This is a genomic window from Peribacillus sp. S4, from assembly GCF_046715815.1.
Classification (GTDB): Bacteria; Bacillota; Bacilli; order Bacillales; family DSM-1321; genus Peribacillus; species Peribacillus frigoritolerans.
Window position 1 is genome coordinate 5,181,197 of sequence record NZ_CP175708.1, and the last position, 115,343, is coordinate 5,296,539.

Annotated in this window: 107 protein-coding genes, 1 tRNA gene, 1 other RNA gene and 3 riboswitches (2 of these 112 running past the window's edge); of the genes, 19 read left to right on the forward strand and 90 right to left on the reverse strand. The window is 42.7% G+C overall.

What is annotated here, in order from left to right; translation table 11 throughout:
- Positions 1–565, reverse strand: partial view of a metal ABC transporter solute-binding protein, Zn/Mn family gene (locus tag ACJ9PY_RS24940; protein WP_098864814.1) — the 5' portion only. Its footprint begins 359 nt before the window's first position; 565 of the gene's 924 nt are visible here — the first part of the coding sequence; its start codon is at positions 563–565; the stop codon falls past the left edge of the window.
- A gap of 629 nt (positions 566–1,194) precedes the next feature.
- Between ACJ9PY_RS24940 and ACJ9PY_RS24945 the strand changes: the two genes are divergently transcribed.
- A complete protein-coding gene (locus ACJ9PY_RS24945) occupies positions 1,195–2,157 on the forward strand; it encodes a LacI family DNA-binding transcriptional regulator (RefSeq protein ID WP_063574740.1) in 963 nt (320 codons plus the stop codon).
- A 257-nt stretch (positions 2,158–2,414) separates the two neighbouring features.
- Positions 2,415–2,600, forward strand: a riboswitch (Lysine riboswitch).
- Positions 2,601–2,696: 96 nt separating this feature from the next.
- Positions 2,697–4,148 carry an amino acid permease gene (locus ACJ9PY_RS24950; RefSeq protein ID WP_411739215.1) on the forward strand — a complete coding sequence of 484 codons (1,452 nt, stop codon included), beginning with the start codon at positions 2,697–2,699 and terminating at the stop codon, positions 4,146–4,148.
- 49 nt (positions 4,149–4,197) lie between these two features.
- On the opposite strand, the gene ACJ9PY_RS24955 is transcribed toward ACJ9PY_RS24950, so the two are convergent.
- The 7 genes from ACJ9PY_RS24955 to ACJ9PY_RS24985 all read right to left on the reverse strand — a co-directional run bounded on the left by ACJ9PY_RS24955 (position 4,198) and on the right by ACJ9PY_RS24985 (position 11,237).
- Positions 4,198–5,877, reverse strand: coding sequence for a glycoside hydrolase family 13 protein (locus ACJ9PY_RS24955; RefSeq protein WP_411739216.1), 1,680 nt, complete (start codon positions 5,875–5,877; stop codon positions 4,198–4,200).
- Positions 5,878–5,961: 84 nt separating this feature from the next.
- Positions 5,962–7,044 (reverse strand): Ger(x)C family spore germination protein, encoded by a 1,083-nt coding sequence (locus ACJ9PY_RS24960; RefSeq protein WP_411739217.1) that lies wholly within the window; start codon positions 7,042–7,044, stop codon positions 5,962–5,964.
- Positions 7,041–8,141 (reverse strand): GerAB/ArcD/ProY family transporter, encoded by a 1,101-nt coding sequence (locus tag ACJ9PY_RS24965; RefSeq protein ID WP_411739218.1) that lies wholly within the window; start codon positions 8,139–8,141, stop codon positions 7,041–7,043. Before ACJ9PY_RS24965 ends, ACJ9PY_RS24960 begins: the two co-directional genes overlap by 4 nt.
- 24 nt (positions 8,142–8,165) lie before the next feature.
- On the reverse strand, positions 8,166–9,677 hold the full coding sequence (locus ACJ9PY_RS24970; RefSeq protein WP_411739219.1) for a spore germination protein: 1,512 nt from the start codon (positions 9,675–9,677) through the stop codon (positions 8,166–8,168).
- 143 nt (positions 9,678–9,820) lie between these two features.
- The gene (locus ACJ9PY_RS24975) at positions 9,821–10,345 is read right to left on the reverse strand and encodes a YhcN/YlaJ family sporulation lipoprotein (RefSeq protein WP_411739220.1); all 525 of its coding nucleotides are present in this window, start codon (positions 10,343–10,345) and stop codon (positions 9,821–9,823) included.
- A 54-nt stretch (positions 10,346–10,399) separates the two neighbouring features.
- Positions 10,400–10,720: a quaternary ammonium compound efflux SMR transporter SugE gene (sugE, locus tag ACJ9PY_RS24980; protein WP_063595816.1), complete on the reverse strand. Its 321-nt coding sequence runs from the start codon at positions 10,718–10,720 to the stop codon at positions 10,400–10,402.
- Positions 10,721–10,768: 48 nt separating this feature from the next.
- A riboswitch (guanidine-I (ykkC/yxkD leader) is annotated at positions 10,769–10,867 on the reverse strand.
- Between the two features lie 40 nt (positions 10,868–10,907).
- Complete coding sequence (locus tag ACJ9PY_RS24985; RefSeq protein ID WP_063574734.1) at positions 10,908–11,237, reverse strand: DUF948 domain-containing protein; 330 nt, start codon at positions 11,235–11,237, stop codon at positions 10,908–10,910.
- Between the two features lie 118 nt (positions 11,238–11,355).
- Here ACJ9PY_RS24985 and ACJ9PY_RS24990 point away from each other — a divergent pair, with 118 nt between their 5' ends.
- Both ACJ9PY_RS24990 and ACJ9PY_RS24995 read left to right on the forward strand, forming a co-directional pair.
- The gene (locus tag ACJ9PY_RS24990) at positions 11,356–11,535 is read left to right on the forward strand and encodes a hypothetical protein (RefSeq protein WP_034310080.1); all 180 of its coding nucleotides are present in this window, start codon (positions 11,356–11,358) and stop codon (positions 11,533–11,535) included.
- Between the two features lie 407 nt (positions 11,536–11,942).
- A complete protein-coding gene (locus ACJ9PY_RS24995) occupies positions 11,943–12,563 on the forward strand; it encodes an RraA family protein (protein ID WP_411739221.1) in 621 nt (206 codons plus the stop codon).
- Positions 12,564–12,617: 54 nt separating this feature from the next.
- On the opposite strand, the gene ACJ9PY_RS25000 is transcribed toward ACJ9PY_RS24995, so the two are convergent.
- The 5 genes from ACJ9PY_RS25000 to ACJ9PY_RS25020 form a co-directional block, all read right to left on the reverse strand.
- Complete coding sequence (locus ACJ9PY_RS25000; RefSeq protein ID WP_106027052.1) at positions 12,618–14,585, reverse strand: LTA synthase family protein; 1,968 nt, start codon at positions 14,583–14,585, stop codon at positions 12,618–12,620.
- A gap of 1,070 nt (positions 14,586–15,655) precedes the next feature.
- Positions 15,656–16,600 carry a siderophore ABC transporter substrate-binding protein gene (locus ACJ9PY_RS25005; RefSeq protein WP_411740332.1) on the reverse strand — a complete coding sequence of 315 codons (945 nt, stop codon included), beginning with the start codon at positions 16,598–16,600 and terminating at the stop codon, positions 15,656–15,658.
- Positions 16,601–16,810: 210 nt separating this feature from the next.
- Complete coding sequence (locus ACJ9PY_RS25010; protein WP_034310071.1) at positions 16,811–17,569, reverse strand: ABC transporter ATP-binding protein; 759 nt, start codon at positions 17,567–17,569, stop codon at positions 16,811–16,813.
- Positions 17,563–18,510, reverse strand: coding sequence for an iron chelate uptake ABC transporter family permease subunit (locus tag ACJ9PY_RS25015; protein WP_034310068.1), 948 nt, complete (start codon positions 18,508–18,510; stop codon positions 17,563–17,565). The genes ACJ9PY_RS25010 and ACJ9PY_RS25015 overlap by 7 nt, the downstream gene beginning before the upstream one ends.
- Positions 18,503–19,453, reverse strand: coding sequence for an ABC transporter permease (locus tag ACJ9PY_RS25020; RefSeq protein WP_053536781.1), 951 nt, complete (start codon positions 19,451–19,453; stop codon positions 18,503–18,505). Before ACJ9PY_RS25020 ends, ACJ9PY_RS25015 begins: the two co-directional genes overlap by 8 nt.
- Positions 19,454–19,718: 265 nt before the next feature.
- Here ACJ9PY_RS25020 and ACJ9PY_RS25025 point away from each other — a divergent pair, with 265 nt between their 5' ends.
- The 3 genes from ACJ9PY_RS25025 (at position 19,719) to shc (ending at position 23,987) form a co-directional block, all read left to right on the forward strand.
- A complete protein-coding gene (locus ACJ9PY_RS25025; protein WP_231892147.1) occupies positions 19,719–20,060 on the forward strand; it encodes a DUF1450 domain-containing protein in 342 nt (113 codons plus the stop codon).
- A 218-nt stretch (positions 20,061–20,278) separates the two neighbouring features.
- Positions 20,279–21,928, forward strand: a complete 1,650-nt coding sequence (locus tag ACJ9PY_RS25030; RefSeq protein ID WP_411739222.1) for a M14 family metallopeptidase — start codon at positions 20,279–20,281, stop codon at positions 21,926–21,928.
- Positions 21,929–22,091: 163 nt separating this feature from the next.
- Positions 22,092–23,987, forward strand: coding sequence for a squalene--hopene cyclase (gene shc, locus ACJ9PY_RS25035; RefSeq protein WP_411739223.1), 1,896 nt, complete (start codon positions 22,092–22,094; stop codon positions 23,985–23,987).
- A 226-nt stretch (positions 23,988–24,213) separates the two neighbouring features.
- On the opposite strand, the gene ACJ9PY_RS25040 is transcribed toward shc, so the two are convergent.
- From ACJ9PY_RS25040 to ACJ9PY_RS25120, 17 genes are all read right to left on the reverse strand, one after another.
- Entirely contained in the window at positions 24,214–24,696 is a 483-nt protein-coding gene (locus ACJ9PY_RS25040; protein WP_187050245.1) for a tetratricopeptide repeat protein, read from the reverse strand.
- 249 nt (positions 24,697–24,945) lie between these two features.
- A complete protein-coding gene (locus ACJ9PY_RS25045) occupies positions 24,946–25,494 on the reverse strand; it encodes a PepSY domain-containing protein (protein WP_411739224.1) in 549 nt (182 codons plus the stop codon).
- Between the two features lie 64 nt (positions 25,495–25,558).
- Positions 25,559–26,914, reverse strand: a complete 1,356-nt coding sequence (locus ACJ9PY_RS25050; RefSeq protein ID WP_230134705.1) for a sensor histidine kinase — start codon at positions 26,912–26,914, stop codon at positions 25,559–25,561.
- A complete protein-coding gene (locus ACJ9PY_RS25055; RefSeq protein ID WP_034311632.1) occupies positions 26,911–27,606 on the reverse strand; it encodes a response regulator transcription factor in 696 nt (231 codons plus the stop codon). The genes ACJ9PY_RS25050 and ACJ9PY_RS25055 overlap by 4 nt, the downstream gene beginning before the upstream one ends.
- Positions 27,607–27,765: 159 nt before the next feature.
- Positions 27,766–28,287 carry a peptide-methionine (S)-S-oxide reductase MsrA gene (gene msrA, locus ACJ9PY_RS25060; protein ID WP_411739225.1) on the reverse strand — a complete coding sequence of 174 codons (522 nt, stop codon included), beginning with the start codon at positions 28,285–28,287 and terminating at the stop codon, positions 27,766–27,768.
- A gap of 102 nt (positions 28,288–28,389) precedes the next feature.
- Positions 28,390–28,998 (reverse strand): response regulator transcription factor, encoded by a 609-nt coding sequence (locus ACJ9PY_RS25065; RefSeq protein WP_053536795.1) that lies wholly within the window; start codon positions 28,996–28,998, stop codon positions 28,390–28,392.
- 12 nt (positions 28,999–29,010) lie between these two features.
- Complete coding sequence (locus ACJ9PY_RS25070) at positions 29,011–30,132, reverse strand: sensor histidine kinase (RefSeq protein ID WP_411739226.1); 1,122 nt, start codon at positions 30,130–30,132, stop codon at positions 29,011–29,013.
- Positions 30,133–30,226: 94 nt separating this feature from the next.
- Positions 30,227–31,279, reverse strand: coding sequence for a fatty acid desaturase (locus tag ACJ9PY_RS25075; protein ID WP_411739227.1), 1,053 nt, complete (start codon positions 31,277–31,279; stop codon positions 30,227–30,229).
- 282 nt (positions 31,280–31,561) lie between these two features.
- Positions 31,562–32,269 carry a response regulator gene (locus ACJ9PY_RS25080; RefSeq protein ID WP_411739228.1) on the reverse strand — a complete coding sequence of 236 codons (708 nt, stop codon included), beginning with the start codon at positions 32,267–32,269 and terminating at the stop codon, positions 31,562–31,564.
- Positions 32,266–33,858 carry an ATP-binding protein gene (locus ACJ9PY_RS25085; protein WP_411739229.1) on the reverse strand — a complete coding sequence of 531 codons (1,593 nt, stop codon included), beginning with the start codon at positions 33,856–33,858 and terminating at the stop codon, positions 32,266–32,268. The genes ACJ9PY_RS25080 and ACJ9PY_RS25085 overlap by 4 nt, the downstream gene beginning before the upstream one ends.
- A gap of 79 nt (positions 33,859–33,937) precedes the next feature.
- A complete protein-coding gene (locus tag ACJ9PY_RS25090; protein ID WP_411739230.1) occupies positions 33,938–35,464 on the reverse strand; it encodes a tripartite tricarboxylate transporter permease in 1,527 nt (508 codons plus the stop codon).
- Positions 35,465–35,482: 18 nt separating this feature from the next.
- Positions 35,483–35,938 (reverse strand): tripartite tricarboxylate transporter TctB family protein, encoded by a 456-nt coding sequence (locus tag ACJ9PY_RS25095; RefSeq protein WP_411739231.1) that lies wholly within the window; start codon positions 35,936–35,938, stop codon positions 35,483–35,485.
- Positions 35,939–35,995: 57 nt separating this feature from the next.
- Positions 35,996–37,018, reverse strand: a complete 1,023-nt coding sequence (locus ACJ9PY_RS25100) for a tripartite tricarboxylate transporter substrate binding protein (RefSeq protein WP_063574717.1) — start codon at positions 37,016–37,018, stop codon at positions 35,996–35,998.
- A 159-nt stretch (positions 37,019–37,177) separates the two neighbouring features.
- Positions 37,178–38,104, reverse strand: coding sequence for an AEC family transporter (locus ACJ9PY_RS25105; RefSeq protein ID WP_034310023.1), 927 nt, complete (start codon positions 38,102–38,104; stop codon positions 37,178–37,180).
- A 154-nt stretch (positions 38,105–38,258) separates the two neighbouring features.
- Positions 38,259–39,131, reverse strand: coding sequence for a LysR family transcriptional regulator (locus tag ACJ9PY_RS25110; protein WP_411739232.1), 873 nt, complete (start codon positions 39,129–39,131; stop codon positions 38,259–38,261).
- Positions 39,132–39,277: 146 nt separating this feature from the next.
- Positions 39,278–40,075 (reverse strand): formate dehydrogenase accessory sulfurtransferase FdhD, encoded by a 798-nt coding sequence (fdhD, locus tag ACJ9PY_RS25115; RefSeq protein ID WP_095679215.1) that lies wholly within the window; start codon positions 40,073–40,075, stop codon positions 39,278–39,280.
- A gap of 54 nt (positions 40,076–40,129) precedes the next feature.
- Positions 40,130–40,492, reverse strand: a complete 363-nt coding sequence (locus tag ACJ9PY_RS25120) for a DUF2294 domain-containing protein (protein WP_411739233.1) — start codon at positions 40,490–40,492, stop codon at positions 40,130–40,132.
- Positions 40,493–40,825: 333 nt separating this feature from the next.
- On the opposite strand from ACJ9PY_RS25120, the gene fdhF reads away from it, so the two are divergent.
- Positions 40,826–43,765, forward strand: coding sequence for a formate dehydrogenase subunit alpha (fdhF, locus tag ACJ9PY_RS25125; protein ID WP_411739234.1), 2,940 nt, complete (start codon positions 40,826–40,828; stop codon positions 43,763–43,765).
- Between the two features lie 18 nt (positions 43,766–43,783).
- Complete coding sequence (locus ACJ9PY_RS25130; protein WP_034310010.1) at positions 43,784–44,260, forward strand: DUF1641 domain-containing protein; 477 nt, start codon at positions 43,784–43,786, stop codon at positions 44,258–44,260.
- A 223-nt stretch (positions 44,261–44,483) separates the two neighbouring features.
- On the opposite strand, the gene ACJ9PY_RS25135 is transcribed toward ACJ9PY_RS25130, so the two are convergent.
- From ACJ9PY_RS25135 to secG, 6 genes are all read right to left on the reverse strand, one after another.
- On the reverse strand, positions 44,484–45,455 hold the full coding sequence (locus ACJ9PY_RS25135; protein WP_411739235.1) for a nuclease-related domain-containing protein: 972 nt from the start codon (positions 45,453–45,455) through the stop codon (positions 44,484–44,486).
- A 201-nt stretch (positions 45,456–45,656) separates the two neighbouring features.
- Positions 45,657–46,018, reverse strand: a transfer-messenger RNA (tmRNA) gene (ssrA, locus tag ACJ9PY_RS25140).
- Positions 46,019–46,141: 123 nt separating this feature from the next.
- A complete protein-coding gene (gene smpB / locus ACJ9PY_RS25145; protein ID WP_034310006.1) occupies positions 46,142–46,609 on the reverse strand; it encodes an SsrA-binding protein SmpB in 468 nt (155 codons plus the stop codon).
- 68 nt (positions 46,610–46,677) lie between these two features.
- Positions 46,678–49,035 carry a ribonuclease R gene (gene rnr, locus ACJ9PY_RS25150; protein WP_145506455.1) on the reverse strand — a complete coding sequence of 786 codons (2,358 nt, stop codon included), beginning with the start codon at positions 49,033–49,035 and terminating at the stop codon, positions 46,678–46,680.
- Between the two features lie 30 nt (positions 49,036–49,065).
- Complete coding sequence (locus ACJ9PY_RS25155; protein WP_098185506.1) at positions 49,066–49,812, reverse strand: alpha/beta hydrolase; 747 nt, start codon at positions 49,810–49,812, stop codon at positions 49,066–49,068.
- Between the two features lie 141 nt (positions 49,813–49,953).
- A complete protein-coding gene (gene secG / locus ACJ9PY_RS25160; RefSeq protein WP_034309999.1) occupies positions 49,954–50,187 on the reverse strand; it encodes a preprotein translocase subunit SecG in 234 nt (77 codons plus the stop codon).
- Between the two features lie 177 nt (positions 50,188–50,364).
- Here secG and ACJ9PY_RS25165 point away from each other — a divergent pair, with 177 nt between their 5' ends.
- Together ACJ9PY_RS25165 and ACJ9PY_RS25170 are read left to right on the forward strand one after the other, a co-directional pair.
- On the forward strand, positions 50,365–50,907 hold the full coding sequence (locus ACJ9PY_RS25165; RefSeq protein ID WP_057278104.1) for a hypothetical protein: 543 nt from the start codon (positions 50,365–50,367) through the stop codon (positions 50,905–50,907).
- Positions 50,908–50,961: 54 nt separating this feature from the next.
- Positions 50,962–51,792 (forward strand): D-alanyl-D-alanine carboxypeptidase family protein, encoded by an 831-nt coding sequence (locus ACJ9PY_RS25170; RefSeq protein ID WP_400450113.1) that lies wholly within the window; start codon positions 50,962–50,964, stop codon positions 51,790–51,792.
- 138 nt (positions 51,793–51,930) lie between these two features.
- Here the strand turns inward: ACJ9PY_RS25170 and ACJ9PY_RS25175 are convergent, their stop codons facing one another.
- The 11 genes from ACJ9PY_RS25175 to ACJ9PY_RS25225 form a co-directional block, all read right to left on the reverse strand.
- Positions 51,931–52,845: a hypothetical protein gene (locus tag ACJ9PY_RS25175; protein WP_411739236.1), complete on the reverse strand. Its 915-nt coding sequence runs from the start codon at positions 52,843–52,845 to the stop codon at positions 51,931–51,933.
- Between the two features lie 61 nt (positions 52,846–52,906).
- Positions 52,907–53,365 (reverse strand): hypothetical protein, encoded by a 459-nt coding sequence (locus ACJ9PY_RS25180; RefSeq protein WP_098864842.1) that lies wholly within the window; start codon positions 53,363–53,365, stop codon positions 52,907–52,909.
- A 308-nt stretch (positions 53,366–53,673) separates the two neighbouring features.
- On the reverse strand, positions 53,674–54,969 hold the full coding sequence (gene eno, locus ACJ9PY_RS25185) for a phosphopyruvate hydratase (RefSeq protein WP_034309992.1): 1,296 nt from the start codon (positions 54,967–54,969) through the stop codon (positions 53,674–53,676).
- A 30-nt stretch (positions 54,970–54,999) separates the two neighbouring features.
- The gene (gene gpmI, locus ACJ9PY_RS25190; RefSeq protein WP_034309990.1) at positions 55,000–56,535 is read right to left on the reverse strand and encodes a 2,3-bisphosphoglycerate-independent phosphoglycerate mutase; all 1,536 of its coding nucleotides are present in this window, start codon (positions 56,533–56,535) and stop codon (positions 55,000–55,002) included.
- Positions 56,528–57,289: a triose-phosphate isomerase gene (gene tpiA, locus ACJ9PY_RS25195; protein WP_411739237.1), complete on the reverse strand. Its 762-nt coding sequence runs from the start codon at positions 57,287–57,289 to the stop codon at positions 56,528–56,530. Before tpiA ends, gpmI begins: the two co-directional genes overlap by 8 nt.
- Before the next feature lie 46 nt (positions 57,290–57,335).
- The gene (locus tag ACJ9PY_RS25200) at positions 57,336–58,520 is read right to left on the reverse strand and encodes a phosphoglycerate kinase (RefSeq protein ID WP_098185503.1); all 1,185 of its coding nucleotides are present in this window, start codon (positions 58,518–58,520) and stop codon (positions 57,336–57,338) included.
- A 248-nt stretch (positions 58,521–58,768) separates the two neighbouring features.
- On the reverse strand, positions 58,769–59,776 hold the full coding sequence (gene gap / locus ACJ9PY_RS25205; RefSeq protein ID WP_034309982.1) for a type I glyceraldehyde-3-phosphate dehydrogenase: 1,008 nt from the start codon (positions 59,774–59,776) through the stop codon (positions 58,769–58,771).
- Between the two features lie 32 nt (positions 59,777–59,808).
- Positions 59,809–60,843: a sugar-binding transcriptional regulator gene (locus ACJ9PY_RS25210; protein ID WP_034309980.1), complete on the reverse strand. Its 1,035-nt coding sequence runs from the start codon at positions 60,841–60,843 to the stop codon at positions 59,809–59,811.
- 139 nt (positions 60,844–60,982) lie between these two features.
- A complete protein-coding gene (locus ACJ9PY_RS25215) occupies positions 60,983–61,231 on the reverse strand; it encodes a glutaredoxin family protein (RefSeq protein WP_377330560.1) in 249 nt (82 codons plus the stop codon).
- Between the two features lie 9 nt (positions 61,232–61,240).
- Complete coding sequence (rpoN, locus tag ACJ9PY_RS25220; RefSeq protein WP_222620024.1) at positions 61,241–62,578, reverse strand: RNA polymerase factor sigma-54; 1,338 nt, start codon at positions 62,576–62,578, stop codon at positions 61,241–61,243.
- 314 nt (positions 62,579–62,892) lie between these two features.
- Positions 62,893–62,964 (reverse strand) — tRNA-Arg (locus ACJ9PY_RS25225).
- A 289-nt stretch (positions 62,965–63,253) separates the two neighbouring features.
- Between ACJ9PY_RS25225 and clpP the strand changes: the two genes are divergently transcribed.
- The gene (gene clpP / locus ACJ9PY_RS25230; protein WP_034309977.1) at positions 63,254–63,859 is read left to right on the forward strand and encodes an ATP-dependent Clp endopeptidase proteolytic subunit ClpP; all 606 of its coding nucleotides are present in this window, start codon (positions 63,254–63,256) and stop codon (positions 63,857–63,859) included.
- A 101-nt stretch (positions 63,860–63,960) separates the two neighbouring features.
- On the opposite strand, the gene ACJ9PY_RS25235 is transcribed toward clpP, so the two are convergent.
- The 16 genes from ACJ9PY_RS25235 to ACJ9PY_RS25310 form a co-directional block, all read right to left on the reverse strand.
- Positions 63,961–64,218 (reverse strand): HPr family phosphocarrier protein, encoded by a 258-nt coding sequence (locus tag ACJ9PY_RS25235; RefSeq protein WP_034309974.1) that lies wholly within the window; start codon positions 64,216–64,218, stop codon positions 63,961–63,963.
- Positions 64,219–64,238: 20 nt separating this feature from the next.
- Positions 64,239–65,192, reverse strand: a complete 954-nt coding sequence (whiA, locus tag ACJ9PY_RS25240) for a DNA-binding protein WhiA (protein WP_034309971.1) — start codon at positions 65,190–65,192, stop codon at positions 64,239–64,241.
- Positions 65,193–65,259: 67 nt separating this feature from the next.
- The gene (locus ACJ9PY_RS25245; RefSeq protein ID WP_057278110.1) at positions 65,260–66,246 is read right to left on the reverse strand and encodes a uridine diphosphate-N-acetylglucosamine-binding protein YvcK; all 987 of its coding nucleotides are present in this window, start codon (positions 66,244–66,246) and stop codon (positions 65,260–65,262) included.
- Positions 66,236–67,135 carry an RNase adapter RapZ gene (rapZ, locus tag ACJ9PY_RS25250; RefSeq protein ID WP_411739238.1) on the reverse strand — a complete coding sequence of 300 codons (900 nt, stop codon included), beginning with the start codon at positions 67,133–67,135 and terminating at the stop codon, positions 66,236–66,238. Before rapZ ends, ACJ9PY_RS25245 begins: the two co-directional genes overlap by 11 nt.
- A gap of 45 nt (positions 67,136–67,180) precedes the next feature.
- A complete protein-coding gene (locus ACJ9PY_RS25255; protein ID WP_053536815.1) occupies positions 67,181–67,639 on the reverse strand; it encodes an NUDIX hydrolase in 459 nt (152 codons plus the stop codon).
- Positions 67,640–68,197: 558 nt separating this feature from the next.
- The gene (trxB, locus tag ACJ9PY_RS25260; protein WP_034309960.1) at positions 68,198–69,145 is read right to left on the reverse strand and encodes a thioredoxin-disulfide reductase; all 948 of its coding nucleotides are present in this window, start codon (positions 69,143–69,145) and stop codon (positions 68,198–68,200) included.
- A 103-nt stretch (positions 69,146–69,248) separates the two neighbouring features.
- Complete coding sequence (locus tag ACJ9PY_RS25265) at positions 69,249–70,751, reverse strand: tetratricopeptide repeat protein (RefSeq protein WP_053536816.1); 1,503 nt, start codon at positions 70,749–70,751, stop codon at positions 69,249–69,251.
- A complete protein-coding gene (locus tag ACJ9PY_RS25270; protein WP_034309955.1) occupies positions 70,744–70,923 on the reverse strand; it encodes a hypothetical protein in 180 nt (59 codons plus the stop codon). The genes ACJ9PY_RS25265 and ACJ9PY_RS25270 overlap by 8 nt, the downstream gene beginning before the upstream one ends.
- A gap of 38 nt (positions 70,924–70,961) precedes the next feature.
- Complete coding sequence (gene hisIE, locus ACJ9PY_RS25275; RefSeq protein ID WP_057278112.1) at positions 70,962–71,618, reverse strand: bifunctional phosphoribosyl-AMP cyclohydrolase/phosphoribosyl-ATP diphosphatase HisIE; 657 nt, start codon at positions 71,616–71,618, stop codon at positions 70,962–70,964.
- A complete protein-coding gene (hisF, locus tag ACJ9PY_RS25280; protein ID WP_034309948.1) occupies positions 71,615–72,373 on the reverse strand; it encodes an imidazole glycerol phosphate synthase subunit HisF in 759 nt (252 codons plus the stop codon). Before hisF ends, hisIE begins: the two co-directional genes overlap by 4 nt.
- Positions 72,374–73,108: a 1-(5-phosphoribosyl)-5-[(5-phosphoribosylamino)methylideneamino]imidazole-4-carboxamide isomerase gene (gene hisA, locus ACJ9PY_RS25285; protein ID WP_034309946.1), complete on the reverse strand. Its 735-nt coding sequence runs from the start codon at positions 73,106–73,108 to the stop codon at positions 72,374–72,376. It abuts the gene before it with no gap.
- The gene (hisH, locus tag ACJ9PY_RS25290) at positions 73,105–73,737 is read right to left on the reverse strand and encodes an imidazole glycerol phosphate synthase subunit HisH (protein ID WP_063574705.1); all 633 of its coding nucleotides are present in this window, start codon (positions 73,735–73,737) and stop codon (positions 73,105–73,107) included. Before hisH ends, hisA begins: the two co-directional genes overlap by 4 nt.
- Positions 73,738–74,325 (reverse strand): imidazoleglycerol-phosphate dehydratase HisB, encoded by a 588-nt coding sequence (hisB, locus tag ACJ9PY_RS25295; protein WP_048688005.1) that lies wholly within the window; start codon positions 74,323–74,325, stop codon positions 73,738–73,740.
- Between the two features lie 89 nt (positions 74,326–74,414).
- Positions 74,415–75,704, reverse strand: a complete 1,290-nt coding sequence (gene hisD, locus ACJ9PY_RS25300) for a histidinol dehydrogenase (protein ID WP_063574704.1) — start codon at positions 75,702–75,704, stop codon at positions 74,415–74,417.
- A 26-nt stretch (positions 75,705–75,730) separates the two neighbouring features.
- A complete protein-coding gene (hisG, locus tag ACJ9PY_RS25305) occupies positions 75,731–76,360 on the reverse strand; it encodes an ATP phosphoribosyltransferase (protein ID WP_034311625.1) in 630 nt (209 codons plus the stop codon).
- On the reverse strand, positions 76,353–77,537 hold the full coding sequence (locus tag ACJ9PY_RS25310; RefSeq protein WP_411739239.1) for an ATP phosphoribosyltransferase regulatory subunit: 1,185 nt from the start codon (positions 77,535–77,537) through the stop codon (positions 76,353–76,355). The genes hisG and ACJ9PY_RS25310 overlap by 8 nt, the downstream gene beginning before the upstream one ends.
- Positions 77,538–78,008: 471 nt before the next feature.
- Between ACJ9PY_RS25310 and ACJ9PY_RS25315 the strand changes: the two genes are divergently transcribed.
- The 3 genes from ACJ9PY_RS25315 (at position 78,009) to ACJ9PY_RS25325 (ending at position 79,923) form a co-directional block, all read left to right on the forward strand.
- On the forward strand, positions 78,009–79,067 hold the full coding sequence (locus ACJ9PY_RS25315; RefSeq protein WP_411739240.1) for a processed acidic surface protein: 1,059 nt from the start codon (positions 78,009–78,011) through the stop codon (positions 79,065–79,067).
- Position 79,068: 1 nt separating this feature from the next.
- Positions 79,069–79,701: a class D sortase gene (locus tag ACJ9PY_RS25320; protein ID WP_411739241.1), complete on the forward strand. Its 633-nt coding sequence runs from the start codon at positions 79,069–79,071 to the stop codon at positions 79,699–79,701.
- A gap of 78 nt (positions 79,702–79,779) precedes the next feature.
- Positions 79,780–79,923: a hypothetical protein gene (locus ACJ9PY_RS25325; protein ID WP_268936019.1), complete on the forward strand. Its 144-nt coding sequence runs from the start codon at positions 79,780–79,782 to the stop codon at positions 79,921–79,923.
- Between the two features lie 40 nt (positions 79,924–79,963).
- Here ACJ9PY_RS25325 and ACJ9PY_RS25330 read toward each other — a convergent pair whose 3' ends face one another.
- The 10 genes from ACJ9PY_RS25330 to ACJ9PY_RS25375 form a co-directional block, all read right to left on the reverse strand.
- Positions 79,964–80,482, reverse strand: coding sequence for an acyltransferase (locus ACJ9PY_RS25330; RefSeq protein WP_034309938.1), 519 nt, complete (start codon positions 80,480–80,482; stop codon positions 79,964–79,966).
- Positions 80,479–81,150: a pyrophosphatase PpaX gene (ppaX, locus tag ACJ9PY_RS25335; RefSeq protein ID WP_057278119.1), complete on the reverse strand. Its 672-nt coding sequence runs from the start codon at positions 81,148–81,150 to the stop codon at positions 80,479–80,481. Before ppaX ends, ACJ9PY_RS25330 begins: the two co-directional genes overlap by 4 nt.
- Positions 81,140–82,084, reverse strand: a complete 945-nt coding sequence (locus tag ACJ9PY_RS25340) for a nucleoside recognition domain-containing protein (RefSeq protein WP_095679205.1) — start codon at positions 82,082–82,084, stop codon at positions 81,140–81,142. The genes ppaX and ACJ9PY_RS25340 overlap by 11 nt, the downstream gene beginning before the upstream one ends.
- Positions 82,085–82,111: 27 nt before the next feature.
- Complete coding sequence (gene lgt, locus ACJ9PY_RS25345) at positions 82,112–82,924, reverse strand: prolipoprotein diacylglyceryl transferase (protein ID WP_057278121.1); 813 nt, start codon at positions 82,922–82,924, stop codon at positions 82,112–82,114.
- A 26-nt stretch (positions 82,925–82,950) separates the two neighbouring features.
- Entirely contained in the window at positions 82,951–83,886 is a 936-nt protein-coding gene (hprK, locus tag ACJ9PY_RS25350; RefSeq protein WP_034309933.1) for an HPr(Ser) kinase/phosphatase, read from the reverse strand.
- Between the two features lie 521 nt (positions 83,887–84,407).
- Entirely contained in the window at positions 84,408–85,508 is a 1,101-nt protein-coding gene (locus ACJ9PY_RS25355; protein ID WP_034311618.1) for a DUF4097 family beta strand repeat-containing protein, read from the reverse strand.
- Positions 85,509–86,038: 530 nt separating this feature from the next.
- Positions 86,039–88,918: an excinuclease ABC subunit UvrA gene (gene uvrA / locus ACJ9PY_RS25360; RefSeq protein WP_034309930.1), complete on the reverse strand. Its 2,880-nt coding sequence runs from the start codon at positions 88,916–88,918 to the stop codon at positions 86,039–86,041.
- Between the two features lie 6 nt (positions 88,919–88,924).
- Positions 88,925–90,910, reverse strand: coding sequence for an excinuclease ABC subunit UvrB (gene uvrB / locus ACJ9PY_RS25365; protein ID WP_098185592.1), 1,986 nt, complete (start codon positions 90,908–90,910; stop codon positions 88,925–88,927).
- Between the two features lie 219 nt (positions 90,911–91,129).
- On the reverse strand, positions 91,130–91,360 hold the full coding sequence (locus ACJ9PY_RS25370) for a CsbA family protein (protein ID WP_034309928.1): 231 nt from the start codon (positions 91,358–91,360) through the stop codon (positions 91,130–91,132).
- Positions 91,361–91,551: 191 nt separating this feature from the next.
- Positions 91,552–93,135, reverse strand: coding sequence for a catalase (locus ACJ9PY_RS25375; RefSeq protein ID WP_411740333.1), 1,584 nt, complete (start codon positions 93,133–93,135; stop codon positions 91,552–91,554).
- A 255-nt stretch (positions 93,136–93,390) separates the two neighbouring features.
- Between ACJ9PY_RS25375 and ACJ9PY_RS25380 the strand changes: the two genes are divergently transcribed.
- Entirely contained in the window at positions 93,391–95,613 is a 2,223-nt protein-coding gene (locus tag ACJ9PY_RS25380; RefSeq protein ID WP_411739242.1) for an MMPL family transporter, read from the forward strand.
- A gap of 417 nt (positions 95,614–96,030) precedes the next feature.
- Complete coding sequence (locus ACJ9PY_RS25385; RefSeq protein WP_411739243.1) at positions 96,031–96,564, forward strand: YceI family protein; 534 nt, start codon at positions 96,031–96,033, stop codon at positions 96,562–96,564.
- A 56-nt stretch (positions 96,565–96,620) separates the two neighbouring features.
- Here ACJ9PY_RS25385 and ACJ9PY_RS25390 read toward each other — a convergent pair whose 3' ends face one another.
- Positions 96,621–97,676 carry a FecCD family ABC transporter permease gene (locus ACJ9PY_RS25390; protein ID WP_057278123.1) on the reverse strand — a complete coding sequence of 352 codons (1,056 nt, stop codon included), beginning with the start codon at positions 97,674–97,676 and terminating at the stop codon, positions 96,621–96,623.
- A complete protein-coding gene (locus tag ACJ9PY_RS25395) occupies positions 97,673–98,677 on the reverse strand; it encodes a FecCD family ABC transporter permease (RefSeq protein ID WP_057278124.1) in 1,005 nt (334 codons plus the stop codon). Before ACJ9PY_RS25395 ends, ACJ9PY_RS25390 begins: the two co-directional genes overlap by 4 nt.
- Before the next feature lie 190 nt (positions 98,678–98,867).
- Here ACJ9PY_RS25395 and ACJ9PY_RS25400 point away from each other — a divergent pair, with 190 nt between their 5' ends.
- Positions 98,868–99,857: an ABC transporter substrate-binding protein gene (locus ACJ9PY_RS25400; protein WP_411739244.1), complete on the forward strand. Its 990-nt coding sequence runs from the start codon at positions 98,868–98,870 to the stop codon at positions 99,855–99,857.
- A 66-nt stretch (positions 99,858–99,923) separates the two neighbouring features.
- On the opposite strand, the gene ACJ9PY_RS25405 is transcribed toward ACJ9PY_RS25400, so the two are convergent.
- From ACJ9PY_RS25405 to secA, 9 genes are all read right to left on the reverse strand, one after another.
- Complete coding sequence (locus tag ACJ9PY_RS25405; RefSeq protein ID WP_411739245.1) at positions 99,924–101,117, reverse strand: PDZ domain-containing protein; 1,194 nt, start codon at positions 101,115–101,117, stop codon at positions 99,924–99,926.
- Positions 101,118–101,309: 192 nt separating this feature from the next.
- Positions 101,310–102,734, reverse strand: a complete 1,425-nt coding sequence (locus ACJ9PY_RS25410) for a S41 family peptidase (RefSeq protein WP_063574695.1) — start codon at positions 102,732–102,734, stop codon at positions 101,310–101,312.
- Positions 102,735–102,875: 141 nt separating this feature from the next.
- Entirely contained in the window at positions 102,876–104,267 is a 1,392-nt protein-coding gene (locus ACJ9PY_RS25415) for a murein hydrolase activator EnvC family protein (RefSeq protein WP_057278128.1), read from the reverse strand.
- 93 nt (positions 104,268–104,360) lie between these two features.
- A complete protein-coding gene (gene ftsX, locus ACJ9PY_RS25420; RefSeq protein WP_063574694.1) occupies positions 104,361–105,254 on the reverse strand; it encodes a permease-like cell division protein FtsX in 894 nt (297 codons plus the stop codon).
- Positions 105,244–105,930, reverse strand: coding sequence for a cell division ATP-binding protein FtsE (gene ftsE, locus ACJ9PY_RS25425; protein WP_034309898.1), 687 nt, complete (start codon positions 105,928–105,930; stop codon positions 105,244–105,246). The genes ftsX and ftsE overlap by 11 nt, the downstream gene beginning before the upstream one ends.
- Positions 105,931–106,222: 292 nt before the next feature.
- Positions 106,223–106,567, reverse strand: coding sequence for a cytochrome c551 (gene cccB / locus ACJ9PY_RS25430; RefSeq protein ID WP_057278129.1), 345 nt, complete (start codon positions 106,565–106,567; stop codon positions 106,223–106,225).
- A 49-nt stretch (positions 106,568–106,616) separates the two neighbouring features.
- Entirely contained in the window at positions 106,617–107,480 is an 864-nt protein-coding gene (locus ACJ9PY_RS25435; protein WP_411739246.1) for a YitT family protein, read from the reverse strand.
- A 156-nt stretch (positions 107,481–107,636) separates the two neighbouring features.
- A protein-coding gene (gene prfB, locus ACJ9PY_RS25440; protein WP_411739247.1) for a peptide chain release factor 2 occupies positions 107,637–108,735 on the reverse strand; the annotation gives its coding sequence in 2 pieces (ribosomal slippage) (positions 107,637–108,671 and positions 108,673–108,735; 1,098 coding nt in all).
- 149 nt (positions 108,736–108,884) lie between these two features.
- On the reverse strand, positions 108,885–111,398 hold the full coding sequence (gene secA, locus ACJ9PY_RS25445) for a preprotein translocase subunit SecA (protein WP_369315133.1): 2,514 nt from the start codon (positions 111,396–111,398) through the stop codon (positions 108,885–108,887).
- A 419-nt stretch (positions 111,399–111,817) separates the two neighbouring features.
- Here secA and ACJ9PY_RS25450 point away from each other — a divergent pair, with 419 nt between their 5' ends.
- Positions 111,818–112,141: a helix-turn-helix domain-containing protein gene (locus tag ACJ9PY_RS25450; protein WP_057278132.1), complete on the forward strand. Its 324-nt coding sequence runs from the start codon at positions 111,818–111,820 to the stop codon at positions 112,139–112,141.
- A gap of 146 nt (positions 112,142–112,287) precedes the next feature.
- On the opposite strand, the gene sinI is transcribed toward ACJ9PY_RS25450, so the two are convergent.
- From sinI to ACJ9PY_RS25480, 6 genes are all read right to left on the reverse strand, one after another.
- Positions 112,288–112,428, reverse strand: coding sequence for a DNA-binding anti-repressor SinI (gene sinI / locus ACJ9PY_RS25455; protein WP_082854487.1), 141 nt, complete (start codon positions 112,426–112,428; stop codon positions 112,288–112,290).
- 30 nt (positions 112,429–112,458) lie between these two features.
- Positions 112,459–112,544: riboswitch (cyclic di-GMP riboswitch) on the reverse strand.
- Between the two features lie 158 nt (positions 112,545–112,702).
- Positions 112,703–112,885 carry a hypothetical protein gene (locus ACJ9PY_RS25460; RefSeq protein ID WP_152607932.1) on the reverse strand — a complete coding sequence of 61 codons (183 nt, stop codon included), beginning with the start codon at positions 112,883–112,885 and terminating at the stop codon, positions 112,703–112,705.
- Positions 112,886–113,174: 289 nt separating this feature from the next.
- Entirely contained in the window at positions 113,175–113,732 is a 558-nt protein-coding gene (gene hpf, locus ACJ9PY_RS25465) for a ribosome hibernation-promoting factor, HPF/YfiA family (RefSeq protein WP_048684017.1), read from the reverse strand.
- Positions 113,733–113,984: 252 nt separating this feature from the next.
- Complete coding sequence (locus ACJ9PY_RS25470; RefSeq protein WP_411739248.1) at positions 113,985–114,329, reverse strand: flagellar protein FliT; 345 nt, start codon at positions 114,327–114,329, stop codon at positions 113,985–113,987.
- A complete protein-coding gene (gene fliS, locus ACJ9PY_RS25475) occupies positions 114,329–114,730 on the reverse strand; it encodes a flagellar export chaperone FliS (RefSeq protein WP_098864861.1) in 402 nt (133 codons plus the stop codon). Before fliS ends, ACJ9PY_RS25470 begins: the two co-directional genes overlap by 1 nt.
- Positions 114,731–114,754: 24 nt before the next feature.
- Positions 114,755–115,343, reverse strand: partial view of a flagellar hook-associated protein 2 gene (locus tag ACJ9PY_RS25480; protein ID WP_411739249.1) — the final stretch only. It continues 923 nt past the right edge of the window; the window shows 589 of its 1,512 coding nt (coding positions 924–1,512); its start codon lies off the right edge, out of view — the gene reads right to left on this strand; the stop codon is at positions 114,755–114,757.

Here is a 115,343-nt window from a genome sequence, read left to right on the forward strand (position 1 = left end):
GCACTTTATTGATTTCCTCATGGACATATTTATCAAGTTCCTCCAATTGCAGAACGTACTCCTCATAATTTTCACGATACTCCGCTTCATGGTCCGGGTCCTTGGCAATCAATTCTTTCTTAACTGCCTCCGCCGCAACGATCCAAAGCTTTACATCAAACCATACGTGGGGATCATGCTCCTTTGCACCCACTTTGCGAAGTTGGTTCTCCTTGAAGTCTTCCGTTACGGCAATCGTCGGTTTATCCTTGCTCATCATTTCAAATATATCCGTCATTTTCCCCTCAAGATGCAATCCGTTATAAAAAATCATATCAGCCGAATCCAATGTCTTCACATCACCCTGCGTCGCTTTATATAGATGGGGGTCGACTCCCGGTCCCATTAAACTTGTGACCTCGACATGTTTACCGCCGATATTCTCAACCAAATCCCCAATCATTCCCGTTGTTGTAACGACATCCAGCTTGCCATTGCCATTATCGCTTTCGGCCGTATCATTGCCGCACCCCGTTAAAACCAGCAATGCAGCAATCACGCCTCCAATAGATTTAAGAAAACCCATCCATATTCCCTCCCTTTTTCATCTTTCTAAAATAGTTTGCCATGTGCAAAATTAAGTGTAAATTTTTTTCATTGTCGCAAACGCTAAAAAGTTTCCTCTACACAACTTATTTTATACTATACACAAATATACAAAAAAAGTGCAACTATTTTTAAACATTTCAAAAAGGCGAATGACTTTTACACACAGCAAAAACTGTCAGGAGGCTCCACTAGGCAGCTTCTGACAGTCAGTCATTCCGTATGATGAAATTATATTTATATTGTGGAGTTTTACTGGTGAACATAACTAGGGGGAGCTATTTCTGAACGACGTGAAATTCACGAGTAAACGCGGTTTCCACGCATAAAGCCGCGGACTTCTTGACGGGCATTGCCACTCATTTCTCCTGTTTCAAGGAAATGGCCAAGTACGCAAATCCCAATTCGATTCCGCAAAGCAAAAACAGGGTGATTAAAGTTTGGAACATCATGTTTTCCTCCTCCTCTAAGACTTAGACCAATCTTAAAGGATGAAACCAATACCATAACAAGACCCTATTTGCAGAAATCTTCAGCAGTCCCCACTGTTCCCTTGCCCTGAAATGGGTTTCATACTGTACAATATAAAAAAAGAAAAACGGTGATACCATGACAAATATTAAAGAAATAGCTCAATGTGCTGGTGTATCTGTCTCAACAGTGTCTCGTGTATTGAATGATCATCCTTATGTAAGCCCCGATAAAAGAAAGAGCGTCCTAGAAGCGATCAATCGTTTGAATTATACGAGAAACATCAATGCCATCCATCTTTCAAAAGGGAAAACCAACCTTATCGGCGTCATCATCCCCTTCAACAATCACCCATATTACGGGGCAATCGTTAACGGAATCACAAAACAGGCAAATGCAATTGGCTGTCATATCGTCATCTTTCAAACAAATTATGACAGGGAGAAAGAGATCCAGGCTTTTAATATGCTGCAAATGAAGCAGCTCGATGGCATTATCGTTTGTTCAAGGATTTCGGAAATGAAAATCCTCTTGGATTATCAAAAATACGGACCGATTATTTTATGTGAAGATACCGCCCAGGCTGAATTCTCATCCATCAGCATTGATCATTATGCAGCTTTCTCCTGTGCCCTTGAGTACGTGATTGCTAAAGGATATAAGAAAATCGGATACAGCCTCGGCCGTAAAAAGAGCAGAAACAGTTCCCATCGTACAAAGGCCTTTAACGATATCATGAGTAAACATCAACTGATAAACAATAAAGAATGGCTGTTTGAAGGCAGTTATCACATTAAGGACGGTGAACAATTGTTTCAGGAATGGAATTCGATGATGGATAAACCTGAAGCCATCATCATCACGAATGATGACACGGCGGCGGGCTTCATTCTTACCGCTAAGAAATTGGGTATAAGGGTACCGGAAGATGTGGCCATTCTCGGCTTCAATAATGATAGCCTTGGCGAAATGCTCGATATCACGACCATTTCCTTACCGCTGGAATGGATCGGGAAAATGGCAGTAGATCTCTTTGAGAATCCTGAAGAGGTCAAACATGTAAAACTGGACTATGCCCTAATAAAAAGGAAAACCGTTTAGTTATCAGGATGTGCTATATTTTAGTACATCGTCACTTGATTCCTCCTTACTGCCATCATTCATTAACTAGGAAAAAATAACCACATAAAATAATCATTGCGATATCCCAGAAGTTATTTTATAATTTTGATATAGTAAAGTTTACTCAATTACTAGCAATCTATTAGCGATTGCATGAATTTCATGAGTACAGTCGTACGACGTCACCTACAAGCTGACGCCAACGATTTTAGAAAATTGAATACTTCCTCATTTACCGATGAGTTAGAGGCTGCAGCTTATAAAAGTAAAACGGACGAGATTCTGGAAAATTAAAGACTCCGTTTGAAAGGATAAGTTGCCGAAGTTAGGGTATATTCCATGTATATTCTCGCTGGCGGTGTTACCGAATAGGAACACCACTGTCACGTTTTTTCAAAAAAGCGTGGGGAGCTATCTTCGGAAGGATAAACGGGTTTATTATAAACAGCCGTCGATCTTTTTCGACTGCTGTTTTTTTATTTTTCGTTCCCTTCCAATAAAAAGGAGTGTAACATCAATTGTCAAATTCACAATCACCAACAAGCCCTACTGAACTGAAAAGGAGCCTGAAAGCGCGTCATTTAATGATGATTTCATTAGGTGGAACGATTGGAACAGGTTTATTTTTAGCAAGTGGCGGGGCCATTCATTCAGCCGGTCCCGGCGGTGCCTTGGTGGCATACGCGGTCATCGGCATCATGGTTTATTACTTAATGACAAGTCTTGCAGAAATGGCAGCGTTCATGCCAGTGGCCGGTTCGTTCCGTGTCTATGCATCCAAATTCGTCGATCCGTCCTTCGGTTTTGCGATTGGTTGGAACTACTGGTATAACTGGGCAATCACCATTGCCGCCGAATTGGCAGCCGTTGTCTTAATTATGAAGTTCTGGTTCCCTGATAGCCCTTCATTTATCTGGAGTGCCATTGCGTTAATCACTATGTTTCTTATCAATTACATGTCCGTTAAAGGTTTCGGGGAAACAGAATTCTGGTTTGCCATGATCAAGGTCGTGACAGTCGTCATTTTCTTGATTACGGGTGTTCTGATCATTCTCGGAATCATGGGTGGGAATGACCCAATCGGTTTTTCCAATTTCACAATGGGCGAAGGTCCCTTTAACGGAGGGTTCTTCACGATTCTAGGCGTATTCATGGCTGCCGGCTTTTCATTCCAAGGTACGGAATTGCTTGGAGTGACTGCTGGTGAAAGTGAAGATCCAGAAAAAAATATCCCTAAAGCAATCAGATCCGTTTTCTGGCGCATCCTCTTGTTCTATATCCTTGCAATTTTCGTTATTGGAATGATCATTCCTTTTACGGATTCACGTTTATTGAGTCAAGATGTTGCCGTAAGTCCATTCACGCTTGTATTTAAACGGGCCGGCCTTGCATTTGCTGCATCCATCATGAACGCGATCATTTTATCATCCGTACTCTCTGCCGGTAACTCTGGCATGTACGCTTCAACCCGTATGCTATGGGACTTGGCACGTGATGGGAAAGCACCGAAATTCCTAGGCAAGTTGGATAAAAGAGGAGTGCCCGTGAATGCACTTATCGTGACTTCCTTAGTTGGCTGTGTTGCATTCTTAGCTTCATTTTTCGGGGACGGCGTCGTTTATATCTGGTTATTGAATGCTTCAGGCATGGCAGGATTCGTCACCTGGGTAGGGATTGCAATTGCCCATTATCGATTCCGCAAAGCTTATGCAGCTCAAGGCCTTGATATGAATGCTTTACCATTCCGGGCAAAAGGCTTCCCATTCGGACCTATATTCGCGCTTGTCCTTTGTATTATCATTATCATCGGACAAGGCTATCAGGCTTTCAGCAGCGATGGGATCGACTGGAATTCAATGTTCGTTTCCTACATTGGCTTGATTCTATTTTTCGTCCTATGGTTCGGCTATAAAATTAAGCATAAAACGAAAATCATTCCGCTAGAGGAATGTGACCTTAAATCAAAATAATACGCAAAGGACCTGTTCTTCCCTAACCGGAGAAGGACAGGTCCTTTTTTCATTTCAAATGATAAACACGGCATTCATATGGTTGCAGGGGTTTGCTGGAGATTCCTTCTTCCTCCTGACCATAATTGCCGATCAGCTTTATGGCAGAATATGCATGCAGCTCTTCAGGCAAAGTATAAGCGGCCTGCTCTTCTTTAAAGTTGCATAGCACCAATAACTTCTCTTCCTCAAACGATCTCGTGTAGGCAAATATTCGTTCATCATCCGGCAACAGCAGTTCAAAACGGCCATAAACGACGATATCATGTTCCTTGCGCAGTTGGATAAGCTTTTTATAAAAATGAAAAATGGAATTCGGATCATTATAAGCCTTTTCTGCATTAATCTCGGGAAAATTGGGATTAACCTTAATCCAAGGGGTCCCGTTCGTGAATCCTGCGTTCCGGGAGTCATTCCACTGAATCGGTGTCCTCGCATTATCCCGGCTGCGGGCGTGGATGGCTGACATCATCCGCTCTTTTGACCAGCCATGTGAATGGACGAGTTCGTCATATGAATTCAATGTTTCGATATCCCTGTATTCATCGATGCTTTCAAATGCAACATTGGTCATGCCCAGCTCTTCCCCTTGATATATATAAGGTGTACCTTGCAGCATATGAAGACAAGCGGCAAGCATCTTTGCGCTTTCAATACGATACTTTCCATCATTACCAAACCTCGAGACAACCCGGGGCTGATCATGGTTGTTCCAGTATAAACTGTTCCAGCCATCCCTCTCCAAACCAGTCTGCCACTTAGAGAGAATTCGCTTTAAATCGGTTAGCTTCCATTTATCGTTACTCCATTTCCCTTCTGGTCCCTTCCCCAAATCCATATGTTCGAATTGAAAGACCATATGTAGCTCACCACGATCTTTACCTGTGAACAACTGCGCTTCCTCCGGCGTGACGCCTGGCATCTCCCCAACCGTAATCACGTCATGTCCAGAAAGGGCCCGTTGATTGATTTCCTGCAAAAACTCATGTATGCGCGGGCCATTCAGGAAAAAGGGGCTTCCATCACCATACTGCTTTTCATGCTGAATGGCTCCATCTGAATAGCTTTGATCTTTTGAAAGGAAGTTGATGACATCCATCCGGAAGCCATCGACACCCTTATCCAGCCACCAAGTCATGATGCTGTAGATTTCTTCACGGAGCTTAGGATTCTCCCAGTTTAAATCCGGTTGTTTCCTGCTGAATAAATGTAAATAATATTCATCGGTTCTTTCATCATATTCCCATGCTGAACCTTTAAAAATCGACTCCCAATTATTTGGCTCTTTTCCATTCCTGCCAGGTTTCCAAATATAATAATCACGTTTCGGATTATCTTTTGAGGATCGGGATTCCTCGAACCATGGATGTTCATCTGAAGAATGATTGACAACGAGGTCCATCATGATCTTCATTCCACGTTCATGAACGGCCTTCAACAACCTATCGAAATCAGCCATGGTCCCGAATTCAGTCATGATTGCTTTATAATCACTGATATCGTACCCATTGTCATCATTGGGAGATTGATAAACTGGGGATAGCCATATCACGTTCACACCCAGCTCTTGTAAATAATCGAGCTTCATCAAAATCCCGTTTATATCACCAATACCATCGCCATCACTATCCATAAAACTCCTTGGATACACTTGATACACAACTGCCTCTTTCCACCATGCTTTGTCCATGCTTTTCCCCCTTTTTAGCCGCATTGACACAATCCTTACACCAATACCCTATTATAAAGGGGGGAACTCCAGAATATTCTACTTTTATTCAGCTATTCCCGTTTGAATCATTTCAATATCCAGATCGACCTCGATTGGAATATCGGGATATGTCTCCTCCCAATGCTTTTGATCAAAATTTCTTGTTTTACTTTTAGCATGATCACCAAGTGCAAGCGGATCTATATGGTTCTCCTGAAACATGGTTACCATCTCATTTAACTTTTTACCAATGACCCGCTCGGCCCTGGCCTCTATTTTATTCAGGTCAACCTCTTTGCCCAAGTCATAGCCTTGGACCTCTAGCAGACTCGCTTTCATTTTCACTTCAATCCTGACCTTAGGGTCTTGATTGGCATTCGAAATATGATAATGGACACGTGACTCCACGTTATTGATATCGGTAAAGTCATTTTCCTTCCATTGAATTTCATAACTCCCCAGCTTAAAATTTTCACTAAGGACCTTATATAAGAAGCCTTCTTCATAAGGTATATATTTACCAATATAACGATCCTTTTTAAACAAGGCGATTCCCCTTACCCGTATTTGATCTCCTGTAGTTTCCAATAAGGGCAAGACCGGATCGATCCCATTACCATGACACGCATATAAATACCTGTGAAGGTCTACATCAGGCAAATTGGTCCTTATATTCTGTTCGATCAGCTCCTTCACTTGAACCCCTGGAGTTTTAATCAACTTCGGCTCCATTTTAACTACATCCTCCGCTTTGCCATGAACGACCGCTAAATACAAATCCCTTCCCACCATTGGGTCACGCCTATATGTATCGACATAATCATTCAATCCCTTACTTGCCAATTCCTCACCATATAGAGTGACTGTCAGTCTCCCACCGACAATCGGGTATGGTGTTTTTGCATTTTCCTGCTGGCGGGCCGCCTTTATATCATGGGAGTCCGCTTCATATACTTCTTTACCCAGATCTGCTTCCTCTCCAGGCTGGGGAACGCTGACCACGACCGTGCCTTTGATTTTCTTGTCTCCGGCATCATCATAACCTACGACTTCAGCAATTAATATATCTTCTAATATTTGCTTTTCCACGCCGCACGCCGCCATCAAAAAGCTCGCTAATGTTATCAAGAGAAGTTTGATTTTCATGATTTATGCCCCCTGACTTTATAGACGATCGACTGCCATATGAATAAGAGAGGAAGATACAAATAAACGATATAAAAACCAATTTGCGAACTGATCGTGTTAAACTTATCGATCCTATAGCGGTTATCCAAAAAAATGCAGAAAACCAAGATGATGATCAGAATGAGAACCATCATCTTTTTTTGTCTAAATCCGAATACTCTTTTCGCTGTCCTGCTTGCTGCCCAAACCCCTAGGCAAACATTCGGCAGCACCATGAACAGCCAAACGGAAATCCCTATGTATTCGAACCTTTCAATGAATGGAAGGTCTACAATTTTCCATAACGTCAAAGTTGCCCAGATTACATCTTTCAGCTGATCTTGATGATAGTAGGCTAATGAAACAAGTATGGATACTACATATATCACCATAGTGAACAACGCCCCTAAGTGGGCCCACTTTTGAGATTTCTCACGATTTTTAATGAAAGGATAATAAATGAGGATTAATTCAAAACCAAGGTAATTCAGGGTCATTTTCTTACAGGCCTTCATGATTTCCAAAAAGGAATGGTCAAGCAAAGGACCCAAATTTTCAAAGTGGGCGTACTTCAAAGGGAAATAATTCAAGAGGAATAATGGCGATGCGATTATAAGGCCGATTATGCAAAAACCGGTAATGCCCCTGAAACCTCCCTCCACAAAGTTATACACGAGAATAAGAATGATGGTTATCAGCATCAGGACATTGACACCAGGGAACATCCAAACCTGAATGACTTCTAAATAAGTCCTGATAAGAATGATGGAAATCATGATAAAGTAGAAGATGAATAAAATATTGAAAGCATTCCCCACCCATTTACCAAACAAATCCTTGTGGATGGCAACCAAATCAAGAGTTTGGGGGCCCCTGCCCAAAAGCTTGAAACACATCCAAAGCAGAACATTTATGATCAACCCTGATATCAGGACCGCTATCCATGCGTCTTGGCCAGCCTCTTTCGCTATGATCCGTTCAAACCCCAATATCCCTACTCCAATCTGCATGCCAGGCATGAGGAAAAAAACAAAAAATGGAGATATTTGTTTTGTTTCATTTGGGTTGACTTCCATACCTTCTCACCGCTTTCTACTTCCTTATTCATCGATATCATTACGGGTGTTTCGTTTTTCCGCCTCTTTCCTTATCCTTAGTGGATTTTCCGTCCGCAGAAACTGCGGGCGTTTTTTCTGCTTTGAAAAAGGGAGGCGGATCAGACTATCTTTAAAGTCATGAATTCTTAACGGGTACAGCGGGTCTAAATAAGGACTGCCAAGCGAAGTCAATTTCAATAAATGACTTAAAATGAATGCACTGCATAAAGCTATTCCAAACAGCCCGTATAACTGGGCAGCAATTAGAAAGGGAAAGCGGATAAGGCGAATCGTATTGCTGATTTGGTAAATCGGCACCGTAAATGAAGCCAAGGCAGCCAAAGCGACAAGCATCAACAAGACATTACTGACAAATCCCGCTTCCACAGCGGCTGTACCGATGACTATACCGCCAACAATACCGATGGTGGAGCCAACCTTAGCAGGCAGCCTGACCGCCGCTTCCCTCAGCAATTCGATCGTCCCTTCCAGCACAATCGCTTCCAAGATCGGCGGAAAGGGGATCACTCCCCTGGATGATATTAAGATTGGCAGCAAATCCGTTGGGATCACTTGATAATGATAGGTTAAAACGGCCACATACAAAGGTGATGACAAAACGGAAAACAGAACGGCGAAAAGCCGAATCAAACGGAATGAAGTACCGAGATTCCAAATTTGAAAATAATCTTCAAATGACGAGAAGAATGAAATGATGGTATTGGGACCAACCAATGCATGAGGAGATCCATCCAGCATGATCCCTATTTTCCCTTCCGATAATACACTGGCCAGATGATCAGGCCGCTCCGTATCAATCAATTGCGGGAACATCGAATTCCGATTATCCGTGATCATCTGGCTTACGAACGAAATATCGACGATTGTATCATATTCTATATCTTCTATTCTCTGTATGACCGTCTTGATGTTCTGTTGATTTACCACCCCATCTATGTAGAGTACCGCTATCCTTGTTTGCGAAATGCTCCCCACCCTATATTCCTTGGACTGCAATTCAGGAGTGGGCAACCTGTTACGGATCAGATTCAAATTCGAATCAAGCGATTCAACAAACGCCTCCTTGGATCCAACGACCGTATACTCTGACTCAGGTGTGGAAATTTGCCTTTTCACACTGTGAACACACGGAATGAGCAAACACATTTCATCATCTTGCTTGTATTGAATCATGATCGATCCTGCCAAAACCAATTTTTGAATGTCTTTTAAATCTGCCGTCAATTTCATATCTTCCATCGGAATATCGCCTTTTAGTTGCTTAAGGACCTTCTTTGGCTGATTCGACATGACCGCCAATACTTGTTCATGGAGCTGTTGTACACTGACCAGTGAATTGAAGTAGGAGATGATATAGCCATCATCATTCGGGAATTGGAAGGTAAGGAAGTCATCAGATGCTTTAAACTTTTTAAGGAGTTCCTGAAAATCCTTGGAAGTAACCTGAAAGGATCCTGAATCCATTTCCCTCTTGCCCTTAAATAGCCTCACCATCCCACCCCCCATACAAAGTTTTTCGTTCATTCGATTATTGTAACCACCCTATTTAAAGTTAGTCATGTTCCACAGATATCTTAAAAATAGGAAAAGACCTATCCGGGATCCACCGGATAAGTCTCCACTCCTTAATTTCCCAATTATCTTGAACTTGGAAAGATCCGTGTTACAAGTTCACGGAACTCTTCAGCAAATCCTTCAACAGGTTTTCCATTCTCGATATCATTCGCATACCTATCCATTCTTTGAACAAAATCCGGATTTGCCGACACATAAACTTGGTCTACAGATGGATCCGCTCCCCTTACTGCATCAGCAACCCTTTCTTTAAGGTCATTCGAGATATCCTTATCTCCGCCGTCTTTTAATACTGCGCCTACATAGGCATTATTTTCAGTCACGATGACCTTTGCGTTACTTACTTCCTTCAAAGCTTCGACTCGATTTGAGATATCCTCGGAGACCCTCATACCGTTTACGCCATTATCATTATTGTCATTATTGACATTTTGCCTTGTGTCGCTTACATTCATCGGATTATCCAAATTATCCTGATGAGTACGATTCAGGCCAAGATTTTCACTGGCGTCTTCTTTATCATTCGTTGCACAACCTGTAATCACTAAAGCCATCATTGCACTTGATACTATCGCTTTATAGTTCATATTCTTCACTCCTCAAATATCATTTAACATTACTATTTGCGAGGAGTGGGCAGATTATTCAGAAGAGGTGACCTTCAAGCCGATAATTCCAACCAAAATAAAACCGACGAATACCAATCGCATCGCATCCTTAGGCTCGTTAAAAACGATGATGCCTACCAGAACAGCCCCAAGAGCCCCTATTCCCGTCCAGATTGCATACGCTGTTCCCATTGGCAGAGTTTTTATCGCCGATGACAAAAAATAAAAACTAATAACCATGCCAGCAATCGTTATGATAGAAGGTAATAATTTCGTAAAACCCTCGGTATACTTTAGACTTGTCGCCCATACCACTTCAAATAATCCTGCAATCACCAATTGAATCCAAGCCATCTTTTTCCCCTCCAATTACAGAAAAAGCCCGGGAGGTCATCTTTCATAACCTCCCGGGCTTTTTTCCCTCCGTGTACGCAGATTCCTGCGCGTTTCTCTTGGACCATTCCGGTAACATTCAACCGAGGAACCCTAGAAACATAGTATTTCCATACTATATCATGTACATTTCAGATCGGTCAAACACTTATGCATCGCTTCTGTTTCTAAGCTTCCACTTGTCACCTTTTATTGAAAACCAAATATTCTTAAAGGGTTCAGGTATTTCTTTAGCCGCCTCAACCGTATATTGGACAGCCTCTTTTTTATATTCAACATCTTCAGTGATTTCCTGCTGTGTCATGGCGAGTTGGTCCGTTTCCGATTTAATCTGGTCCGTTTTGGCCTGGATGCGTGTAACGGTTTGAGTCACATTTTCAATTGTCGGTTTGGAATCCTTAAATGTTTTAAAAGCAAAAAACGCTAAATAAATAATCGATCCGATAAAGAGGGCAAGACTAATATATACAATGATCACCTAGATTCCTCCTTTTATTTTACCTTTACTATACCCGTAATAATTGAGCAGAAAACGAATCCCCATGTATTTTCTTTTATGCCTGGTCATATTATTGAAAGTAAAAGGAGGAATGAAAATGAATCAAATGCCTCTTCTTAAAGCCTGTTTTAAAGCTGGAATCCACTTCATTAGACATATGACCATACAGCAGGCTGCCACGATTGCAGGAATCATTTTTTTAATCATTCATCCAGAAGTTTTCAGCCCCCTTTGGCTTACATTGGCAACATCTGTCTTGATTCTGCTCCTGCTTTGAAGATTGCCAGTATCCCCTGCACACTGGCTGTGTTATGGATTTCTTCGCTGACACCCCCATCCAGATCAGAAAAAAACCGAGGATATGCACCAGCATTCTACCCTTGCTTCAGAAGAATGTTCTCATGTACGGATCAAACTGCCATGGAAGCCCGACCATTAATATTGCTAGGACTGTTCCTATCCAGGATTTCAATCTCTTCATAGCTATGATCTATAAAGTTTAATCAATCGATTGATTAAAACGGAATTTGCCTTTAACCCCCTTGTGACAGCTGAGCTTCCCTCCCCCTTCAGATGTTAATTACACTACACTTACCATTTTATCAAGCTGAAAACTATTAGAAAATTACGAAATTTGTGTATAATTAGGCTATATTCATTTACTCTTAAGGAGGAATCATAGTCATGGATAATCTTATTCAACAGTTCAGGAATTTGCCCACCACGGCGATTTCAGATGCAATGGAAGGGTTAAGCAATCTTGATTCGGCAATAAAACCCTTAAAGGAAGAATTTCGTTTGGCCGGACGAGCTTTGACCGTACAGATTCCCGTCGGTGATAATTCTGCTGTGTTAAAAGCGATCGGTGAAGCCAAGCCTGGGGATATAATTGTCGTTGACAGCAAGGGTGATACATACCGGGCAATAGCAGGAGACTTTGTTGTCGGCATGATGCAGACCATGGAAATAGGCGGCCTCGTAGTCGATGGGGTCATTCGCGACCTTGAAGCCATTAAAGAATTGAATTTCCCTGTATTCAGCAAAGGGGCGACGGTTGCCTCAAGCGGCAAGGCAGGGGTAGGCGAAACCAATGTGCCCATATCATGTGGAGGTGTCACCGTATATCCAGGGGACATCATCATAGGGGACATAGATGGAGTAGTGGTCGTGCCCAAAGATAAGGGTGAAGAAATCCTGGTCAAAGCCAAGGATAAAATCACGAAAGACGATCAGCGTGCTGAAAAATATGCAGGGAAGCCTGATGAAATCAGAAAGTATATTGCCATGATGACCAATAAAGGATGACGCATAAAAAAACAGGCAGGAAGCGATGGCTTCCTGCCTGTTCTTTCATTAGCCTTATTTATCGGACTTTTCTTCCTTAGAACCTTCTTCATCATATGTGTAATCATAATCAGCTGGATCAATCGGTTTAAAGCCGTTTGGAGTATAGAAACGAAGTAAGTCGCCGTTCACTACTTGGTCGGATAAATTGAGCATCGTTTCAGCTCTCGTTTTATAATTGAGGATGGCATCATTTTCCTCGACCAATTCTCCCGTTTTAGTATCGTAGTATTTCCCTTTAATGGAAGTGACATCCGGTGTTACAAAATCACCATTCCTGAAAGGTACCACTTCATTATGATCTTTTGACAATAAATCTGAACCGAATTGTACATAATCCTTAGATTCAATTCCTAACAGATGCAATAAAGTCGGGAGAAGGTCAATCTGTCCACCGTATTGGTGCATTTCCCCGCCTTCAACACCTGGAACATGAATCAATAATGGTACACGTTGCAATTGGGCATTCTCAAATGCGCCAACATCCTTGCCAAGCACTTTTGACATGGCTTCTTTATGGTTTTCGGAAATACCATAATGATCACCATACATAACGATTACCGAGTTATCATATAGACCGGATTCCTTCAGATAATCGAAAAACTCTTTAAGCGCCTCATCGGCATAGCGTGCAGTTTGGAAGTAACTATCAACGGAAGCATCGCCTGTCGTATGCTTACCGATTGTTGCTTTTTCCTGGTCCATCGCATATGGGAAATGATGGGATACCGTTATGAATTTTGTATAGAAAGGCTGTTTAAGCGTTTCTAACATTGGAATCGATTCCTTAAAGAACGGCTTATCCATTAATCCATAACTTAGTACTTCCTCTTTATTTTCCATATTATAATGGTTTGCATCGAAGAACTGATTAAAACCTAGAGACTTATACATATTATCCCGGTTCCAGAAAGATTTGTAATTACCATGGAACACAGCGGATGTGTATCCTTGTTCTCCTAAAATAGCTGGTGCTGCTTGATACGTATTTTGGGAACGGTTTGTGAATGCTGCCCCCTGTGGTAAGCCGAACAGGGAATTTTCAAGCATGAATTCGGCATCCGCCGTTTTCCCTTGGCCTACTTGATGGAAGAAATTATCAAAGTGCATGAAATCTGATTTATCATGTGCAAGTGAGTTCAAAAATGGAGTTACTTCTTCCCCATTCAACTTATAATCGATAAGGAAATTCTGCATCGATTCCAAATGCAGGTAGATGACATTCTTGCCTTTGGCTGCACCAAAATACTTAGGATTCGGCTCAGCGCTTGTTGCCTTCGTATAGTTGACGACTTCGGCGATATCCGTGCTGTTTGCAGTCGCACGCTGGGCGTATGTTTTAGTATTCTGAACGGCATCATAAACCGTATAGTTGAACATGCCCAAGTATTTGACGATATAGTTCCGGTCGAATGTTCTTGATAACAATTGCGGGCGATCCTTTTCAGCAAGTCCCAAATTGATGGCGAAAATCGCCAGTCCAGCCAGGTAAACCATTCCAACTGTACGGCGTTTGACTTTGAAGTCTTCCGCTTTAAAGTCTTTGAATCTGTACAACACGATCAAAAGTATCGTATCAAGGAAATAAAATACATCATGGCCTTTAAATAATTCTAAAATACTCGGTCCCAAATCCCCGGCATTTTGCACTTGCGTCAAGGTTGGCAATGTAATGAAATCGGTAAATGACCGGTAATATACAATATTGAAGAATAACCATAAGGACATCAATAGGTTCAACCTGATGATCCATTTAAACGATTTTTTGCCTCTAGCCAATAGTGCCAAGCCAAAGAACAAAATGGCTGAACTGATCGGATTTATGAACAGTAAGAACTGTTGCAGGCCATTTTCAAGACCTAAGTTAAATTCAATTCGATATCCAATATAAGTTTTTATCCAAAACAAGACTACCGCAATAAAGAAAAAGCCTAGTATGTTATCTGCAAATAAATGCCGGCTTTTTTTAAGAAAATTATTCATGCTTTCACCTCTATTAATCTAGTGGTTTATTTATATAAATTTTTACAAACTTACAAAAGACGGAAAATCGGAAACCTTATAATAGCATTCTTTCACTTGGATAGTCAAGATTGTGAAAACCACCTTTTGTCACATCCATAACTCTTATCCAGAACACTTCTTTAGCTTATGAACAAGCCTTTGAAAAAATAACAGAGTTTCGCCCGTCTCGAATGTTCAGCGCACCTATAACAAATATATAGGAACTACACGTCTTAATCCAATAAATATTACCGTAATTTTTTGGTGTGACTGCGGATGGCAGTCACTAAATATTTTAACGTCCTTCAGGCTTTTACCATTATAAACGACTCTTTATAAAAAAACCAGCACATTACAAAATATGTAAAGATATAAACCTTCAATTATTGAAAGCTATGCTTATATCCAAGGATTTTTTTCCCGATAATTCGACAGTTTAAAATGGACTGCCGGATACAGGGATGCTTTTCTCATCCGCACTTTTGATACCCCGTGCCTGTAAAAGTTTAACCTTTTAATTATAAGCGTCCAGCCACCCTTAAATCCCATAAAATAACAAATGGATTGCACGAAGTATCGACATCATTCCCCTCCGGCTTTTTTCAAATAATTTTTCCTGAAAAATATTAATCCACCGAATTCTCCCCGATAATTTGAAGTGGAGATCATATTATTTTTATCATCCATAATAGATGCAATTTGCCAAATTTAACATAAATTTCGATTTCAAATCCCTCCTTGTACCGGAAAGGATGCAAAAAGACAATATAATAGGAAGAAACTGAATTTTTCATTTTGGCTGAAGGGTCAAATTTCTTACGATTGCAGCCCATATAAGCCATAGCAGCGGCAACAGGCGGAATATAGACCTTGTCCTTTCCCATTCCCCCTTAATTGGGTTGTGGGCGCCTTATTATAAGCTTACCTGTGTTTTGCAGGAATTCTTTTCTTCCCCTTTGTTAGTATATTTGTTTCATCCAGCTTTATTATAAAAAATAAAAAATCCTGCCCCTCGATCGAGGACAGGATTATCTTAAATCATATTTACATTACTTAATGCCTTCTGAAACTTCTTTAACCATAGCGTCAACAGATTCTAAACCGCCGCCTGATAAGTACCAGTAGTTAGGGTCTAGATAAATGATGTTACCTTCTTTAAATGCCTTTGTATTTTTTACAATGTCATTTTCAATCGTTTCTTTTGCTGCAGCTCCATCACCGGCAACCGCATCCCTGTCTACAACGAATAGGTAGTCAGGATTCTTTTCAGCAATATATTCGAAAGAAATACTTTGACCATGTGTCGATACTTCCAATTTATCATCCACTGCAGGTACTCCGAATACATCATGGATGATTCCAAATCTTGAATCCGGTCCGTAAGCACTTACTTTTCCGCCGCTGGCAAGAACGATTAAACCAGTTTTGTCAGTTGGAGCTTTTTCTTTCAAAGCGTTAATGTTTTCTTCAACACTTGCCAATTCTTTAGCTGCTTCGTCTTCTTTATCGAAGATTTTACCTAAAAGTGTTACGTTCTCTTCAAATGATTCCATATACTTTGTTGTATCCACACCCACAAAAACAGTAGGGGCAATTTTGCTTAATTCTTTATATGCTTCAGATTGACGGCCAGAAATAAGGATTAAATCAGGAGCGATTTCGTTGATTTTTTCGAAGTCAGGTTCTTTTAATCCGCCGGCATTTTCAGTTGTACCTTTATATTTAGAAAGGTATTTTGGAAGGCCATCATGAGGAACAGCTGCCACTTCCACATTCAATTTATCAAGAGTATCAAGAGCACCCATATCGAATACAACTACTTTTTCAGGGTTTGTTTTTACTTTCGTTTCGCCTAGTTGATGCTTAACTGTAATTTCTTCGCTTTTAGCACTTTCTTTTTTCGCGCTTGATTCTTCTTTTTCCTTATCTGGTCCACAAGCAGCAGCCACTACAGCCAGCATTGCAACCAAAAGCAGCAAGGATAATTTCTTAATCATTATGGTCACCTCAAAAAATTTTTTATTTAAAATTACATATTGAATCCTCACCATCACATAGTTCACCTTCAACACTTTCCCTGCCAGATGAACAGGAGGCGGCTAAGGTCTTGGGCGCCCGCCAACTCTTAGCTGCCTAAGAAGCGTACGAGGTGATTTCTGGACGGCTACGAATACTGAAGTAATTTAAAACCGAATGGAATTGTCTTACGTGAAGTACACACAGATCTTATTGTCATTGATACTTTGGATTTCAATATCCATATCATAAATTTCCTTTAATACATTGGAATTGATGACTTGTTCGGTAGGTCCATTATGAACAACCTTGCCATCCTTCAATGCGACGATATAGTCGGAATAACAGGATGCAAAATTAATGTCATGAATGACGATGATGACCGTTTTCCCCAATTCATCGGCCAATCTCCTCAATACCTTCATGATTTGGACGGAATGCTTCATATCAAGATTGTTCAGCGGTTCATCAAGAAGCACATACTCCGTGTTTTGAGCAATGACCATGGCAATGAAGGCCCGCTGTTGCTGCCCGCCGCTAAGCTGGTCAAGAAACTTATCCTGCATGTCAGCAAGTTCCATATATTCAATCGCTTCATCGACGTATTTCCAATCCTCTTTCGTCAGCTTTCCTTGTGAATAAGGAAAACGGCCAAAGGCGACGAGTTCACGAATCGTTAAACGGATATTGATGTGGTTAGCCTGCTTTAAGATGGCAATCTTTTTCGCAAGTTCATTGCTATTGAATTTCCCCATATCCTTACCCTCGATAAGGACCTCTCCTGAATCCCGGGTAATGAGACGGCTGATCATCGAAAGGACGGTACTTTTACCCGCTCCATTGGGACCGATGAAGGATGTGATTTTCCCTTTCATTATTTCAATGGAAACATCCTCGACAACCGTTTTATTATTATATTTTTTGAATAAATTTTTCACTTCTACCATGATTTATTCTCCTTTAATAGAAGATAGATGAAATAGACACCGCCGACAAAGTTGATGATGACACTTAAGGTCGTGGAAAACGTAAAGATCCTCTCTACAATGAATTGGCCGCCGACCAAGGCAATCACACTGATCAGCATTGCACCCGGGAGGATATGTTTATGCTGATAGGACTTAATGAATTGATAAGCCACATTTGCAACAAGCAATCCGAGGAACGTGATTGGACCGATCAAGGCAGTCGAAATGGAAATTAAAACCGTAACGACGATTAAAACCCGCTTCGTGACAAAATCATAATCCACACCCAAGTTTATGGCTTGGTCCCTCCCTAGGGACATGACATCTAAATACTTCAAAAATCTCATGAAATATATCATTGCCGCAATCATGAGGACAATAGCTAAGGTTAACAGGTCCGTGTTGACATTATTGAAGCTGGCGAACATTTTATTTTGAATGATTTGGAATTCATTCGGGTCAATCAATACCTGCATGAATGAAGACATGCTGCCGAATAAGGTTCCGAAGATGATACCGATCAGCAATAGGAAGTAAATATTGCGGTTTTTCTTGAACATGAACTTGAACAGCAGGCTTGCAAAAATGAGCATGGCCGCAAGTGTAATCAGGAAATTGAGATTTTTATTCATGATCATGATATGCGTTGAACCGAAGATGAAAATCACTCCCGTTTGAATCAGCATATACATGGAGTCCAACCCTAAAATGCTTGGCGTCAGGATTTTATTATTCGTGACCGTCTGGAAAATCACTGTTGAAAAAGCAATTGCACAACCCACCACGATGATGGCGACGATTTTTATGACCCTTCTCGGCAGTGCATAATCCCAATTCGGGCCAAGGTCCCAAAAGATATAACCTGCCGTTAAAGCAGCTGCAAGAACAGCCAATACAATGATCCTACTTTTATTATTCATATGCCTTTCTCCTCAGTATCAGATAGATAAATACGGCGCTTCCTATCACACCAACCACGAGTCCGATCGGGATTTCAAATGGATATATAAGGATCCTGCCCAGTATATCGCAGATCAATAGGAAGACTGCCCCTAGCAATGCTGTATGAGAAAGACTCTTTTTCAAATTGTCACCAAGGTAAAGGGATACAATATTTGGTACGATCAATCCTATGAAAGGAATCGTTCCCACCGTTAACAAAACGACAGTGGAGGATAATGCCACGATGATCAATCCAAAATTGACTATAAACTTATAATTGAGTCCTAGATTGATAGCAAACTCCTCTCCCATCCCTGCCACAGTGAATTTATTGGCAAAGAAGTATGCGAGAATGACTAGCGGGATACTCAGATATATAAGTTCGTACCTTCCCGACATGATCATCGAGAAATCACCATTCATCCATGTGTTGAGGCTTTGAATCAAATCATATTTATAGGCAAAGAAAGTCGAGATCGATCCTACGATATTACCAAACATCAAACCAACCAATGGAATGAAGATCGTATCCTTATATTTCACTTGATCAAGAATTTTCATGAACAAGAATGTACCTGCCAAAGCGAATATGAAAGCAAATGCCATTTTCTCAATAAGTGCTGCCGATGGAAAAATGATAATGGCAAGAAGAAGTCCCAGCCTTGCAGAGTCCATGGTACCGGCAGTCGTCGGGGACACAAATTTATTGCGGCTCAATTGCTGCATGATCAGACCGCTTATACTCATCACAATACCGGCAATGACTATGGTCACCATTCTAGGGAAACGGCTTTGCAGCATGATTTGCACTTTATCATCACTTAGATTCAATAAATCCAGGGGGGTAATATCTTTTACACCAATGAATAATGACGTAAATGATAAAACAATTAACGCCATGACTAAATATCTTATCTTCATCTACATTTCCTACTCTTCCTATCTCACTTTAATACAGCGATAATATTTTTAATTAAATATATTTGAATAAAGACTATCATTAAGTCACCTATTGAAATGGGACTCATTAAGTTGCAATAGTTACAAAGATCTTCCATTCGTGATAATGAGATTCATTATCATCCATTCTTATTCTATCATTTCTTGGACATGTGTCAATATATACAAGGGAATTACTTGATATCCTCACGATAGTCCAATTGTAATGAATTCGGATGAACCAACCATGCATTTCATTTCAGGAAGTGATAAAATCAAAATAACAAATATTTACTCTTATAATGAAAGAAGCGATATGATGAAAAACTTGTTATCCAAAGTGTTCTCAAAAAAGGCGAAAATCCAGATTGAATTTTGCCAAAATAATCTTGACCGCTTCCTTAATGAACAAACAATTGCCGATTATGGTAAGTTCTTAGAGAATCCAAGGATTCAATATAAGGAATATGAATGTTTGAGTGAGTGTAAACTTTGTAAGAAAACCCCCTATGCGAAAGTGAACGGCCAGATAATGAGTGGCGAAGATTCACAGGATCTTTTAAATAAGTTATATGATGAATTGAAATGATACGGGTTAAGCAAATAGCTTAATCTGTATCATTATGACTTTCCACCTGTAATTATATAGAATACAGGTGATGAACATCTATTAAAAGGATTGCGAATTTTACCATGGAATCATTAATCTAGTCGTTACTTCCTGTTTTTCACTATTTCATACGTTTTCACTGTATAAATAGTTTAATATATGATAATTTATGGAAAAAGATAGACAGGAGGACGTCCATGAAAAAAATCATTCCTACTATTGTATCAGTCGTAACACTAGGTCTCGTCACTGGATTGCCTGGCCCCTTAGCCGAAGCCGAAGAATTCACCCCTTATTATGGAAATGGTCCAAGCTACATTCAACCAGATAACCTCTCCCACCTTTTCCCTGACCCTAATGTTTCTTTCAAGACCCCTGCCTTTAAACAAAACAAGATTGCCTTTACGAGCCAGGAAGAAATGTTTGATCATATCAAGTCCCTCGCCCATAAAAACAAAAACATCCAGGTCAAGACGATAGGTAAATCCACAGAAGGACGCGACATCCCGATGCTTCTTTTCAGCAAGGATTCAAAAAGACCGATTAAGGGTTCCCATAAACCATTGATTTGGATTCAAGGTCAGATCCATGGCAATGAACCCGCATCGGGTGAATCAACATTAGTCCTTGCACAATGGCTGGCTGAAGGCAAGCTTGGTGATGTCCTCGATAAAGTCAATGTTGCCATCGTTCCACGGGTCAATCCCGATGGCTCTTATTATTTCAAACGATTTACCGCAAATGACATGGATGCGAATAGGGACTACTTAAAAGTGGAATATCCTGAAGTACAGACGATTCATCAATCAATCGATGATTATGAACCGGAAGTCATTCTGGATGTACATGAATATACAGTGAACCCCGCCCCCCTGAAAAAGGTGGGAGCAAATGGATCGATCGCTTCCTATGATTTACTCATCTCCTCAGCCAAGAATTTAAATATTCCCGAACAGCTTCGAAAAGCTTCCGATCAACTGCTTTTACCCAATGTTTTTAAAACATTGGAAAAAGAAAAGCTTTCCTATCACGATTACTATACACTGGCCACTTCTGATGATGGGGTCCTTACCGCCACAGAAGGAAGCACCGAAGCCCGAATTGGCCGAAACGCCCTCGGTTTGAAAAATACAATGACCTATTTAATCGAAACAAGGGGAATCAATATCGGCCGTACCGATTTTAATCGACGTGTTTTTGCACAAGCTACAGCACAGGCAGCCTTCATCAAAACGACAGCCGAACAGGCAAGTAAAGTTAAAAAGGCCGTTAAACAGGCAGAAACTGAAATCGTGCAAAAAGGGCGAAGAGCAAATGATAACGATAAAATCGTCATCACCAGCGAAAATAAATTGGTTAAGGATCAAAAATTGACGGTAGTTGATTTAGCGAAAGCGAAAATGGTCGATGCCTCCATCGATTGGCTGGATTCAACCGATGCCTACCCTACCCTTGTCAGAGATCGTCCGACAGCCTATATCCTTCCGCCCGAATATAAAAATATCGCCAAGAAACTTCAGCTATTGGGAGTAGAAGTGAAAAGATTAAAAAAACCCATGAAGGTAGCTGTTGAAAGCTATAGGGTCAATGATTTAATAGTTTCCGCTGAACTGGAAAGCGGACATTCCACAAGGGAAGTCACGACCAACGTCACTTCAAAAACTCGGGATTTCCCAAAAGGAAGCTATGTTTTAGACATGGCTCAGCCTGATGCCAACTTCATCTCCCTTGCCCTCGAACCTGAAGGCATAGACAGCTACGTGACATTTAATTTCATCCCGGCTGCCAAAGGAAAAGAACTGCCGATTTACCGCTATATGCGATCATCTTCCTTACCAGTTAAATGATGCATAGGATCCAAATGACGCTTTGGCTTTCATTGCCAAAGCGTTTTTAGTTCCCCCCTCCTTTATTCTTGTGGGACGATGCGCCTGACCTGATTTCTTGAATGCAACGACAAGTTTTGAATATACATATAAACGGAAATGTGTTTTTAGAGGAGGAAAATCATTGAACCAACATGTACAATCGGAAATCAATCGCCTTGTTCATCGCTTGAAACAAGACCAATCCGCTGATGGTTCGTGGAATTATCCCTTTGACACCGGGATAACAGCAGATGCCTATATGATCATATTATTGAAAATTCTAGATATGGAAGATACTCCTCTTATAGAGGCTTTAGTAAAAAGAATCGAAAGCAAGCAAACGGAAAACGGGTCATGGAAACTATTCCAAGATGAGAAGGACGGCAATGTTACGGTTACGATCGAGGCTTACTATGGCCTTCTTTTTAGCGGACTCCGCAATAAGAATCAACCACATATGAGGAAAGCCAAACAATTCATTCTTTCCAAGGGCGGCATCAAACAGGCCAAAATGTTAACGAAAATGATGCTTACTGTCACCGGACAATATCAATGGCCGCGCCTATTCCCCATTCCACTCGAAGTGGTCTTACTGCCTCCGACCTTTTTCGTCAGCATTTATGACCTTTCCGTATATGGGCGGGTCAATATGATTCCCTTGCTATTGCTGGGCCATAAAAAGTTTCAGATCACGACCCCGGACACTCCAAGTTTAAAAGATTTGTTCCAAACAAGGGAGGACAGTTCCGAAGAGCAAGTGTGGGAAGAATACCGTACCGAAGAATATCGTTCCTTCTTCTCCAAACTTCAAACAGGCGTCAAAACCTTGATTGGTTATCCGGATTATTTGCATTCCTTGGCCTTGGATTCAACGAAAAGGTTCATGCTTGATAGGCTGGAACCAGACGGGACACTGTACAATTATTTCGGCTCTACCTTTTTCATGATCTTTGCCCTCCTTTCAATTGGATATTCGAAAAGAGATCCAGTGATTCTAAAGGCCATTGCCGGTCTGAAGGGGATGGCCTGCTCCATTGAGGGACACACACATATCCAGTTCACGACGCCCCATGTTTGGAATACCTCCTTAATAAGCTACGCCCTTCAAGAAGCGGGAATGCCTTTCAAAGACAAAACGGTCAAGGCAGCCAATCAGTACTTACTGTCACGCCAGCATTATATGTATGGAGATTGGCTGATCCATAATCCTGATGCAATTCCTGGCGGCTGGGGGTTCTCGGATTTGAATACCATGAATCCGGATGTCGATGATACGACCGCCTCATTGCGGGCGCTGGCTAAGCAATTGCAAGCGAAACCGGATAATCGGGACAGCTGGCAGCGCGGTGTCGCCTTCACGATTTCCATGCAAAATGATGATGGTGGATTTCCAGCCTTCGAACGGAATAACGACCATAAATGGCTGCAGCTTCTTCCCATAGAGGGTTCGAAATATCTCCTGACTGACCCTTCCACCGCTGATCTGACAGGAAGGACGCTGGAATTCCTGGGGAACTATACAAATATGAAAAAGCCGGAAGAAGTCAGTAAAAGAGCGGTGGATTGGCTATTGGAAGACCAGAAGCGTGATGGCTCCTGGTACGGGCGCTGGGGCATCTGCTATCTATATGGCACATGGTCTGCACTGACCGGCATGAAGGCAGCAGGGCAAGCCACTGGACATCCATCCATCCAAAAAGCCTTAACTTGGTTGAAGAAAATTCAAAATGAAGATGGCGGCTGGGGTGAATCTTGTTACAGTGATATCAAGCAACGATATATCCCCCTCGGAACAAGCACACTGACACATACAGCCTGGGCTGTGGATGCGTTGATATCGGCATCAGAAAAGCCGACAGCCGAGATTGAAAAAGGCATTGCCTACCTCATCCGTGCAGGTCAACAAGAAAGCTGGACCAATGATTATCCTGCAGGTCAGGGAATGGCGGATTTTTTGTATATCCATTATCATAGCTATCGCTATATTTATCCCCTTTTAGCCTTAAGTCATTACAATAAAAAATTCCTGGAGACTTAATCGCCAGTGTTTTTTCATATTAAAGGTGAATATGTGGATTACCTGTGGAAAAGTAGTGAATAACACCGGAAAGTTATCCACAATCCGAGGTTATCCACATTCATTTATCCGTAAAAGTGGCAAAAGCAAGAATTTCCCCATCAAATTTGTTGATTCATTCATTTCGGCTATGTAAAAATGACTGGTTTTATACAGGTTTGTGGATAGTTTGGGGATGACCACGATTTTATGTGAAAACTTTATCCAGTTTATCACTATAAAATTCTATCGCCTTAGCATAAGATTGTATTTCTTGATCCCTCGAGGTTTCGGCAATGATCTTCAAAAGAGATTCCATCGCAAGATCATGTTGGCCCAAATTATAAAATGCCATGGCCCTGAATACCAATAAAGCCTTATCCCCAGGAAACTTCGCCAGTCCGGATTCCAATGTCCGTCTTGATTTTTCATATTCCCCTATGGTGCGATATGTGCTCCCCAACCCGAGGTAGGCCCCTTTTGCATCCTCCTCCGGCAAACCTAATTCGAGTGCCGCTTCATAATAGGGCACCGCCTTTACCTCAAGTCCGAGAATATCCAAACTCCAGGCACACTGATACTGTATGACTGCATCACCGGGATTTTGCTTTGCCATATCCATCAATATACGATTGGATTTTTCGAATTCCTTCTTTTCCCTTAAGAACAGGGCCCTCTCCAAATTTCCCATTGTCATTCCTCCATTGTATATGATTCCTTAATGCCCCTATTCGCGATTCTTCTTCTCAATTCCTTCTTATATGTATAAACAGCCCATCTCCCAACAATGCTGCAGCCAGGAACTAATATGTTGTTAAGGATTTGGAAGCTTCACTTCCCCGACTGTCTTGGCAAATAAAAAAAGGATCTGCCTCCCGGCAAATCCTTTCATACATTTCAATCTCCATATATCATGGATTACTGTCGACATGACATATGATTAATCATCCAATTGGTTTTTCAATACTTTTCCCGTGGTGGCATCCACGACTATATCATATTCCTTTAGTCCTTGTTTTATTTCCAGCTCGTACACAAGGGTGCCATTCTCTGAATCCAGCTCCATATCCGTTACTTGACCATCCACCGCTTTCAAGGCAATCTTTTCAGCTTGATCACTGCTGACTTTTGCAGTTTCCACGGCTTGTTGAGTGCTCATATCCTCATCGTCACCGTCTTCCATCTCCTGAGAAAGAATCTCTCCTTTTTCAGCATCAACGTCAACGTCTTGATAGCCTTCTTTCGTTTTTACGGTCATTTCATAGGTCATCGGCTGGTCCCAATCCTTTTCAAATTGAGTAACTTCCCCGCCTAGTTTTTCTGAAATCATTTTGATAGCCTCATCCTCGGAAAGGTTCCCCTTATTGACTGCATATACCGCCGTTCCAGCAGCACCACCGAAAAGCAATACGGACGCTATGGACACTGTCATGATTACCTTTTTCCTTTGAATGATACCTTCTTTAATCGTACTCCACTGTTTTTTCATGAATGATTCCTCCTTTAAGTTGTTACCTTTATAATAAGCACCCTTCATGAAATGAACATGAGCGTTAGATTAGAATTTGATGAGAAAGAGTAAGAGTCACCAACGTTCCCTCCCCCACCTCGCTTTGAATCTCCAATTTACCGTCGAATGACTCGACAAGCGTCCGGGCGATGGATAGCCCGAGCCCATTGCCTCCCGTTTTCCTTGCCCTTGATGAATCAACGCGATAAAAACGGTCAAATACATGTGGGAGATGTTCTGGTGATATCCCTCCGCCGTGATCTTTCACACCGATGACAATTTCATTATCCTGCCGTTTTATCATGATCTGTATGCCTGATTCACTATATTTCATTGCATTGTCCAATAGGATGACTATCACCTGTTCAAGCTTACTGGAAATGGTCATTGCATAGATTTCCTTAAACTCTGACTCTATCGTTATTTCACGATTTCCCGTCCTTCTGAATGTTTGGGCAATCCCTTCACAAAACGAAATGAGTTCTATTTTCCCTTCCACATCTTCTGAAGGTTCCGTCTGGGAAGCTGACTGCAGAAGATGTTCCGTCAGTTTTTTCATCCGGACGGCTTCATGATGGATTGCCTCCACTGCCTCTTCCTGAATCGCCTGATCCTTCATTCCCCAGCGTTTCAATAGAGAGGAGTAGCTTTCGATGACCGTAATCGGGGTTTTCAATTCATGCGAAGCATCTGAAAGGAATTGCTGCTGTTGGTTATAATTCCGCTCCAGTCTTTCCATCATCCTGTTGAATGCCGCTCCCATCACCTGCAACTCGTCCTTCGATTGATCCGATAGCGGTATTCGTTTGAATTCCCCGCTTTTCTCAATATCCTTCATCGTTCCGCTCATGACCGATATCGGTTTGAGGATCAGGTTGGCCAGCCACTTACCGGCAAGAATCGATAACAGAATGACAAAAAGGGATGCACCGCCCAAAACGAGGGCAAGCGTCGATAAATTATCAAGGAGGGTATCCTGCGGCTGTGTGACCTCGATCATCCCCAGTCTCTTCCCCTCATCAGGATAAGGATAACGGTAGGTCAATACATATTCACCGTCAGCTTTGGCAAAATCATATCCTTTCTCGTTAATGGATTTAACCGCAAGCCCCTTGAGGTCCTCTTCATCCGTAAATGATTTAACCAGCCTTCCATCCGTGTCGAATATCCGCACCATTCCATCGTCCGGGATATACGGCTCCATTAAATCGGAATCACCGGAAATCAAATCTTTCGTCAGGATATTTTCTTCGATTAATGAAGCTTGATCTTCAAGCAGATCCCGTTCCCTCTCTAACGATATCCAAAGGAAGGCGATTAAAACGATGATACTCAACAATATGAGCATGACGCTTAAAAAAAGACTGGAATACGATTGGATTTTCGTCCGAATCTTCATACTGGCTCCTTCAGGCTGTAACCTACCCCGCGGTAAGTATGGATGAGCTGCAGCTCAAAGGGATAATCTATCTTTTTGCGCAAATAACGGATATACACATCAACCACATTCGTATCCCCTGCGAAGTCATATCCCCATACATGTGTCAGGATTTGCTCCCTTGAAAGTACTTGATTTTTATTTTGCAAAAGATAAACCAGCAAATCGAACTCGCGTGATGTCAGCTCAATCCTATTGCCTTGCCTGTGAATGTCCCTAGTCCCAAGGTTCAGCTTCAGATCGTGGATCTTCAGTTCATCCACTTCGCCTTCTGATAGGCTCTCCCTTACATTGGTACGAAAACAAGCACGGATCCGTGCCAGCAGCTCTTCAATTTCAAACGGCTTCGTTACATAATCATTCGCGCCATGATCCAGGCCATTCACCTTGTCTGGCACAGCATCCCTTGCGGTCAAAAGGATGACCGGTGTCGACCCATTCTTTTTCCGGTAACGCCTAAGTACCTCTATGCCATTCAACTCGGGCAGCATCACATCCAATAAGATTAAATCCCACTCTTCGGCTTCCGCCCTTTCCAGACCTGCCTTTCCCGTAAATGCCGATTCTGTTTGATAACCCTCATGATTAAGTTCCAGCTGAAGGACCCTTGCTATTTTTTCTTCATCTTCTATTATTAAAATTCTCTTATTCATGATCATCACCACCTACCCCTTAGTGTACTGAAGAAATATGAAAATATCATGAGAAATTGACCCCTCCGCAATAAAAATCCGCTGAATTGATGAATTTAATTTTTGTACCTTTAAAAAGACAATAAAAAGAACCGGATGTGAAAACACACCCGATCCATTTCATTCACCGTTCCAATGCTGGCCAATGAATTCATCGCGTCCCGATTTCGCACGGTCCGCTTTATAATCATCTTTGTTTTTTTTATGATAGCCCTGATGGTACTCTTCGGCAGGGTAAAAGGTTTGGGCCGGAAGGATTTCCGTTACGATTGGTTTCTGGAATTTCCCGCTGGCCGCTACCTTTTCTTTCGCTTCAAGGGCCAGTTTTTCTTGGGCTTCATCATGATAGAAGATGGCCGTCCGATACTGGCTTCCTCTGTCATGGAATTGACCGCCATCGTCGGTTGGATCGATTTGCTGCCAATATAGTTCCAGCAATCTTTCATAAGGAAATAACTGAGGATCGAAAGTGATTTCCACGACTTCATAATGCCCCGTACTTCCCGTCTTCACTTCCTCGTAAGTCGGGTTTTCAACATGTCCTCCCGTATAACCGGATACGATTCCCCCAATTCCCGGTTGTTCTTCAAATGGTGTCACCATGCACCAGAAACAGCCTCCAGCAAATGTAGCTTTTTGCATAATGGTCACCCCTTTCCTTATGTAATAGAAATTAATATACCATAATTCAATCCTGACACTTTGCTTTTTTGATTTGCAAAGCAGCCAGGGATTTACCTTTGATCAATCTTTTGACCAGCCCTTTTCCTTGAATTTTACAATCGCTTCAACGCGGTTGCTCACATCCAATTTATCAAGGATGACCGATATGTAATTACGGACCGTTCCATTGGTCAGATAAAGCTGGCTTGCGATTTCCTTTGTGGTCTTACCATCTGCGATCAATTTGAGCACTTGGCTCTCTCGTTCAGTCAAAGGGTTTTCTTCTTCGAAAGCCATATCCACCAGCTCAGGAGCATAAATGCGCCGCCCATCCATGATGACACGGATCGAGTTCGCCAGTTCCTCACTAGGGCTATCCTTGAGAAGATATCCGCCTACCTCGGCCTTTCTTGCTCTTTCAAAATACCCAGGACGTGCAAAGGTGGTCAAAATGATGACTTTGCATTGGTGGCCCTGATCCTTGATCTCCTCCGCTACATCAAGCCCGGTTTTAACTGGCATTTCAATATCGGTTATGCAGATATCCGGCTTTAATTGATTGACGAGATTCATTGCTTCTTCCCCATTGCTCGCTTTTCCGACAACTTCCATGTCACTTTCCAAATCAAGGATGGAACCTAAAGCGCCAAGCAGCATCCGCTGATCTTCGGCAATTACGATTCGAATCAAGTTTAATCCCACCTATCCATTATTTTTTATAGCATTCGGAACCCTTATATACAGTGTCGTTCCATCTGTTGATTGAATATCCAGGCTGCCATTAACGAATTCGAGCCTTTCTTTCATTCCTTGAAGTCCATTTCCTTTAATATACTCTGATCGATGTGAAAGTCCCACTCCATTATCCTGTACTGTGATCGTCACCCCTGTTTGTAATTCTTCGATGACGATATGACAGCAGTCCGCACCGCTATGCTTGACGATATTGGTCACAGCTTCCTTCAAGCACATGCTCAAAACCGTTTCAACAAGCAATGGGGTATCTCGCAATTCCGTGTTGCCTTCCAAATTGAATTCTATCTCTGCCGCTTTCAATATTTGCTTGACCCGGATGATTTCATCGCTTAGCTTCGCCCCACGCATTTCCGACACCATTTCACGTACTTCCTTGAGTGCCGTCCTCGCCGTTTGACGAATATCCTTGATTTCCTTCTTGGCCGTCTCCGGATTCAAATCGATCAATTTCCCTGCAAGGTCACTTTTCAAGCCAATCAAAGACAGCTTTTGTCCAAGTGTATCATGTAAGTCACGGGCAATCCGCTGACGTTCTTCCATTTTCCCAAGCTCTGATATCCGTTTATGGGCGTCCTCCAATTGTTCTTCCAGCATACCCCGTTTGTTCCGATTATACGTGTTGAAAGGGAGAAGGATCACGCCTACCACACAAATGAGCATAAAGGGAAATTGCGAAAAGAAGGTAGGGTCTTTCATGATGAAGCCAATATTGACAGACACGATGGTAGCCAATAGCTGGATTGAATATAATACGAAAAAGCCAACCTTATTTTGAACATTCCCAATAAAGAATGCCAAAAAGAGTGAAAAGTAAATGTAGCTGAAAAATATGGTCATCGATATGGAAATGATTATTTGTATCGCCGTCCATACGTATACGGGCCATCCCTTCGAAACGAATGAGAGACCATATGATATGAAAAACAAAATGATCATGACGATTCCAAAGACTATCTCCAACATCGAAGAGGATTTGAAGATGAAATAAAAAGGAAGGATACAAAAAATGATCCAGACATAAGGGCTCAGCCCTGTGTTTTTCGGAAAGATATGATACCAACTTTGCATGGCGCCGCCTCTATTTCTTTTTATCCTAGTATATACTAAGGAGTTTCATCAAAAAACCATCCAATGGGAATCGAATGGTTTTTTGATGAACTATTTATTTTTCTTGAAGACTTGGACGTTTATTATTGATTTCCACCTTAGATTTTGTTTCATTTAGACGTTCCTTAATCTCTTTAAAACTGACAAACGTCTTGTTTTCTCCATCATAAAGGCGGAAGCGAAGCGATTTTAAACTTGAACTAAGGGTGATTGTCGTTGCCTGCTGCAATGGCAGGGTGGAATCATGGACTTTTTCCAAGTTATAGTTTGGCACTCTTGGACTAAGATGATGCACGTGGTGGAAACCGATATTACCGGTTACCCATTGCAAAACCTTTGGGAGTTTATAATAAGAACTTCCATCAATGGCAGCCTTCACGTAATCCCATTCAGATTCCTCTTCGAAATAAGAATCTTCGAACTGATGCTGTACATAAAACAGCCAGATGCCCAGCGATCCCGTTACAAAAAGCATCGGTACCTGAATCATCAGGAATGCCTGCCATCCGATAGCCAAGCATAAAAGACCATAAATTGCCACGATTGCAGCATTTGTCAAATACGTATTCATCCGTTCTTTCCTTTTAGCGCCCTTTTTATTCAGACGGTTCGATACAAGAAATAGATAAAATGGACCCAATCCAAACATGACGATCGGATTTCTATATAAACGGTAAGCAAGACGCCCCCAGAATGAAGCGGCGATATATTCATCAACGGTCATGATCCAAATATCCCCTGTACCGCGTTTGTTTAAATTACTGCTTGTTGCATGATGTATGGAATGACTATGCTTCCATTGCTCATACGGAAATAATGTGACGATTCCACTGATCGTACCCAGGATGTTATTCGCTTTCCTGCTTTTGAAAAACGACTGATGACAGCAATCATGGAAAATGATGAAAATCCTGACTACGAATCCTGAAGCAAGAACGGCCAATGCAAGGGTCAGCCAGTATGATATGGTTAAGCTTTGATAAGCTAAAAACCATAACAGGAAAAATGGCGGAAACGTATTTATAAGCTGTTTCACGCTTGATTTAGTATTGGAATTTTCAAAAGGGGCAATATCTTTTCTCAATTGTTTTTGATTATGGTTACTCATGTTTTCCTCCTCTTAAAATATATGGAGTGTTTGAATATATTAATTCGTCGGTATCTCTGCTTTAAGTATAGTAATAATAACCGATTTTCTATAGTCATAAACGTCAATTCCCTGCCATGACACTTGTCATATACATGTCTGCATCAAAACTTTTCACACGTATTTTTTCCTCATTCATCATTTATAAACTGCAAAAAAACGTAAATTCCCCATCAATTCTATACCAAGAAATCTCCTGCATTATTCGATCAAATAAAAAAAGATCCGCCTTTGGCGAACCCATTATATCTTGATAGCATAAACCCGTTCAGGTCGTCCTACCGTGCCATATGTTAAATCGGCATCAATTTTTTCCTCTGACATCAAGTGCTCCAGATACCGCCTTGCCGTTGTCCTGCTCACCCCGATTTCCTTCGCCACTATTTCCGCAGTTAACCCCGGTGAGGATTTCCCCAACACAACCATCACCTTCTCCAAAGTCATCCGATCGATTCCTTTTGGCAATGAAGTTTGTTCCCTCCCTTTTTCTTTCATTTCCTTTCGCAAAAGCTTGTCCACCTGTTGCTGCGTTACGGGAAAATTGCCCTTTTCCAATTCAGACAGTTTAATGTAATACTCTTGATACCGGCATAAGGACTGCTTGAAACGTTCAAATGCGACAGGCTTGATTATATAATCAAATATGCCGATCTTGATGGCTTCCTGGACTTTTTCGATTTCTTTAGCCGCCGTTATCATGATGACATCCATTTGTTTGCTTTGCTGCTTGATTTCTTTCAGGATATCAAGCCCATTCATATCCGGAAAATACATATCGAGCAGCAATAGATCCGGCTGCATGATTTCAATGAAGCTTTTAGCCTCGTCATAGCTTGAGGCGATCCCGATCGTTTGAAACCCCTCAAGCTTTTCGATGAATAGCTTTTGTATCTCGGCAATCCGCAGGTCATCTTCTACGATTAAAACTTCTATATCGCGATTGGCCATCATGAAATCACCCCTCTGTTTTTTGGCAGTGCTACAGTAAATATCGTATATTCCCCTTCTTTCGTCGAAAAAGTGATATACCCCCCTAATCCATCTATCGCTTCCTGAACAAGGCTCAAACCTATACCTGAATTGGTTTGATGGCTTTTCGTCGTAAAACCGTTCCGGAAAATCAGATCGGTAACCTCCGAACCCATCCCTTTTCCATTATCTTCAACCTCTATGATTAACTCTTTACCCAAGTCCGTGACGAACAACGATACCCTTTTTTCCTTCCTTTCGTTTTCCCGTACAGCTTCGAAGGCATTATTGATGAGATTGCCGATGATCGTCACTAATAAATCCCGATCTATTTCGGACGGAATATCTTTAAAACTGCTTTCTCTATCGATGGTGAAATCAATTTTCAGCTCGCTGGCTAAACTTACCTTCCCTAAGATGAACCCCGCAATGATCGGATCGGGCACTTCCTTCATCAGAAAGTGAAGGAAGCCCTGGGTCACATCGACTTCCTTCGATATGAAATCCATTGCTTCTTTATATGAACCGAGTTGAATCAAGCCCAGCAGTGTATAAAGCCGATTGGAATATTCATGTGTCTGGGCCCTCAGTCCTTCTGCATACGCCTTTACATGTGACAGTTCTTGCAGGAGATTGGATAGCTCCGATTTATTTCTCAAACTTGCAACGGCACCGATGATTTCCCCCTGTCCATTCAAAATGGGAATCCGGCTTGCCAAAAAAACTTCACCGTCAATCATGAATTCCTGGTCATATTCGGCCCGTGCCGTGCTGACTACATCAAGCAAATGTGTATGCGTTATGACTTCTTCGATTTTTCTTCCGCGAAGCATGACGTCTTTAGGGATATGAAGGATTTTATGCGCCGTTTCATTGACGATGGTGATTTTCCCATGAACATCAATGGCAATGATGCCTTCATGAATGGATTCCAAAATGGCATGCTTCTCTTGAAACATCCAGGCGATCTCTTTCGGCTCCAGACCCAATATCGCCTTTTTTATATTGAATGAAATGAAAAAGGCCACCAATAAACCGCCGATTAATATAAAAGAGATGATCAAGACGATCTTTCTTTGTATTCTGGACACTTCTTTTTCAATATCATCCTGCAGGTAGCCAACGGAGACGACACCAATGACCTTTTCATTGGCGATTATCGGGGATTTCCCCCTTATGGAAGGTCCCAATGTGCCAGTGGACTCCGTGATGATGGATTTCCCATCCCAAACCTCGGCGTTATCTCCCCCAACCATTTTCTTCCCGATCATGTCGGGATTTGGATGGGACAGGCGTGTTTCATTCTCATCGCCTATTACTATGAATTCCGCATCAATCTGCCTGCGAACCCTTTCCGCGATGGGCTGGATGATTACAGAAGGATGATCCGTTCGAAAAGCTTGTTTAATTTCAGGCAGCAAAGAAACGGTCTGGGCAACCGACAATGCTTTTTCCCCTGTCTCCTGCTTCAGGTTATTTTCCAGGATATTTATGAAAATAACTTCAAAGATTCCACCCATTAAGATGATTAACGTACAGATGCCCAGCATCAACTTGGTGTGTAAACGCATTCAATCACCTCTACTTACATCATATAAAAAATAACCCCTTTAAAAAAGGGGTTATTTCGCAACATTCAGAAAATATCAATTAACCTTCAATATTGATGACAACATCCTTCCCTCTCTTCTTAAGTAAAACCGGAATGAGCAGCCATAATGCCGTTACGATCAGGAAGGTCAGCGAAAGCGGCCGAGTGAAAAACAAACTGTAATCCCCATCGGATATCGTCAGTGCCCTGCGCATATTGTTTTCTATCATCGGCCCTAAAACCAGGCCTAATACCAACGGGGCGATTGGATAATCATTTTTACTTAAGAAGTATCCCAAGACCCCGCACCCTAGTAATAGCAATAAATCATAAGTCGATACTTGTACCGCATAAACACCAAAAATGGAAATTGCGATAATGATCGGAATCAAATATTTCTTTGGCGTTTCAATGATTTTCGCAAAAACCTTAACGAGCGGGAGATTAAGGATGAGGAGCATCAGATTTCCTATGAACATACTGGCGATAAGTCCCCAAGCCACCTGGGGATGGTCCTCGAATAATAATGGACCCGGCTGAACATTGTACATCATGAGCGCACCCATTAAAATCGCCGTTGTACCGGAACCCGGAATTCCCAGCGTCAATAATGGTATCATCGCTCCGCCGGAAGCCGCATTATTGGCCGTTTCAGGGCCAGCCACACCAGCGATTGCCCCTGTACCGAATCTCCCAGGTTTTTTTGAAATCCGTTTTTCCATAAGGTATGAGAAGAAGGAAGCAAGAGTGGCCCCTGCCCCCGGCAGGATTCCTACAAAGAAACCTAAGAGCGATCCCCTCGCAATCGGCCCCGCAGATTCCTTGAATTCTTCTTTGGAAGGAAGCAAATTATTGATCTTTGCAATTTCCCCATCATCCTCGTCCTTTTCCAAGATTGTCTTGAATACTTCCCCAAGGGCGAATAGACCAACAGCGATTGTCAGGAATTCGATCCCTTGATACAGCCAAGGAAAGTCGAATGTAAAACGGGCGATCCCGGATACATTATCAATGCCTATCGTCCCGATCAACAAACCGCTAACCGTCATGATCAGTGCCTTGGTTACGGATTTTCCCGCAAGGCCGCTGACTGCCGCCAACCCTAGAAGCATGAGTGAAAAATACTCCGCAGGACCGAATTTAATGGCAATCGTCGATAATGGCTGAGCCAAGGCAATCATGGCGATAAGGGTGACGATCCCTCCTACGAAGGAACCGATCGCCGAAATGGATAAAGCACTCCCGGCTCTTCCCTTCTTGGCCATTTGATAGCCATCCAATGTGGTGACGACAGAAGAAGATTCGCCAGGTGTATTCAATAGGATTGAAGTTGTCGATCCTCCATACATCGCTCCATAATAAACACCTGCAAGTAAAATGATGGCGCTTGTTGCCGCTTGCTCTGGAGGAAGTCCACCTGTAATCGAAGCGGTTACCGGAATTAAAAGAGCCACACCGCTCATCGGCCCGATCCCCGGCAAAACGCCGACCGCCGTACCGATCAATACTCCGACAAATGCAAATAGTATGTTATACCAAGTTAGTGCCGTTTCAAATCCGTGCATTAAATAATCAAAAGTGCCCACTTCACATCCCCCTTCCTTTTATGAAAACCAGATTGGCCAACCCGGCAGTGTTCCCTTTAACACATTCACGAATAAATAATAGATGATTCCGGAAAAACCTGCGGAAATGATGAGCGATGTCACCCACTTATTCCGTTCCATCGTTTGAAAGCAAACAAACAAAAACAGAAAGGTCGTAATGACATATCCTATCGTTTCCAACGTCAAAATATAAATCAAGGTGGAGAGCAGAATGATGATAAAAGGCTTATATTGCAGCTTTTCCTTACGTGATTCCTGCCCCGTGCCCCGAAATGCCTCATAGAACAGGCGAATACTTAAAAGAGAAAGAACGAGCCCCAATACAAAAGGGAAAATGTCCGGTCCTACCGAACTTCCATAAGAAGAACTGGCCAGTTTCCTGCTTCCTATCATAAACAGCACTCCAACAGCCAGAAAGGCTGCAGAAGCTAAGCGATCAAATTTAACATCCATCACAATCCCCCCATTTCAGAAAATAAGAAGAAGGTGAAAGCACCCCCTTCTTCCCGATTATTTTTCCATGCCTAAAGCTTCCAATAATTGCTGCACCTGTTTCTCCTGTTCTACTAAAAACTTGCTGAATTCTTCACTATTTTTATATTCTTGTTCCCATCCCTGCACTTCCACTTCCTTTTTCCATTCAGAAGTTTCAACTAGCTTCTCAATGGTTCCGTCCCAAAAGGTTTTTGCTTCACCAGACATATTCTGAGGTCCAAAAACGCCTCTCCAAATCGTGAATTCAGCATCGACCCCTTGTTCCTTTGCCGTCGGTATGTCTTTAAGGTCCCCACCTAAACGTTCATTCGAGGTTACGGCCAACACTCTAATCTTTCCTGCTTTTAAAAATTCCCTGACACTGGATGCATCCGTTCCGATCACATCCGCATTTCCGCCAAGCAATGCCGTAATCGCTTCCCCGCCACCGTCGTAAGAAACGTATTTAAGTTCGGTTGGATTCAAGCCATATTCATAGGCTGGAAGAATGGAAATCAAATGATCCATGGATCCCGGTGCCGATCCCCCTGCAAAGGTCAGCTTACGCGGATCTTTCTTCACCGCTTCCAGCACTGATTTCAAATCCTTGAATTCAGAATCCGCCTTTACCACTATCGCCCCATAATCCTTTGTCAGCTGCGCCAAAGGAGTCGTATTTTTATATCCATAAGGACTGTTGCCTTCTTTTTTAAGGTTATTGATGATGACAGGCGGTGAATTAACGAACAGCATGTCATTATTATCCGCTTGCTGTGTTGCATAGTCCGCCATGAAGACAGCGCCCCCGCCGCCGGGTTTGTTTTCGACGGTCAATGGCTGGTTCACCAATTTCGTCTCACCCAAGACCTTTGTAAATGAACGGGCCGTTAAATCCCATCCCCCGCCTGCACCCGAAGGAGCAACTACCGTTATCGCTTTTTTCGGATAACCTGTATCTTCTTTCTTTTCTCCTGATGTCCCCGAACTGCTGCATGCACCTAAACTTAAAGCTAACGAACCTGCCAATAGTACCGCTGAAATCTTTTTACGAGAAAACATAGTAATCCCCCTTTTGAAAGCGTTTTCTTAATTCTACAAAAATATCTTCGCTTTCAATGATTGCCCAACTAAAATGCATAAATTCCAAAACCTTCATATTGTTCATAAAGTTTTATCGGGAGACATGGGAAAAAGGCCCGCCCACAAAGAGCAGCCCTGCTAGAATAGTATTTTTGATAGATACACGACCATCGTTACCGTTATGCTGCTGAATAAAGTCGACATCAAAACCGCCTGTGCCGCATACTCCGGATGGTTGTCATATTCCAAAGCGAATAATGCGCTGTTTCTGGATGTGGGAAATGAGCTTGCGATAAACAACCCTTGGGCGACAGTCCCTTCCAAGCCCAGCATGAGAATGATCAGGAAGGCGATGGATGGTGAGAGTATTAAACGCCCCGCCAAGCTAAGGATAAGCGGAAGCGGGAAATGCGTTATTTTCAAATAGGCACTCTGTGCACCTAATGTAATCAATGCAATGGCTATGAAGGCACTCGCGATATTATCAATCGGGGTCCATAAGAACAGAGGGATTTCAAAAGAAACGGAATGTAATATTAAACCAAGCAATAAAGCATAAATGACGGGGTTCTTCAAGAACTCACGAATGGCACCCTTTGCACTTTTTGTATGGACGGAAACAGAATTCATCAATCCATAGGTATAGGTCAACAGGTTTTGAAAAATGATCACGATGACTTGGATCGACAGGCCAAGGGGGTTTCCATTAAAAACCATCTGACTGACAGGTAACCCGAAATTGGCCGAGTTATTCAGGACTACACTATTTTTAAACGTGGCCGAAAGACTTTGATCAAACCTGGCTAGTTTCGCTACCACTGTACTCACGATGATGAGGCTTACTGCTTGAAGAGCAAGGAAGCTGAATATCTGGACGATCATCCCCCCGCCCAATTTGCTTTGATAGATATTGACAAAGCTAATGGCGGGCATGAGCAGGAAGTGATTCAATTTAGACAGCGTATTCATATCCAACTTGAATTTACGATGCAGAATGGCCCCCGCCCCTATAAGGAAAAAAACCGGTACAATCACATTCAATACAATCAGAAACAGGACACTCACTTGACTTCCTCTCCATTCCTTAGGCAAATTCCTGATGATTTACATCTCCCATCTATCATAATGCCGGGATGGCCATAATTAAAATACCAATAAATTATCGTTATCCATTCAAAAAAGGAATGATAAAAAAAGCACAGAGGTTTCTGCGCTTCAGTTAAATATCCCTCATGAAATCGACGCCTTTGACAAATTCGACAAACTCTTTGACCAGTTTTAATTCCAGCGACTTTTCATGATATAACATCCATGTATTCCTGATAAGGGGATTACCTTGCTTATCCTTAAGGTCCATTTGACGGAGGTTTTGGTCATTCTCCAATAAAACACTGGGGAGGATGCCATATCCCAGGCCATTCCTGACCATTTCCTTGCATGTATCCCCTTTGTCCACTTCCATCCCCACCAAAGGAGGTCCGGAAAAATTGTCTCTCCACCAATTATCGATCATTGTTTTCAAAAGGGCATCTGTCCCATAATCGATCCTCGGCAGGAAAGGCAGGTTCCGGACTTCGATTTCTTCCTTGGAAGCAATGCAAATCGTTTCCTCAAAAAGATGATGCCTCGATCCCGACCATTGATAGTCCCCCCGAACAATCCCGACATGCACTTCTTCCTTATAAATGAGGTTCAGCACTTCTTTACTCCAGCCGGTTGTCACATGGAAATCCACTTTAGGAAATCGCTCACGAAATATTTTCAGCAGGCCAGGCAGCTTATGCAGCGTAATATAGTTGGAAACACCCAGCCGTAATGTTCCACTGATCTCCTGACCCATATTGAATGCTGTCTCCTTTATCCGCCGGAGCCTGATCAGCATCTCATCTGCACAGATGGCCAAATATTCACCTTGAGGGGTGAATTGCACTCCCCTAGTTCCCCGCTCCACAATCTTCAGATTGAATTCCTTCTCTATTTGTTGAATCCGTTTCGTTAAAGAAGGTTGCGAGATATATAAACTTTGCGCCGTTTTAGTAATATTCCTGTGTTCATGCAACACCTTTAAAATATGCCAATCCCTTTCGTTCATAACCCTTCCCCCGATACGAATTCCCTTGAATGTTTTATAAAAACTGTACCATAAAAGGCCTGTTGGATATATCCTTTTACAAATACAAAAAAGCCCAGGCCAAACCGGCAGGACTTTCAGATAAGCATCCTTCCAGCGAAGGATGCTCAGTCATTCAATAGAATTCTTTCAGGACATGTGTAGATATTCAGTGAATCATTGCGAATGAACCCGACCGTCGTGATTCCCAATCCTTCAGCCAACTCCAAAGCCAATTCAGTTGGAGCGGATTTCGAGAGTATCAGTTCACAGCCGATTTTCGCCACTTTCAAAAGAATTTCCGATGAAATCCGGCCGCTGAACACGATAGCCTTCCCTTCCATCGAAATGCCATTTTTCAAGCAATGGCCGTATATTTTATCCAAGGCGTTATGCCGTCCGATGTCCATCCTGCTTAATACGAGGCCATTGGCATCACATAAAGCAGCATTGTGGACTCCGCCCGTATTCTGGAAAGTGACAGCAGAATTTTGTAAGTCCTTCATCAAGCGGAAGCAGTCATCAGGAGTCAGTTTCACCGAAACATCATCCATTTTCTTGGCAGTCAATGCATCATTTACAAAGACGAAACCTTGTCTGCTCATTCCGCAGCATGATGTAATATACCGCTTATTTTGAAAGTCCTGGAAGTAGGGGTTCACTTTATCCGTCTTCACATGAACAAAGCCTTCTTTTTCTTGAACCCAGACTTCTTTTATCTCATCATATTTTTTGATGATTCCTTCCGAAGCCAAATAACCAATCACCATATCCTCGATGTATTCAGGTGTACAAACCATCGTGACGAATTCCTGGCCATTTATTTTGACAGTAACGGGATGCTCCGTTACGATCGCATCTTCCGTCCGCTCGATGTTACCTTTGGTTATCCGGATGATGTCCCTCTTGATTTCAATCGCTTTCATGTTCCCACTCCTTTTACTATCCAGGAGCCAATTGACCAAATGTAAGGAACATGGTCAATGCCCGTTGAGTTTGTCCGCTATATTCTTATCAAATACGAATACGGAAATCGCTATGTTTTCCTTGATTTTGATGTCTGAAAACAAATGGAGCAGTTTAGCTCCAACCAGATCTTCCATTCCTTCGGGAGGACTCTCCGAATACACATCCTGAACCATTTTGGTTCGTGCAGAATGGACCATATCCCTTCCTTCCTCCGATCTTGATATGAACATTTCCGTAGGAGTCAAATTTCCATATAACGTAGAAACGGCCATATTTTCCACGAAAACCGTGTGTATGCGTTCTGGTCCTTTACCGAATAGTTCCTTGCGCAGCTTACGAATCATATCATTGAATTCATGGATAACTTTTGACACCGTTGCGTCACTCCATTTCAAGAAAAATTAAGTTCTCAATTTTCTTATCATAAATCAACGCGAAGAAAAACGAAAGGAATTTGGGAATGATACCCTCTTTCCAGGATTGTTTCTTTTCATGATAAAAGGTATAATATCAATGATGAAAGTTGGGAGCATGATAGTGTACTGTTGTGTCCTATCTTTTTTAAAATTATCCATTATGGTATGGATTGGTATATTGGCAAGCTTTGCTATTAAACTATTCCACCATGACCTACATTTCCGTTCAGAGACGGAGGTGTAATCATGGTGGTTTTTTTGCGTCTTTTGGCTATAAAAGGGGGAAATATAATGATCGATTCAAACATCACCATCACAATCAACGGGAAGGCTTATACCGCTAATGAAGGTGCGACAATACTGGAGGTCATCAACCAAAATGAGATGGCCCATCCACAGATTTGTTATGTTCCTGAGGTGGATCCGATCCAAACATGCGACACATGCATCGTCGAAGTTAATGGGAAACTCGTCCGGTCATGTTCGACAAAAGCAGTGAGCGGCATGGATATAGCCTTGGACTCAAGCAAGGCAAAAGAAGCCCAAACCGAGGCCATGGACCGGATACTGGAAAACCATTCTTTATACTGTACTGTATGTGATAATAATAACGGAAATTGCAAACTACATAACACAGCAGAATTAATGGAAATTGAACACCAAAAATATCCTTATACACCGAAAGTGGAATTGGGTGCCGTCGATATGTCCCATCCATTTTACCGCTATGATGCCAATCAATGCATCGCATGCGGGCAATGTGTTGAAGTGTGCCAAAACCTTCAGGTCAACGAGACGCTGTCCATCGACTGGGAAGCAGAACGCCCTCGGGTAATATGGGATGAAGGAACGGAAATCAATAACTCATCTTGTGTAGGCTGCGGACAGTGTGTAACGATTTGTCCATGTAATGCATTAATGGAAAAATCGATGCTTGGCGAAGCTGGTTTCATGTCAGGCTTGAAAAACGATATGCTGGAACCGATGATCGACCTTGTCAAAGAAGTGGAACCTGGATACAGCGGGATTTTTGCCATTTCGGAGATTGAAGCGGCAATGCGAGAGACACGGACGAAGAAAACAAAAACGGTCTGTACGTTCTGTGGGGTAGGATGCACATTCGAAGTCTGGACAAAAGGCCGTAAAATCCTTAAAGTCCAACCTACTCATGAAGCACCCGTCAATGCGATATCCACATGTGTCAAAGGGAAATTCGGTTGGGACTTCGTAAATTCGGAAGAACGTTTGACAAAGCCCCTGATTCGGAAAAACGGAAGATTCGTTGAATCAAGCTGGGATGAAGCACTTGATTTGGTTGCGTCCAGACTGGGTTCGATCAAACGGCAATACGGCGGAAATTCAGTAGGCTTCATTTCCTCATCCAAGATCACGAACGAAGAAAACTATGTCATTCAAAAACTTGCACGGCAAATGTTCGAAACGAATAACGTCGACAACTGCTCGCGTTACTGTCAATCCCCGGCAACAGACGGACTGTTCCGTACAGTCGGCATGGGCGGAGATGCTGGTACGATCAAGGATATCGCCGCAGCAGGACTTGTCATCATCGTTGGGGCTAACCCGGCAGAAGGACATCCCGTACTGGCGACACGCGTTAAACGGGCACACAAGCTTCACGGACAAAAGCTGATTGTAGCTGACATCCGCAAAAACGAAATGGCCGAACGTTCCGACATCCATATCAGCCCAAAACAAGGAACGGATCAAGTCTGGTTGATGGCGGTTACAAAATATATGATCGATCAAGGCTGGCATGATCAAGAATTCATCAATAAAAATGTTAACTTCTTCGACGATTATAAAGAAGTACTTGAGAAATATACCCTGGAATATGCAGAAACACATACAGGTATTTCTAAAGAAACATTGATCCAAATAGCTGAGGCCATTCGCGATGCAGACGGTACATGCATTCTTTGGGGTATGGGCGTAACACAAAACACCGGTGCCTCCGATACTTCGGCGGCAATTTCCAACCTGCTATTGGCTACGGGTAACTACCGTCGTCCAGGAGCGGGAGCCTATCCGCTTCGCGGCCACAACAATGTACAGGGCGCTTGCGATATGGGTACCCTTCCAACATGGCTTCCGGGATATCAGCATGTTACCGATGACGTGGCACGTGCTAAATTCGAAAAAGCTTATGGAGTGAAAATCGCTGGCCAACCAGGCTTGAACAATATTGAAATGCTTAAAGCGATAGAAAAAGGCGACATGAAGGCGATGTATCTTGTAGGTGAAGATATGGCACTTGTTGACGCGGATGCAAACCATGTCGATAAAGTGTTATCCGGATTGGACTTCTTTGTTGTCCAGGATATTTTCCTTTCAAGGACAGCCCAATATGCCGACGTGGTATTGCCCGGAGCTCCATCTCTTGAAAAAGACGGAACGTTCACCAATACGGAGCGCCGTGTACAGCGATTATATAAAGCCCTTCCCACTATGGGAGATTCTAAGGCGGATTGGGAAATCACCCAAGAAATCGCCAACCGCTTAGGTGCGAATTGGAATTACTCTCACCCTAGTGAAATCTATGACGAAATGGCAAGCCTGTCACCGATATTCAGCCAAGCGAATTACGAAGTGCTGGAAGGATGGAATAGCTTCCTCTGGGGGAGCCATGATGGATCAAGCACGCCCCTTCTTTATGTAGATGGCTTCAACTTCCCTGATAAAAAAGCGCGCTTTGCACTGGCTGACTGGGTGGAACCTCATAAATTCCCGGAAGAATATGACCTTCATATCAATAATGGACGCATGCTGGAGCATTTCCATGAAGGCAATATGACGAACAAGTCCAATGGAATCCAATCGAAAGTACCTGATATTTTCGTCGAGGTTTCACCAGAACTTGCCAAAGAACGTAAAGTCAGTGATGGCGGACTCGTTCGCTTGGTGTCTCCATTCGGGGCCGTTAAGTTAAAAGCATTGATCACAGACCGTGTTAAAAATAATGAGCTATTTTTACCGATGAACTCCGTCGATAAAGACTCTGCCATTAACTTCCTGACCGGTCCCATCTATGATCGACGCACAAGCACGCCTGCTTACAAACAGACGATGGTCCGCATGGAAGTATTAAGCGCAAGCGGAGACATTCCATTACCGGGTACCAATCCACGGAACAAAAAACGTCATCCTCAAAATGGTGTCGAGGTTGAACGTAAGTGGGCCCGTCCAGGGTATGTTCACTTAACAGATAATTAAACAAGGAGGGTGAAGATCATGGCAGCTCCTATAACGGAAATCCATAATCCCATTACTGAGGAAGAGATAAAGCTACAAAAACTGGAGGAACTGAAAACGCTGATCACCGATAATGAAGATGCCTTGAACAATATGTTTAAAATCGTCAATGAACTGAATGACTCGGGAGTATTCGAAGCCGCGACCTCCATGCTTCAAGGAAAAGAACAAATAGCGAAAATCGCACTTCAACAAATCACAAGGCAACCTGTAACAAACCTGATCAATACCCTTATGGGTGCAACAGGAGCCTTGATGAACGCCGATGCCGCACAATCCACGAAACTGCTGAACAGTGCACTTGCAGGAATCGATGAAGGAAACAAATTCCTTCAGGCCGATAAGAAGATCGGTGTTCTGGAATTAATGAAAACATTGAATGACCCAGACATAAACAGGGCGATCGGCTTTGGCGTCCACTTCCTCAAGGGAATGGGCAAGGAATTAAAAGAATAGAAACGGAACAAAGACTCAAGAGAAGCTTCTTTCGAGTCTTTTTCTATCATAGGGCTCTTAGTTCCTGCAAAAAATGCTGAAAGTGCAGCGGTGGATAAGATTAGCATTGGAGTGGATGTGTAATGAATCAAGAAGAAAAAATTAAGGGCAAAAGAATTACATCTAGGCTCAGTAAAAATTTTCAAAATGTTGACTGTAAATATAAAGAAATGAGTTAAAGTCATTAATCAAAATACAGGCTGTACACCCTCCCCTTATTCGCACCACTGCTTGTCAGATTCAATGATTGCAAGATCCTCGTTGCACTGGAAGAAGAGGAAATGTTTAAAAAGTTCCTCAACTGCCGATTCGTTATGGTCGAGCCTAATAGATAAAAATAATCTCGTAAAGCCGGGATATGTGCTTTTTTACTGGAGAGTTGGCATTGATTGCAAAGCCATGTGCCATGCCTTCTAAATAATTTATTGCCCTTACAATTCTCACAAATCACTCCTTTAATTAGGTCCTTTTCGGTAAGATTGTATCGTTCCAGAATGGAAAAGTCCGCATCGATGTGGTGTTTATTCATTACGCGAATTGCTTTCTTCAAATCTTTCTCACTAAAACTGGATTCTGTTATGGAATGCTCCATTTGATTAATTTTAGCTGGAAGTGCATCGCGATGGATAACTTTATAGTGGAGTTCATGGTTTTCAAGAGCTGTACGGATGATGGTTTGGGGATTACTGATGACAATCAATGAAAGGATGGGCAGTGAGGGAAAACCGTTTTTCAAGAACCAATTGGTCAATTGTGATTCCTGGCGGCTGACTTGTATGATGGGATCTGGAAAGGCCGTTTCTTTTCCTTCTATCGTTCGAATGAGCTGATTGAAATACGGATCAAAATAGATCGACCCTGCAATGTTCTTCACTTCAATGATAAGCGCATATTTCCTGGAGATTAATAAGGTATCCAGCTGAAAAAATCGGGATTGATCCTGCAGCCTTAAATCGTGGAAGATGAAATAGCTTTTCGGTTCAAGAAAGCTTAATGGAAAATCAATGGAACATTCCCCTTTATAGCCCGCTTCCCTTTTTTTGAGATCGTTCATGATTAAGGGAACTTTAAGGTGATTCGGAGGAAGCCTGCACGCTAATGCACGTAATTTGCGGACGGGAAGAGGAACTTTTCGTTTTTTTACAATCAATTTCATCGCTCCAATCCTATTTTCTTCAAAAGGATTCTACAGCAAATGATGGAAATTGTACAGTTTATCTGCGAAATCGGGAATATATCTTCGAAATTGGAGATATATCAACGAAAAATCCTGATATATCTGCGAATTATTCGATTTATCGATTTTTCGACAAAAACGACGAAAAAAAACCAAATAAAAAACCACCAATATATGTATTGGTGGAGACGGTGGGAGTCGAACCCACGTCCAGACATAACGGCACTTAAGCTTCTACGAGTGTAGTCGATATATTCGCATTTCGCGAACTCATTAGCCTATCGACAGGCGGCAGAGCAGCTAGTCTGATTGGTCTCTTCCTTCATCCTCAGACGGTGGATTCCGGCGTATCCCACTTAGAGTGAGTCCCTTACCCTACCACGTGGGCCATGGAGGGAGGAACAGCTATCGACTGTTATTAAGCAGCGAAAGCTAGGTTGTTGTTTTGTTTGCCAGTTATAGGCGTTGACGTTTTAACGAGGCCGATCCCCTCGACTCGCAACTTAAGCTCGAACTATCCCTGTCGAATCCGTAACGTCCCCATGATATAAATGGAGCGTACGAGAGAAGAATAGTCAGCAAGTTGGCTGATATTCAATTGTCATCGGTACAGGATTAATTATAACAGATTGGTTCAAAAAATCAATTGTAAGGTCTTGGCAGTTTTACATCTTCTGACGATCACGGAAAGCACGTTCAATATCACGCTTCGCTTCCTTCTTCTTCAGGTCATCACGCTTATCATATTGTTTCTTCCCTTTTCCAAGTCCGATTAAAACTTTGGCAAAGCCATTCTTTAAATACATTTTCAACGGGACGATGGTGTAACCTGTTACCTTTGTTTCCCCGATCAGTTTACTGATTTCTTTCTTATGCAAAAGAAGCTTCCGTGTCCGTAACGGATCATGGTTAAACTGGTTTCCCTGCTCATAAGGGCTGACATGCATATTATGAAGATAAACTTCACCATTTTCTATTTTAGCGAAGGCATCCTTCAAATTCACTCGGGCCGCACGGATTGCTTTGATTTCGGTCCCTTTTAAAACGATTCCTGCTTCAAACGTTTGTTCAATAAAGAAATCATGATACGCTTTTTTATTTTGTGCTAGTTGTTTACCTGAGCCTTTTGGCATCTAACTCTCCCCTTTTTTACATCCAATCGCGGCGAGAGGATGGAATGATCATCCCCCCGCCTGAATCTTTATCTCTTTTTAGGTTTTCTCTTGCGCTTGGCAGCTGGCGCATTTTCAAAGAATTTTTTCTTCTTTTTCGATTTTCTTCCAGAAGAAGTCGAATCTCCATTACGGTCGCCGCCTTTTCCTTCCTTACGTCCCCCACTGCCGCCTCGGCCGCGTTTGCGTTCACCTGAATTGGCTTTGAATATTTTCTTCTCGCCGGATGGACGCGGACGGCTTACCTTCATGCCGATAATTTCAAAATCGATGGCGCGTTCCTCTTTATTGACGTTGGAAACCCGTACGTCGATTTCATCGCCAATCCGGAACACATTACCGGTACGTTCCCCGATCATTGCTAGCTGACGCTCATCGAAGCGATAATAATCATCCGTCATGAAGCTGACATGGACAAGTCCTTCAATCGTGTTCGGCAGCTCGACGAACATCCCAAAATTGGTGACTGAACCAATGATCCCGGTATATTCCTCGCCGATTTTATCCAGCATGTATTCCGCTTTTTTCAGATCATCCGTTTCCCGCTCGGCATCGACTGAGCGACGTTCACGTTTCGATGTATGATCGGCAATCTCAGGTAAATTGGCATTCCATTTCTCCTTCGTAGCTTCATCCATTTTACCTTCCACCAAGTAGGTCCTGATCAGCCTGTGCACGATCAAATCCGGGTAACGGCGAATCGGCGATGTGAAATGTGTATAAAACTCAGCAGATAAACCAAAGTGGCCTAAGCTCTCCGGATCATATTTCGCCTGTTGCATGGAACGAAGCATGACGGTGGATATGACCGTTTCTTCCGGCTTACCGGCAACCGCCTCAATGATTTCCTGTAACGCCTTAGGATGGACGTCATTGGCCGATCCCCTTACAATGTATCCGAAGTTCGTAATGAATTCGAAGAATCGCTGCAGTTTTTCCGGCTTTGGATCTTCATGAATACGGTAAATGAACGGTAGGTCAAGACGGTGGAAATGCTCAGCAACGGTTTCATTAGCTGCAAGCATGAACTCTTCAATCAGCTTTTCCGCAACCGACCTTTCACGTAAAACCACATCAGTCGGATGGCCCTCTTCATCAACGATGACTCTTGCTTCATTGAAATCAAAGTCGATTGCACCGCGGTTCATCCGGTTCTTGCGAAGGATGGCCGCTAGCTTCTCCATGTCCTGGAACATCGGCACCAACGCTTCATAGCGTTCAAGCTGTTCTTCATCTTTATCGACAAGGATTTTGTTCACATTGCCATATGTCATACGTTCCGTCGTCTTAATGACACTTTCAAAAATATCATGGTTGACGACTTTGCCATCCGGCGTGATTTCCATTTCACATGAGAGTGTAAAACGATCGACTTGTGGGTTCAAGGAACAAATGCCATTCGATAAACGATGCGGGATCATCGGGATGACCCTGTCCACCAAATACACGCTCGTCCCTCTTTCCAGGGCTTCCTTATCGATTGGAGAACCTTCCTTCACGTAATGACTGACATCAGCAATATGAACGCCCAGCTTGTAATTGCCATTCTCAAGCTTGGAAACAGTGACGGCATCATCCAGATCCTTTGCATCCGCTCCATCAATCGTAACCAAAACATCATTACGCAAGTCCCTGCGGTTGCCAATTTCACTTTCTTGAATGGTATCGGAAACGGCATTGGCCTGCTCCATGACGTCATCCGGGAACTCCATCGGCAAACCATACTTATGGATCACGGAAAGAATATCCACACCAGGATCATTTTTATGGCCAAGAATCTCAATGACTTCACCTTCGGCACTTATGCGTCCCTCAGGATAAGAAGTAAGCTTGACGACAACCTTATGTCCCTCTACCGCTCCATGTGAAGCATGCTGTGGAATGAAGATATCGTTTGCGATCTTTTTATCATCAGGGATGACGAAACCAAAACTTTTACTTTCGGAGTATGTACCGACAACTTGTGTAATTCCGCGTTCAAGTATTCTGATGACCGTGCCTTCTTGCCTTGAGCCCGATGTTTCCGAAGATACCCGTACCATGACGACATCTCCATGCATCGCTGTGCCCGTTTCATTTGGCGGAATGAAAATATCATCCATTCCCGGGTTGTCTTCAGGTGTGACAAAGGCAAACCCCTTTGCGTGCCCCGTTAATTTACCGCGGAACAAATTCATTTTTTGCGGCAGGCCGTAACGATTGCTCCTCGTTCTGACCACCAATCCCTTTTCTTCCATTTTTACTAAAGCCTTAACGAAATTCTTGAAATCTGCCGAGTCTTCGATTTTCAAAGCCTCTTCCAGTTCTTGTACCGTTAGCGGCTTATACGCTTCATCCGTCATGTATGTCAGAAGCTTATTAATATGTTCTTGAATGTTATCTTCCATGAAAACCCTCCTATTCAGGGTATATTTTTGTTATTCAGACCAATCCAGGCTCTCTAAAAATTCCAATACATCTTCATGCAGCTCGTCTTTTTCTTTATCAAGGGTTATGACATGACCGGATTCTTCATACCACTTGATTTTTTTGACCGGTGATTCTACGGAATCAATAATAATATCGGCACTTTTTGGATTGATAACATCATCATGCCGGCCCTGCACGACAAATGTCGGAGCATAAATAAGATCGACGTGCTCCCGTACATCCGTTATCAATTCCTGAAGGGCTTTCAATGTATTCATCGGTTTATCGGCAAGGAGGTCCATTTCAAGCTCTATTTGCTCTTGAGTTTTTCCTTCATACTTCTTAAATTCTCTGGCGTACTCCAATACTCCTTTAAACATCATTTCTTCACTTTTGATATACATAGGCGCACACATTGTTACGATACCCTTTATAGGTACAGTGTAACCTAATTTAAGAGAAAATACGCCTCCTAATGAGAGTCCGGCAACAGCAATTTCTTCATGACCTTTGCTTTTCAGGAAATCATAGCCCATCATGACATCTTTCCACCAATCTTCCGGACCTGTTTTCACCAGCTCCTCTGGGGGAACGCCATGCCCTTCATAGTGCGGGGCATGGCAGGTGTATCCCTGTTTCTCCAAGTAACGGCCCAGCATCCGTACATCCGCTGAATTCCCCGTGAACCCATGTAAAAGTAAGACAGCCCTTTTTCCGCCTTCAAAAGTAAAGGGCTGCTGCAGCTTGATTTTCATGACCTTAAACTCCTTTATCAGTAAATAGAATTTTAAAAAATCCCTATCCTATAATTAAGTACTAAAATCACTATATCTATTCATGCAACTATTGTGCAAAGAAAAAAGCCTAGCTATTTAGCTAGACTCATTTTTGATCCATTACACATCAAAGTATGCAACAAGTAAAGTTAAAGCAAAGAATAGAATCGCCAATACTATTGTCGCACGATGTAAAACCAGGTCCAAACCGCGTGCCTTTTGCTTTCCGAATAACTGCTCAGCACCGCCGGCAATCGCACCTGATAAACCTGCACTCTTACCTGATTGAAGCAATACCGTCACAATGAGGGCGATACTGACAATCACTAAAAGCGTTATGAGAAATGCATGCATGCAATTACACCTCCTGAAGAACCAATAAACAATTACTTTAACTTTACCACACCCAATAAATATCCACAATCTTTGTTATACTATGATGGTAAGAATTCCTAAAAACCCATAGTCATTTATTTTCTTTTTGAATCAAAGTTTGAGATAATTTGCATAAATAGAGAAAGAGGTGTCAACATGTTTAAGTCCATACTACGGATTCTTGATCTCCTGACCATCCTATTCTCGGCGGTTGCCGGCTATTCTTTATGGGCAGGCGGAAGCAATTTCATCAGCGTCCTATTAATCATCCTATCACCGCTTCTATTGCTGCTGGCAAAGTATCACGGAAATCGATACTTATTATTTGCTGCATATATCACGACAACCGTTTATTTTACTGCTATTATTTATAATGGACTTTCCAATAGCGGTATCGACTTTTTCCAATCAAGCTTCCATGTCCTCCTGATCGGGGCAGCAGCTGCCTTGCTGAGCGTCATAGCGGCGGTCATTGGGTTCGGGACCAATACCCTTACGATTCTTTGGTTATCGCTTCATGCCCTCGTCACATTCGAGACAATCAGGATGTCATCCGGTTTCCTTTCGAGCTTTTGGTCTGATCCCGTCGTGGAAACCGCAATCCGTAACGATTATCCATTTTTACTGATGGTCGTCTGGATTGGCTTATTTCTTGATAAATATCAAAGTGAATTAACAAGGGATTACTTATCACGATAATTTTCAAAACTACTTTTATTGGAAATCTTATATTAAAAGCAAGGGGCCTTTCATATGTTAAAACCTATATTTGCAGCAACCGCTCTATCATCTTTCATTCTGATGGCTGGCTGTTCATCCGACCTGACAAGCGAGCATGAAAAAGAGCAAAAAGAAGAACAACCGAGCTCCCAGGAGACTGAGAAGGAGACTGAGACCGACAAGAATAATGATTCAAAAGAATCGGCCCAACGCCAGGTGGAAGTTGATGAAACGGCTAAACCCGGACAGGCTGGCCTTCAGACATTAGCCCATCCGGAAGGCATTCCTGTACTTGTCAATAAACAATACAGCCTGCCTGAAGATTACAAACCTGCTGACCTCATCTACCCAAAAGTGGATTTCATCTTTGAAGATAAAATTGAAAAAAGAATGATGCGAGAGGAAGCGGGAAAGGCACTTGAATTAATGTTCCAAGCTGCCGAAAAAGAAAACATGCACTTTGCCGGCGTTTCCGCTTACCGCTCTCACCAAAGACAGATCGAGGTCTTTAATAACTATGTGGCTAAGGACGGGGAAGAAAAGGCGAAAACCTACAGTGCAATGCCTGGGACAAGCGAGCATGAAACGGGCCTGGCGATTGATGTCACGACCCACGATGGGGCATGCGCTGCCCAAGACTGCTTCGGTGATACGAATGAAGCGGCCTGGCTTGCTGAACATGCACATGAATACGGATTTATCATCCGTTACCCTGAAGGCAAGGAAAACATCACGGGTTATAAATACGAACCATGGCATATCCGCTATGTTGGTGTCGCTACCGCAACTGAAATCTTTGAAGCGAAGATTACATTAGAAGAATACTATAATGCCGTACCAGTGGAAGCTGTATCGAATAAATAAAAAAAGGTGCCCGGATGCGGCACCTTTTTTTATATTAATCAAACGTTTGATTAAATGGTCTTATCTATCTTGAATCCAGCTGGAATCATGTCTAAGATGTAACAATCCCCATCTTTTCTAAAAGAGAATGATGTAACTTTAAGGTTTAATAACAGTTCGAAATGAACCGGAGGGGACTGTACTTTCATAGTCACTTTCGCTGACTTCATAAGGTTTGGGTAAAGCAATAACCTGAAAATTCGAATCATGCTTTACCTTTGGAAGCTTATATTCAAACACTTTTCTTTCACCGGGGTTAACTGCCACATTTCCTACTAACTGATCATTTTCCAACGGAATCTGCTGCCATTGATTTAATGCAATGATATTGTAATTTTCCTTTTTTTCACCAACATTCCCAACAGATATGAAAACATGTTCACCACTTCTTGCTGCAGACAGGATATTCAGTTCCTCTTTTTGCTTGCTGACAAATATGGTATCGTTTGGGCCTTTTTTAATCGTGTCATCTGGAATTAAACCAGCAGCTGCTTTTGGATTGTCCCCGTTGCTCTTAACCATATAACGCATAGGTAACACTTCTTGCAATGTATGCATTCTTGATATATCTAATTTATCTATTAAATAATTTGGTTTTTTAATTATAAGATAATCTATTTCTTTTGTACTATTGTTAGTGGTAACACTCAGATTAAACTCGATACTTTTATTTGGCTTGGCATTAAAAGTATAAACACTGTATTGCTTTCCTTCAACTGTGAAGGGTGTTTGTTCAAAGTTACTAAGGACTATTAAGGCATATTCTCTTTCCACTTCTATAAAATTTGAGAGAGAAAGAGTATACTCGAGCTTATTATTTTTCGGTTCTAGAGCACTTCCATTATTCATTACTTTTCCATCCACATCTAACAAGCCGTAGGAGATGGTATTGGAGCCTTCCTTAAAACTAGGCTGTACACCTTTTGTGTTTTCATCAGACATTTTATTGTAAAAAATCCATCCTGAGATTCCAATCAATAAAAGGGACATTGCTATCAAAAGCTGTTTTTTCATATCATCATTGCTCCTAAATAAAGTTAAGGCTAACATCAGTTAGCCTTAACTTTTCTTATATTTAAAATTTATCCTTAGTTTCATGTACTACTGTTTTATAACTCTTCTTTACATAAGTATGATTGCCAAAAGCAGTTGCAGGAATATTATTAGATTTATCAGTATAGGTAGCTCCAGCATATGTTGAATTTTTCTGAGAATCTGTTTTTTGTCCTTTTAATCCTCCCTTACTGCTATATACCCTAACTTTAGCAGAGATAGTATCTTCTTTTACTGCTGCTGATGAAGTAGCGGTTGCGCTTGGAGAACCAAATATTGGATTTCTCGCCTTTACTTTGGAACTACATTTAATTTTTTTACCTGATGTTTCACCTGAAATGCCTGAGGTTAGGCTGCTGACTTCTGATAAACTAGATATGTTAGTAACGGTCGTTTCTGATTCTATTTCTGCTGCAATTGTACTATTTCCAATTGATAAACTAGCAAAAACTGTACCCACGACAAATAATTTCTTAAGCAAAATTATTTTTCATCTCCTTTAATATGTAATAGTAGTTTCATCAACCTATACTCGGTTTATGAAATATTTACCAATATATTTATATTATACCATTTTAACTATATATTGAAATTAAAACTTAATAGTCTTGACATATTATTGTTTTATCCATGCAAGCACATTATAGTAAAAGACTGTATCTCCCCCATATTGAATGCACACTTCCCCCTCATAAACATAAAAAAACCTCCCATTCACATTGAATGGGAGGTGAAAAGAAATTACTGTGCAGAATCCATCTTCTCGTCAGAAGCGGAATCCCAAGATAATTACTTCTTCAAGTTATAGAAAGATTTCAAGCCGCCATATACAGCCAAGTCACCAAGTTGGTCTTCGATGCGAAGAAGTTGGTTGTATTTAGCGATACGGTCCGTACGGGACATGGAACCGGTTTTGATTTGTCCTGCGTTTGTTGCAACGGCGATATCAGCGATCGTTGCATCTTCCGTTTCACCTGAACGGTGGGAAACGACTGCAGTGTAGCCTGCGCGTTTAGCCATTTCGATTGCATCAAACGTTTCGGTCAGTGTACCAATTTGGTTCACTTTGATCAGGATGGAGTTACCGATGCCTTTTTCGATGCCTTCAGCCAATTTTTTCGTGTTCGTTACGAAAAGATCGTCACCAACAAGCTGAACTTTAGAACCGATGCGTTCCGTTAGAAGCTTGTGGCCATCCCAGTCATTTTCATCCAGGCCGTCTTCGATGGAGATAATAGGGAATTCATTCACTAGCTCTTCATAGAAAGCAACCATTTCTTCGGATGTAACACCATTGCGGCCTTCGCCTGCAAGATCATATTTGCCTGTTTCTTTGTTATAGAATTCAGATGAAGCCACGTCCATGCCAAGGTAGATATCTTCGCCTGCTTTGTAGCCAGCTTTTTCAATTGCCTCGATGATGACTTGAAGCGCTTCACGGTTTGAACCAAGGTTTGGCGCAAAGCCGCCTTCATCGCCGACTGCCGTATTCAAGCCTTTGGCTGAAAGGACAGATTTCAAGGCATGGAATACTTCTGCACCCATACGAACTGCTTCTTTGAAGCTAGGAGCTCCTACAGGAAGGATCATGAATTCCTGGAAGTCAACATTGTTATCGGCATGTGATCCGCCGTTAATGATGTTCATCATTGGAGTCGGAAGTTGTTTCGCATTGAACCCACCAAGGTAACGATACAATGGTAATCCAGAAAATTCCGCAGCGGCATGGGCAGCAGCCATTGATACGCCAAGGATTGCATTGGCTCCCAAGTTACCTTTGTTTTCAGTGCCATCCAATTCAATCATAGTAAGGTCAAGGCCTGCTTGGTTCGTTACATCCAAACCGATGACAGCTTCAGCAATGATATCATTTACATTATCGACTGCTTTTTGTACCCCTTTACCCAGGTAGCGAGATTTATCCCCGTCACGAAGCTCAACCGCTTCGTGTTCTCCTGTTGAAGCACCTGATGGTACGATTGCACGTCCGAAGTATCCGGACTCTGTTTGGATTTCTACTTCTATTGTTGGGTTACCACGTGAATCTAGCACTTCGCGTGCATATACATGTTCGATGTACGGCATTATAAATCTCTCCTTTTCCTATTCACAATTTTATTTAGATAATAGGGATTCCCCTGTCATTTCAACAGGTTTTTCGACTCCAAGCAAATCAAGCATCGTTGGAGCTAAATCGCCTAAGATACCACCTGTTCTTAATGTTACCTGATTTTTAGTGATAATGACAGGAACGGGATTCGTAGTATGGGCTGTCATCGGGTTGCCTTCTAGCGTTACCACTTCATCAGCATTCCCATGGTCAGCGGTGATGATCGCTGTACCGCCTTTTGAGACGATTAAATCGACAATCCTGCCTAGGCATTCATCCACTGTTTCAATCGCTTTAATGGTAGGCTCAAGCATCCCTGAATGACCGACCATATCCGGGTTGGCAAAATTCAAGAGAATGGCATCAAAACGATCAGCCTCAATTTGTTCCACCAATGCATCCGTCACTTCATAAGCACTCATTTCCGGTTGTAAATCATATGTAGCGACTTTCGGAGAATTAATTAAAATCCTCTCTTCACCAGGAAACTTCTCTTCACGCCCGCCGCTCATGAAAAACGTCACATGCGGATATTTTTCAGTTTCGGCGATACGAAGCTGGGTAAGCTGGTTTTGGGAAAGTACTTCCCCTAATGTATTATCAAGATTTGTCGGATTAAATGCAACATATCCGTCAACTGTTTCTGAAAAATGTGTCAAGCAGACAAAATGGAGATGCTTCGGATGTCCAGGACCGCGGTCAAATGAGCGGAAATCCTCATTCGTGAACGTATTGGAAATCTGGATCGCCCGGTCTGGACGGAAGTTATAAAAGATTACGGCATCATCATCTTTAATCGTTGCCACCGGTTTACCGTCTTCCGCCGTTATGACTGAAGGTATCACGAACTCGTCGAAAATTCCATGTTCGTACGAATCCTCGACACATTCCATCGCAGAAGAGTAAGCAGGGCCATCACCATACACCATCGAACGGTAGGATTTCTCCACACGTTCCCAGCGCTTATCACGGTCCATCGAATAATATCTTCCGGAAATGGTCGCAAACTGACCAACACCGATTTCCTTCATTTTCGCTTCCGCTTCCTTAATATAACCCTGTGCCGTTTTCGGTCCGACATCACGGCCATCTAAAAATGCATGTACATATACATTTTTAACTCCTTCTTTAGCGGCCAATTTCAAAAGGGCATACATATGATCGATATGACTATGCACGCCGCCATCTGAAAGAAGACCGAAAAGATGAAGGTCCGTGCCTTTTTTCTTGGTATGGCTCATGGCATCGACCAAAGTTGGGTTTTGTGCAAACTCACCTTCACGTATTGCCAGGTTCACTCGGGTCAGGCTTTGATAAACGATCCGTCCTGCCCCGATATTCAAATGGCCCACTTCCGAGTTCCCCATTTGACCGGCAGGCAAGCCGACCGCTTCCCCGCTTGCAGTTAAATGGGAGTGCGGATACTGTTCCCAATATCGGTCAAAGTTCGGTTTTTTCGCATGAAAAACAGCATTACCCTTTTCTTCGTTACGGCAGCCAAAACCGTCTAAGATGATAAGTGCCACAGGCGACTTACTCATAGTGACCAGCCTCCAGCAATTGTAAAAATGAATCGGATTTCAAGCTAGCACCGCCAACCAATGCACCGTCTATATCAGGTTGTGCCATGTACTCTTTAATATTCTCAGGTTTTACACTGCCACCGTACTGAATGCGGATGGCTGCAGCTGCTTCATTTGAAAATTTGTCGGCAACGACTGAGCGGATATGCGCACAAACTTCATTAGCATCTTGAGCAGATGACGATTTTCCTGTTCCAATCGCCCAAATCGGCTCATATGCAATAATGGCTTGTTTCAATTGATCGTCAGATAATCCTGCTAAGCCTTTCTCAATCTGGCTGCCTACGAAATCATTCGTTTCGCCAGCTTCCCTTTGCTCAAGTGTTTCACCGCAGCAAACGATCGGGGTCAACTTGTGGGCAAAAGCGGCATGAGCTTTTTTATTAACGGCTTCATCCGTTTCATTGAACATTTCCCTGCGCTCAGAATGACCAAGTATGACGTAGGATACCCCAAGATCAGCCAAGGCGATTGGGCTGATTTCTCCTGTGAAAGCACCGTTTTCTTCAAAGTGCATGTTTTGTGCCCCGATTTTCACATCGGTTCCTTTTGCTGCTTGAACGAGCTGATCCAAAAATAAAGCTGGAGCACATACAACCGTATCGATTACATCTTGCTTCGGAATCAAATTGCTCACTTCTTCTAAAAAGGCAGTCGCTTCAGATAGTGTTTTATTCATTTTCCAGTTTCCTGCAATAATCGGTTTACGCATTTGGTTTCTCATCCCTTCTAATGTTGAAATATGTAACGGTTCAATCTTATTTATCGTTCAAGGCTACAACGCCAGGCAACTCTTTGCCTTCCATGAACTCAAGAGATGCACCGCCGCCAGTTGAAATATGGGACATCTTTTCTGCCAGTCCAAACTTTTCTGCAGCTGCGGCCGAATCCCCTCCGCCAACAATGCTGTACGTATCATTTGCTTCCGCCAAGGCTTGAGCAACGGTTCTCGTTCCATTCGCAAATTTATCGAACTCGAATACACCCATTGGTCCATTCCAAATGACAAGCTTGGAACTTTTAATTACATCCGCAAATAATTCACTTGTTTTTGGTCCGATATCAAGAGCCATTTTATCACTTGGAATAGCATCGATATCGACATTATCCGTCTCTGCATCAGGTGAAAATTCAGCAGTTACGACTGCATCGATAGGCAAGTGAAGTTTTACGCCTTTTTCTTTTGCACTTTCGATGAAAGATTTGGCCAATTCTATTTTGTCTTCTTCCAATAAAGAATTACCGATTTCATGACCTTGCGCTTTAATGAATGTGTAACCCAATCCACCACCAATGATCAAGTGATCGACTTTTTCCAAAAGGTTTTCGATAACGCCTATCTTATCCTTTACTTTTGCTCCGCCAATTATAGCTGTAAAAGGACGTTCTGGGTTGGATAGGGCTTTTCCAAGTACAGAAAGCTCTTTTTCCATCAGCAATCCAGCAACGGCCGGGAGATGGTGAGCTATCCCTTCAGTTGAAGCATGTGCACGGTGCGCAGCTCCGAATGCATCGTTAACATAAACATCAGCCAGTGCCGCAAATGACTTCGCCAATTCTTGATCGTTCTTCTCTTCTCCTGGATAGAAACGAACGTTTTCCAACAACAGGATCTCGCCATTTTGCATGTTTTCAATGATTGATTGAACGGTCTCGCCGTATGCTTCTTCTGCCTTTTGCACATCTTTGCCGCTAAGTTCGCTTAGTCTTTCCGCAACAGGTGCTAAACGCAATTCTTCTACGACTTGTCCTTTAGGACGGCCAAGATGGCTGGCTAAGATGACTTTTGCGCCTTGTTCTGTCAAATAGGAAATCGTCGGCAATGCAGCCTTGATTCTCGTATCATCCGAGATCTTTCCGTCCTGCATCGGCACGTTAAAATCAACACGGCAAAATACGCGTTTCCCCTTTAATTCAATATCTTTAATTGACTTTTTATTCATAATCCAAGAACCTCCTTAGATATTGTTATCATATTTTTGATTCTTTTAGCCAAAAAGGGAGAGGGTAAATTTCCCAACTCCCCTTTTCTCTTTTTCATTATAGTCGGTTTCCAGGAAATTATCCAAAAACAAGAAATGTAAACGCTTGACTGATTAATGACTTACTAATAATATCATCTTCTGCCAAGTTTTTTTAGAGCTGTGATAAAAAAAACCTCACCTTGGTGAGGTTTTTTTTATTATTCTAATTACAATCCTTTTTTAGCCAAATAGTCAATCAAATCAACAACACGGCTTGAATATCCTGTTTCATTATCATACCAAGATAATACTTTAACCATGTTTCCTTCCATTACCATTGTGGAAAGGGCATCGATTGTAGATGATGATGGGTTACCGTTATAGTCAGTTGATACTAGCGGAAGTTCGCTGTACTCAAGGATTCCTTTTAATTCACCTTCAGAAGCCTTTTTGAATGCTGCATTAACTTCTTCAACTGTTGTGTCTTTTTCAAGTTCAGCAACAAGGTCGACAACAGACACGTTTGGAGTAGGTACACGCATTGCCATACCATTCAATTTCCCTTTAAGTTCAGGAAGGACAAGTGCAACAGCTTTTGCTGCCCCAGTTGTTGTAGGAATGATATTCTCGGCAGCTGCACGTGCACGACGGTAATCTTTATGAGGCAAATCAAGGATTTGCTGATCATTTGTATAAGAGTGAACAGTAGTCATCATACCGCGTTTGATTCCGAATTGTTCATGAAGCACTTTAGCAAATGGAGCTAAGCAGTTCGTTGTACAAGAAGCATTGGAGATTACATGGTGGTTTGCTGCATCATATTTGTCTTCGTTTACACCCATGACGATCGTGATATCTTCATCAGATGCAGGAGCAGAGATGATTACTTTTTTCGCGCCAGCTTCTAAATGCTTAGCTGCATCCGCACGTTTTGTGAAACGTCCAGTAGATTCCACAACTACTTCTACTCCCAGTTCACCCCATGCTAATTGTGCAGGATCACGTTCAGCCAATACTTTTACTTTGTGACCATCAACAACAAGGTAATCCCCATCAACTGCTACTTTTTCATTAAGAGATCCATGAATTGTATCGTATTGAAGAAGGTGCGCTAACATATTAGCATCCGTTAAGTCGTTAATAGCAACAATCTCTACCCCAGGATTACTCAATGCTGCACGAAATACATTACGTCCAATACGTCCAAAACCATTAATACCAACTTTTACTGCCATGAAAAATTCCTCCTTTTAAGTTCGCAAATATATTAAGGGGTGTAATTCCCCTGAATTAACTCTTGTGCCGCAGCTTCATCCGTGATCAAAACGGTCGATGAAGGTGCGCCTTTCATGTAGGAACGGATAGCCTTTGCTTTAGTTTTGCCACCTGCCACAGTTATCACTCGCTTTTCAGGGCTAAGATCATCTAACTGGATGCCGACTGTCAAAACTTTATGAACAACTTTGCCGTTTTCATCGTAGTAATAACCGAATGCCTCTCCTACAGCATTTCCATCTAACAGCTTCTTTAACATTTCTGGCGAAGAATTTCTTCTCTCTGCCATCGCCATGGCATCACCGATTCCATGAATGATCATATCGGCAGACTTGATTTGGGAAATCACTTCTTTAATTGCAGGTTCCTTCTGAAATGATGCATAAACCTCACCGCTTAATTGATCGGGTACATATAACACTCTGTAGGAGGCTTGAGCCTTCTGTGCCATTTTTTCGACAATCGTATTGGCCTGATTCTGCACCGCTTCACCAATTCCCCCGCGGGCTGGGACAAATGTCAATTTCCTGGATGCTTCATCAGGTGACAACGAATTTGCCACTTCGGCCATTGTCGATCCGCCAGTAACCGCAATGATATTCTTTGAGTTCCATTCTCGTTTCATACGGTTTGCACAAGCTTTACCCAATTCTTTTTTCACCCATGGGGTTTCATCACAATTTCCTGAGACAATTATGACTTCATCCACTTGTAACAAATCCTGCAATTGCTTTTCCATTATGTCTATACCCATTACTTCACGCATTATTCCTTCTAACTTATCCAGGATTTCAATCCCTTCATCAGTCAGTGTCATGCCAGAGCTGAAGATGTTAACCAGGTTCTGACTTTTCAGAAAATCAACCTCGCCTCTAAGCGTCCGCTCTGTCAAATTAAGGCTCACGGACAGACTGCGCCTTCCAACCGGCTGCATCATTTTGATATAACGCAGGATATCATATCTTTTTTGCATAACCAAAAGGAAATCGGGCAATAATTTTCTTTGTACCTCGAGTAATGTACGCATATTTAAAACTCCTAAAAAGTTAAGTTGGACATTTAACGTCCCGCGTAGTCATTTTCTGTCCCACTTAAAACAAAAAAATATTCCTGCTACATATTTTATTCTAGCAGGAACGGAATGTTTCTTCAAATGATTTGAAAAATTATTTTTCCAAAAGCCTATTTAGAGCTGATTTATCAACGTTTCCGAACTGAACGATTTCATCTTTCCATTCAACGACAGGAATCATCAGCCCGAATCTCTCAAGCAAATCATCATCGGTATGGATATCGATTTCCTTATAGCCTATGCCTGACTCCACTTTCACTTCTTCGAGTACCTGCTTGGCTTTATCACATAACGGGCATTTATCCCTACTATATAAAACAAACGCGTTCGTTTCCAAAACCACTCATCCTTTTCAGTCATATCTTTTTCGTTTAGATGAAGAAGGGATCCCTAATTGTTCCCGGTACTTGGCAACGGTTCGGCGTGCCAGGATAATTCCATGCTCTTCCTTCAGCCGTTCTGCCAAGTCTTGATCCGAAAGCGGCTTTTGTTTATTTTCCCCATTGATGGCTGCCTGGAGGCTCTTTTTCGCTTGCATGCCCGACATATCCTCATCAAGGCCGACCGACTGTAAAGAAGTAGTGAAAAATATCCGCATCTCTATCGTGCCAAATGGTGTCTGTACGTACTTCCCCTTAACTGCCCTGCTTACTGTGGACTCATGTATGCCAAGTTCGTCTGCGATTTCTTTCATCGTCATCGGCTTCAAATAGTTCAGGCCATGATGAAAGCACGCCGGCTGTTTTTCGACGATGCACTGAATAACCTTCAATATCGTTTCTTTTCTTTGTTGGATTCCTCTGGAGATCCATTGGTATTCCTGCCACTTATCCTGGATAAACCGCTGAACTCCCTGATCCTTATGGCTCTTCATTCGGTTTAAATACCCTTTATCCACATTAAGATTGGGTGTGTTACCATCATAATTCCCGACAAGCAGCATGCCATCCCGAACTTCCACGACCACATCCGGCACTATATAAGAAGGTTTTTCCTGAAAAAAGAGTGATGCCGGACGCGGGTTCAACGTCTGGACATAATCAAAGACCTCTTGAATCTCCTTCAGTGTAACACCGATTTTCTTACTTAGGTCTTTCCAGCGCTTTTCAGCAAAATCGAGGAAATGGTTTTCTATGATCGATTCTGCCAGCAGATTCTCCCCTTCTGCTTTCACTTGAAGCAAAAGGCACTCTTGAAGATTCCTCGCTCCGATGCCATGCGGTTCGAGTTCCTGTAAAATCGAGAGACACTCTTCCAAAACGGCCGGAGATATGCCTGGGATGCATATATCATCCAGCTGAGTCCTTAAGTAACCGTTTTCATCAAGGTTATGAATTAATAGAAGCATTGCCTTTTGCTGCTCACCGGAAAACTGCTGGTGATTCACTTGGGACATGATATGCTGTTCCAGCGATATGGTATCTTCACTGATCTGTTCAATCCAATAGTTGGCATCATACGTATTTTTAAGAGTCCGTTTACCTTTTTTGCGGTCAAAAGTTGGCTGAAATAAAGAAGATGTTGGCTGATCTATTGACAGTAATGGGTTCTCCACCATTTTATTTTCTAAAAAAGCCGATAGCTCCTGCGAGGAGTATTGCAGCAATGTAATAGCTTGCATGAGCTCCTGGGTCATTGCCATCTTTAATGTTTGCTGTTGAAAAAGTCCTGCTTTCATATTCATACTCATCGATTCATCCCTCCCCCACTCCATTTTACATTATCAGGAGAAAATTCTACACAAAAACCCATGAAAACGCTTACGATTTTTTTCTGAATAGTTTATTTGTTTTAAATACTATATGTTAGAAACGCAAATTTAACAACTACTTTTATTGAAAAATCACCATTTTTCAATAGTGTGGGCGAATATTTTCAAGACAGGACCGACATTACAGGATTCGATGGAATATTACGGAAAATGAGCAAATTCGGCAAAAATTTTAACTCTCCTAAAAATGACCAATAAAAAATCCCCCACTTTATTAAGCAGAAGATTGGTAATGCCCTCGGCAGGAATCGAACCTGCATTTCAAGCTTCGGAGGCTTGCGTTCTATCCGTTGCACTACGAGGGCGTAATAGAAAATATGTTTTCAACAGACTTCATTATATGATAGAATTCCCTCCTTTGCAAGGGTTATCAGGTTTAAAACTTTATCATTTGGGTATTATGGGTAATGTGGAAATTCATCCCTGTGCGGCATAATATATAAAACATTCTATCAGGAAGGAGCCTTAGCCAGAAAATTGTCGAACAAATTATCCATAATAGGGTTTGTTTTGTTTGACCTAAATTGACCAAAAAGTGTATCATACATACATAAAGAATTTAAATGATTCTCTTAATCGAAGGAGGAAATGAACATGAATTTAATTCCTACAGTTATCGAACAAACAAGTCGTGGGGAGCGTGCCTACGATATTTACTCCCGTTTATTAAAAGACAGGATCATTATGCTAGGAAGTGCAATTGACGATAATGTTTCCAACTCCATTGTTGCTCAATTACTATTTTTAGAAGCGGAAAATCCTGAAAAAGATATCACTCTATACATCAACAGCCCTGGCGGAAGCATCACTTCCGGTATGGCCATTTACGATACTATGCAATATATCAAACCTAATGTTTCGACAGTATGCATCGGTATGGCCGCTTCCATGGGTGCTTTCCTATTGGCCGCTGGCGAAAAAGGCAAACGTTATGCATTGCCAAACAGTGAAGTCATGATTCACCAACCACTTGGAGGAGCTCAAGGTCAAGCTACGGAAATTGAAATTGCTGCCCGCCGTATCCTTCACTTGAAAGATAAACTGAACCAAATCTTGGCAGAACGTACGGGACAACCTATCGAAGTCCTTCAAAGAGATACGGAACGTGATAACTTCATGACTTCCGAAAGAGCTCTTGAATATGGCTTGATTGACAAAGTCATCACGCGCAGCGTTCTTGATGATAAAAACTCTAAGTAATCCTGCAACAAAAGAAAGGCTCCGGACATCGCCATAAGCGACTTCCGGAGCCTTTTTTTCCATGATAAAAGAAAAGGATGCACATTTAGGCATCCCCTTTTTTAACCCTCTTGCTGAACGAACTCTTCCAATGCTTCTAATGCTTCTTTTTCATCGCGTCCTTCGATGATTAACTTCACGGACACACCAGAACTGATGGCAAGGCTCATTAATCCCATTATACTTTTTGCATTCACTTTCTTTCCTTCTTTTTCAAGAAAAACATCTGAATGAAAGCGGTTAGCTTCTTGTACAAAAAGAGCCGCCGGCCGAGCTTGCAAACCCGTTTTCAATTTTACCTCAACTTGTTTCTCCACCATCTTGATCTCCCCTGTTAGCTTTATTTTTTCGCAGCAATAGCCTCTCCCCCACGGAGCCTGTCAGCTATTTCATCAATCTTTCGCAATCGGTGATTAATCCCGGACTTACTGATGGTTCCCCCAGATACCATTTCCCCAAGTTCCTTTAAGGTTATATCCTGAAACGCTATCCTAAGCTCCGCAATTTCCCGAAGCTTATCCGGTAAAATGCTAAGTCCTACCGTATCCTCGATATAATGGATATTTTCAACCTGTCGCAATGATGCCCCGATCGTTTTGTTCAAATTGGCTGTTTCACAATTCACAAGCCGATTCACTGAATTACGCATATCACGGACAATCCGTACATCCTCGAACCTTAATAAAGCTGAATGGGCGCCAACTATACTTAAAAACTCGGCAATCTTTTCGGCTTCTTTCAAATAAATGATGTACCCCTTCTTGCGTTCAAGTGTCTTGGCCTTCAAGCCAAACTTATTCATTAGCTCACAAAGTGCATCATTGTGCTCTTTATAAAGTGAGAAAATCTCAAGGTGATAGGAAGACGTTTCCGGATTGTTTACCGAACCCCCTGCAAGAAATGCACCTCTTAGATAAGAACGCTTACAGCATTTCTTCCCAACAATAGTATCGGATATATCATGGAGAATTTCAAAGCCATCGCCTAAAATTTCCAAATCGGTTAAAACCCGCTGCCCTCCGGATGACATCCTGACAATATATACATTGTTCTTTTTAAGCTTCATCTTCTTACGGACCAACAGCTCGACCTGGACCTCATAACTTTTTTTAAGCAGCGTATAAATCCTTCTGGCAATCGCAGCATTCTCAGTTTGAATATCCACAACAAGCTTCCGATTAGAAAATGAAAGGGATCCGTTCATCCGGATAAGCGCACACAATTCCGCTTTACCGCAGCAATCCTTTCCCTCTAATGTTGTAAGCTCTTTTTTCGTTTCTGAAGCAAAAGACATCCATTTCACCCCCAATCGAACGCAGGTAATCTATTTTTATCAATCAAAAAGCCGTCCCCGCTTATATCTACGGTTCTATGTGGCTTTTTGTTTCATTTACAAGCATATTATAAAGCAAATCCGCCACTTTTTTCGTATCATGGCGTATTACATTCCCTTCATAGCTGAAAATGCGTTCTTGTATGATTTCAAGACCCATCATTTTTAAGCTTTCCACATCATACATGACCGGTTTGGCATATTCAGCTTGATAGCGCTGCTGAATCTCGGTTGGTATTTCCTCATTATTAACAAGTATCCTGTCAATATATGCATTTCCCATATGGTCATATATCGCTTTTATATGATCACTCGCGCTATAATCCAGAGTCTCGCCGGCTTGTGTCATCAAATTGCAAATGTACACCTTCTTCGCCTTGGAACGGGCAACCTCTTCTCCTAAACCAGGGACAAGTAAGTTAGGCAGAATGCTAGTATATAGGCTTCCTGGACCTATGACTATAAGATCTGCCTGCTTGATTTCCTGGAGGGTTTCACTAAGCGGCTTTATATGATGAGGAGACAGGAACACTTTTTTTATTTTCTTTCCTGAGAAGGGAATCTTGGACTCTCCTGTAACAATCGTGCCGTCATCCATCTCTGCATGGAGAACCACACTTTGATTCGCAGCCGGAAGCACTTTACCGCGGACATTAAGGAATTTACTCATTTCCTGGATCGCATGGACGAAATCCCCGGTCAGCGAAGTCATTGCCGCAAGTATCAAATTCCCCAGCGAATGCCCGGACAACTCATTTTTACTTTGAAAGCGATGCTGAAACATTTGTTCAACAAGGGGCTCTACATCCGATAACGCAGCCAGCACGTTACGAATATCACCCGGAGCGGGAATATCCATATCTTCGCGAAGGCGGCCTGAACTTCCACCATCATCAGCTACCGTTACGATTGCCGTTATATCCACCGGATGCTTCTTTAACCCTCTCAACAAAACAGGAAGGCCGGTTCCTCCACCGATGATCACAACCTTAGGCTGTTTCTTTTTATCTAACATCTGCTTTCCCCTTACTTTTTTCGATATCGCGATGTGATACTTGAACCCTGTAATCCTTTTTGAAGTGGTTTGAAATATACTCCGTCAATGCTACAGAACGATGCTGGCCGCCTGTACACCCAATCGCAACAACAAGCTGTGCTTTCCCTTCACGTTTATAATACGGAAGCATGAAAGCGAGCAGATCGGTCACTTTTTCCAAGAATTTTTGCGTTTCACTCCATTTTAAAACGTAACTAGACACTTCCTGTTCCAATCCAGTCCTTTGCCTCATATGGTCAATATAATATGGATTTGGCAGGAACCGTACATCAAACACAAGGTCGGCATCTATCGGCAGACCATGCTTGAACCCGAACGACATGACATTGACTGTAAAACCGACACTTTTATCAGCAGAAAACTCCGAAGCGATTTTCTCCCTCAATTCGCGCGGTTTCAGTTGGGAAGTATTAAAGATCAACTGGGCCCTTCCCTTCAATTCGTCCAAAAGTTCCCGTTCCATTTTAATGCCTTCCAATGGCCGGCCTAATGGAGCAAGGGGATGGGTCCTTCTCGTTTCCTTATATCTGCGTACCAAGGAATCATCATCAGCTTCAAGAAAAAGGATTCTTGGTGATACTGCAGCTGCATCCGATAAATTATCCAGTGCAAGAAACAAGGAATCAAAAAATTCCCTTCCCCTTAAATCCATGACAAGAGCCACTTTATTCATCTTATTCCCGGAGTCCTTCATTAACTCCAAAAACTTTGGCAACAGCGTGGGCGGCAAATTATCGACGCAAAAAAAGCCGAGGTCTTCAAAACTTTGAACCGCCACTGTCTTACCTGCTCCGGACATTCCGGTAATGATGACCAATTGCGTTTCACTCATCTGCCCTGTACTCATAGTTTCTCCGCCCCCATGTATAGCAATCTTTTTTATCTCTAAAAATTAACCTGGATCCAACCGGTAAGAAAGCAGCTTGAACTCAGGCGTATAGGTAAAGGTTCCATAGATGATCCCACTGCCATGAACCATATAATCCAGGATGTGAAAATCACCTTCAGCCATCATCAGCTTTTTAACATCTTCAACCGGATGCCAGCTAAGTTCCCCTTCTTCACAAACATCCACATTTATACCATCGGAATCCGTTGCAAAGAAAGTGAACATCATCCATTCTGATAAAACTTTATCTCCGTCCTTCATGATGAAGGTGAAAATACCTTTGATGGAAGGGTTTTTTAAATAAACGCCCGTTTCTTCGCGATATTCCCTAATGCAAGCATCGCGAACAGATTCCCCAGGTTCCATCTTGCCGCCTGGAGCTACCCACCATCCGCGTCTAGGCTTTTTCAATAAGAGGATTTGGTTATCTCTGATCAATACACAGTTTGTGACACGTTGCACGTTCTTCACCTCGATTGGCTCTGCTCGACTAATAGAAACCTTCACCCTTCGTGTTGAAGAGATTCAGTTTATATCCTTAAACCGCCGCAAGATATCCATTTGGCGATCTACAAATGCTAATAGTTCAAACAAGTTGTATTTTTCATCTTCTTACCATTATGAAAGATATATATATGTTTAGTATATCTTATCATTATACTATTTTTAAAATAAGCTAACAATAAAGTAAACTTCCTGCATTGGGGGAATCTTCAATCGCAAGGAATCACATAGGTAAGCCTTTATCCTGCTTACCTCCTATTCTTCTCCACTTTCGCTTCCTAAATGCAAAGGAACGACTTGTTTCACATTAAAAACCGCTGGGTACATCCTAAAAATTGGAACTAAAGATATAGTCTCAAAGCAGGAAAACAAAAAAAAGACACAGAAACTTATTCTGTGTCCTTAAACGTTTATAATTAAAGGGGGTCAACTTCTACCCCCTACTATACCGAATCATTATTTCACGCATGTTACAACATCGTTAAAACGGAATTACGATTGTATATTCTTGTGAAATCAAGCCTTTGGCTGCAATTTTTCTTGAAGTTCCTCAACAAAATGCTGAGCGGATTGGGCGGCAATGCTTCCATCGCCTGTAGCTGTAACGATTTGGCGCAATGTTTTTTCACGAACATCACCTGCAGCGAAAATACCAGGTACACGTGTTTCCATCCGATCATTCGTTTCAATATAGCCTGTTGAGTTCAAGATGCCCAAGTTTTCAAATGGTTTCGTTAGCGGAAGCATTCCGATATAAATGAATACACCGTCTGCGTCCATCACTGTCTCTTCTCCGTTTTCAGTGGAAACTAGTGTGACACCGCCGACCTTGCCGCCTTTTTCATTGATTTCCTTCAAAGTGTGATTCCAGATGAAGTTAATTTTCTCATTGGCAAATGCACGATCTTGAAGAATCTTTTGAGCACGAAGTTCGTCACGTCTGTGAACGATCGTCACTTTCGAAGCAAAGCGGGTTAAGTACACACCCTCTTCAACAGCAGAGTCTCCGCCGCCGATAACGAACAGTTCTTTTTGCTTGAAGAATGCACCATCACAAACTGCACAATACGATACACCGCGGCCGCCCAATTCTTTTTCGCCAGGAACGCCGATTTTCTTGTATTCGGCACCAGATGAAATGATGATTGAACGTGCTTTGAATTCCTTTGAACCGGCTTTGATCGTTTTATACTCTTCACCGTCGATGATTTCCTTAACATCCCCATAGGCATACTCCGCACCGAATTTCTTTGCATGGTCAAACATTTTCGTTGAAAGTTCAGGTCCGAGTATAGTGTCGAATCCAGGATAATTTTCAACTTCCTCCGTATTGGCCATTTGCCCGCCCGGTACCCCGCGTTCTAACATCAATGTTGAAAGGTTCGCACGTGATGTATAGACAGCCGCCGTCATCCCTGCAGGACCAGCTCCAATAATAACAACGTCATAAATTTTTTCAGACATGTTTTCACTCCTCCATATTCCATTACAAATGGAACCTTCACTACGGTTAGTGTTCCCTACCTATTATCCTATATAACAAATAATTTTTCGTCCAAATATCTGCTCATCCGAGTAAGTTTTGAACCAGCTTCACGTACTTAGATAAGGTGGACACCGAAATGAAATGTTTGTCTGCAATTGCCTGTTTGCTCGCCTTCTCACTTTTAAGCTGAATCCACACGTACTCCACCGCAGATGCCCATCCTGCAGGATTATTTAGCTTCTGCTCGGATTTCACCGCTTCTATGAAAACGGAAAACCACATTAAATAGAGCCCGGCTTCATTTAATTGTATCGGTTGGAAATGCTGATATAATAACTCAGCTGTGCGATCGGCAAAATCAATCGGTGTTAATTGGCGATCTTTAGCAGGACCTTGAACAAGTTCGGCATAATCACGTTCCAATTCAGTGAAATTCTGGTTTAGGTTGAGGACCTGGTTTTTCAATAGCTTCTGTTTATGAACCGAATGTTTCAGAAGGAAAATGGCAAAAAGCCTTTCTTCGATGAATTCACTTTCCAGCCTTTTTATAATAGAAGGAAAATGATGTTCAAAACCATCTGAAGTTGCATTCATATCTCCCCAAGGCTCCATGCCTTCCTTTTCCGGATTCATTTCCACGACCTTTTTCCATGCCTTTTTGGCAGCCTGTTCGTGGCCTAAGTGGTAAGCGGAAATGGTAAGCCAATAGTAGAAGGTTCCATCTCCTTCGAACCCTTGCTTTTGAAGTCCTTTAAGCCAATTATATGCAGAAGCATAATTTCCGATCAGAGCGAAGGTCGCTCCAAGCTTGAAACGGTGTTCGGATAGCATCGGCCTAATTTTCTCCAGCATCTGTATGAGCTCTTCAACCTTTGCCTCATCCTGTTGATAATGATGAAATACAACAAGGTTACAAAGCGCATGCAGGTTTCCCGGACTTTTTTCCAGTACCTCATCAAGTGTTGCAAAAGCTTCATTCACTTGACCAAGATAGAAATAGGCAAGTGCCAGGTTATTATAAGCGGACCAGTAATCCTCGTACTCGGCAATCGTTTCTTTCAGCACTTCGATCGCCTTCGGGAAATTGCCTGATTCCAGGTACTCGCGGGCTTGTTCCTGTTTGGTAATGAGCCCATCATGCTTAAAGGGATTTTCTTCTGACTCATCCGACTCAAAAGTTATCAATTCAAGCAAATCCTCTGCGTCATCGCTGAACTCCCCGTCTTCTTCTTTATCAAGATAAGCACTGGCGTGACGATAAGCCTCCTTGAACATGCCTAAGTGGGCATAATTATTCGCCAGGAAGTAATGACATTCCGACATATAAGGATCCATCACATCCAAGATGTTTTCCAAAAGGTTGTTTGAATAATTATATTCACCGATTTCCGAACAAGTGATAGCCAATTGACAAGCTATCATCGGTTCAGCAGGTTCAAGTTCCAGCGCACGTTCCAGGTATTTCTTTGATTTAGGTAATTCCCGTCTATGATAAGCTTTTAAACCCTTGGTGAAATAATACTCACCTGTTGGGTGAAAGGTTAGAATTTTTGCCTGTTGGCCAAATTTAGAGTCTTTACTCATGTAATCCTCCATCTACAAGTTGATTAACCATAGTATTATAACATATTGGAGAAAATTTGCCGAACAATTCAAGAAAATGGAAAACGGGAATCATCATGCTTTCTTCAAGAAAAATTGAAGCATTTTCCCTGTCATATGTTGATTCAGGATCACTGCCCGCCATCGTAAACACACACAAAAGCCCTCCTATTGACGGAGGGCAATCACCATTCATTCGGTTTCTTTCGGTTCGTCCTTATCGGCATGTCTAGCCTTCAATACATCAAGCACCGCTTGGAAAGGCAGCTCCTGCTCTTGAAGAAGAACGAATAAGTGATAGAGGAGATCGGCACTTTCCATCGAAAGTTCCTCTGCATCACGGTTCTTAGCAGCAATGATCACTTCTGCCGCTTCTTCACCGACTTTCTTCAGGATCTTATCAACGCCCTTATCGAATAGGTAGGTCGTATATGAACCTTCAGGCATTTCCGATTTTCTTTTTTCAATCAATCTTTCTAATTCCGTCAAGAAAGTCACATTCGCCTTCACGCCTTGTCCGGCTTCACCGTTTTGGTAAATCGTTTCGCTAAAACAGCTTGTTGCCCCAGTATGGCACGCAGGTCCTGCAGGCACGACCCGCACGACCAATGCATCTTGATCGCAGTCATACTTCATTTCGGTGATTTTCTGGATATTGCCGCTGGTTGCTCCTTTATGCCATAATTCATTGCGCGAACGGCTGAAGAAAACCGTTTCTCCTTTTTCAATCGACAATTGCAGAGATTCTTGATTCATGTAAGCAAGTGTCAGCACTTCGCCTGTTCCTGCATCTTGAATAATTGCCGGTACCAGACCTTTTTCGTCATATTTAATAGTTTCAAGATTCATCGTACAACCACTCCTTGTTGTTTGAGAAACGCTTTGACTTCTTTAACGGATGTTTCTTTATAATGAAAAATCGATGCCGCTAATGCTGCGTCGGCTTTACCTTCTTGGAAGGCTTCCTGGAAATGTTCAGCGTTGCCTGCCCCGCCAGATGCGATGACCGGAACTGAAACGGCTTCAGATACCGTTTTTGTCAAAGCGATATTAAACCCTTGTTTCTCGCCGTCACAATCCATGCTTGTCAATAAAATTTCCCCAGCACCGCGGGATACGGCTTCCTGCGCCCACTCGGTCACTTCCCATTCAGTCGGTTTCCGGCCGCCGTGGGTATATACGCGCCATGACCCAAGCCCTTCATCATATCGGGCGTCTATGGCAACCACGATACATTGGGAACCAAAATAATCAGCACCTTCATTAATTAACTCCGGACGCAGGATGGCTGCCGTATTTAGGGATACTTTATCGGCACCCGCCCTTAGGATCTTCTTCATATCCGCCAATGAATTAATGCCGCCGCCCACGGTGAACGGGATTGCCAAGCTGCCCGCTACCGCTTGAACGACGTCGACGATCGTTTCCCTGCCTTCATGTGATGCGGAAATATCCAGGAAGACAAGCTCATCGGCACCTTCTTGATCGTAAAAAGCTGCAAGTTCGACCGGATCTCCAGCATCCCTAAGGGAAACAAATTGTATGCCCTTGACTACGCGCCCATCTTTTACATCGAGACATGGAATAATTCGTTTAGTGAGCATTTAACCACGCACCTTTTCTAGTGCTTCTTCTACAGTAAAGCGGTTGGTATAAAGTGCCTTGCCGATGATAGCCCCTGCAATGCCTTGGGCTTCAAACTCCTTGAGGGTGATAAGGTCTTCGAGTGAACTAATGCCTCCTGAAGCAATCACGTTTTTACCAGTTGCCTCCGCCATGGCCAATATACCTTTCACATTCGGCCCTGAAAGCATGCCATCCGTCGCGATATCAGTCACGATAAAGGTCTCGGCACCAGCATCGGCCAGTAGTTTGCCAAGATCTACCGCAAGGGTTCCAGACGTTTGAAGCCAGCCATGAGTGGCAACCTTGCCATCCTTCGCATCGATCCCGATAGCGATATGGCTTCCATATTTCCTAATCATATCTTTAGTGAAATCAGGGTCTGAAACGGCCGAGCTGCCTAGAATGACACGTTCCACTCCATTATCCAGATAATGGGCTATATCCCGTTCCGTTCGGATGCCGCCGCCAATTTGAATGCGGGCTCCTAACTCACTTGCCGCTTTAATTACGTATGAATCATTGATTCTTACTCCCTCTTTAGCTCCGTCAAGGTCGACCATATGTATCCAACCGGCTCCTTGGTCTGCAAAGCTTTTAGCCATATCGAAGGGGGAATCACCATAAACGGTTTCCTGATTGTAATCTCCCTGGATTAAGCGGACGCATTTGCCTCCGCGCATATCAATCGCCGGGTAAATAGTAAAGTTGCTCATGCTTCTTCCTTCCCTTCTACTAATGACAGATAATTTCTCAAGAGTGACATGCCCATATTCCCGCTTTTTTCCGGATGGAACTGCATGCCGAACACATTCCCTTTACCGACGATCGCCGGAACTTCCACATCATACGTCGCCGAAGCGGTAACGAATGATTCATCTGTATCGACGTAGTATGAATGGACGAAATAAACATGTTCCTCTTCCAGCCCCTCATTCACTGGTGATGCGTGTTTGAATTCAAGTCGATTCCAGCCCATGTGCGGCACTTTATAAACCTTGTCATTCGCATCCACTCCCTTAAAACGAACGACTTTTCCCGGGATGAGGGATAATCCTTTTGCCGGTCCATTTTCCTCACTTTCATCAAAGAGAAGCTGCATACCAAGGCAGATGCCTAATAGGTATCCCCCATCCGCTACATATCCCCGCAGGAATTCATCCAGCTTTTGTTTTTCCAAAAGACTCATGGCATCCCTGAAAGAGCCAACGCCGGGAAGTATGATCCCTTTCGACTTTGAAAGTTCTTTTGGGTCATCGGAAATGAATGAATCGGCACCAAGGCGCTCAAGACCTTTACTTACAGAAAATAAATTCCCCATGCCATAATCGACGATCCCGATCATTTACAACATTCCTTTCGTCGAAGGGATGCCTTTGACACGTGGATCGATTGTCGTAGCTTCATCCAATGCACGGCCAAGCGCTTTGAATATTGCTTCGATCATATGATGTGTGTTGTGACCGTAATGAACGACTACATGAAGGTTCATCCTGGCTTCAAGAGCGAATTTCCAAAGAAACTCGTGCACCAGTTCAGTATCGAAAGTACCGACCTTTTGCGAAGGAAACTCAGCCCGGAACTCCAGATGCGGACGGTTGCTTAAATCGATGACAACCTGGGCGAGTGCTTCATCCATAGGTACGAAAGCATTTCCGTAACGCTTTATCCCGCGCTTGTCTCCAAGGGCCTCCAATAACGTCTGCCCCAAGCAAATGCCAATATCTTCAGTTGTATGGTGATCATCCACGTCTGTATCCCCATTTGCATCTACTGTCAAATCAAACTTCCCGTGTTTCGTGAACAAATCCAGCATATGCGTCATAAACGGAACGCCGGTCTTAATGGAGGAATTACCTTCCCCATCCACATCAAACTTCAAACTTATTTCCGTTTCATTCGTCTTTCGCTCCACACTTGCAAAACGTTCCATTACAGCTCCTCCTCAACGGGGTACGACCCCTTTTCCCAAGATGTAAAAGCATGTCTAAAGTCTTTATATCACAGATTTCACTTATTTAATCATTCAGGACCTTTTCCCGATTCATTCACGCCACGTGATTCGATGGCACGGGCATGGGCCTCAAGTCCTTCCATTCGGGCAAATGCTGCGATTTTTTCTGCATTTTTGCGGAAGGCCGTTTCACTATACATGATGATGCTCGATTTCTTTTGGAAATCATCCACATTCAGAGGGCTGGAAAAACGGGCGGTTCCATTGGTAGGCAACACATGATTGGGGCCTGCAAAGTAATCCCCTACGGGCTCCGAGCTAAAGCGGCCAATGAAGATTGCACCGGCATGGCGGATTTTAGCCATGATTTCAAGTGCATCTTTGGTCACAATTTCCAAATGTTCCGGTGCAAGTTCATTAATCGCTTCAACAGCTTCTGCCATATTCCCACATACAACGATTCTTCCATAATCCCTTATCGATGCTGCAGCAATATCATGACGCGGAAGCAACGCCACCTGCTTGGTCACTTCTTCTGCCACTTCTTCTGCAAGAGATGTAGACGTCGTGACCAAAACACTGCAAGCCCGGGCATCATGCTCCGCCTGTGATAACAAGTCTGCCGCAACTTCTGCAGCGATGGCCGTTTCGTCCGCCAAGACCGCTATTTCACTTGGACCTGCGATCATATCAATGGCGACATCCCCGAATACTTCGCGCTTCGCTAACGCCACATATATATTTCCCGGACCCACTATTTTATCCACTTTCTTAATTGTTTCCGTCCCATAAGCGAGGGCAGCTATGGCCTGAGCCCCGCCAACTTTATAGATTTCCTTAACTCCGGCAATTTTGGCGGCTGCCAAAACCGCTGGCGATAATTTCCCATCTTTCCCTGGAGGAGATACCATAACGATCCGTTCCACCCCCGCGGCCTTCGCAGGCAGTGCATTCATCAATACTGACGAAGGATAGGCCGCTGTGCCTCCAGGTACATAAACACCTACAGCATCAAGAGGTGTCAATTTTTGTCCTAGCATCGTTCCTGTATCATCAGTCGTAAACCATGAATTTCGAATTTGTTTCTCGTGAAACATTCGGATATTATTCGCAGCTTCTTGAATAATATCAAGCTGCTCAGCAGTCAATGCCGCTGTCGCTTCTTCCATTTCCTGCTCCGATACAAGCAATTCTCCTGGACTGACACCATCGAAACGTTCGGTATAGGTATGTAAAGCCGCGTTTCCGCGTTTCCTGACATCATAAATAATATCCTGAACCGCTTTTCTTTGATCGGCAGTACCTGCTTCAACCGAGCGTTTCAGGGAAATCCCTTCAGCAAACCGTTCTATTTTCATACCTTCACCTCATTAGCGATTCTTTACTATTCAATAATTTCTGCTAGCCGTTCCACGATTTCGGTAATCCTTGCTTCTTTAATTCGATAGCTGACAGGGTTTGCTACCAGCCTCGAAGTCACATTGGCGATTTTCGCATATTCCACAAGACCGTTTTCCTTCAATGTCCGCCCGGTTGAAACAATATCGACGATCCGTTCAGCTAAACCAATTAACGGTGCTAACTCAATAGACCCATTCAACTTTATAATCTCGACTTGCTCCCCCTGCTCGCGAAAATAACTGGAAGCAACATTCGGGTATTTACTGGCTATTTTGGGGGCGATGTCACTTATTTTCGTACCAGGCAGTCCAGCTACGGCCAAGTAGCAGGCACTGATTTTCAAATCAAGTAACTCATAGACATCACGTTCTTCCTCAAGCATGACATCCTTCCCTGCAATTCCAATGTCAGCGACGCCGTGTTCCACATAGGTTACGACATCCATCGGTTTAGCTAAAATGAACCGCAGATTCTCTTCTTCCACCTCAAGGATCAATTTCCGGGAATCATCAAACTCGGGAGGGAGACGAAAACCGGCCCTTCTTAATAGCTCTGCCGCTTCTTCAAATATTCTCCCTTTCGGCATGGCAATCGTTAAAAAGCTATTATTCATCTTTTCCATTCCCCCCGTTCCCCACGAATAAATGAACTTCAGAAAATGTCCGTGTAAAAGCATCGACATTTTGGACGACTGTAATATCTTGAATCGTTACCGATTTCCCTTCGGAGCGTTTTTCCCTTGCAAAACCGATCGCTTCCAATCTTCGTTCGGGACTGAATAAAATACATTCTGGCGCGACAGGCTGAATCGGCTCCCCAAGAGCTTCTGCAAGACGATCCACCCGGATTGCAAAACCTGTGGCTGAAGCATTCCAGCCGAACTTCTCAAGCAGATTATCATACCGGCCGCCATTGCCGATTGGAGAGCCGACTTGTCCGGCATACACTTCAAATAAAGTTCCCGTGTAATAACTCATATGACTGACCAATGTTAGGTCGAAGCTCACATATTGTTCAACGTCAAATTCTTTTAGCTGTGCAGACAATTCCTTCAGTTCAGCCAAAGAATCTTGCCCTTTATTATTTTCAACCAACCCTAGCGCCTTTTCCATGGTTCCTTCACCGCCACGTAAGGAGGTAAATTCGATAAGCCGTTGTTTATCAATGGATGAAAGCGGAAGTGATTTAACATGCTCGCGAAAACCAACATAATTTTTTTCATACAAAAACTTCCTTAATATAGAGGCCCTTTCCTCCGTACCTAGAATGCTCAAGAAAAACTCTTGCAGAAATCCGATATGTCCAATGGAAATTTTAAATTCCTGAAGCCCTGCAGCCTTTAGAGCATCCGCAAGCAGGGCAATCATTTCAGCATCGGCACTTATTGACTTATTTCCGATACATTCAATGCCAATCTGTTCGAATTCTGCCGGCTTGCCTCCTTCACGCTGCTGTGCCCGGTATACATTCGCGGAATAGGCCAGGCGAAGCGGAATTTGCTGTTTTAGCAGTTTGGATGCTGCGACCCGTGCAATGGGCGCTGTCATCTCGGGACGGAGTACGAGCGTATGCCCCTGGGAATCAAGAAGTTTAAACAACTGTTGATCCAATATTGCTGAAGCCTCGCCAATTGTTTCATAATATTCCAAAGCTGGCGTTTCAATAAATTGATAGCCCCACTTCTTGATTTCATCACTCATTTTATTTCTGGCCGACACTTTCGTTTCATACAGCACCGGCAATGTATCTCTCATGCCTAATGGTTTTTCAAACATAAATGGCTTTGTCACGACTGCACATCCTTTTGCAATATTGATTACTATCTATATCCAATCGGTCCGCCTATAGGCAAAAACCGATGCACCCATTCCCTATTTTGTTTATCCTTTATCTTTCCAAGGTTTTCACGCTTAAATCCAAATTTCGGATAACATATAAAAATAGTATCAAATAAAATGACATAATCCTATAAATAATCGCAATAATCTATTAAATCACTTTAGTTCGCTAATATGGTAGCAGGTTGAAGTTATTAATAGTTTACCCCTGCCCCCACCTCACGTCAAGGAAAATATGCCTAATCCCATTCCTTAAATACCACGTCGGTCTTGGATATTCTTCATGATCGGTTTAAGCCCTTTTCCCCGGATACTTCTTCCTATCTTTAGCCATTCATTGTTATTAATGTGTACCTTTTGGTTTAGCTGTTTTATAATACATAGGTGTTTGGCAATATTAGAGAAATTTAGGGGGATATGGGAATGAAGAAATATTTTTCGTTTTTTGTGGCACTTATCGTTCTTTTTTCACTGGGTTCAAGCGGAACGAAGGGTTTTGCGGCAACCAAGATCAACCAGGATGAGCTTAATGCATACCTTTCTGAAGTTAGAATGACGCAAGAAGAATTGGAAGAGTATTTATCCTATTATGACTTAACATTGAATGAACTGAAATCGGTAGAAGAGTTGCGTGAAACATTAGGACCTGCCGTCACTCCTGAGACCTTACAGAATCTACTTAAACAATATGAAATGACAGAAGCTGAACTTACTGAATTATTAATGGAATACGGCGAACTGGAAGAGGGTGATTCCATCATCGATACCTTCCATTTCATTTACGACATTGAGGATATCATCGATTTGGAAATGGATTATGATGAGGAAGAGATGGAATATGACGAGGAAGAGATCAGCGATTTAATGGATGGTCTCTTTACTGAGATCGGCCTTACTGACGAAGAGCTCGACAGATTCATGAACCACCTTTTGCCTATCGTCGAAGAACCTTCTTTTGAATCTCGTTTAATGGCGATCTCCGATAGGATGAATCAACTCGAGTATTTTGAAACAATTGATGAATTATCTGCAGAACAAGTGGCAGAATTGCTTTCGATATATAATGATCTTCAAAGCTTGCTGAAAATTCAATTCAAATTTTCTTTAATTCAGGATGGTGTCACGACAAACCTATCCCTTGAGGCATTATTCCAGCTTAAGGAATTGACGAATGCTAGTTTACTAGTTTCCATTTATGATTTAAACGGCCATTTCCTGCTCGATTTTACATTGACTGGTGAAATGATCGGTTCCGATTTAGTGAAAGAAACCGGCAATGACATGAAACAGTCCACCGAGGTCATTTCTAAAGTGGCTGAGTTAAAAAAAGAAAAGAAGAAACCTTCGAAACCTGAGCATAAAACGGAAAAAGGCGGAGTGCTTCCTAAAACGGCAGGTAATTATTTATTCGGTGCTTTATGCGGTTTAGTGTTGATGGGTATCGCTTTCGGATTAATTAGAAAAGCGGGACTCACTAATTAAGATGAGCAAAAATAGGCAATCCAGGCATAAGAAAAAATCGTTGCTTATCACTGCTGTTTGCTTTTTAACCTTAGGTTTTTATTTTACAACGACAAACGCTTATACGCTGTTAAAAGGCTATGCCCTATATAAATGGAATGAATCTGACACGACGGAAGCGACGGCTAAGCTCCCCGAACCGAAGACGAAAGCAAATAGTCCCGATGGGCTTGAACTATATGAAGAACGACCGGAGACCGGTGATTTGATGGGTGAGCTTTATATCCCAAAAATCGAGGCAACACTCCCAATTTATCACGGAACGGACGAAGATGAACTCGAAAAGGGCGTCGGTCACTATGCGGGGTCCGTCCTTCCCGGTGAAAAGGATAATTCCGTTTTATCCGGTCATCGAGATACAATTTTCAGAGATCTAGGTGAAGTCGGCGAGGGTGACTTGCTGATTGCCAAGACAGAAGCAGGTTCGTTTACATATAAAGTGAGAAAGGTCCGTATCGTCGATGCGGTTGACCGTACCGTGATCGTTCCCAAGCCTAAAGCCACACTTACAGTAACAACCTGCTACCCTTTTTCATATATTGGTAGTGCACCGGAACGGTACGTATTGGTTGCCGATTTATTGAAATCGGAATAGATAAATGAGATGCGGGGCTGAAGTCGTTCAGCTCCCTCTTCATGAATCTTTACTAGATGATAGGAGGACAAGCTCGATATGGAAAAACAGGCACAGGAAAGGTTTTTTCAAATTTTAAAAGAAACGTATGAGACTACGGTGAACCATGAAAATATATCAATCAACGAAGTGATAGAGCATCTAAAGAATGAACTGACTCCGTTATACCCAAAGTGCCATTAAAAAAGGACCTGCCGCATATAGGGGCAAGTCCTTTCTTTTATCATAAGGAAGTTTGCTGCTCTCTCTCAAGCATTTCCTCTTTGGTATATATGATTTTCATTGGATTCCCCCCAACGAAAGCTCCCTCCGGAACATCCTTATGGACAAGCGTCCCCGCAGAGACAATCGCCCCATTACCAATTGAAAGTCCTGGAAGAATGGTCGAATTCGCGCCAATCAATACTTCATCGCCAATGACCACTTCTCCTAAACGATATTCATGAATCAAATATTCATGAGCAAGGATCGTCGTATTATAGCCAATGACAGTATTTATTCCGACCGATATTTTTTCCGGAAACATCACATCCGGCATGACCATCAAGGCAAACGAAGTATGCTTCCCGACCTTCATATGTAAAAAAGTCCTGTATAGCCAATTCTTCATGCCCAGAAAAGGCGTGTAACGCGCTATCTGTATCACCACAAAATTCTTGACGACTTTCCAGAATGGAACGGTCTTAAATACATGCCATAGTGAATTGGCCCCTTCAACTGGATAGCGGGACGTGCGCCTCATTTTTTTCTAGCCTCCGTGAGTTTTTCAACCTCAACGATATTCAATAAATCCGCCATCTGCTCAAGCATATAATCAGGGTGATAGCTTTCCAGGAATTCACGGCCTTTAATGGACCAGGAGACCCCTGCCGTTTTTGTACCTGTATTTTTCCCGCCCATGATATCATGATAACTGTCGCCAATCATGATCGCTTCTTCAGGGACCGAACCGAGTTGATGTAAAGCTTTTACCAAAGGCTCTGGGTCCGGCTTTGCCTTTTCCACCTCATCCAGTGTGACCACCACTTCAAAGAACTGATCCAGTTTGCTTAAACGCAGGCCCTTTTCGACGACATCACGCTTCTTTGTCGTAACGACCGCCAATTTATAACCGCTCTGCTTCAGCGTTTGAACGGTTTCGAACACCCCGTCAAATTGTGTGACAAGCAAATCATGGTTCCTCCAATTATGCTCCCGATAGTATGCGATCATTTCATCCACACGTTTTGGATCAATGGAGGAAAACGTATCGACCAAAGTCGGTCCGATAAATGGAATGATATCTTCCCGCTTGTACTTTCCAGGACAAAAGTGGTTTAAAGTTTCTGTAAAAGAGGCGATGATCAATTCATTTGTATTAATCAACGTACCATCAAGATCAAATAATAATGTAGTTATGTTACTGTTCATATACAGCTTCCTTTCTCTGTACCCTATCAGTCCGATTCCATATATACGCAACGACCATCGTTAAAACAATGGCAGTGAGCAGCCGAATAAGTAACAGCGGCAAGACCGGAATCCCCAGCGGAATAAAAATCAGTGTGTCTTCTACAACAGCATGGCAGGCAACTAAAAAGATGAATGCAATCGTCATATCCTTCTTCGAAACATTATCCTCTTTAGCCGCTTGAATCATTACGCCTGCGCCATATGCCAAACCGAGAGTCAGGCCTGTAACGAAAGGCATGGAAGCATTCGGCTTCATCCCCAGGACCTTCATGAAAGGAGCAAGGGTCTTCGAGAAGGCTTCCAGCCACTTTAAATCCTTCATGATTTGAACCGCCACCATGAGCGGAATAACGATTACCGCCAGCTGGCCAATTCCTGAAAGGGCCTGGATGACCCCATGCAAAAGGATTGCTCCCGTTCCGTTAATCTCTGCAGCCTCCCCGATAGCCGTTCCTTGGGCCATTTCAGATCCGCCCTGCCAAACAAGATTGATGACGACCGCGGACAAAAGCGCAAGCCCGATCCGTACTGTTAGAATGACCCACAGCTTGACACCGGTTTTCATCGCCACACCTGACTCAATCAATAAATTATGTGAAAAAGATAGCATCATAGCGATGATAAAAACTTCTTTCACAGTCAAATCAAGCGTTAATATGCCAGCAATCGCTGCGTATAAATTCAGGAAATTCCCTAATACAAGAGGAATTGCAGCATCCCCTGGAAGACCGATGAGATTCATCAAAGGCGCTATCAAGTTGATGATGAACGGCAATACAGGCGTATATTGAAGCACAGTGACGATCAGAGTAACCGGAAATATCACTTTCCCCAAAGACCAGGTTGTATTCAAGCCTGAAAGAAGTCCCTTTTTAACCGAATCCACTATCACTATGCCCTCTCCCTTTTCACATATTACCTATGCATCTAAATATCTTTTGTCTGCATGCCCGCGGACCCTTCTATAGACCACTAAAGCAATGGCTACAACTACCAACACTATCGAAATCACTTGTGCGATACGCAGTGACTCCGTCAGCATCAAACTGTCCGTCCGCAATCCTTCGATGAAATAACGTCCGATGGAATACCATATTACATAGGTTAAAAAAAGTTCTCCCCTGCGCAAGTTCACTTTCCGTAAACTTAAGAGAATTATGACTCCGAGGATATTCCAAATCGATTCATACAAGAAGGTAGGGTGATAATACGTACCGTTTATGTACATTTGATTTATGATGAATTCAGGCAAATGCATATTTTCAAGGAATGACCTTGTTACTTCTCCCCCATGCGCTTCCTGATTCATGAAATTACCCCAACGGCCAATCGCCTGCCCCAACAATAAGCTCGGTGCAGCAATATCAACCAGCTTCCAAAATGAGACCTTCTTGACCTTTGCAAAAACGATTGCAGTCAGCACCGATCCGATCAACGCACCATGTATGGCAATTCCGCCATTCCATATTTTTATGATATCCCCCGGGTTTTGTGAATAGTACTCCCATTGGAAGATCACATAATAAATACGGGCACTAATGATCGCGATCGGGACAGCAAACAAAATCAAATCAGTAAATATTTCCTTATCAAGACCTCTTCGCTCAGACTCCCTTAATGCGATAATAAGTCCCAATAACACACCGAAACCGATGATTAGCCCATACCAATGTACCTGGATGGGCCCTAGATCAATCGCTATCGGATTCAGCGGCTGTATTCCTTGTTCCATTTTGTCCCCTCTTTTCCTGTAACCTTTTAAAATTCATCATGTTCCGGATCTGCAATGGCATGGTTCAAGCGATCTGAAAACTGTTCTGCAGCATTTACTCCCATTCGTTTCAGGCGGTAATTCATGGCTGCCACTTCAATGATAACAGCTAAATTTCGCCCTGGACGGACAGGTACGGTAATTTTCGTCACTTCCGTATCGATGATTTTCATTTTCTCTTCATCAAGGCCAACCCGGTCATACTGCTTATTTTTTTCCCATAGTTCCAGATTGATGACGATTGAGATCTTTTTATTGCTGCGGACTGCACCAGCTCCAAAAAGTGTCATTACATTTATGATTCCCAATCCCCTAATTTCAAGAAGATGTTCGATTAAATCCGGGGCATTCCCGACCAGTGTATCTTGATCTTCCTGCCTGATTTCGACGCAGTCATCGGCTACAAGACGATGACCCCGTTTCACTAATTCCAGGGCTGTCTCACTTTTACCGACTCCGCTTTTACCGGTGATCAACACACCTAAACCATAGATATCCACCAATACACCATGAACGGCAGTGGTTGGCGCCAACCTGCTTTCAAGGAAATTGGTCAGACGGCTGTATAACCTTGTCGTCTTCATATTGGATCTCATCACAGGAACGGATTCCCGCTCAGAAGCTTCGATCAATTCTATCGGCACTTCCTGACCACGCGTAATGATGATTCCTGGAGTGAAGTCCCGGCACAACTCTTCCATCCTCTGTATTCGATCCGGTTCATTCAACCGATTAAAAAAGGACATCTCCGTCATACCTAAAAGCTGTACTCGATCTGCTGGATAATAATCAAAAAAACCGGCTATTTCAAGTCCGGGACGAGATAAATCACTCGTGACGATCGGTCGGTTAATTCCTTCTTCCCCACTGATAAGTTCTAGACCGAACGCTTCTACTATATCCTTTGTACGGACTTTTGCCATATATCTTTCCTCCTTCTGGAGCGATGCTATTTTTTGAGATACTTTTTCTATTTTAGCATTTTTCTGTTAATAACCAAACAATGCATTATCGATTTATCGTTTTTTTATTCACTCCGCACGGATTGGCCACGTGAACAGGAAAGAGATGAGGATGAACATAAATAAAAGAAAGCCCGCCATTTTATATTGGCCGGCTCACTTTGGAGACGAAAGGGATAGGAAAACGTACCTTTCATCAAATGATATTCCCGAACCAACTCCAAGCACCCCCTTAGGTGTGGTTTCGCTAAAATTGCATGTTGATTTCCGCTCCAGTCACTCGCTTATCCAGAGGCAGTCGTGGAGCCTCCTCGGCTTGCGCCTGCGGGGTCTCCCCTAGACGCGCTTTTCCCGCAGGAGTCTCGTACCTCCCTCTCCAATCAACCTTATTATTAAATTTTGAACAATCCATAAAAAAATGCAGGCAAACTCGTTTTCCATCGAGTTTGCCTGCATTTTGCGCCGCCAGTGAACTTCCCTTTTCAGGAAACCGTTATTGCTGCAGTCTTCGTTTCTGCAAAAACATGAAGCACAGGAACCTCTTCTTTAACCGTCTTGAACTTAAGGACCTTCTGAACCACATCACTTTTCTCTTCGATGATGGTCATCCCTTCCAAAGTTACATTAAAGCTTCCTAAATTGGATTTCAACTCTCCTTCGATCGCCTTGCCTGGAGGCAGGGTCAGCTGGACTTTTCCAGTGACTGACTTAGCATGGATCGAATCGCAATCCATTCCTGAATTCGTACAGATGACTTCACCATTGAACGTTTGGACATCCAATTTCTTGAAGTACCCATCGGCATTAATTGCTCCATTCAAGGTCTCGGCTTCCAAGTCATTAAAATTGGTATCTGAAATGGTGATCATCCCGTTACCAGTTTCAAGCTCACAGAAATCACCCGTACCCTGCATGATATGAATGGCACCATTCGCCGTTTTCGCTTTAAAGTTCTCTGATTTCAATGATTCAGCCGTGATTGCGCCATTGAACATCCTTACATGAATGTCCTCATATTCCTTTCTTGGAATGTACATGGTCGTATCAACCTTTATGGATTTTTCACGAACCTTGAACTTCAACTTTCCATTTTCAATCGTGAAATCGACTTCTTCCAAAAAGTTTTTCCTGGCTTCTTCTATATCTTCCACACGGTATACCTTAGCTTGGCATTCCACCCGGACATCATCATGGTCCCATGCGGCGATTTTCATTTTCCCATTTGCTATATCTACATCAACTACATTCAGGAAATCTTGATCATGCTGGAAAATATGACTGACCTCCACAGATTTCCCGAAATTGAAATCAAGATCCGTTTCTTTGATTTTCTTAAAAGCACTTTCAACGAAATCCATAATCTTTTCTTTCGATGACTGGATATTCTTCTTAAACGTATCCTGATTGCTTCCTTCGCTTTTCTTATCCACGACCACCGTCGATAATTCATTTTGCAATTTCTGCTCTTTAGCTTCACTTTCCTGACTGGCTTTATCTAATTCTTCCAATAGGCCCATGGCTTCTTCCGCTGATAACTTTCCATCCTGAATCATTTCTAAAATTTTCTTTCTTTCCTCCTGCATGAACATTCCTCGCTTTCTTCTATCATTTTATTCATACATACGCCTAGATATCTAAAAAGTTTCATAAATACCGTTTTTCCCATCATTCGACAAACTAAAATGACAATTTCCGAAAAGGAAGATGTTTGATTTCCCCGGAAATATCTTGTTTTCCCATTCTTTAATCAAATGATTGATTAAATGCACACCGTCATTTTTCTACAAAAAAACAAGCCTGATGGCTTGTTCAAGACTGTAGATAAACTCGAAGAAAAGCCAGTTTGCCTGCAGTTTTTATTTAAAAACGTTCCAATTGATTTCAGAAATCCGCTCCCCGCCGACTGTCTGCCAGGCCACCTCACTGCAAGCGGCTGTGGGGTATTGGCTAGCCAGTTATTCGGCAGGAGTGTCGCAAATTTCTTCAATCCAATAAGGATTACTGTAAAAAACCATTAAGGAAAATCTAGTCTTGGTTTAAAATCATGGTTCGGCATTAGACCGTTCCGAACCCTTTTTGTCTAAAACCTTAATAAGCCTGATGGCTTGTTCTTTTAAGCATGTTCATGCTCTGTTTCTTTTTCTTCAATCCAATTTTCCATACGAATTTGATCACGGGTAAGTACAGGTTTTAAATATTTTCCCGTATACGATTCGGAAACTTCACATATTTTTTCAGGTGTTCCATAAGTGACGATCGTACCGCCCTTATCTCCGCCTTCCGGTCCCAGGTCAATAATATGGTCCGCCGTCTTGATGACATCCAGATTATGTTCGATCACCAAAACTGTATCCCCATTGTCAACCAGCCGCTGAAGCACCTGGAGCAGCCTTGCTATATCGTGGACATGAAGTCCGGTAGTCGGTTCATCCAAGATATAAAATGAGCGCCCAGTGGAACGGCGATGCAATTCAGAAGCGAGTTTCACCCTTTGCGCTTCACCGCCTGATAAAGTGGTGGCAGGCTGTCCAAGCTTGATGTAACCCAAACCAACGTCATAAATCGTTTGTAGCTTCCGTTTGATTTTTGGGATATTTTCAAAGAAACTTACGCCTTCCTCGACTGTCATATCGAGGATGTCGGATATATTTTTCCCTTTATATTTCACTTCAAGTGTTTCCCGGTTATAACGCTTACCATGACAGATTTCACATGGGACATATACATCTGGGAGAAAATGCATTTCAATCTTGATAATGCCATCACCTCGGCATGCTTCACAGCGGCCGCCCTTCACATTGAAACTGAACCTGCCTTTTTTATAACCGCGTATCTTCGCTTCATTAGTCGAGGCAAATACGTCACGAACATCATCGAACACACCCGTATAGGTAGCTGGATTCGATCGTGGGGTCCTGCCAATTGGTGATTGGTCAATATCAATGACTTTATCTAAATGCTCAACTCCCTTAATCTCGCGGAAATCACCTGGTCTGGCTTTTGCCCGATTCAGCTTTTGAGCCAAAGATTTATGGAGGATTTCATTCACTAATGTACTTTTCCCTGATCCAGATACTCCTGTAACGGCTGTAAAGACCCCAAGTGGGAATTTCACATTAACGTTTTTCAGATTATTTTCCTTGGCACCTTTTATCTCAATGACACGGCCATCATTTTTCCGGCGTTCCAATGGCAATGGAATGAATTTCTTCCCTGCCAAATATTGACCCGTTAAGGATTTAGGGTCATTCATGACCTCTTCCGGAGTACCGGCGGCCACTATTTCCCCTCCATGCGCTCCGGCTCCTGGACCAACATCAATCAAATAATCCGCAGCAATCATCGTATCTTCATCATGCTCGACAACAATCAGGGTGTTCCCGATTTCGCGCATATTCTTCAATGTTTCGATCAAACGGTCGTTATCCCTCTGATGCAGCCCTATTGAAGGTTCATCCAAAATATAGAGGACTCCCGTTAAACGGGAACCGATCTGCGTCGCCAATCTTATACGCTGCGCTTCACCGCCGGATAATGTTCCCGCTGCCCTGCTCAACGTCAAATATTCCAAACCTACATTAGCCAGGAAACCGAGCCGCTCACGAATTTCACGTAAAATCAATCTCGCAATTGCCGCTTCCTTTTCAGTCAAATCAAGCTCATCGAAAAATACTAATGCATCTTCCACTGATAAAGCTGTCGTTTCACTTATATGGACCCCTTGAATGAGCACGGAAAGACTCTCTTTCTTCAAACGGTGACCCTTACAGGTTGGACAGTGATGTTCTGACATGTATTTCTGCATTTGCTCACGAATATAGTCTGAACTCGTCTCCTTGAAGCGCCTTTCGATGTTTCTTAAAACTCCTTCAAATGGAATATATCCTTCTTGCACTCTTCCAAAATCATTTTTATAACGGAAATATATCTTATCTTTACCTGAACCAAGCAAGACCTTATCCATCTTCTCTTCCGGTAAATCTTTAACGGGCACATCCATATCTATTCCATAATGGTTGGCTACCGCTTCAAGGAGCTGAGGATAATATTGAGAACTCGTCGGCTCCCATGGCGCAATCGCATGTTGACGGAGGCTTAATTCGTTATTCGGGATGACGAGATCACGGTCCACCTCAAGCCTCGCCCCCAAGCCATCACAATCCGGACAGGCCCCGAACGGGCTATTGAAGGAAAACATCCTCGGCTCTAACTCTTCAATCGAAAATCCGCAGTATGGACAAGCATGATGTTCACTGAAAAGCAGCTCTTCCTCACCCATTACGTCAATGATGACTTTGCCTTCACCAAGCTGTAAAGCACTTTCCAATGAATCTGCAAGCCTGGCCATGATCCCCTCTTTAATGACGATCCGGTCAATGATGACTTCAATCGAATGTTTCTTATTTTTTTCGAGAGTGATTTCCTCACTGAGATCATGCATTTCCCCGTTCACACGAATGCGGACATAACCTTGTTTCTTAACATCCTCCAAAACCTTCGCATGTGTCCCTTTTCTGCCTGAGACGAGCGGTGCCAATACTTGAAGCTTGGTTCTCTCAGGGTAATCAAGAATGCGGTCCACCATTTGTTCGATCGTTTGTGAGGTGATTTCAATATTATGGATCGGACAGGTCGGCCTGCCGACCCGTGCAAATAACAGCCTTAAATAATCATAGATCTCCGTAACAGTCCCTACAGTTGAACGAGGATTCCGACTGGTCGTTTTCTGGTCTATGGAAATGGCTGGTGACAAACCTTCGATCGCATCGACATCCGGTTTATCCACTTGGCCTAAGAATTGACGAGCATAAGCGGACAGTGATTCCACATAACGTCTTTGCCCTTCTGCATAAATCGTATCAAAAGCCAAGGAAGACTTTCCAGATCCGGATAATCCGGTAAGCACAACAAGTTTGTCTCTCGGTATCGTGATATCAATATTCTTTAAATTGTTGGCCCTGGCGCCTTTTATCACAATTTTATCCATTGCCATGTTTCGTCACCCTTCCGCTTTTAACTCTAGTAATAAATCACGCAGCTCGGCAGCTCGCTCGAAGTCCAGTGCCTTTGCCGCTTCCTTCATTTCTTTTTCCATGCTTGCCATCACTTTTAAACGCTCTTTTTTAGGGAGCTTCGCAAGGCTTGGTGCAAGATCTTCCTTATACTCTTCGCCTTCTTCGGCTACATGCGTCGCCCTTATGGAGTCACGGATATCCTTTTGAATGGTTTGAGGCATTATTCCATGCTCTTCATTATACTTCTCCTGGATTTCACGGCGCCGCCTCGTTTCATTGATGGCAATTTCCATCGAATTCGTGATGCGGTCTGCATACATGATGACATGGCCGTTGGCATTACGGGCTGCACGGCCCATCGTTTGAATAAGCGAACGTTCCGAGCGAAGGAACCCTTCCTTATCGGCATCCAAAATGGTAACTAACGACACTTCCGGGATATCCAGGCCTTCCCGTAAAAGGTTGATTCCAACGAGTACATCATATTTGCCCATTCGGAGTTCCCGGATGATTTCTATCCTTTCCAAGGTCTTCACTTCCGAATGAAGATATTGGACCTTGATGCCGATTTCCTTTAAGTAATCAGTTAAATCTTCAGACATCTTTTTCGTCAAGGTCGTTATGAGCACACGCTCGTTCTTTTTGACGCGCTCCTGTATTTCACCGATCAGGTCATCTATCTGACCTTCAATCGGCCGCACTTCTACCGTCGGATCCAGCAATCCGGTAGGACGGATGATTTGCTGAACCATTTCTGGTGTATGTTCGAGTTCATATGGTCCCGGAGTTGCCGAAACGAATATGGATTGATGGACCTTTTTTTCAAATTCTTCAAATCTTAGCGGGCGGTTATCTTTCGCAGACGGCAGACGGAAGCCATGGTCGACGAGCACTTGCTTCCGCGCCTGATCTCCATTGAACATTCCGCGGATTTGCGAAAGGGTTACATGTGATTCATCCACGACCAATAGGAAATCCTCTGGAAAGTAATCTATTAAAGTGTATGGTGTCGCACCTGAGGGACGAAGCGTCAAATGACGGGAATAGTTCTCGATCCCAGAACAAAAGCCCATTTCCCGCATCATTTCCAAATCATAGCGGGTCCGCTGCTCCAAGCGCTGTGCTTCAAGGAGCTTTTCATCTTCCCTTAATTCCTTCAGTCTCTCTTCCAGTTCCGTTTCGATATTTTGAATGGCTATCCGCATTTTCTCTTCGCGGGTTACGAAGTGGGAAGCCGGGAAAATGGCGATATGTTCCCGTTCACCGGTAATTTCACCGGTCAGGGCATCGACTTCACGGATACGGTCGATCTCATCCCCGAAAAACTCGACCCGTACACAATGTTCATCACGGGAGGCCGGGAAAATTTCGACGACGTCGCCGCGAACGCGGAAGGTCCCCCGTTGGAAAGCAATATCATTCCTCTCATATTGAATATCCACGAGTCTGTGCAGCAAGGCATTCCGGTCTATTTCCATGCCAGTTCGGAGGGAAACGACCATCTCCCGGTACTCTTCAGGAGAACCGAGTCCATATATGCACGAAACACTGGCAATGATGATGACATCTTTCCTTTCGAACAAAGATGATGTGGCCGAGTGACGCAGTTTATCGATTTCATCATTGATGCTTGCATCTTTTTCGATGAATGTATCCGTGGATGGAACATAAGCCTCTGGCTGGTAGTAATCATAATAGCTAACGAAGTATTCGACGGCATTATTAGGGAAGAACTCTTTGAACTCACTGTAAAGCTGCCCTGCCAACGTTTTATTGTGGGCAATGACAAGAGTCGGTTTATTGATCTTTTGGATCACATTGGAAACGGTGAACGTTTTCCCTGTACCCGTTGCCCCCAATAACGTCTGCATTTCCTTGCCTTCCTTAATCCCTTCGACCAGCATTTCAATTGCTGCCGGCTGATCTCCTTGAGGAGAGTATTTTGAGACTAACTCAAACTTATCCTTCACCAAGCATGGCCTCCTATTGAAATATTTTTATATGAAAACGGGACATGCCTATATCCCTTCTATTTATTCCGGTTTAATAAAGCATATATACACATTCTACCACAATAGCCTTAAAACAAACCAGCAATAAGCGAACATCCATTCGATTCTTGTTTTAATGAACTTCATGATGTGTTGAGGGGAATGACAAGTTTGAGTACAAAAAAAGCACCTTTGATGTCAGGCGCTCTTGGATGTACGTTTCATCATTCTTTTTGATAACCAAAATCCCACTGTCAGGGATAAGGCATCGACGATGATCAATAAGTTTGTATGCGTATAACCTTTATATGCGGAAGCTGTAATCAAGGCAACAGTTAAAACAAGGCCTACGACATTGTTATAGGTGACTCTTGAAAATAGCATGACAAGTAGACAAGGAAGGAAAAGGGCAGAAAGAATTTTAATCATTTTTTCATCTCCTTTATAAGAGAAAAATAGAGTAATTTCAGTTTAAATGATTATGAAGTTTTTTGCCAATCAATTTCCTGCTTGATTTTTAAAAAGGCATCCTTGGAAGAGCATCCACACATCCATTAATTATGCCCATAAAAAAAAGAGGCAAACCCCTTTATAAGGAAGTTTGCTTCTTTTCAGTTCAATCAATATGGATCCGCTCCATGTCCTTTTCTAACGGCGGCCTCAGGGTTATCCGTCCCACCCAGTGGTTTTGAAGATTCCGTATGTTCTGAGGCCGCGGCCAGTCCCTCTTTCAATCTGCGGCCATACTCTTCATCGGCCTCTTCGGCAAGTGCTATCATTTTTTCCTGAATGCGCTTGTCGGCAGGAGCCAATGCCGCCACTAAATTGGAGATTAAATCGTCTTTTTCCCAATCCTCGAATTCCCGGTACGTTTCCCCGGCCTGTTTCGTATTGTTTTGGCGATCGATTGTCTCACGGACAAGTTTCCCTTCCACCATAGGTGTATACTCTTTGCCCGTTTGATTGGCTTCCTTCAAGCCGCCGACAGTGGATGGTTCGTAGTTGATGTGGGGGCTTTGGCTGCCTCTGCCAACTTCATATTGCATCTGTCCGCCAGTCTGATTCGTGGCAGTTCGTTTCTTTGGAGCATTGATCGGCAGTTGCAAATAATTCGCGCCAACACGGTGACGCTGTGTATCGGAATAAGAGAATGTACGTCCCTGTAACATCTTGTCATCAGAAAAATCCAGTCCATCCACTAGGACACCGGTACCGAATGCAGCCTGTTCGACTTCAGTGAAATAGTCTTCAGGGTTTTTATTCAATACCATCGTACCGACATGCAGCCATGGGAACTCATCTTTCGGCCAGATTTTCGTATCATCCAGCGGATCGAAATCCAATTCAGGATGATCATCATCACTCATGATCTGTACGTTGAGATCCCATTCCGGATAGTCCCCGCGTTCGATCGCTTCATATAGATCCTGTGTGGCATGATTGAAATTCGTAGCTTGAATTTCATTGGCCTCTTGCTGCGTCAGGTTCTTGATCCCTTGTTTCGGTTCCCAATGATACTTGACGAGCACCGCTTTCCCTTCCTCATTCACCCATTTATAAGTATTGACCCCTGATCCTTGCATCATCCGGTAGTTAGCTGGGATGCCCCAAGGGGAAAACACAAAGGTAACCATATGGAATGTTTCAGGCGAACTCGAGCAAAAATCGAAAATCCTCCTGCCGTCCTGAATATTCGTGACCGGATCCGGTTTGAATGCATGAATCAAATCCGGGAATTTCATGGCATCACGGATAAAGAAAATTTTCAGGTTATTGCCTACAAGATCCCAGTTTCCATCTTCCGTATAAAATTTAACGGCAAATCCCCTTGGGTCACGTAACGTTTCCGGGGACGTCCCTCCATGAATAACAGATGAAAATCTCACGAATACCGGGGTTTTTTTACCTTCTTCCTGAAAAACCTTCGCTCTCGTATATTTTGAAATTGGCTCGTCCCCCGCTTTACCTGTCGGAACGAAATAACCATGCGCACCTGCACCGCGGGCATGCACAACCCGTTCAGGGATGCGCTCCCTATCGAAGTGGCTGATCTTTTCCAGGAAATCATAGTTCTCAAGTGTACTAGGACCTCTGTTCCCTACAGTTCTTAGACTCTGGTTATTCGTTACCGGGTGCCCTTGCCTGTTCGTTAATGTTTCATTCGTTTCATCATTTGTTTTTTTGGATTTATCAGACAAAAAAATCCCTCCTTTGTTAATAAAGGCCACAATACTACTATACTTTCCCTCATTTCCTATATTTAACTCTTCAATCTTCAAAATTTAATTGAAATTAGGTAAATAAGTACTTTTCCCCTATATATCGATGAGCCTATTTTCATGCCATTAACGACTTGAAGAGTTTAGTAGTTGGAGTGAGCATACCCATTTTTGTATAAGTCAACATCACACCACTATAATGAAATGAGGATAAAAAATTCAAAAAGCGGGGTGCCTTCATTGGACGAATCAATAATAGGAAGACTTGGCAGGGTGATGACAGGAAAAACCAGTCGTTGGGTTGTCATTGCCGCATGGATAATTGCAGCAATCTCATTAACCTTCACATTGCCTGCCGTTAATGATCGAACAGCAAATAATGCCTCAGACTTGCCTGAAGACTCGCCTTCTGTCGTGGCTGATGAACTTATTAAAGAAGAGTTTCCAAATTCCTCTGGAATACCTGCCCTGCTTACATGGCATCGCGAAGGTGGACTGACAGAGGCCGACTTGGCTGAAATCCAGTTTCTTTCCAAGGAACTGACAGATAATCCATTAACACAGCAATCTTTCTTACCGCCGCTTCATGAAATTCCGTTGCCTGCTCTTAAAGGATCGGTTTCAGAAGATGGAACGACTTTCGTGCAGCCGCTTTTCTTTAAAGAAAAGACCGAGACTGAAATTCTCGGAAAAAATCTTGAAAGCATTAATGAAGCAGTAACGGAGCGCATTGGAACGGACCCATTCAAGGTCCCGACCGATTCAGATGAATTATCCCTTCGAGTGACAGGCCCTGTAGGGATATCAGTCGATGCAACGGGTTTATTTTCAGGTGCTGATTTCAAATTGCTTTTAGCGACAGTAATACTTGTACTTGTCGTATTATTACTCATTTACCGCTCTCCTCTTTTAGCCATAATTCCTTTAATCGGAGTAGGCTTCGCCTATATTGTCACAAGCCCGATCCTTGGCTTCATGGCAGATCATGGTTGGATTACAGTCGATTCACAGGCCATTTCAATCATGACCGTATTATTATTCGGTGCCGGAACGGACTATTGCCTATTTTTAATTTCTCACTACAGAAGTGAATTAAGGAATCATGAAAGCAAACGGGAAGCCATGATCGCTGCATTTAAAGATTCATCAGGCGCCATTGCGATGAGCGGCCTAACGATCGTCATCTCCCTGCTAACATTGCTTGTAGCCAAATACGGAGCCTACCACCGTTTCGCTGTACCATTCAGCTTGTCGATTTTAATCATGATGCTGGCAGCTTTAACACTTGTACCTGCATTGCTTTCTGTATTCGGAAGGGCTTCCTTCTTCCCAATCGTCCCGCGTACACCTGAAATGGCAGAAGCACGGGCCAAGAAAAAGGGAAAAGCCGTCAAAAAGCTTAAAGAAGGCCGCATTGGTAACTGGATTGGCCATATCGTCACTACCAAGCCATGGACCGTCATTCTTACATGCCTGATCATCTTCAGTGTTTTAGCTGGATATTCTTCACAAATAAAATATTCATATGATATTCTCTCTTCCTTCCCTGAAGATATGAACTCCCGTGAAGGCTATTCTGTCATTTCCGACTCGTATTCACCAGGCGAACTGGCACCGGCGACAGTGGTTGTCGATACGGATGGTGAAGATATTGATTTAGCACCGGTATTAAAAGGGATGGATATTGTGGAAACTGTTGCCGATCCAGTCTCAAGTAAATCGAATAAAGATCTGCAATCCTATGAGGTGACATTCAACATCAACCCATATGATATCGAGGCCATAGATTCCATTCCGGAAATCCGCACAATGGCGGAGAAAGAATTGAAAGCCGCCAATATATCTTCCGTAGATGAAAAGGTTTGGGTTGGCGGGCAGACTGCGACTCAATTCGATAAAAGGGATACCGTCAAATCCGATGAATTCTTGATCATCCCGATCATCATCGTCCTGATTTCCCTGCTCCTGCTAGCCTACTTGCGATCTGTGACAGCCATGGTGTATTTAATGGGGACAGTCATTCTCTCATTCTTTGCAGCTATGGGGTTAGGTTGGATTATCCTGCACTATTTCTTGGGTGTCGATGCGATAGAGGGGACAATTCCACTTTATTCTTTCGTATTCCTGGTCGCACTTGGAGAAGATTATAATATTTTCATGGTTTCAAGCATTTGGCGTAAGAAAGAAACGATGCCAATCAAGCAGGCCATCAGAAAGGGCGTTGCTGAAACTAGCGGTGTCATCACCTCCGCCGGAATAATCCTGGCAGCCACTTTTTCCGTTCTAGCCACACTTCCGATTCAAGTATTGGTCCAATTCGGGCTCATTACCGCCCTTGGTGTGTTAATGGACACATTCATTGTGCGCCCGTTCCTTGTTCCTGCAATCACCTCCCTCCTTGGCCGCCGTGCTTTTTGGCCGGGTAAAGTGACCAATCAAGAAGAGAAAGAACAGGCCAATTAATAAAGATGTCCGCTTTACCCTTCTTCATTAAAAACCCTGTGCCCCATAAATGCACAGGGTTTGAGTTTGTAGACAAAAGGGTTCTTACCTGAAATTTCAAAACAAAGTCGATTGTAACGGAAGATGCGAGACTCCTGCGGGAAAAGCGCGTCGAGGGGAGACCCCGCAGGCGCAAGGCGCCGAGGAGGCTTCCGGACCGCCCGCGGAAAGCGAGTGCCTGGAGTGGAAATCATCATTCGAGTTTGTCTACAGTCTGAAAACCCTGTGCCCCATAAATGCACAGGGTTTTTCATGTTTTCAAAATTAAGGAAAACTTTCAGTTGACACTATTGCTTTCAGCTCTTATAATTACATTAAGTTAAGATATCTCAAATTAAAGATATATAAATTCAAGATTAATAATCAGGAGGAATAAATATGACAAATACAAAATGGATAGTCGACCCGACTCACAGCGCTATTGAATTTTCCGTAAAACATATGATGATCGCCAAAGTAAAAGGAAGTTTTAATAAGTTCGAGGCAAGCATTCTAGCAAACCCATCGGATCTAACGACTGCAGAGATTGATTTTACCGTTGATGTGGCCAGTATCGACACACGCAATGCAGACAGGGACAATCACTTACGTTCCGCTGACTTCTTTGATGTAGAAAAAAACCCTACATTAACATTCAAATCAACGAAAATCGTGAAAACGGATGAAGATGAATACGATGTAACTGGAAATGTGACTCTTAATGGAGTTACACAAGAAGAAACTTTCAGCATCACCTTCGAAGGCCAAGGGAAAGATCCATGGGGAAATGAAAAAGCAGGCTTCAGCGGAAAAGGGAAAGTCAAACGCAGTGGTTATGGTCTAACCTATAACGCGGCATTAGAAACAGGCGGCGTACTGATCGGCGATCAAATCACGCTTACCATCGAAATCGAAGCAGCTAAAGAAGCTTAAAGAAATAAAGAAGCAGCCATCCCTAGGATGACTGCTTCTTTTTGCATTTACCGGAATTACGAATTCCTCGTTTTATATAGTAAATAAATGAAGTATGGTGCCCCGATGCTCGCTGTGAAGACACCAGCCGGTATTTCCAAAGGTGAGAATAAAGTCCGTCCAATCAAATCCGCCACCATAACCAGGATGCCGCCAAGCAAAGCCGAAGTCGGCAGTAACACTCCAAAACTAGAACCAACCAGCCTTCTGGCCATGTGCGGTGCCATTAATCCCACAAACCCTATTCCCCCAGCAAAAGCTGTGGAACCGCCAATCAAGGCCGTACTGATCATCAATAATGTAAACCGCTGTTTTTGGACATGCCCCCCAAGCCCCGTTGCCAGGTCATCGCCTAGCTCCTGTAAATTAATATTCCTGGCATACAGGAAGGCAATTAACAGGAATAGAATCGTCCATGGTGCCAGTACAGCGATATTATTCCAAGTGGAGGTGGACACTGACCCGGTGATCCAAAGGTTTGCCTGGCTCGCTTGATAGACTGGACCAAGAATCATCATCATCGTGGTGAGCGCCTTCATTAAAGCCATCACCCCAATCCCGATCAACACAAGCCTGATCGGGGGAACCCCATTTTTCCAGGCTAATGAATAAACGAGTAAGGCCACGACTGTCGCTCCAATGAATGCAGCTACCGGCAGCCAATTGATGCTCACCGTTAATGAATGGTTCTTATCGCTAAAAATGGCCAAGAATCCAACGACCGCTACAGTCGCTCCTCCCGTAATCCCCAAGATATCAGGCGAAGCAAGTGGGTTTCTAATCATCCCTTGAAGGATACCCCCAGCTACAGCAAGGCCCATCCCTACCAACAGGGCAACAATTATTCTAGGCAGGCGGAAAGATTGGATAATAAGCCGGTCGCTCTCCGTCCCCCCTCCGATAAAAACCTGGAGAACGCTTAGCGGATTTATATTCATTTCACCCACTCCAGTACTGATCACAAACACTAGTGAAGTGACTAAAAATAATATGAAAATCACGATCATGGCTTTTTTATCCATCAAGAATGATATTTTTTCATTAAACAAACGAAAGCTCTTATATGACTTCATCGACCGCTGAACCCCTTTCTAGCTATATAAATAAAGAATGGGGTCCCGATTATGGCTGTCATGACTCCAACCGGAACTTCGCGAGGCATCAGGATATACCTGGATATGACATCGGCTGCAATCAAAAGCACCGCCCCGAAAAGTCCAGAGAAGGGAATCAACCAGCGATGATCGATGCCAACTATAGAACGGGTAAGATGCGGAACGACGATTCCTATAAAGCCAATCGGACCCGCAACCGCTACTGATCCTCCAGAGAGCAGGATGATTGCCAGCCCCAGGACCAGTTTAAGGAATACTATATTCAGTCCAAGACCCTTTGCAACATCTTCACCCATGGATAACACATTCATTTTACCGGACATGATCAAGGCAAGGACCCAGCCTGCGGCAAGATAAGGCAGGACGGCAACTAAATTGTCCAGGCTTCTACCGGAAACGGATCCGGCAAGCCAGAATAGGACTTGCTCTAAAAGAGCCTCATTAGAAACAAGAAGACCTTGTGTAAGTGAGGCTACCATCGCCGTCATGGCTGCACCTGCCAATGTCAGCTTCATCGGTGTCAAGCCGCCGCGTCCCATGCTTCCAATCATAAATATGCTTATCGCGGCTATGGCGGCCCCTAGGAATGACAGCCATGTGAATACTTGAAGATTGCTTATCCCAAAAACGGTGACACCAGTGACCACCGCCAATCCCGCCCCGGCGTTGACTCCGAATATATCCGGGGAGGCGAGGGGGTTTTTAGTTAGCGTTTGCATCAAAACCCCGGAGATGGCTAAACTTGCACCGATGGCCGAAGCGATCAGGGCACGCGGAAGTCTGACTGATTGAATGACAATGTGCTCATTCGTCCCATTGAAATCGGTAAAAGCATCGATGGCCATTTTCCATGTTGTATCCGTATAACCGTATACAATGCTTGAGCACAGTAAAAACAGCAGCAAAAGAATGGTAATGAACAGCCCCATCCATTTCTGCCATGAATTTTTTAATAACATATCCAGTTACCTTTCCAATCACGTTTGTATATCAGTATTTAATTCAATTGTACTGGCGTTAACAGGATTATGTCAACGAATTTGAGAATCATTTTCAATTATATATTGACAGAAAAGTATATTCATTTTATGATGATGCTGTTAAGTGCGAATGATTATCATTTGCTGACAAATTGGGAGGGATACATAGATGTTTAGATTTAAGTCTTTATTAACGCTTTTTACAATATTTGCAGTCTTCCTTCTAGCAGCTTGCGGGAATTCGGATGAAAAGGCCGATGGAAATAAAGCTGAAGACAAGAAAGAGGAGAAAAGCTACACAATTAAGCATGCCATGGGCACTGCCGAGTTGAAAAAAACGCCTAAAAGAGTCGTCGTTTTAACAAATGAAGGTACTGAAGCATTGATCGCTTTAGGAATTAAACCTGTTGGTGCCGTTCAATCATGGCTTGGTGACCCTTGGTACGACCATATTAAAGATGATATGGATGGGGTCGAAGTTGTTGGTGTTGAACATGAAGTTAACTTAGAGAAAATCGCATCACTGAAGCCTGACTTGATTATCGGAAGCAAGATACGCCAAGAAGCTGTTTATGATAAATTAAATGCAATCGCCCCTACCGTTTTCTCGGAAACGCTAAGAGGAGATTGGAAAGAGAACTTCAAACTTTATGCAAAAGCCTTGAACCTTGAAGAAAAAGGTAACGATGTAATTGCGGAATTCGATAAAAATACTGAAGATCTTAAAGCTAAATTGGGTGATAAAGTAAATCAAGAAGTTTCCATTGTTCGTTTCATGGCTGGAACTACTCGTATTTATTACACAGATTCATTCTCTGGAGTGATTTTCGATCAATTAGGATTTAAACGTGCAGAACAACAGAAGGAACTTTTCACTGCAGATAATAAATTAGGCAACCTTGCCATTGAGGTTGGAAAAGAAGTCATCCCTAAAATGGATGGAGATATTCTCTTCTACTTCACCTACGCTCCTGAAGGCGACAAACAAGCCCTAAGCACAGCAAAAGAATGGACGAATGATCCACTTTGGAAAAACCTTGATGCAGTCAAAAACGGAAATGCCCATGAGGTCAGCGACGCAACATGGAATACAGCTGGCGGAGTAATTGCAGCTAATAAAATGCTGGAAGATATAGAAAAAATCATGCTTGAAAAGTAATAACACGTTTCCATTGAAAAAGGCCTTTCTCGATATAATTCGAGAAAGGCCTTTTATTTTATATCATTAACCCACTTGTCCGCTTTCCTTCAATTGATCGTCAACGAACAAGAGGCCCAGTTCGTAATGCTCCCCGTCAAATAGAGCTCTTTGCACAAAACGAATCTGTTCATTATTATCGATGACCTCGAGCTTGCAATGTGCCCGGTTTATTTGTAGCGCCCTGTATAGCTCTTCTTCTTCCCTGACGACGACCCCATTTATTTTCGAAATGACCTCGCCTTTTTGCAACCCCATTTTATCTGCCGGAGATTGAGGGATAACGCCTAAGATCTGGACACCCAGCTTACTTTTCGAAAAATAAAAAGGAAGCTTTTGATCCATTGCCTTTTGGGAATGATGCAGGAATTCACGGCAAAGGATTGCCAAAACAATCGTTATGATTGCCAATGGAGGGTACCAGTAACCAGCTGCAGCCAATACCGTAATCACAATTCCCAATGCCCCTACCTTTTTGCCTTGCGCCTTAATTGCCAGTTCCGGGAGCGTCCCATGAACTTTTTGCTCAAAGCCGATTAAAATGGGCAGTACGATCGGCGACAGGGACATGTCCCCGATTGTAAAAACCGGATACCATTCGAAAGGCGCTGGAAGTTGTCCTCCAGGAATCATAACGAACATGGGAATTAGCCAGACCCGCTGTGAAACATACACACCTATCGGCTGCCCCCTTTTGGATACCTCCAAGTGAGGAGAGACCTTTTTACTTCCATTAGCAACAATCAAAAACCCTTCAGCAATCAGTAATAACCCCATTAAAATAACAAGTGTCGGATATACGGACCGATCTAGCTGATTAAGGGAATCCTGAAAAAACGTCAGCTCGATATCTCTATCATATAGAAAGAACAGGATAAAGAAAGTGAGCCCCATTGTATAAACGGGGGAAACTAACCTCTTTTTCATGGATAGCATCGCCAAAACCGTAACCACTGCCATGATGGACATTGCCGCCAAAGGAATGGCGAGTCCGGTGGCCAGCGTGAGGAAGGAAAGGATCAATCCCCCTATCAATCCTAGAGGCAGCATGGAACGCAGCTCCATGGAAAAACTGTAGATCTTCGTATTAAAATCATGGCGTTCCCGTTTAACGCGAAGATAGCCGATGAATAAGCAATAGGCAATCGAAACATAAAGCAAAGGGTGAAGGAAAAGTTTTCCTAATCCCATTAAGCATGCAATCAGCCAATCCGTTGTCAATTTCTATCCACCATCCTCAAAAGTAATCAAAATTTTGTCAAACTTCGTTCTGGTCAGTTACCTCCTATTCTATCAAAAATGTAGCCTCCATGCCTATTAAGATGCAGAAAAATTAGGTTTATCTCAAGTTGGCAGGCAAGGAACGATTAAATGCAAAAGAGGCACCGCTCCAAGGGGAACGATGCCATCAAGTTACTTCACTAAATAATTCAAAGCCGTGCGTAACTGGATATCATTATCTTCATCCTGGATCTTTTCCAGAATGGCGGATTCCAGATGCGCTGCGGTTTTAGCATCCAGCTTACCGGTCACTTCCAGGCCGAATTGTTTTTGGAATGCCTTTACTGCGATTTCTGTACTCCAATCATAATATCCATCCTCACGACCCGGTTCAAATCCGAGTCCTTTCAGAATGCTTTGGGCATACAGGATTTGTTCATCATTCATATCCCGCTCCAACACCTTCTCAATCGCCAGCTGATGGGCATTAAAATACTCCGGTTGTTTGACTTTGATCGTCGGTTCGATCCCTTTTTTATGGATCCAGTTCCCTGAAGGAGTCAGCCACTTATATAACGTAAGTTTAATCTTACTGCCATCACCCATTGGTACAGCTTGCTGTACTGTGCCTTTACCGAAAGTCTTCTCGCCAACCAATGGATAGCCTCCCGCCTCTTGCATGGCGCCAGCCAGGATTTCCGAGGCAGATGCGCTCCCTTTATCCGTCAAGACGGCAATGGGATAACTTTTCGCTTTCTTAAGGCTTGTGAAAAACGATTGTGTTTCCCCCGTTCTTTCGGCAATTTGCAAATAGGGCTTGTCTTTTGTGATGAACTCGCCAAGAATCGTTTCCACACTGGAAAGAAGGCCGCCTGGATTGCCGCGTACATCTATGACCAAGCCCTTGATTCCCGTCTTTTCCAGCTTCTTAATCTGCTTTTTGAAATCACTTGCAGTATTTTCCGAGAATGTGGTCAACTCGATATAACCGATTTGTTCTCCGCCGACTTCCTTAATTGATGAAAATACGGTATCCAATGGAATTTCGGCGCGCACCATATTGAATTCAAGTGGATTATCAATCCCTGCCCGCTTTATTTCAATTTTGACGGGTGACCCTTTTTCACCACGGATTTTCAGGCGTGTTTCATACAGATCCAGCCCTTCAACACTTTCACCATTCACCTTGAGGATTTGATCTTTCGGCTTTAATCCAGCTTTTTCTGCAGGCGAGTCTTTGTAAGGAGAAACAATGATGACCTTACCATCTTCCATTCCGATTTCAGTCCCGATCCCTTCAAAAGAGGAGTCCAGGGTTTCATTGAATTGCTTAGCGGTCTCCTTGTCCATATATACGGAATAAGGATCTTTCAGCGCTGACAGCATGCCTTGGATGGCACCCTCAACCAGGTTGGAGCCATCCACCTGCTCTACATACTGACTTACGATTAAGCCGTAAGCTTGTTCCACTTTTGCCCATTCCTTATCCTTCGATATTTCTTGGCTTTCATCCTTTGCTTCATTCTTGGCCGGAAGGCTTGTCCAATATATGCCCCCCACTGCTCCAATGGCTAGTGACATGATGATTGCTAGAGGAAGTACCCATTTTTTGACCATATTTATCCCCATTTCTGACCTGATATGTATTTCACTATATGAGGGGAATGAAAAGAATATGCTTATAGAAAATGGTGACACTACATAAAAAAACAGACAAGGAATTTATCCTTGTCTGTTTTTCAATTGATATATTGGGTATTAGATATTTACATAGTTTAATGGATTAACAGCATTTGACTTGCTATAATTCCATGGGCCTTTATGTAGCTCAAAGTGTAAATGCTGACCGAAGGAATGGCCTGTGTTACCCATGATGCCTACTTGTTGACCTTTGGCAACTACAGCACCTTCGCCTACTTGTCTAGAACTTAAGTGTGCATACACAGTAGTCCATTGCTGACCGCTGATCGAGTGGGTAACGAAGACGACATTACCGTATGTACTTGAGAAGTAAGAACGGCTTACGACCCCGTCGGCTGCCGCTACAACCGGAACCGTTCCACTAGCAGCTATATCGATGCCGGCATGCTGTTTATTCCAGCGTTCACCCATTGTTGAAGATACATACCCTGCACTAGGTCTAGTGAAAGTACCCGATGAAACGGCTGGCGCTTGACTTACATTAGACGAAGCGGGTGAAGATGATGATGAACTGTTGCTTTTTGCACTATATCCTGAAGAAGTGGATTGTTTTTTTGTTTCGGTTGCCTGTGATGCTTGTGATGCTGCTTGTGCAGCCGCTTGTGCAGCTTCTTGCTCTGCACGTTTTTTCGCTTCGGCTGCCGCTTTTTTACGAGCTGCTTCCAATTCGGCAAGACGTTGATGTTCCAAGCTGATGGCTGATTTGATGGCTTTTTCTTGAGCAGCAAGATTCGCTTTTTCTTCCTCTAGACCCATCTTCTCATGTTCATGCTTTTCAGTTTGTTGCTTTAATTTTTTAACCAATGCATCCTTTTCTTGCTTCTGCTGTTTTTGTTGCTTTTGAATTTCCAATAGTTCAGCTTTTGCCACTTCTAAACTGGCAAGCTTCGTTTCAACGGCTTTTTGCTTTTCTTCGAGATCCTTTTTATCCAGCTCATGCTGCTTTAAAATATCGCGGTCGGCTTCAGCGATTGTCGCTACAGCTCCGACACGGTCAACTAAATCCCCAAAACTGGATGATCCGAATAATACTTCAAGGTAGTTCACGTCCCCGCCAGTCTCCTGGAAAGAAAGTGCCCTTTCCTTCAATACTTCATTACGTTTCGCGATCCGCTCTTTTAATACTTTTATCTCTTCTTTCAATGCCTCGATTTCTTTTTTCGTTTGTGTAATTTCAGCATTTTTAGCATCGATTTTTTTTGCGGACTCTGCGATTTTCGCTTCAATGGCAGCTATTTGGTCTTCTGCTGTCATTTGCTTATCCTGCAGGCTATCGATTTTCTTTTCCGTGTCGGAAATATTCGATTCAACACCTGAACGTTTTTCCTGGATGGATTCTTTCTGTTTCTCTAAATCCGATATAGACTCAGCATAAACCGAAGGTGCCGCCAGAATGCTTCCCAACCCGATCATGATGGAGGCATTCATGGCAATGATATTTTTTTTCACGTTTCATTTCCCCTTTCAACCCGTTACATCCTTGCCTTGTAACGTCTCTCTATTTATGTCTGGCTACTTTTGGCTTTCGAGTAAAGATACAATTTAAACTTTCAAGAACTTCCTGACTGACATCAAGCTGCCCCATATTCCGATAACCGCACCAATTACGATGAGGATGGCCGATACTTGATAAATAAACGGATTTGCAGGCAGGAAATCTATGAATTTGAACGTAATCTGCGGTGCTGCATATTTATAAAGATTATAGTAGAGTACTGCAATCAGTCCTATCGGAATGATGGAACCGAGGACTCCCAACCAAAGTCCTTCCAAGAAGAATGGCCAACGGATGAATGTATTCGTCGCTCCTACCAATCTCATGATCTCAATTTCTTTTCTTCTGGCTACAATGGTAATTTTAATCGTATTCGAAATCAGGAACATTGCAGTAAATAGTAAGCCTACAATAAGAACGATCCCTATGTTTCTAGCAATATTAACAAAGCTGAATAGCTTCTCGACGTAGCCTTGTCCATATTTAACACTTTGGATATATTCCATACCTTCGATTTTCTTTGCCACCTTGATGACATCTTGCGGAGATTTCGTTTTGATAACATAAACGTCCCTTAATGGGTTATCCTGTTCAAATGGTTTAAAAGCATCACCATTATCTCCTAAATCATCTATTAAATTAGTAAGCTCTTCATCTTTTGGAGAGAAAATCACTGATTCGATACCGTTTATCTCCGTAATTTGCTTACCGATAGCTTTTATATCGTCATCATTCGCCGCATTATCAATATGTGCACGAACTTCGACATCTTTCTCCACATTTCCCGCGATATGATTTAAATTCATCATGAGCACTAAAAAGACGCCAACCAAAGTTAGAGTGACCGTTACTGCACTGACAGAAGCAAACGTCATCCATCCATTACGGCCAATATTTTTAAAACTTTCACGGAAGTGACGGAGCAATGTTCTAAATTTCATATCCGTAATCACCTCGATGTTCATCGCGAACTATTTTTCCACTTTCAATGGCAATGACACGTCGTTTAATATTGTTGACGATGTCCCTATTATGTGTGGCCATGACCAGTGTAGTTCCGCGTTTATTAATTTCTTCGAATATGTTCATGATTTCCCATGATGTTTCGGGATCAAGGTTACCTGTAGGCTCGTCGGCTATGACTACCTTGGGATCATTGACGATCGAACGGGCTATTGCAACCCTTTGCTGTTCCCCACCAGATAACTCGGAAGGAAGCATTCTCGCTTTATGTTTAATGCCAACCAGATCAAGAACTTCCATGACTCTCTTTTTGATTTCTTCTGGTTCCTTTTCAATAACTTCCATGGCAAAAGCAACATTTTCATATGCAGTGAATGTTTGAAGGAGTTTAAAATCTTGGAATACCATACCGATATTACGGCGGAATAGAGGAACTTTCGAATTGCGGATACTTGGCAGGCTTACACCATTGACCAAAATATTACCGCTTGTAGGCTTTTCTTCCCTATACATCATTTTGATGAAGGTCGATTTTCCGGCACCGCTCGGACCCACTACATAAACGAATTCGCCAGGCTTTATTTTCACATTGATACCATTAATGGCAATTACGCCATTTGGGTATGTCTTTTTCACATCTATCATTTCTATCATTCTAAAACCACCTAATTTGCTTGGATTATCACTATGTATCTACAGCTTTTCGACAATTTTCACTGAAATCTGACAGGAATCTCCCTTACTTGAGCACAGAAACATTATAACATCATATTTTGTCAAATTAAGCATAAAAAATATTACAGTTTCATTTCAGTTAGACATATATCAACATCTATGTAATAATTCCAGGATTTGATTGCTTGATAAGTGGTTGATCGTGAGTTGTTTCGAGGGTTTAATGGAGGCTAAATGAAACGTCCCGCTAAGCAGAACGTTTCATTAATCATTATTTATGTTCAGCAAGCCATTCAGCGACCATGCTCGCTTCCTTGCCCTTGATTATACCTTTTGGCATTCCGCCGCTTTGACCATTCGCAATGACTTTTTCAATGTCTTCTTTTGATAGCTTGGAACCTACCTTCGTCAAGTTCGGTCCCACGCCGCCTTCAAGATTCACTGCATGGCAGCTTGAACATTTGTTTTCATAAATTTTTGCGGCATCACCGGCACCTGCCGTAGTCGTTTCGTTATTTTCACTTGCAGGCTCTTTATCTGCAGCATCATCGTTCCCACCGCATGCAGCCAAGGCCAAAGAAGTACCCAGAACTAAGGCTAACCACTTCATTTTCATTGAACTTACCCCCTCTGATTTATACCAGCACAAGAACATTATACCAATTTCAATCCAGTTTAAAACCCTCCCCAAGTACCTCCGAAGCGTCCATTACAATTACAAACGCTTTAGGGTCAACGAGTTTCACCAATTGTTTCAATTTGGTGAATTCCGACTGGTCTATTACGCACATCAAAATTGGACGAGTATCATCCGTATAGCCGCCATACCCGGATATGCCTGTTACACCCCGGTCCAGCTCATGTATGATAGCATCCCTTACTTCCATTTCTTTATTCGTGATGATCAGTGACATCTTCGAATGGTTCAATCCAATCTGGACAAGGTCGATCGTCTTGCTTGTCACATATAGTCCAATCAATGCATAAAGGCCTTTTTCAATATCAAAAACGATGGCAGCACTTAAAACGATGATTCCATCAATGACAGCCACACAGGTCCCCAATGACAGATGGGAATATTTATGGAAAATCTGTGCCGCCAAATCGGTCCCCCCAGTGGAACCCTTGCCCCGAAAGACGATCCCCAGCCCAAGCCCGACCATCATCCCCCCGCAAATCGAACCAAGCAATGCATCATTCGTCCATGCCTCCCAATCCTTTGTCAGAAATACCACTAAAGGCAGGAACAAGGTTCCAATCAGGCTTTTGGCTCCGAAATGCCTTCCGAGGATAATAAGCCCCGCAATGAACAAAGGGATATTAAAACCCCAAAGAACATAAGCCGGTTCCCAACCGAGAGTTGACCTGAGAATCGTGCTAATCCCGCTGACCCCTCCGGATGCGACCTGGTTAGGCAGTAAAAACACATTAAAACCAATGGCAATTATGGACGAACCGACAATCACCAATCCATACTCCGTTAACTTTTGAATGAAAGGATGCCTCTGCTCCCTGTATCTTCTCTTCATTTTGCATAAGTCTCCTCGAACCATCATTATTATCTAGTATTGGCCGAACGAGGTAGAGCATCCCTTTTCAATCCTGTAAATGTCAGCCAGAAGATTCATTAAAAAGGGAAATCATAAAAAAAGCCGGACCGGGGAAACCGGTCCGACTGGCTGATCTTATAATTTGGAACGCAAGTACGCATCAATGAACATATCGATATCCCCATCCATGACAGCTCCCAAGTTTCCGGTCTCCGCACTAGTACGGTGATCTTTAACCATGGAATACGGATGGAAAACATAAGAACGAATTTGGCTTCCCCAGCCAATTTCCTTTTGCTCCCCGCGGATTTCATCCAATTCCGCTTGTTGCTGTTCAATTTCACGTTGATACAATTTGGCTCTCAGCATATTCATGGCCTGGGCCTTGTTTTTGATTTGAGATCTCTCGTTTTGGCACGTTACCACGGTGTTCGTAGGTAAATGGGTGATCCGGACCGCCGAGTCCGTTGTATTGATATGCTGACCACCTGCACCACTTGCCCGGTACGTATCGATTTTCAAATCTTCCGTGCGTACTTCTATATTGATCGTCTCATCGAATTCCGGCATGACTTCACATGAAACGAATGAAGTGTGGCGTCGTCCTGAGGAATCGAAAGGAGAAATACGGACAAGACGGTGTACCCCTTTTTCCGCTTTCAAATAACCATAGGCGTTATGGCCTTTGAAAATTAAAGTGACACTCTTGATCCCAGCTTCATCACCTGGAAGGTAATCAAGGGTTTCCACTTTAAAGCCTCTTTTTTCACCCCATCTTGTATACATGCGCAACAGCATGGAACCCCAATCCTGGGACTCCGTACCGCCTGCACCAGGATGCAGTTCAAGAATGGCATTTTTCGAGTCATATTCTTCACTTAATAAAAGTTGAAGTTCAAAGTCATTCATCTTTTGTGCAAGAACCGTGATTTCTTCTTCCAGCTCAGCTAAAAGTTCTTGATCATTCTCCTCTTTCACTAATTCATATGTCAAATCCAGATTTTCATATGATTCATTCAGGTCGGACAATTGATTGACTTGTTCTTTCAAAGCATTCGTTTCATTGATGACAGTTTGTGCTTTTTGCTGATCATTCCAAAAATCGGGATGTGTCATCTCATTTTCTAGCTGTGCGATTCGTGCCTCTTTTTCATCTAAGTCAAAGAGACCCCCTAAAGTCCGTTAATCGCTGCGCTGTCCGTTCAAGTTCATTTCTTATTTCTGCTAATTCCATTTCTCTTCACCTCATTAAGTATGTTAAAAAAAATCCCTGAAGAGGGATTCCCTTCATTACAATAAACCTCTTCATTATATGCAAACTAAACATGAAAAGAGGCGGCTAGCCTTGGACTTAACCGTCTCATCTTCATTATACACCTAACTTTAGCCTAAATTGCCATGGCAATTCTTATATTTTTTACCGCTGCCGCATGGGCATAACGCATTTCTTCCAACGTCTTCCTTTTTACGGGCAGGGGCTTTTTTCACTTTTCCCCCGTCTTCTTCCTTCGGATTGACCGCTTGTCCTTTTATGACTTCCTTACGTTCCAAATTGTTGCGGATTTCAGCCTTCATGATGTATTTCGCGACTTCATCTTCCATTGAAGCAATCATCGCTTCAAACATCGCAAAACCTTCGGATTGATATTCACGAAGCGGATCGATTTGGCCATAAGCACGAAGGTGGATCCCTTGGCGCAGCTGCTCCATTGCATCAATATGGTCCATCCACTTACTATCGACTGCACGAAGAACGATTACTTTTTCGAATTCACGCATTTGTTCTTCAGATAGCTCTTCTTCTTTTTGGTCATAGCCTTCTTTCACTTTTGCTAAAATGAACTCAACCAATTCCGATTCGTTTTTCCCTTCCAAATCAGCCACAGTGATTGAACCTTCATTGAATAGGTTACCATTCAGGTAGTCGACAAGGCCTTGTAAATTCCAGCCTTCCTCATCGCCCATTGGAGCAAACGCGACAACATTTCGCTGGATGGATGCCGTGATCATCGTTTCGACGATTTCACGTAAGTTTTCACTTTCCATGACATCAAAACGCTGTTTATAGATAATTTCCCGTTGTTGACGGAGAACATCATCATACTGCAGTAATTGCTTACGTGAATCGAAGTTATTGCCTTCGACCCGTTTCTGTGCGGATTCAACGGCCCTTGTCACCATTTTACTTTGAATTGGCTGGGAATCATCCATACCTAGGCGTGCCATCATGTTTTTCATGTTATCCGAACCGAAGCGGCGCATCAATTCATCTTCCATTGATAAATAGAATTGAGTGACCCCTGGATCACCCTGACGGCCGGACCGGCCACGCAGCTGGTTATCTATACGCCTGCTTTCATGACGTTCCGTGCCGATGACAGCAAGGCCCCCAAGCTCCTTGACACCTTCACCAAGCTTGATATCCGTACCGCGACCTGCCATGTTAGTAGCGATCGTAACTGAGCCTTGATTACCCGCATTCGCAATGATTTCCGCTTCACGCTCATGGTTCTTGGCATTCAAAACATCGTGAGGGATGCCTTTTTTGGATAAATAGGCAGATATGACCTCAGATGTTTCGATGGCAACCGTACCGACAAGCACAGGCTGACCCTTTGTATAACGTTCGGCGATGTCTTCCACAACAGCCTTGAATTTCCCATCAGTTGTCGCATATATAAGATCTGCCCTGTCATCCCTGATGATATTCCTGTTTGTCGGGATCGCAATGACATTCATATTATAAATATTGCGGAATTCCTCTTCTTCCGTTTTGGCTGTACCGGTCATACCTGAAAGTTTTTCATACATCCTGAAATAGTTCTGGAATGTAATCGTCGCAAGAGTCATGCTTTCATTTTGAATTTCAAGTCCTTCTTTCGCTTCGATTGCCTGGTGGAGACCTTCACTGTAACGGCGGCCTTTCATCAAACGGCCGGTGAATTGGTCAACGATGACTATCTCGCCTTCCTGGACGACATAATCCACATCCAAATGCATGGAAACATGAGCCTTTAACGCCTGATTGATATGATGATTCAAAGTAACGTGACTAATATCGAATAAATTATCGATATTAAACGCTTTTTCAGCTCGATTCATCCCATCTTCCGTCAGCTGAACACCTTTTGTCTTTTCATCATATGTGTAGTCCGTATCTTTCTTTAAGGTTCTTACAAACGCATTGGCCTGGATATAAAGCTGAGCCGATTTCTGTGCCGAACCGGAAATGATCAATGGCGTTCTCGCCTCATCAATCAAAATCGAATCGACCTCATCGATGACAGCGAAGTGCAGCGGACGCTGTACCATTTGTTCTTTATATAACACCATATTGTCACGAAGATAATCAAAACCTAACTCATTATTCGTACTGTACGTAATGTCAGCATTATACGCTGCCTGCTTTTCTTCTTTAGAATGACTGTTCAAATTCAACCCGACGGTCAAACCGAGGAAATCATACAATACACCCATTTCGGTGGCATCACGGTGTGCCAAGTATTCATTGACGGTAACGACATGTACACCTTTACCGGTAAGTGCGTTTAAATAAACCGGCATCGTGGATGTTAAGGTTTTACCTTCCCCTGTTTTCATCTCGGAGATATTTCCATCATGAAGGGATGCCCCACCCATGATTTGAACACGGTAAGGATATAAGCCCAGAGCACGCTTTGCCCCTTCACGCGCAACCGCAAAAGCCTCGACAAGCAAATCATCAACGGTTTCCCCATTTTGATAACGCTCTTTAAACTCTTCCGTTTTGGCACGCAACTGTTCATCCGAAAACGCAGCAGTCTCATCAGCCAGCGCTTCGACCTGATCGGCGATTTTTTCTAAACGTTTGATTTCTCGCTTATTCGGATCAAAAACTTTATTTAATATATTAAGCATTCAATAACGCTCCTCTATTATGGTAATGATCGTTCAATGATAAAATTCATATAAGTAAGAAGAAACACACCTTCTATTATTACTAATGCACGCTTAATTTTACCACTTCTATCATAGAGGTACAACTTCATGTCACTTCGCTGGTATAGACCTGAATGCAATTCTTGCGAAAAACAATGGATTAATGAGGAGTAAAACTGTTAAAATAGGAGAAAGTATAAAAAATATGTTGCAAACTCCCCACTATTCCATATGCAAATGTGAATTATCCATAACCTTCCATCACTAGATGCTGTGTCCTCTCTAGAGATAGCATGTCAAGGTAATCCAACCTTACAGGCGTCATGTTTTGAATGATAAGGTGGGCTGCCGAAACTTATTAGCGGAAAATAAATAGAACATGTTTCGAGGTGGTATTGATGATTGGTGAACGTGTAAAAAAACTGCGAGAAGAAAAGAAAATGTCGATGACTGAACTTGCCGATAAAGCAGGTGTTGCAAAGTCTTATTTAAGTTCGCTCGAGCGGAACTTACAAACGAATCCTTCTATTCAATTTCTTGAAAAAATCTCCTCCGTACTTAACATCCCTGTTGATGCCCTGCTTTACGATGCACCAAATAAGGAAACCTTGGACAATGACTGGATGAGAATCGTTGAGGAAGCCATGAATTCGGGTGTCTCAAAACAACAATTCAGGGAATTCATCGAATTTAATAAATGGAGAAAAGATAAAGAAGAGTAGAGTGGTAGTGCACTAGTTTACCTACATAATCCTGAAGAATACAGTGAATAAGCTAGACTCACAAGAATCCCAAGGAAGAATAAACCCTATAAACAGCTATGAATCGAACCACTGTTTATAGGGATGTTCTCGAATTTGTTCGGAACCTATTTTCCATCGTTCTCCTCAAAAATTGCCTCAGGGCTTTCCCGTTTCAAAAAAGCAATGATTTCCTCTTTTTTGAAACCCAAGCTTCTTGCTTCAGAAATCAATTTCACCCATTCTTGATCCAGTTCCACATTAGCCACCTCTTCTACCTCCTAAAATACTCTTGTATTTCAGGCAGACCAGCCATCATAGTCAAAAGGACCTTAGACCTGTGCCTTTGCGCCCTCATTTTTCAAGGAGTTTGCCTTTGCCGTGGTATTTATTACCAAATACATTACCTATAATCATATTATAACGGATACGCACTCCATATATTGCTATTTTATGTCGGTAATCCACATAAATGCAAAAACTTTCATCCGACAAAATATTACAATATTAAGAAAATTTGAAGTTCAGGTGATTTTTCATAGACTAATTCAATTTCGTTTTGCTCTTCTTAAAATTTCTTTGGGGTGTATTGATTCTTTCGATTGTAAGTGCATCGTGGGCTTTTTGCGAAGTTAAATCCTCACCGCAGGTCGGGCAAAGCCACTTTCCATATTCCGCACTGCTAAAAGAAGCCCTATGGCATGTATGGCAATTCTTTCGATACAAATAATCCAACCCCCTCTGCACCTTGATCAAATTGTTTTCTACAAATAACTTATTGTTCCTTTTAAAGAACTGGCGATTCGAATATAGTGCAAAAGATAAGGGGATTTGAATAGGTAAAATTGTTAACCATTTATCTCAATGAAGAACAAATTTTGTTCTTTTAAGTGATCTTTGTGTTTTTTTTAGAGAACCAAAAGAAACAATCATTTTTACGTTCTAACGGATTCTATCAACATGCAAAAAAGCACAACCCAGAGGCTGGGCTGTGCTTTTGATCTTAGAATAATAATTAACTAGGTTCAATCAATCCATAGCGTCCATCTTTTCGGCGGTACACTACGTTTGTTGTATTAGTATCCGCATTCGTGTAAACAAAGAAACTGTGACCAAGCATATTCATTTGTAAAATCGCTTCTTCACTGTCCATTGGCTTTAAATCAAAGCGTTTATTGCGGACCACTTCAATATCATTATCGTCTTCGAATTCATCCACCACTTCGTCAGCTTCCGTATTGAAGGCGAATGCATCGGGTGTAGTCGATAGATTGTTTCGGAACTTGCGATTGACCTTCGTTTTATGTTTACGAATTTGGCGTTCAAGCTTATCATTGATCAAATCAATGGCAGCATACATATCCGCATTTTCCTCTTCAGCGCGAAGAACCAAATTCTGCATGGGAATCGTCACTTCGACCTTTGATGTATTATTGTTCACTTTTAAATTGACTAACACATTTGCATCTGGTGTATTGTTAAAATATCGTTCTAACTTGCCAATTTTCTTTTCGACGTATTCTCGAATTGCTGGAGTTACCTCAATGTTTTCACCGCGTACGTTGTAATTCATAAAGTGAGTCCTCCTTAAATTAAGACTATACAGTTAGATTCTACAATACCCCTCCGGTTCCTTTTAGAAACACATCATGAAATATGTCGAAATAATGAAACAACTGTCGGAAGGTTTGGAAAGGGTTGATGTCTGCCCTAGCTTCATTATATCAAATGCTATGCTAGAAAGAAAAAATTAAGCCTATTTTATTTACAGAAAATTTAAAAATATTTAACATCGAAACCATTTGGACTCCAAAATGGAAGGAAATCAATTTCTTTTATCATAGAACACGCCATCCACTGATAGACTTTCATACGGATTCGTGTATTTATTGGAGGACTTTTTCTTCTTATTCATTTCCTGGATATCCCGCTGTATCTCCTGCTTTTGGAGCTTCAGCAAGTGATTGACCCGTTGGTTGAGCAACAGGACTGCACGTCCCATCTGCTGCTCCTCACCAGTAAAAGGCGGTTTGATTTGAGAAAGGAGTCCATCCCGCCGATCGATCAGCTTTGTAACCCTTTCTATTTTAACATCACGCTCTGTGATCGTACGATCTTCCAGTACGGCAAGTAATTCAGCAGTCAAATCATGAAAGGCTCTAATCACCATTACACCTGACCGCTTTGGGTGAATTGTTTTTTCCGGTTGATCTGAATTACTTCCTTCCACATATTCCGGAACTCCGTAACAAGTCCTTCCACTTCTTCCAAAGCAGAAACGTCATTTTTCATATTCGCTTCGATCAAACGGCGGTTCATGAAATCATACAGACTCATCATATCTTTGGATACATCCGCATCCATATTCAGCGTCACCATCAATTCACGGATAATGGTTTGCGCCTTGATGATGTTCGTATTCTTCACTTCGATATTTCCTGCTTCAATGGCTTTCTTCCCAAGCATGATGAACTTCAAACAGCCATTATAAAGCATTAATGTAAGCTCTCCCGGTGATGCTGTATTGACTGAATTTTGCTGATACGATTGATATGGGTTATTCATTGCCATATTTAACTTCCTTTCCGACATACCTTAACTAAAATAAGAAGCTAACGATGCACTTTGGCTGTTTGCCTTTTGAATTGCTTTTTCCATCGCCGTGAACTGGTTGTAATAGCGCGATTCCAATTTCGTTAACTTGGCTTCAAATGTTGAAATCTTCTTATCCAGCCCATCAACCAATTTTCCGATTGTAAAATTGTTATTAACATATCCGGCCTTCCCGGCTTTTTCAGTAATCGCCTTCATGGATGATTCTATATCATCCCTTAACCGGCGTGCGAGCCCTTTGTCGCTCTTTTCCGACCCATTGGCCATGAACATATCATAGATCGCATTCGGATCCTCACTAATGGCTGCACGGAGCTTGTCCTCATCAATCGTTAATTTACCGCCTTCCAAATAATTCTTGGTGGTGGTGATTCCCAAACTGCTGAGATTGTTTTTTCCAGTGATTCCGTCCACCGAAGTGTATAGGGATGTCCTCATTGTGGTCAGGAGACCTTTTAAGGTAGAATCGCTTTTTAACGTTCCGCTCTTCGCTCTTTCTTCCCACAGCTTCACTTCATCCTCTGTCATTGCCTTTTTTTGCTCAGAGGTAAGCGGGGTAAAGGAGCGATAT

Excerpts from the sequence above, each read along its gene's own strand:
- ACJ9PY_RS25435 (WP_411739246.1), bottom strand. The coding sequence starts at position 107,480 with ATGAAGAGAAGATACAGGGAGCAGAGGCATCCTTTCATTCAAAAGTTA.
- hisIE (WP_057278112.1), bottom strand. The coding sequence starts at position 71,618 with ATGAATCTTGAAACTATTAAATATGACGAAAAAGGTCTGGTACCGGCA.
- ACJ9PY_RS25070 (WP_411739226.1), bottom strand. The coding sequence starts at position 30,132 with ATGCAAAGTTGGTATCATATCTTTCCGAAAAACACAGGGCTGAGCCCT.
- gap (WP_034309982.1), bottom strand. The coding sequence starts at position 59,776 with ATGGCAGTAAAAGTTGGTATTAATGGTTTTGGACGTATTGGACGTAAT.
- ACJ9PY_RS25075 (WP_411739227.1), bottom strand. The coding sequence starts at position 31,279 with ATGAGTAACCATAATCAAAAACAATTGAGAAAAGATATTGCCCCTTTT.
- hisG (WP_034311625.1), bottom strand. The coding sequence starts at position 76,360 with ATGAATAATAGCTTTTTAACGATTGCCATGCCGAAAGGGAGAATATTT.
- ACJ9PY_RS25395 (WP_057278124.1), bottom strand. The coding sequence starts at position 98,677 with ATGTTATTAAAAAATTCATGGCAGAAATGGATGGGGCTGTTCATTACC.
- ACJ9PY_RS25010 (WP_034310071.1), bottom strand. The coding sequence starts at position 17,569 with ATGGTAGAAGTGAAAAATTTATTCAAAAAATATAATAATAAAACGGTT.
- ACJ9PY_RS25080 (WP_411739228.1), bottom strand. The coding sequence starts at position 32,269 with ATGATGGCCAATCGCGATATAGAAGTTTTAATCGTAGAAGATGACCTG.
- ACJ9PY_RS24990 (WP_034310080.1), top strand. The coding sequence starts at position 11,356 with ATGAATCAAATGCCTCTTCTTAAAGCCTGTTTTAAAGCTGGAATCCAC.
- fdhD (WP_095679215.1), bottom strand. The coding sequence starts at position 40,075 with ATGAAAGCGATTGAAATCAAGAGGGACATCATCCGGATAACCAAAGGT.
- ACJ9PY_RS25200 (WP_098185503.1), bottom strand. The coding sequence starts at position 58,520 with ATGAATAAAAAGTCAATTAAAGATATTGAATTAAAGGGGAAACGCGTA.
- ACJ9PY_RS25025 (WP_231892147.1), top strand. The coding sequence starts at position 19,719 with ATGCATTTCATTTCAGGAAGTGATAAAATCAAAATAACAAATATTTAC.
- eno (WP_034309992.1), bottom strand. The coding sequence starts at position 54,969 with ATGCCGTACATCGAACATGTATATGCACGCGAAGTGCTAGATTCACGT.
- ACJ9PY_RS25325 (WP_268936019.1), top strand. The coding sequence starts at position 79,780 with ATGGAAAAACAGGCACAGGAAAGGTTTTTTCAAATTTTAAAAGAAACG.
- fdhF (WP_411739234.1), top strand. The coding sequence starts at position 40,826 with ATGATCGATTCAAACATCACCATCACAATCAACGGGAAGGCTTATACC.
- ACJ9PY_RS25165 (WP_057278104.1), top strand. The coding sequence starts at position 50,365 with ATGTTTAAGTCCATACTACGGATTCTTGATCTCCTGACCATCCTATTC.
- ACJ9PY_RS25330 (WP_034309938.1), bottom strand. The coding sequence starts at position 80,482 with ATGAGGCGCACGTCCCGCTATCCAGTTGAAGGGGCCAATTCACTATGG.
- ACJ9PY_RS25245 (WP_057278110.1), bottom strand. The coding sequence starts at position 66,246 with ATGTTAGATAAAAAGAAACAGCCTAAGGTTGTGATCATCGGTGGAGGA.
- smpB (WP_034310006.1), bottom strand. The coding sequence starts at position 46,609 with ATGCCAAAAGGCTCAGGTAAACAACTAGCACAAAATAAAAAAGCGTAT.
- ACJ9PY_RS25370 (WP_034309928.1), bottom strand. The coding sequence starts at position 91,360 with ATGATTAAAATTCTTTCTGCCCTTTTCCTTCCTTGTCTACTTGTCATG.
- lgt (WP_057278121.1), bottom strand. The coding sequence starts at position 82,924 with ATGGAACAAGGAATACAGCCGCTGAATCCGATAGCGATTGATCTAGGG.
- ACJ9PY_RS24955 (WP_411739216.1), bottom strand. The coding sequence starts at position 5,877 with ATGGACAAAGCATGGTGGAAAGAGGCAGTTGTGTATCAAGTGTATCCA.
- hisB (WP_048688005.1), bottom strand. The coding sequence starts at position 74,325 with ATGGAACGTTTTGCAAGTGTGGAGCGAAAGACGAATGAAACGGAAATA.
- ACJ9PY_RS25470 (WP_411739248.1), bottom strand. The coding sequence starts at position 114,329 with ATGGTGATTAGAGCCTTTCATGATTTGACTGCTGAATTACTTGCCGTA.
- msrA (WP_411739225.1), bottom strand. The coding sequence starts at position 28,287 with ATGCAAAAAGCTACATTTGCTGGAGGCTGTTTCTGGTGCATGGTGACA.
- ACJ9PY_RS25155 (WP_098185506.1), bottom strand. The coding sequence starts at position 49,812 with ATGAAAATCAAGCTGCAGCAGCCCTTTACTTTTGAAGGCGGAAAAAGG.
- clpP (WP_034309977.1), top strand. The coding sequence starts at position 63,254 with ATGAATTTAATTCCTACAGTTATCGAACAAACAAGTCGTGGGGAGCGT.
- sugE (WP_063595816.1), bottom strand. The coding sequence starts at position 10,720 with ATGGCTTGGATTCAATTGGTGATTGCAGGATTATTTGAAGTGGTATGG.
- ACJ9PY_RS25000 (WP_106027052.1), bottom strand. The coding sequence starts at position 14,585 with ATGAATAATTTTCTTAAAAAAAGCCGGCATTTATTTGCAGATAACATA.
- ACJ9PY_RS24970 (WP_411739219.1), bottom strand. The coding sequence starts at position 9,677 with ATGGTGAGGCTATTTAAGGGCAAGAGGGAAATGGATTCAGGATCCTTT.
- hisF (WP_034309948.1), bottom strand. The coding sequence starts at position 72,373 with ATGCTCACTAAACGAATTATTCCATGTCTCGATGTAAAAGATGGGCGC.
- ACJ9PY_RS25085 (WP_411739229.1), bottom strand. The coding sequence starts at position 33,858 with ATGCGTTTACACACCAAGTTGATGCTGGGCATCTGTACGTTAATCATC.
- rpoN (WP_222620024.1), bottom strand. The coding sequence starts at position 62,578 with ATGAGTATGAATATGAAAGCAGGACTTTTTCAACAGCAAACATTAAAG.
- ACJ9PY_RS24975 (WP_411739220.1), bottom strand. The coding sequence starts at position 10,345 with ATGAACTATAAAGCGATAGTATCAAGTGCAATGATGGCTTTAGTGATT.
- hprK (WP_034309933.1), bottom strand. The coding sequence starts at position 83,886 with ATGGCAAAAGTCCGTACAAAGGATATAGTAGAAGCGTTCGGTCTAGAA.
- ACJ9PY_RS24965 (WP_411739218.1), bottom strand. The coding sequence starts at position 8,141 with ATGGAAGTCAACCCAAATGAAACAAAACAAATATCTCCATTTTTTGTT.
- ACJ9PY_RS25100 (WP_063574717.1), bottom strand. The coding sequence starts at position 37,018 with ATGTTTTCTCGTAAAAAGATTTCAGCGGTACTATTGGCAGGTTCGTTA.
- hisH (WP_063574705.1), bottom strand. The coding sequence starts at position 73,737 with ATGATCGGGATCGTCGATTATGGCATGGGGAATTTATTTTCTGTAAGT.
- ftsE (WP_034309898.1), bottom strand. The coding sequence starts at position 105,930 with ATGATAGAAATGATAGATGTGAAAAAGACATACCCAAATGGCGTAATT.
- rnr (WP_145506455.1), bottom strand. The coding sequence starts at position 49,035 with ATGGAAGATAACATTCAAGAACATATTAATAAGCTTCTGACATACATG.
- cccB (WP_057278129.1), bottom strand. The coding sequence starts at position 106,567 with ATGAAAATGAAGTGGTTAGCCTTAGTTCTGGGTACTTCTTTGGCCTTG.
- uvrA (WP_034309930.1), bottom strand. The coding sequence starts at position 88,918 with ATGGCAATGGATAAAATTGTGATAAAAGGCGCCAGGGCCAACAATTTA.
- whiA (WP_034309971.1), bottom strand. The coding sequence starts at position 65,192 with ATGTCTTTTGCTTCAGAAACGAAAAAAGAGCTTACAACATTAGAGGGA.
- ACJ9PY_RS25095 (WP_411739231.1), bottom strand. The coding sequence starts at position 35,938 with ATGGATGTTAAATTTGATCGCTTAGCTTCTGCAGCCTTTCTGGCTGTT.
- ACJ9PY_RS25110 (WP_411739232.1), bottom strand. The coding sequence starts at position 39,131 with ATGAACGAAAGGGATTGGCATATTTTAAAGGTGTTGCATGAACACAGG.
- ACJ9PY_RS25385 (WP_411739243.1), top strand. The coding sequence starts at position 96,031 with ATGACAAATACAAAATGGATAGTCGACCCGACTCACAGCGCTATTGAA.
- ACJ9PY_RS25170 (WP_400450113.1), top strand. The coding sequence starts at position 50,962 with ATGTTAAAACCTATATTTGCAGCAACCGCTCTATCATCTTTCATTCTG.
- ACJ9PY_RS25450 (WP_057278132.1), top strand. The coding sequence starts at position 111,818 with ATGATTGGTGAACGTGTAAAAAAACTGCGAGAAGAAAAGAAAATGTCG.
- secG (WP_034309999.1), bottom strand. The coding sequence starts at position 50,187 with ATGCATGCATTTCTCATAACGCTTTTAGTGATTGTCAGTATCGCCCTC.
- ACJ9PY_RS25315 (WP_411739240.1), top strand. The coding sequence starts at position 78,009 with ATGAAGAAATATTTTTCGTTTTTTGTGGCACTTATCGTTCTTTTTTCA.
- ACJ9PY_RS25135 (WP_411739235.1), bottom strand. The coding sequence starts at position 45,455 with ATGAAATTGATTGTAAAAAAACGAAAAGTTCCTCTTCCCGTCCGCAAA.
- tpiA (WP_411739237.1), bottom strand. The coding sequence starts at position 57,289 with ATGCGTAAACCGATTATTGCAGGAAACTGGAAAATGAATAAAACACTA.
- ACJ9PY_RS25130 (WP_034310010.1), top strand. The coding sequence starts at position 43,784 with ATGGCAGCTCCTATAACGGAAATCCATAATCCCATTACTGAGGAAGAG.
- ACJ9PY_RS25040 (WP_187050245.1), bottom strand. The coding sequence starts at position 24,696 with ATGGGAAATTTGGAGAGGGCCCTGTTCTTAAGGGAAAAGAAGGAATTC.
- ACJ9PY_RS25265 (WP_053536816.1), bottom strand. The coding sequence starts at position 70,751 with ATGAGTAAAGACTCTAAATTTGGCCAACAGGCAAAAATTCTAACCTTT.
- hpf (WP_048684017.1), bottom strand. The coding sequence starts at position 113,732 with ATGAATTACAACGTACGCGGTGAAAACATTGAGGTAACTCCAGCAATT.
- ftsX (WP_063574694.1), bottom strand. The coding sequence starts at position 105,254 with ATGAAATTTAGAACATTGCTCCGTCACTTCCGTGAAAGTTTTAAAAAT.
- ACJ9PY_RS24945 (WP_063574740.1), top strand. The coding sequence starts at position 1,195 with ATGACAAATATTAAAGAAATAGCTCAATGTGCTGGTGTATCTGTCTCA.
- ACJ9PY_RS25320 (WP_411739241.1), top strand. The coding sequence starts at position 79,069 with ATGAGCAAAAATAGGCAATCCAGGCATAAGAAAAAATCGTTGCTTATC.
- trxB (WP_034309960.1), bottom strand. The coding sequence starts at position 69,145 with ATGTCTGAAAAAATTTATGACGTTGTTATTATTGGAGCTGGTCCTGCA.
- ACJ9PY_RS25050 (WP_230134705.1), bottom strand. The coding sequence starts at position 26,914 with ATGAAGATTCGGACGAAAATCCAATCGTATTCCAGTCTTTTTTTAAGC.
- ACJ9PY_RS25015 (WP_034310068.1), bottom strand. The coding sequence starts at position 18,510 with ATGAATAATAAAAGTAGGATCATTGTATTGGCTGTTCTTGCAGCTGCT.
- ACJ9PY_RS25020 (WP_053536781.1), bottom strand. The coding sequence starts at position 19,453 with ATGAAGATAAGATATTTAGTCATGGCGTTAATTGTTTTATCATTTACG.
- ppaX (WP_057278119.1), bottom strand. The coding sequence starts at position 81,150 with ATGAACAGTAACATAACTACATTATTATTTGATCTTGATGGTACGTTG.
- ACJ9PY_RS25400 (WP_411739244.1), top strand. The coding sequence starts at position 98,868 with ATGTTTAGATTTAAGTCTTTATTAACGCTTTTTACAATATTTGCAGTC.
- ACJ9PY_RS25210 (WP_034309980.1), bottom strand. The coding sequence starts at position 60,843 with ATGCGTACATTACTCGAGGTACAAAGAAAATTATTGCCCGATTTCCTT.
- ACJ9PY_RS24995 (WP_411739221.1), top strand. The coding sequence starts at position 11,943 with ATGGATAATCTTATTCAACAGTTCAGGAATTTGCCCACCACGGCGATT.
- ACJ9PY_RS25410 (WP_063574695.1), bottom strand. The coding sequence starts at position 102,734 with ATGGTCAAAAAATGGGTACTTCCTCTAGCAATCATCATGTCACTAGCC.
- hisD (WP_063574704.1), bottom strand. The coding sequence starts at position 75,704 with ATGAAAATAGAACGGTTTGCTGAAGGGATTTCCCTGAAACGCTCGGTT.
- hisA (WP_034309946.1), bottom strand. The coding sequence starts at position 73,108 with ATGAGCAACTTTACTATTTACCCGGCGATTGATATGCGCGGAGGCAAA.
- fliS (WP_098864861.1), bottom strand. The coding sequence starts at position 114,730 with ATGGCAATGAATAACCCATATCAATCGTATCAGCAAAATTCAGTCAAT.
- ACJ9PY_RS25235 (WP_034309974.1), bottom strand. The coding sequence starts at position 64,218 with ATGGTGGAGAAACAAGTTGAGGTAAAATTGAAAACGGGTTTGCAAGCT.
- ACJ9PY_RS25045 (WP_411739224.1), bottom strand. The coding sequence starts at position 25,494 with ATGAAAAAACAGTGGAGTACGATTAAAGAAGGTATCATTCAAAGGAAA.
- ACJ9PY_RS25355 (WP_034311618.1), bottom strand. The coding sequence starts at position 85,508 with ATGCAGGAGGAAAGAAAGAAAATTTTAGAAATGATTCAGGATGGAAAG.
- secA (WP_369315133.1), bottom strand. The coding sequence starts at position 111,398 with ATGCTTAATATATTAAATAAAGTTTTTGATCCGAATAAGCGAGAAATC.
- ACJ9PY_RS25175 (WP_411739236.1), bottom strand. The coding sequence starts at position 52,845 with ATGAAAAAACAGCTTTTGATAGCAATGTCCCTTTTATTGATTGGAATC.
- ACJ9PY_RS25055 (WP_034311632.1), bottom strand. The coding sequence starts at position 27,606 with ATGAATAAGAGAATTTTAATAATAGAAGATGAAGAAAAAATAGCAAGG.
- ACJ9PY_RS24960 (WP_411739217.1), bottom strand. The coding sequence starts at position 7,044 with ATGAAAATCAAACTTCTCTTGATAACATTAGCGAGCTTTTTGATGGCG.
- gpmI (WP_034309990.1), bottom strand. The coding sequence starts at position 56,535 with ATGAGTAAGTCGCCTGTGGCACTTATCATCTTAGACGGTTTTGGCTGC.
- ACJ9PY_RS25390 (WP_057278123.1), bottom strand. The coding sequence starts at position 97,676 with ATGAAGTCATATAAGAGCTTTCGTTTGTTTAATGAAAAAATATCATTC.
- ACJ9PY_RS25030 (WP_411739222.1), top strand. The coding sequence starts at position 20,279 with ATGAAAAAAATCATTCCTACTATTGTATCAGTCGTAACACTAGGTCTC.
- rapZ (WP_411739238.1), bottom strand. The coding sequence starts at position 67,135 with ATGAGTACAGGGCAGATGAGTGAAACGCAATTGGTCATCATTACCGGA.